Annotated in this window: 98 protein-coding genes, 9 tRNA genes and 1 pseudogene (2 of these 108 running past the window's edge); 72 read left to right on the forward strand and 36 right to left on the reverse strand. The window is 43.3% G+C overall.

The genetic code is table 11. The features are described from left to right. Positions 1-528 carry the 5' portion of a winged helix-turn-helix domain-containing protein gene (locus AC3CKG_RS22925; protein WP_488529441.1) on the reverse strand. Its footprint begins 180 nt before the window's first position, so the window shows 528 of its 708 coding nt (coding positions 1-528); it begins with the start codon at positions 526-528; its stop codon lies beyond the left edge, outside the window. A 357-nt stretch (positions 529-885) separates the two neighbouring features. Between AC3CKG_RS22925 and AC3CKG_RS22930 the strand changes: the two genes are divergently transcribed. From AC3CKG_RS22930 to AC3CKG_RS22945, 4 genes and pseudogenes are all read left to right on the forward strand, one after another. Continuing rightward, complete coding sequence (locus tag AC3CKG_RS22930; protein WP_488529442.1) at positions 886-3,111, forward strand: alpha/beta fold hydrolase; 2,226 nt, start codon at positions 886-888, stop codon at positions 3,109-3,111. Continuing rightward, positions 3,101-4,293, forward strand: a pseudogene (locus tag AC3CKG_RS22935) (outer membrane protein transport protein). The gene AC3CKG_RS22930 and the pseudogene AC3CKG_RS22935 overlap by 11 nt, the downstream one beginning before the upstream one ends. Positions 4,294-4,487: 194 nt before the next feature. After that, positions 4,488-5,810: an efflux RND transporter periplasmic adaptor subunit gene (locus AC3CKG_RS22940; protein WP_488529443.1), complete on the forward strand. Its 1,323-nt coding sequence runs from the start codon at positions 4,488-4,490 to the stop codon at positions 5,808-5,810. After that, positions 5,797-8,874 (forward strand): efflux RND transporter permease subunit, encoded by a 3,078-nt coding sequence (locus AC3CKG_RS22945; protein WP_488529444.1) that lies wholly within the window; start codon positions 5,797-5,799, stop codon positions 8,872-8,874. The genes AC3CKG_RS22940 and AC3CKG_RS22945 overlap by 14 nt, the downstream gene beginning before the upstream one ends. A 121-nt stretch (positions 8,875-8,995) precedes the next feature. On the opposite strand, the gene AC3CKG_RS22950 is transcribed toward AC3CKG_RS22945, so the two are convergent. The 4 genes from AC3CKG_RS22950 to AC3CKG_RS22965 all read right to left on the reverse strand — a co-directional run bounded on the left by AC3CKG_RS22950 (position 8,996) and on the right by AC3CKG_RS22965 (position 13,021). After that, complete coding sequence (locus tag AC3CKG_RS22950; protein ID WP_488529445.1) at positions 8,996-9,952, reverse strand: polysaccharide lyase family 7 protein; 957 nt, start codon at positions 9,950-9,952, stop codon at positions 8,996-8,998. Positions 9,953-10,206: 254 nt separating this feature from the next. Next, positions 10,207-11,007, reverse strand: a complete 801-nt coding sequence (locus AC3CKG_RS22955) for a DUF481 domain-containing protein (RefSeq protein WP_488529446.1) — start codon at positions 11,005-11,007, stop codon at positions 10,207-10,209. A 179-nt stretch (positions 11,008-11,186) separates the two neighbouring features. Next, complete coding sequence (locus AC3CKG_RS22960) at positions 11,187-12,083, reverse strand: hypothetical protein (RefSeq protein WP_488529447.1); 897 nt, start codon at positions 12,081-12,083, stop codon at positions 11,187-11,189. Between the two features lie 221 nt (positions 12,084-12,304). Beyond that, the gene (locus AC3CKG_RS22965) at positions 12,305-13,021 is read right to left on the reverse strand and encodes a GntR family transcriptional regulator (RefSeq protein WP_099165559.1); all 717 of its coding nucleotides are present in this window, start codon (positions 13,019-13,021) and stop codon (positions 12,305-12,307) included. Positions 13,022-13,338: 317 nt separating this feature from the next. Here AC3CKG_RS22965 and mngA point away from each other — a divergent pair, with 317 nt between their 5' ends. The 4 genes from mngA (at position 13,339) to manA (ending at position 20,566) form a co-directional block, all read left to right on the forward strand. Further along, the gene (mngA, locus tag AC3CKG_RS22970) at positions 13,339-15,273 is read left to right on the forward strand and encodes a PTS 2-O-a-mannosyl-D-glycerate transporter subunit IIABC (protein WP_488529448.1); all 1,935 of its coding nucleotides are present in this window, start codon (positions 13,339-13,341) and stop codon (positions 15,271-15,273) included. 236 nt (positions 15,274-15,509) lie between these two features. Next, positions 15,510-18,164 (forward strand): mannosylglycerate hydrolase, encoded by a 2,655-nt coding sequence (mngB, locus tag AC3CKG_RS22975; RefSeq protein WP_488529449.1) that lies wholly within the window; start codon positions 15,510-15,512, stop codon positions 18,162-18,164. A gap of 45 nt (positions 18,165-18,209) precedes the next feature. Continuing rightward, entirely contained in the window at positions 18,210-19,376 is a 1,167-nt protein-coding gene (locus AC3CKG_RS22980; protein WP_488529450.1) for a glycerate kinase, read from the forward strand. A gap of 2 nt (positions 19,377-19,378) precedes the next feature. Next, complete coding sequence (manA, locus tag AC3CKG_RS22985; protein ID WP_280620563.1) at positions 19,379-20,566, forward strand: mannose-6-phosphate isomerase, class I; 1,188 nt, start codon at positions 19,379-19,381, stop codon at positions 20,564-20,566. 230 nt (positions 20,567-20,796) lie between these two features. Here the strand turns inward: manA and AC3CKG_RS22990 are convergent, their stop codons facing one another. The 3 genes from AC3CKG_RS22990 to AC3CKG_RS23000 all read right to left on the reverse strand — a co-directional run bounded on the left by AC3CKG_RS22990 (position 20,797) and on the right by AC3CKG_RS23000 (position 24,082). Beyond that, positions 20,797-21,087 carry a putative quinol monooxygenase gene (locus tag AC3CKG_RS22990; RefSeq protein WP_102328401.1) on the reverse strand — a complete coding sequence of 97 codons (291 nt, stop codon included), beginning with the start codon at positions 21,085-21,087 and terminating at the stop codon, positions 20,797-20,799. A gap of 202 nt (positions 21,088-21,289) precedes the next feature. Then, positions 21,290-22,660, reverse strand: coding sequence for an endonuclease/exonuclease/phosphatase family protein (locus AC3CKG_RS22995; RefSeq protein ID WP_488529451.1), 1,371 nt, complete (start codon positions 22,658-22,660; stop codon positions 21,290-21,292). A 279-nt stretch (positions 22,661-22,939) separates the two neighbouring features. Next, entirely contained in the window at positions 22,940-24,082 is a 1,143-nt protein-coding gene (locus AC3CKG_RS23000) for an acyl-CoA desaturase (protein ID WP_065104753.1), read from the reverse strand. A 167-nt stretch (positions 24,083-24,249) separates the two neighbouring features. Between AC3CKG_RS23000 and AC3CKG_RS23005 the strand changes: the two genes are divergently transcribed. After that, the gene (locus tag AC3CKG_RS23005) at positions 24,250-24,795 is read left to right on the forward strand and encodes a GNAT family N-acetyltransferase (protein ID WP_017082115.1); all 546 of its coding nucleotides are present in this window, start codon (positions 24,250-24,252) and stop codon (positions 24,793-24,795) included. 123 nt (positions 24,796-24,918) lie between these two features. On the opposite strand, the gene AC3CKG_RS23010 is transcribed toward AC3CKG_RS23005, so the two are convergent. The 10 genes from AC3CKG_RS23010 to AC3CKG_RS23055 all read right to left on the reverse strand — a co-directional run bounded on the left by AC3CKG_RS23010 (position 24,919) and on the right by AC3CKG_RS23055 (position 36,192). Beyond that, positions 24,919-26,007: a GGDEF domain-containing protein gene (locus tag AC3CKG_RS23010; RefSeq protein ID WP_488529452.1), complete on the reverse strand. Its 1,089-nt coding sequence runs from the start codon at positions 26,005-26,007 to the stop codon at positions 24,919-24,921. 185 nt (positions 26,008-26,192) lie between these two features. Next, on the reverse strand, positions 26,193-27,128 hold the full coding sequence (gene ylqF / locus AC3CKG_RS23015; RefSeq protein WP_488529453.1) for a ribosome biogenesis GTPase YlqF: 936 nt from the start codon (positions 27,126-27,128) through the stop codon (positions 26,193-26,195). Between the two features lie 305 nt (positions 27,129-27,433). Continuing rightward, the gene (locus AC3CKG_RS23020) at positions 27,434-28,123 is read right to left on the reverse strand and encodes a helix-turn-helix domain-containing protein (RefSeq protein WP_280620566.1); all 690 of its coding nucleotides are present in this window, start codon (positions 28,121-28,123) and stop codon (positions 27,434-27,436) included. Between the two features lie 95 nt (positions 28,124-28,218). Then, the gene (locus AC3CKG_RS23025) at positions 28,219-29,100 is read right to left on the reverse strand and encodes a hypothetical protein (protein ID WP_488529454.1); all 882 of its coding nucleotides are present in this window, start codon (positions 29,098-29,100) and stop codon (positions 28,219-28,221) included. Beyond that, positions 29,090-31,474: a fimbria/pilus outer membrane usher protein gene (locus AC3CKG_RS23030; RefSeq protein WP_488529455.1), complete on the reverse strand. Its 2,385-nt coding sequence runs from the start codon at positions 31,472-31,474 to the stop codon at positions 29,090-29,092. The genes AC3CKG_RS23025 and AC3CKG_RS23030 overlap by 11 nt, the downstream gene beginning before the upstream one ends. 91 nt (positions 31,475-31,565) lie before the next feature. Beyond that, positions 31,566-32,252, reverse strand: coding sequence for a fimbrial biogenesis chaperone (locus tag AC3CKG_RS23035; protein ID WP_488529456.1), 687 nt, complete (start codon positions 32,250-32,252; stop codon positions 31,566-31,568). A 2-nt stretch (positions 32,253-32,254) separates the two neighbouring features. Continuing rightward, the gene (locus AC3CKG_RS23040; protein ID WP_488529457.1) at positions 32,255-32,980 is read right to left on the reverse strand and encodes a fimbrial biogenesis chaperone; all 726 of its coding nucleotides are present in this window, start codon (positions 32,978-32,980) and stop codon (positions 32,255-32,257) included. A gap of 89 nt (positions 32,981-33,069) precedes the next feature. Continuing rightward, positions 33,070-33,567 carry a hypothetical protein gene (locus tag AC3CKG_RS23045; protein ID WP_017080976.1) on the reverse strand — a complete coding sequence of 166 codons (498 nt, stop codon included), beginning with the start codon at positions 33,565-33,567 and terminating at the stop codon, positions 33,070-33,072. Positions 33,568-33,644: 77 nt separating this feature from the next. After that, positions 33,645-34,169 carry a hypothetical protein gene (locus AC3CKG_RS23050; protein WP_488529974.1) on the reverse strand — a complete coding sequence of 175 codons (525 nt, stop codon included), beginning with the start codon at positions 34,167-34,169 and terminating at the stop codon, positions 33,645-33,647. A gap of 898 nt (positions 34,170-35,067) precedes the next feature. Further along, on the reverse strand, positions 35,068-36,192 hold the full coding sequence (locus AC3CKG_RS23055; protein ID WP_488529458.1) for a DUF1254 domain-containing protein: 1,125 nt from the start codon (positions 36,190-36,192) through the stop codon (positions 35,068-35,070). A 122-nt stretch (positions 36,193-36,314) separates the two neighbouring features. On the opposite strand from AC3CKG_RS23055, the gene AC3CKG_RS23060 reads away from it, so the two are divergent. The 6 genes from AC3CKG_RS23060 to AC3CKG_RS23085 all read left to right on the forward strand — a co-directional run bounded on the left by AC3CKG_RS23060 (position 36,315) and on the right by AC3CKG_RS23085 (position 45,517). Next, positions 36,315-37,235 (forward strand): LysR family transcriptional regulator, encoded by a 921-nt coding sequence (locus AC3CKG_RS23060; RefSeq protein ID WP_488529459.1) that lies wholly within the window; start codon positions 36,315-36,317, stop codon positions 37,233-37,235. A gap of 430 nt (positions 37,236-37,665) precedes the next feature. Continuing rightward, positions 37,666-41,307, forward strand: a complete 3,642-nt coding sequence (locus AC3CKG_RS23065) for an ATP-binding protein (RefSeq protein ID WP_372145308.1) — start codon at positions 37,666-37,668, stop codon at positions 41,305-41,307. Then, complete coding sequence (locus tag AC3CKG_RS23070) at positions 41,297-42,463, forward strand: EAL domain-containing response regulator (protein WP_099165189.1); 1,167 nt, start codon at positions 41,297-41,299, stop codon at positions 42,461-42,463. Before AC3CKG_RS23065 ends, AC3CKG_RS23070 begins: the two co-directional genes overlap by 11 nt. Then, complete coding sequence (locus AC3CKG_RS23075) at positions 42,460-43,047, forward strand: response regulator transcription factor (RefSeq protein ID WP_076668641.1); 588 nt, start codon at positions 42,460-42,462, stop codon at positions 43,045-43,047. The genes AC3CKG_RS23070 and AC3CKG_RS23075 overlap by 4 nt, the downstream gene beginning before the upstream one ends. Before the next feature lie 23 nt (positions 43,048-43,070). After that, positions 43,071-44,429: a diguanylate cyclase gene (locus AC3CKG_RS23080; RefSeq protein WP_372145309.1), complete on the forward strand. Its 1,359-nt coding sequence runs from the start codon at positions 43,071-43,073 to the stop codon at positions 44,427-44,429. Positions 44,430-44,611: 182 nt separating this feature from the next. After that, positions 44,612-45,517, forward strand: coding sequence for a LysR family transcriptional regulator (locus AC3CKG_RS23085; protein ID WP_372145310.1), 906 nt, complete (start codon positions 44,612-44,614; stop codon positions 45,515-45,517). 5 nt (positions 45,518-45,522) lie between these two features. Here AC3CKG_RS23085 and AC3CKG_RS23090 read toward each other — a convergent pair whose 3' ends face one another. The 5 genes from AC3CKG_RS23090 to AC3CKG_RS23110 all read right to left on the reverse strand — a co-directional run bounded on the left by AC3CKG_RS23090 (position 45,523) and on the right by AC3CKG_RS23110 (position 50,208). Next, on the reverse strand, positions 45,523-46,116 hold the full coding sequence (locus AC3CKG_RS23090) for a response regulator transcription factor (RefSeq protein WP_102297468.1): 594 nt from the start codon (positions 46,114-46,116) through the stop codon (positions 45,523-45,525). Positions 46,117-46,288: 172 nt separating this feature from the next. After that, the gene (locus AC3CKG_RS23095; RefSeq protein WP_488529460.1) at positions 46,289-47,911 is read right to left on the reverse strand and encodes a response regulator; all 1,623 of its coding nucleotides are present in this window, start codon (positions 47,909-47,911) and stop codon (positions 46,289-46,291) included. A 97-nt stretch (positions 47,912-48,008) separates the two neighbouring features. Beyond that, complete coding sequence (locus AC3CKG_RS23100; protein WP_372145312.1) at positions 48,009-48,359, reverse strand: Hpt domain-containing protein; 351 nt, start codon at positions 48,357-48,359, stop codon at positions 48,009-48,011. A 289-nt stretch (positions 48,360-48,648) separates the two neighbouring features. After that, positions 48,649-49,653, reverse strand: a complete 1,005-nt coding sequence (ltaE, locus tag AC3CKG_RS23105) for a low-specificity L-threonine aldolase (protein WP_281054331.1) — start codon at positions 49,651-49,653, stop codon at positions 48,649-48,651. 39 nt (positions 49,654-49,692) lie between these two features. Next, complete coding sequence (locus tag AC3CKG_RS23110) at positions 49,693-50,208, reverse strand: NUDIX hydrolase (RefSeq protein WP_029225657.1); 516 nt, start codon at positions 50,206-50,208, stop codon at positions 49,693-49,695. A gap of 287 nt (positions 50,209-50,495) precedes the next feature. Here AC3CKG_RS23110 and AC3CKG_RS23115 point away from each other — a divergent pair, with 287 nt between their 5' ends. The 7 genes from AC3CKG_RS23115 to AC3CKG_RS23145 all read left to right on the forward strand — a co-directional run bounded on the left by AC3CKG_RS23115 (position 50,496) and on the right by AC3CKG_RS23145 (position 56,495). Then, positions 50,496-52,151 carry an ATPase RavA domain-containing protein gene (locus tag AC3CKG_RS23115; RefSeq protein ID WP_102278909.1) on the forward strand — a complete coding sequence of 552 codons (1,656 nt, stop codon included), beginning with the start codon at positions 50,496-50,498 and terminating at the stop codon, positions 52,149-52,151. 11 nt (positions 52,152-52,162) lie between these two features. Then, on the forward strand, positions 52,163-53,608 hold the full coding sequence (gene viaA / locus AC3CKG_RS23120) for an ATPase RavA stimulator ViaA (RefSeq protein WP_065105819.1): 1,446 nt from the start codon (positions 52,163-52,165) through the stop codon (positions 53,606-53,608). 197 nt (positions 53,609-53,805) lie between these two features. Further along, a tRNA-Cys gene (locus AC3CKG_RS23125) sits at positions 53,806-53,879 on the forward strand. Between the two features lie 47 nt (positions 53,880-53,926). Continuing rightward, positions 53,927-54,002: transfer RNA gene (locus AC3CKG_RS23130), tRNA-Gly, on the forward strand. A gap of 80 nt (positions 54,003-54,082) precedes the next feature. Continuing rightward, positions 54,083-54,169, forward strand: a tRNA-Leu gene (locus AC3CKG_RS23135). A gap of 65 nt (positions 54,170-54,234) precedes the next feature. Further along, positions 54,235-54,308: transfer RNA gene (locus AC3CKG_RS23140), tRNA-Cys, on the forward strand. Positions 54,309-54,605: 297 nt separating this feature from the next. After that, a complete protein-coding gene (locus AC3CKG_RS23145) occupies positions 54,606-56,495 on the forward strand; it encodes a methyl-accepting chemotaxis protein (RefSeq protein ID WP_488529461.1) in 1,890 nt (629 codons plus the stop codon). An 83-nt stretch (positions 56,496-56,578) separates the two neighbouring features. Here the strand turns inward: AC3CKG_RS23145 and AC3CKG_RS23150 are convergent, their stop codons facing one another. Then, entirely contained in the window at positions 56,579-57,367 is a 789-nt protein-coding gene (locus AC3CKG_RS23150) for a lipase family protein (protein ID WP_065113050.1), read from the reverse strand. A gap of 348 nt (positions 57,368-57,715) precedes the next feature. Here AC3CKG_RS23150 and AC3CKG_RS23155 point away from each other — a divergent pair. From AC3CKG_RS23155 to cobA, 9 genes are all read left to right on the forward strand, one after another. After that, positions 57,716-57,802 (forward strand) — tRNA-Leu (locus AC3CKG_RS23155). Positions 57,803-57,885: 83 nt separating this feature from the next. Then, positions 57,886-57,959: transfer RNA gene (locus AC3CKG_RS23160), tRNA-Cys, on the forward strand. Between the two features lie 50 nt (positions 57,960-58,009). Further along, positions 58,010-58,085: transfer RNA gene (locus AC3CKG_RS23165), tRNA-Gly, on the forward strand. Between the two features lie 80 nt (positions 58,086-58,165). After that, positions 58,166-58,252, forward strand: a tRNA-Leu gene (locus tag AC3CKG_RS23170). 64 nt (positions 58,253-58,316) lie between these two features. Next, positions 58,317-58,390, forward strand: a tRNA-Cys gene (locus AC3CKG_RS23175). Between the two features lie 699 nt (positions 58,391-59,089). Continuing rightward, positions 59,090-61,648 carry a nitrite reductase large subunit NirB gene (nirB, locus tag AC3CKG_RS23180; RefSeq protein WP_076670776.1) on the forward strand — a complete coding sequence of 853 codons (2,559 nt, stop codon included), beginning with the start codon at positions 59,090-59,092 and terminating at the stop codon, positions 61,646-61,648. A gap of 15 nt (positions 61,649-61,663) precedes the next feature. Further along, positions 61,664-61,987: a nitrite reductase small subunit NirD gene (gene nirD, locus AC3CKG_RS23185; RefSeq protein ID WP_004731122.1), complete on the forward strand. Its 324-nt coding sequence runs from the start codon at positions 61,664-61,666 to the stop codon at positions 61,985-61,987. A 123-nt stretch (positions 61,988-62,110) separates the two neighbouring features. Then, positions 62,111-62,926: a formate/nitrite transporter family protein gene (locus AC3CKG_RS23190; RefSeq protein WP_017109568.1), complete on the forward strand. Its 816-nt coding sequence runs from the start codon at positions 62,111-62,113 to the stop codon at positions 62,924-62,926. Between the two features lie 296 nt (positions 62,927-63,222). Next, the gene (gene cobA, locus AC3CKG_RS23195; RefSeq protein WP_249632949.1) at positions 63,223-63,999 is read left to right on the forward strand and encodes a uroporphyrinogen-III C-methyltransferase; all 777 of its coding nucleotides are present in this window, start codon (positions 63,223-63,225) and stop codon (positions 63,997-63,999) included. Positions 64,000-64,067: 68 nt separating this feature from the next. Here cobA and AC3CKG_RS23200 read toward each other — a convergent pair whose 3' ends face one another. Then, positions 64,068-64,619: a DUF4174 domain-containing protein gene (locus AC3CKG_RS23200; RefSeq protein WP_488529462.1), complete on the reverse strand. Its 552-nt coding sequence runs from the start codon at positions 64,617-64,619 to the stop codon at positions 64,068-64,070. 155 nt (positions 64,620-64,774) lie between these two features. Between AC3CKG_RS23200 and AC3CKG_RS23205 the strand changes: the two genes are divergently transcribed. The 3 genes from AC3CKG_RS23205 to AC3CKG_RS23215 all read left to right on the forward strand — a co-directional run bounded on the left by AC3CKG_RS23205 (position 64,775) and on the right by AC3CKG_RS23215 (position 67,376). Then, positions 64,775-65,248, forward strand: coding sequence for a LabA-like NYN domain-containing protein (locus tag AC3CKG_RS23205; RefSeq protein WP_009845414.1), 474 nt, complete (start codon positions 64,775-64,777; stop codon positions 65,246-65,248). 80 nt (positions 65,249-65,328) lie between these two features. Next, positions 65,329-65,994, forward strand: coding sequence for a response regulator transcription factor (locus tag AC3CKG_RS23210; protein WP_017104767.1), 666 nt, complete (start codon positions 65,329-65,331; stop codon positions 65,992-65,994). After that, positions 65,991-67,376, forward strand: coding sequence for a histidine kinase sensor domain-containing protein (locus tag AC3CKG_RS23215; protein WP_488529463.1), 1,386 nt, complete (start codon positions 65,991-65,993; stop codon positions 67,374-67,376). The genes AC3CKG_RS23210 and AC3CKG_RS23215 overlap by 4 nt, the downstream gene beginning before the upstream one ends. A gap of 214 nt (positions 67,377-67,590) precedes the next feature. On the opposite strand, the gene AC3CKG_RS23220 is transcribed toward AC3CKG_RS23215, so the two are convergent. Then, on the reverse strand, positions 67,591-68,895 hold the full coding sequence (locus AC3CKG_RS23220) for a dicarboxylate/amino acid:cation symporter (RefSeq protein WP_009845411.1): 1,305 nt from the start codon (positions 68,893-68,895) through the stop codon (positions 67,591-67,593). 555 nt (positions 68,896-69,450) lie between these two features. On the opposite strand from AC3CKG_RS23220, the gene AC3CKG_RS23225 reads away from it, so the two are divergent. The 7 genes from AC3CKG_RS23225 (at position 69,451) to AC3CKG_RS23255 (ending at position 76,680) form a co-directional block, all read left to right on the forward strand. After that, entirely contained in the window at positions 69,451-71,583 is a 2,133-nt protein-coding gene (locus AC3CKG_RS23225) for a TonB-dependent siderophore receptor (protein ID WP_488529464.1), read from the forward strand. 177 nt (positions 71,584-71,760) lie between these two features. Further along, entirely contained in the window at positions 71,761-72,528 is a 768-nt protein-coding gene (locus AC3CKG_RS23230; RefSeq protein WP_372203367.1) for a DUF3450 family protein, read from the forward strand. Further along, a complete protein-coding gene (locus AC3CKG_RS23235) occupies positions 72,528-73,904 on the forward strand; it encodes a MotA/TolQ/ExbB proton channel family protein (protein WP_488529465.1) in 1,377 nt (458 codons plus the stop codon). The genes AC3CKG_RS23230 and AC3CKG_RS23235 overlap by 1 nt, the downstream gene beginning before the upstream one ends. Beyond that, positions 73,904-74,464, forward strand: coding sequence for a MotA/TolQ/ExbB proton channel family protein (locus tag AC3CKG_RS23240; RefSeq protein WP_010429842.1), 561 nt, complete (start codon positions 73,904-73,906; stop codon positions 74,462-74,464). The genes AC3CKG_RS23235 and AC3CKG_RS23240 overlap by 1 nt, the downstream gene beginning before the upstream one ends. Beyond that, the gene (locus AC3CKG_RS23245) at positions 74,461-74,865 is read left to right on the forward strand and encodes an ExbD/TolR family protein (RefSeq protein ID WP_004731145.1); all 405 of its coding nucleotides are present in this window, start codon (positions 74,461-74,463) and stop codon (positions 74,863-74,865) included. Before AC3CKG_RS23240 ends, AC3CKG_RS23245 begins: the two co-directional genes overlap by 4 nt. Before the next feature lie 19 nt (positions 74,866-74,884). After that, positions 74,885-75,505, forward strand: coding sequence for an energy transducer TonB (locus tag AC3CKG_RS23250; protein WP_229634080.1), 621 nt, complete (start codon positions 74,885-74,887; stop codon positions 75,503-75,505). Further along, the gene (locus AC3CKG_RS23255; protein WP_076670796.1) at positions 75,502-76,680 is read left to right on the forward strand and encodes a tetratricopeptide repeat protein; all 1,179 of its coding nucleotides are present in this window, start codon (positions 75,502-75,504) and stop codon (positions 76,678-76,680) included. The genes AC3CKG_RS23250 and AC3CKG_RS23255 overlap by 4 nt, the downstream gene beginning before the upstream one ends. Before the next feature lie 164 nt (positions 76,681-76,844). Here the strand turns inward: AC3CKG_RS23255 and AC3CKG_RS23260 are convergent, their stop codons facing one another. Further along, positions 76,845-77,168, reverse strand: coding sequence for a hypothetical protein (locus AC3CKG_RS23260; protein ID WP_488529466.1), 324 nt, complete (start codon positions 77,166-77,168; stop codon positions 76,845-76,847). A gap of 416 nt (positions 77,169-77,584) precedes the next feature. Between AC3CKG_RS23260 and AC3CKG_RS23265 the strand changes: the two genes are divergently transcribed. From AC3CKG_RS23265 to AC3CKG_RS23305, 9 genes are all read left to right on the forward strand, one after another. After that, on the forward strand, positions 77,585-78,214 hold the full coding sequence (locus AC3CKG_RS23265; protein ID WP_108098957.1) for a PepSY-associated TM helix domain-containing protein: 630 nt from the start codon (positions 77,585-77,587) through the stop codon (positions 78,212-78,214). An 80-nt stretch (positions 78,215-78,294) separates the two neighbouring features. Beyond that, positions 78,295-78,813, forward strand: coding sequence for a DUF2271 domain-containing protein (locus AC3CKG_RS23270; protein WP_102578774.1), 519 nt, complete (start codon positions 78,295-78,297; stop codon positions 78,811-78,813). Positions 78,814-78,931: 118 nt separating this feature from the next. After that, positions 78,932-79,768 carry a DUF4198 domain-containing protein gene (locus tag AC3CKG_RS23275; RefSeq protein ID WP_017104777.1) on the forward strand — a complete coding sequence of 279 codons (837 nt, stop codon included), beginning with the start codon at positions 78,932-78,934 and terminating at the stop codon, positions 79,766-79,768. 115 nt (positions 79,769-79,883) lie between these two features. Continuing rightward, positions 79,884-80,219 (forward strand): hypothetical protein, encoded by a 336-nt coding sequence (locus AC3CKG_RS23280; RefSeq protein WP_050633364.1) that lies wholly within the window; start codon positions 79,884-79,886, stop codon positions 80,217-80,219. After that, a complete protein-coding gene (locus AC3CKG_RS23285) occupies positions 80,216-80,812 on the forward strand; it encodes a DUF6162 family protein (protein ID WP_229634075.1) in 597 nt (198 codons plus the stop codon). Before AC3CKG_RS23280 ends, AC3CKG_RS23285 begins: the two co-directional genes overlap by 4 nt. Before the next feature lie 16 nt (positions 80,813-80,828). Further along, positions 80,829-81,764, forward strand: coding sequence for a metal ABC transporter solute-binding protein, Zn/Mn family (locus tag AC3CKG_RS23290; RefSeq protein WP_488529467.1), 936 nt, complete (start codon positions 80,829-80,831; stop codon positions 81,762-81,764). Continuing rightward, positions 81,764-82,498, forward strand: a complete 735-nt coding sequence (locus AC3CKG_RS23295) for a metal ABC transporter ATP-binding protein (protein ID WP_004731165.1) — start codon at positions 81,764-81,766, stop codon at positions 82,496-82,498. The genes AC3CKG_RS23290 and AC3CKG_RS23295 overlap by 1 nt, the downstream gene beginning before the upstream one ends. Beyond that, entirely contained in the window at positions 82,498-83,373 is an 876-nt protein-coding gene (locus AC3CKG_RS23300; protein ID WP_017075990.1) for a metal ABC transporter permease, read from the forward strand. The genes AC3CKG_RS23295 and AC3CKG_RS23300 overlap by 1 nt, the downstream gene beginning before the upstream one ends. A 2-nt stretch (positions 83,374-83,375) precedes the next feature. Next, the gene (locus tag AC3CKG_RS23305) at positions 83,376-84,299 is read left to right on the forward strand and encodes an ABC transporter substrate-binding protein (RefSeq protein WP_488529468.1); all 924 of its coding nucleotides are present in this window, start codon (positions 83,376-83,378) and stop codon (positions 84,297-84,299) included. A 126-nt stretch (positions 84,300-84,425) separates the two neighbouring features. Here the strand turns inward: AC3CKG_RS23305 and AC3CKG_RS23310 are convergent, their stop codons facing one another. Continuing rightward, entirely contained in the window at positions 84,426-84,635 is a 210-nt protein-coding gene (locus tag AC3CKG_RS23310) for a DUF2986 domain-containing protein (protein ID WP_488529469.1), read from the reverse strand. Positions 84,636-84,732: 97 nt separating this feature from the next. Here AC3CKG_RS23310 and AC3CKG_RS23315 point away from each other — a divergent pair, with 97 nt between their 5' ends. Beyond that, positions 84,733-85,248: a GNAT family N-acetyltransferase gene (locus AC3CKG_RS23315; protein WP_488529470.1), complete on the forward strand. Its 516-nt coding sequence runs from the start codon at positions 84,733-84,735 to the stop codon at positions 85,246-85,248. Between the two features lie 2 nt (positions 85,249-85,250). Continuing rightward, entirely contained in the window at positions 85,251-85,646 is a 396-nt protein-coding gene (locus AC3CKG_RS23320; protein WP_488529471.1) for a nitrous oxide-stimulated promoter family protein, read from the forward strand. Positions 85,647-85,750: 104 nt separating this feature from the next. Here AC3CKG_RS23320 and AC3CKG_RS23325 read toward each other — a convergent pair whose 3' ends face one another. After that, a complete protein-coding gene (locus tag AC3CKG_RS23325) occupies positions 85,751-87,148 on the reverse strand; it encodes an MATE family efflux transporter (RefSeq protein ID WP_488529472.1) in 1,398 nt (465 codons plus the stop codon). 50 nt (positions 87,149-87,198) lie between these two features. Between AC3CKG_RS23325 and AC3CKG_RS23330 the strand changes: the two genes are divergently transcribed. The 3 genes from AC3CKG_RS23330 to AC3CKG_RS23340 all read left to right on the forward strand — a co-directional run bounded on the left by AC3CKG_RS23330 (position 87,199) and on the right by AC3CKG_RS23340 (position 89,100). Continuing rightward, on the forward strand, positions 87,199-88,092 hold the full coding sequence (locus AC3CKG_RS23330; RefSeq protein ID WP_488529473.1) for a helix-turn-helix domain-containing protein: 894 nt from the start codon (positions 87,199-87,201) through the stop codon (positions 88,090-88,092). Positions 88,093-88,264: 172 nt separating this feature from the next. Next, complete coding sequence (locus AC3CKG_RS23335) at positions 88,265-88,609, forward strand: winged helix-turn-helix domain-containing protein (protein WP_017109588.1); 345 nt, start codon at positions 88,265-88,267, stop codon at positions 88,607-88,609. A gap of 155 nt (positions 88,610-88,764) precedes the next feature. Then, positions 88,765-89,100 carry a helix-turn-helix domain-containing protein gene (locus tag AC3CKG_RS23340; RefSeq protein ID WP_017109589.1) on the forward strand — a complete coding sequence of 112 codons (336 nt, stop codon included), beginning with the start codon at positions 88,765-88,767 and terminating at the stop codon, positions 89,098-89,100. A 226-nt stretch (positions 89,101-89,326) separates the two neighbouring features. Here AC3CKG_RS23340 and AC3CKG_RS23345 read toward each other — a convergent pair whose 3' ends face one another. Both AC3CKG_RS23345 and AC3CKG_RS23350 read right to left on the reverse strand, forming a co-directional pair. Next, positions 89,327-90,478 (reverse strand): MFS transporter, encoded by a 1,152-nt coding sequence (locus AC3CKG_RS23345; protein ID WP_102268165.1) that lies wholly within the window; start codon positions 90,476-90,478, stop codon positions 89,327-89,329. A 270-nt stretch (positions 90,479-90,748) separates the two neighbouring features. Then, complete coding sequence (locus tag AC3CKG_RS23350) at positions 90,749-91,774, reverse strand: AraC family transcriptional regulator (RefSeq protein ID WP_102281542.1); 1,026 nt, start codon at positions 91,772-91,774, stop codon at positions 90,749-90,751. Positions 91,775-92,163: 389 nt separating this feature from the next. Between AC3CKG_RS23350 and AC3CKG_RS23355 the strand changes: the two genes are divergently transcribed. Both AC3CKG_RS23355 and AC3CKG_RS23360 read left to right on the forward strand, forming a co-directional pair. After that, positions 92,164-93,747, forward strand: a complete 1,584-nt coding sequence (locus tag AC3CKG_RS23355) for a long-chain-fatty-acid--CoA ligase (protein WP_488529474.1) — start codon at positions 92,164-92,166, stop codon at positions 93,745-93,747. Then, a complete protein-coding gene (locus AC3CKG_RS23360) occupies positions 93,740-95,389 on the forward strand; it encodes a GMC family oxidoreductase (RefSeq protein WP_488529475.1) in 1,650 nt (549 codons plus the stop codon). Before AC3CKG_RS23355 ends, AC3CKG_RS23360 begins: the two co-directional genes overlap by 8 nt. A 130-nt stretch (positions 95,390-95,519) precedes the next feature. On the opposite strand, the gene trxC is transcribed toward AC3CKG_RS23360, so the two are convergent. Next, positions 95,520-95,954, reverse strand: a complete 435-nt coding sequence (trxC, locus tag AC3CKG_RS23365; RefSeq protein ID WP_004731082.1) for a thioredoxin TrxC — start codon at positions 95,952-95,954, stop codon at positions 95,520-95,522. A gap of 122 nt (positions 95,955-96,076) precedes the next feature. On the opposite strand from trxC, the gene AC3CKG_RS23370 reads away from it, so the two are divergent. From AC3CKG_RS23370 to AC3CKG_RS23390, 5 genes are all read left to right on the forward strand, one after another. After that, complete coding sequence (locus AC3CKG_RS23370; RefSeq protein WP_016785269.1) at positions 96,077-97,174, forward strand: ketoacyl-ACP synthase III; 1,098 nt, start codon at positions 96,077-96,079, stop codon at positions 97,172-97,174. A gap of 32 nt (positions 97,175-97,206) precedes the next feature. Next, positions 97,207-97,671, forward strand: coding sequence for a GNAT family N-acetyltransferase (locus AC3CKG_RS23375; RefSeq protein ID WP_488529476.1), 465 nt, complete (start codon positions 97,207-97,209; stop codon positions 97,669-97,671). A gap of 99 nt (positions 97,672-97,770) precedes the next feature. Then, a complete protein-coding gene (locus tag AC3CKG_RS23380) occupies positions 97,771-99,003 on the forward strand; it encodes a glycosyltransferase family 4 protein (protein ID WP_488529477.1) in 1,233 nt (410 codons plus the stop codon). 248 nt (positions 99,004-99,251) lie between these two features. Beyond that, positions 99,252-99,728 carry a YeeE/YedE family protein gene (locus tag AC3CKG_RS23385; protein ID WP_488529478.1) on the forward strand — a complete coding sequence of 159 codons (477 nt, stop codon included), beginning with the start codon at positions 99,252-99,254 and terminating at the stop codon, positions 99,726-99,728. After that, positions 99,728-100,159, forward strand: coding sequence for a DUF6691 family protein (locus tag AC3CKG_RS23390; protein ID WP_488529479.1), 432 nt, complete (start codon positions 99,728-99,730; stop codon positions 100,157-100,159). The genes AC3CKG_RS23385 and AC3CKG_RS23390 overlap by 1 nt, the downstream gene beginning before the upstream one ends. 101 nt (positions 100,160-100,260) lie before the next feature. Here AC3CKG_RS23390 and AC3CKG_RS23395 read toward each other — a convergent pair whose 3' ends face one another. Beyond that, positions 100,261-101,136, reverse strand: a complete 876-nt coding sequence (locus AC3CKG_RS23395; RefSeq protein ID WP_488529480.1) for an endonuclease/exonuclease/phosphatase family protein — start codon at positions 101,134-101,136, stop codon at positions 100,261-100,263. A 303-nt stretch (positions 101,137-101,439) separates the two neighbouring features. Between AC3CKG_RS23395 and nrdD the strand changes: the two genes are divergently transcribed. Beyond that, a complete protein-coding gene (gene nrdD, locus AC3CKG_RS23400) occupies positions 101,440-103,560 on the forward strand; it encodes an anaerobic ribonucleoside-triphosphate reductase (protein ID WP_017109601.1) in 2,121 nt (706 codons plus the stop codon). Between the two features lie 123 nt (positions 103,561-103,683). Next, complete coding sequence (gene nrdG, locus AC3CKG_RS23405; protein WP_102555045.1) at positions 103,684-104,154, forward strand: anaerobic ribonucleoside-triphosphate reductase-activating protein; 471 nt, start codon at positions 103,684-103,686, stop codon at positions 104,152-104,154. A 159-nt stretch (positions 104,155-104,313) separates the two neighbouring features. On the opposite strand, the gene AC3CKG_RS23410 is transcribed toward nrdG, so the two are convergent. Further along, positions 104,314-105,699, reverse strand: coding sequence for an MATE family efflux transporter (locus AC3CKG_RS23410; protein WP_102314027.1), 1,386 nt, complete (start codon positions 105,697-105,699; stop codon positions 104,314-104,316). 132 nt (positions 105,700-105,831) lie between these two features. On the opposite strand from AC3CKG_RS23410, the gene AC3CKG_RS23415 reads away from it, so the two are divergent. From AC3CKG_RS23415 to AC3CKG_RS23430, 4 genes are all read left to right on the forward strand, one after another. Beyond that, a complete protein-coding gene (locus AC3CKG_RS23415; RefSeq protein ID WP_488529481.1) occupies positions 105,832-106,668 on the forward strand; it encodes an AraC family transcriptional regulator in 837 nt (278 codons plus the stop codon). A 211-nt stretch (positions 106,669-106,879) separates the two neighbouring features. Continuing rightward, positions 106,880-108,064, forward strand: coding sequence for an amino acid aminotransferase (locus tag AC3CKG_RS23420; RefSeq protein WP_488529482.1), 1,185 nt, complete (start codon positions 106,880-106,882; stop codon positions 108,062-108,064). 12 nt (positions 108,065-108,076) lie between these two features. Beyond that, positions 108,077-108,769, forward strand: a complete 693-nt coding sequence (locus AC3CKG_RS23425; protein ID WP_017107038.1) for a putative ATP-dependent zinc protease — start codon at positions 108,077-108,079, stop codon at positions 108,767-108,769. Positions 108,770-109,088: 319 nt separating this feature from the next. Further along, on the forward strand, positions 109,089-110,696 hold the full coding sequence (locus AC3CKG_RS23430) for an ABC-F family ATPase (RefSeq protein WP_076670851.1): 1,608 nt from the start codon (positions 109,089-109,091) through the stop codon (positions 110,694-110,696). A 149-nt stretch (positions 110,697-110,845) separates the two neighbouring features. Here the strand turns inward: AC3CKG_RS23430 and AC3CKG_RS23435 are convergent, their stop codons facing one another. Continuing rightward, entirely contained in the window at positions 110,846-111,370 is a 525-nt protein-coding gene (locus AC3CKG_RS23435) for a hypothetical protein (protein WP_017107036.1), read from the reverse strand. A gap of 111 nt (positions 111,371-111,481) precedes the next feature. Continuing rightward, positions 111,482-111,883 carry a YgiW/YdeI family stress tolerance OB fold protein gene (locus AC3CKG_RS23440; RefSeq protein WP_102268148.1) on the reverse strand — a complete coding sequence of 134 codons (402 nt, stop codon included), beginning with the start codon at positions 111,881-111,883 and terminating at the stop codon, positions 111,482-111,484. A gap of 285 nt (positions 111,884-112,168) precedes the next feature. On the opposite strand from AC3CKG_RS23440, the gene AC3CKG_RS23445 reads away from it, so the two are divergent. From AC3CKG_RS23445 to modC, 4 genes are all read left to right on the forward strand, one after another. Beyond that, a complete protein-coding gene (locus AC3CKG_RS23445; RefSeq protein WP_488529483.1) occupies positions 112,169-113,629 on the forward strand; it encodes a cobyric acid synthase in 1,461 nt (486 codons plus the stop codon). Positions 113,630-113,691: 62 nt separating this feature from the next. Then, entirely contained in the window at positions 113,692-114,450 is a 759-nt protein-coding gene (modA, locus tag AC3CKG_RS23450) for a molybdate ABC transporter substrate-binding protein (protein WP_488529484.1), read from the forward strand. Continuing rightward, positions 114,451-115,149: a molybdate ABC transporter permease subunit gene (modB, locus tag AC3CKG_RS23455; RefSeq protein ID WP_017107032.1), complete on the forward strand. Its 699-nt coding sequence runs from the start codon at positions 114,451-114,453 to the stop codon at positions 115,147-115,149. Further along, positions 115,146-115,343, forward strand: the beginning of a protein-coding gene (gene modC, locus AC3CKG_RS23460; RefSeq protein ID WP_017107031.1) for a molybdenum ABC transporter ATP-binding protein ModC. The gene runs 909 nt beyond the window's last position; 198 of the gene's 1,107 nt are visible here — the first part of the coding sequence; the start codon lies at positions 115,146-115,148; its stop codon lies beyond the right edge, outside the window. Before modB ends, modC begins: the two co-directional genes overlap by 4 nt.

Below are 115,343 nucleotides of genomic sequence, written 5' to 3' on the forward strand. Positions count from 1 at the left end.
GCTATTTCTATTTAAATATGTGAATAGGTAGTGAGAACAAACAGCGGCAATTATAAACAAGGCTATCAGTGTCAATAGATTGTTTTTCTTATCTACAGGGGCGACTGTTTCAGCTTTGGTGGTTTCTTTATTAGAGTTAGCTGTTTGTTGCTCAGCTTCTTCTGATTCCTGTCGTCGTTTTATTTTTTGTAATGCGCGTTCTTTGTCTTGCGTTACTTGCCCTGAAAATCGGTAACCTTTACCGCGTTCAGTGACAATGATCATTCCGGTTTTATCTTCTAAAGCTTTGCGACAAATGGAGATAGTCTGCATTAAGCTACCATCTTCTACATATATACCTTTGGACACCCACACTTGCTCGATTAGAACTTGGCGAGTGATCACTTCATTCGGTCTAGAGATAAAATATTTGAGTAACTCTGACTCATTAGAACCTATTGGGTAGGTACGGCCCGTCTTGAAGTGATGGATTTCACTCTCTTCTAAATTGACCTGTATATCATCATTGATAATGAATTCAGCAGACATCTGGGTTCTCGTTGTTATAAGCGTTCTAACGTAAATATAACAAATGTCAGCATAAATATAAACTCACTATTTTTCGTGCTAGTACATTGTAAGTTGTTAAATATAAACAATTAATCTTTATCATTTAGACTTTCTTATAAACCTTTTTTAGGTTGTTTAATGCGTTTTAAGGTGCTTGGCGTTCACTGCTATTGGATCATTGTTCGGTGACGCTGATTTAGTGGGTGTGGGTTAACGGCTCAAATTTCTTACGTAGTTCTATCAACGTGTCATTCCAACTCTGTGTTGCCTTGCTCTCTGCGAATAAAAGTCAAGCTTACCTCTGACTCAATCGGCAACTCAAATAACGATAAACGCATGACCACACCAGTTAAATGCGAAAGCTACGAGGGAGAAATTTTGAAAGAATTCAATAAGCCATATTTATGTGGACTAATAACGCTAGCCTTACTCGGCTGTCAGTCAGAAGACTCGACTCAAGAGCCCGTTTCAGTATTAGTACCTTACAACATTAATGAACTACCAAAACCGAATGACGGTTACGGGTATGACGACGACGGAACTATCACTGGAGTCGGTGAAGACGTCGCAGCAATGTCATCGACTAACGACGCGTATTATCAAGATTACAATAACTCATACGCAGCCCTAGACGGCTGGGGGCTTTGTGCAGAGCCGATTTTAATTCCTCTACAAAGTGTTAATTCTGATAAGCGTTATCCACTAAATAACGAATCCTTAGCCGGGAATGTTGTATTAATTGATAACGTAACAGGTGAGGAAGTTGATACTAAAATATCAGCTGATGGTTCCAATATTATTATTCAATGCGAATCAGGATTAAAAGAAGGAACGACGTATTCGATCGTTGTGACTGATGGGGTAAAAACTGAATTTGAAGAACCTCTAAAAGCAGATGCTAGCTTTGATGAATTGATATATTCAGGTGTTCCACTAGAAAGCGATAAGGAAGTAAGTCTTCAAGAGCAAGTCTTGAGTGCAATTGATTCATATTATGCGTTATATCCAGATAAGGGTATTCCTGTATATGCCGCGCAATTTAAAACTCAGAGTGCTTACTCGACTTTAGATGCGATGAGAGATAATCATATTTCTGAAGGTACGTCTTTTTTACGAGAACCAACTTTAGTTCAAGATAAACAGAACAAGTATGATCTCTATACTCAAAAGTTAAAACTGCCGTTTTATTTACCTTTTACCGAAACCCGTGAGGTTGAATGTGATTATGACGAATATGAGCCTAAAGCATCATGCCCTCCTTTATACGAATGGATGAAGACTGATTCTGGTGGCTTTCCTACTGAGGCTGATCCACTTCCGGTTGTTGTAGAGTCACAAATTATCAATGCTGATATCTACACCCCAGCTCGTTGGGATGGAATAGAGCAACTACCGACGGTTGTGTTTGTTCATGGCGTTACAGCTGATAAGTCAGCGGCTTCGCTAATGGCAAAAGATTATACGACACAAGGCTTTGCCGTGGTCGCTATTGACATGCCTTATCATGGCGAGCGCATGAGATACGATGTAAATGGACTTGAAATTAGTGCTAAAGCAAACAAATCTTTCTTCATCAATATCGACTCACCTCTAGCTCTTCGCTCCAATTTACAACAGTCAGTTTCTGATTTTCTAGGGTTACGCTTTGCTTTGAATGATCAGCCGTGGGTTGATAAGAGCAATATCCACCTAGTCGGACACTCTTTGGGCGGAATTATGTCGGTAATGGTCAGCGAGTTTAGCCAAGAGACTCGTGAGCTACAGGCTAACTCTGACTTCTCATTTAATACCGTTAATTTTGTTGTTCCGGGACAAGGTTTAACCAATTTGGTTTTGTCTTCTCAAACTCTGGGACCAGAAATGTCTGAAGGTGTGAAAAAATCGCCGGATGTACAGCGTAGTATCGCTGAAACTGTGATTCCGGAAAACTGCGACGCAGAGAATAACAACCAAGAGTGTATTGAGTCATTAAACGAGTTTGTCAGTTTATCTTCCGAAAATGCTCTTACGGTTAGCCAGTTAGAAAATGATATTTATGACCTCCTTGTGACTGGTTTAAAGCAGGGTGTTCAGGCTGCTATTGATAGCTCTGACCCAGCGAGTTTTACATCCCGCCAAGCTAACAACAAACAACCAACGTTATTGCTGGCGGCAGTGGGTGACTGCGGTGAAACGTGTGATGTTGGAGTGGATTATATACCAGACAGTGTCGTTCCCAATTCAGCTCCAGACAACATAAGAACGGGAACTGAGCCACTAATTAGGGCTTTGGGATTAGCTCCAATTACGGGTACGACAGGACAGCCATTAACTACTACAGAAACCCGGGGGGTTATTCGAACGACCACGGGAGGGCATGGTACTTACCTTTTCCCCTACGAGGGAACGATGGACGAATCAGGATTACCCGGATTTCCAGATTCTGAAGAGCTCAATTTTGTTTGGGATGCGACCAATACTCAGCAGGTTGCCGTTGCATCGATGGTAACAACAACGGGTGCATCAATCGAAATAGTGAACGAAGATCATATCGAAACAGAGGTGCCTCAAGATGAAGAATAAACTCTTATTAGGCACCGCAGCTGCTCTCATTCCTTGCTTAACAAACGCCGCAGGATTCCAACTTAACGCACAATCAGCAACAGGGTTGGGCCGTGCATTTGCGGGCGATGCCGTGATGGCAGATAGCGCCGCGATTGTTGCAAAAAACAGCGCTGCGATGGCTTACATCGAGCAACCAACACTCTCTGTTGGGGCTATTTATATCGATAGTGGTATTGATGTGTCTAATGTTAGCTACACGCCAATGATTGGTGATACTCAAACGTTAGATGATCAATCGTTAGATGCGGGGACGTTAGTCCCAAACATTCATTATGTTCATCCTATCGAAGGTTCTAAATTCACATTGGGTGCAACTGTGCACTCTAACTTCGGAACCGATGTTGAGTTTGACGAGTCGTTCGAAGCGGACGAGTTCGGAGGTAAAACGGCGCTTTCCAGTATCAACGTTGGTTTCGCTGTGGCTTACGAGTTGTCAGAAAAGATCAACTTAGGCGCGGGGCTGGATGTCATTTACGGCGAGGGTGAGATATACCGCCAAGGCTTGCTAAATGTGGACGCAGATGGCTTCGGTCTGGGCGCAAATGTTGGCGCGACTTACCAAGTCAACGAACACAACAAATTTGGTATTAGTTATCGTTACAGCCCAGATATCGAAGTAGAAGGTGATATTACTAAAGGTGGTGTCCCTGCTGACAAGATGAACGTGCCTCTACCAGACACTCTAGAGTTTTCCGGATGGCACCAAATCAACGAGCAATGGGCATTCCATTACAGCCTGCAATGGGTGAATTGGTCTGAATTTGATTCATTAACGTCTGATTCTTACGACGATTCTATCAAGGAGTATCAATGGAAAGATGCAGGACATATTTCGGTCGGTGGCACATACACCATGTCAAAAGACATCGTGCTAAGAGCGGGCTACATGTACGACATTTCTCCAACTGATGAACTCACATCGTTATCAATTCCTGATGTTAACCGTCATTGGCTAACGGTCGGAGGGACATATAACTTCACGGCTGCCGTTCTGTTGACATTGGTGTCGGATTTATCATCGGAGAATCACAGGATATTGACGAAAGCCTGACGACTATTCCTGGAACGAGTTCCAATATAACTGCTGATGTGACTGCCAATGCTCTCTTGCTTGGCGTTCAATATCAGCATCGTTTTTAACTTTTACTTTGGAGTTCTAAACGTAAAAATTTAGGAATCATATAAAAATTGTAGGGCTCGACAGTGAGTTGAGCCCTTTTCTCATTATTAGCTGTTTTAGCATTATTTAAATAGCTGGAAGCTCATTAAGTAAGAAATAGCTGCTTAGAAAAACGTTTTAATTCAGACGAATTCAACGGTTATGGTTATTAAAAATGAAATTTACAAAGCTTAGCAAAACAATCTGTTTGGCGCTGTTTGCCTTACATATCACCCCGACGTTTGCCCAAGACTCAAATCTGATTCCTGTGACTATCGAAAAAGCTCACAAACAAGCATTCACTTCTTCAATTAACGAGGTAGGCAAAATTAGGGCGACGGATTCTGCTGCATTGACATTTAGTGCTTCCGATAAAATTCTTAACATCCATTTCAAAGATGGAGATTCGGTTAAAAAAGGCGAACTGATCGCTCAATTAGATAACACCAAAGCGAAAGCCGATTTAGATAAAGCTAGAAGTTCTTTAGCACTAGCCAAGTCGAAATTGAAGCGAGTACAAGAATTACTAAAGAAACAGCCTGACTCTATGTCTCAACAAGATGTTGAAGAGCTAGGAGAGCAGGCAAATCTAGCAGCCGCTGATTTCCGTCAGAAAGAAGCGCTGATGAATGACTATTTGTTGGTTGCGCCATTTGATGGGCAGTTAACCAATTTTACCCACTCAGTAGGCAGTAAGATCGATGGCGCCACAGCGTTAGTGAGCTTGATTAAGCTTGATCCTGTCGAAGTTCAATACTCCATTGGACAGTCAGATTTAGGCAACGCTCAGCTTGGACAGAACGTTTCCATCCAAGTTGATGCTTTTGTTGATGAAGCCTTCTCTGGTGTGGTGGATTACATAGCGCCAGCCGTTGATGAAAGCTCTGGCCGCGTAGAAGTGCACGCGCATGTGACCAACCCTGATCACCGTTTAGTCCCAGGTATGTTTTCCAAAGTAAGTCAAATGACGAGCGAGGATTCAACGAAGATGGTGGTTTCTCAAAACTCAGTTCAAGCAAAAGATGCGCAGCGCTTTGTTTGGGTTGTGAATGGTGAAAAGATTGAGCAACGCGTTGTTGAATTGGGTGTGAATACTAACGACGGATATGTTGTTGTCGAGAAGGGATTAACACTAGGCGATAACGTCGTTGTGACGGGGCAACAGAACCTAAAGAAAGCGTCGTTAGTTAAGGTCATGAACCCAAATGCCGAGCAGAAAACGGTTGAGCTGATAACCGAGCAGGCCGCTAAAGAGAGCTCGAAAAAAGCCGTTAAGCCTGAAGTAGAAATGACCGAAATTCAAGCTGATGAGTCACACCCGATTGAACCTTCTGTTGATTGGACTGAATCATCAAAAGCGGTTGACGAAGTAATTAACGAAAGCAGTAAAGGTGCAGAAAACAACGTTACTGTTGAGCATTCATCGAATAAAACCCAAAGCAAGGAAACATTAAGCAAGGAAGCTGTAACGAAGGAGAGTGTGAATGAAGCTTCCTGAGATCTGTATTAAGCACCCCGTTTTTGCCTCTGTTCTGAGTATCACGATTGTTTTACTTGGCTTGTTGTCATTTCAAAAACTATCAATTCAGTATTTCCCTGAACATAAAACACCCTCAGCAACGGTAACCGCTGCGATCAACGGTGCGAGTGCGGAGTTCATGTCGCGTAATGTGGCAGACAAGCTGATTACCGCAGCTACTGGTCTTGATAGTGTAAAAACCATGACGACCGACTGCCAAGAAGGGACGTGTAATCTTAAAATCATCTTCGAAGACGACATTGATGACGTCGAATACACGAGCCTGATGAACAATTTGCGCAGTAGTGTCGAGGCCATTGGTGATTTCCCACCTAGTATGACGGATAAGCCGACAGTAACAGACGACTCATCTGACACCAGCATGCCGAGTAACATCATCACTTTCGTGAATACTGGCAAGATGTCTAAGCAAGATATGTTTGACTACATTAGCCAACAAGTTGTGCCTCAATTCAAACACATTCAAGGTGTTGGAGGTATCTGGGGGCCATATGGGGGTAGTGATAAAGCGGTGAGAGTTTGGTTGCAACCCGATCGTATGATGGCTCTGAATATGAGTGCGTCTGATGTGGTGGGGACACTAAGTTCTTACAACGCGACGTTCACTGCAGGTACTATCAAAGGCGAAGTTCGTGATTTCTCGATTAACCCTGTCAACCAAGTCACTAGTGTTGATGATGTGCGTGATCTGGTCGTTCGTGTCGACAATGGAAAAATCATTCGAATTGGTGATATCGCTGAAGTCAAAATGGGGGAGGAGAGTCTAACGCCGAGTATTTTGCGTGTCGATGACAATCTCGCTATGTCTATTCAGGTGCTGCCACTGAAAAGTGAAAATCCGGTAACAGTTGCTGATAAAGTTAAAAAACAAATTGATGTAATTCAACCTCAGTTGCCAGAAGGCATTGAGATGAAAATGGTTTACAACCAAGCGGATTTCATTAAAACCGCGATTGATGAAGGTTTCATAACTCTGGTTGAAGCCATTGTTCTTGTTTCTGCCGTCGTTGTTCTGTTCCTTGGTTCTGTTCGCGTGGCTTCGATTCCGATCATCACCATTCCAGTGTGTGTGATTGGCGTGTTTGCTGTGATGCATTTACTTGGTTTTAGCATCAATGTGCTGACTATTCTGGCGATCATTCTCGCGATTGGTCTCGTGGTCGATGATGCGATCGTTGTGGCTGAAAATTGCTACCGTCATATCGAAGAGGGTAAAACTCCATTTAACGCTGCAATTAAGGGGTGTCGAGAGATCGTCTTTCCAGTGATTGCGATGACGCTGACTTTAGCGGTTGTTTACTTGCCAATTGGCTTGATGGCTGGCTTGACCGCCGATCTGTTCAGGCAGTTCGCGTTCACGCTTGCAGCAGCGGTGATCATCTCTGGATTTGTGGCATTAACGCTTTCGCCAATGATGAGTGCTTATTTAATGAAGCCTGTATCAACGCCTCCAAAATGGTTCCAAGAGGTCGATGCCAAGCTGAATCGACTGTCTGATGTGTATACCAGAGAGCTGGGCAAGTGGTTTGAACGTAAAGCACTGATGAGTGGTATCGCTTTGATGCTGATTGCTCTGTCTGCCTTAGCGGTTTGGACAATGCCTCAAGTGCTGCTTCCAACTGAAGATACTGGTTTTGTTGAAGTCACATCGACACCGCCAACAGGCGTAGGGCGACAATACCATTTAGACAATAACGCACAGCTAAATAGCGTATTTGCCGATGATAATTCAGTAGAAGCCAACCTATCTTACATAGAAGGAACACCCACAAACCATGTGCTATTGAAGCCGTGGGGAGAGCGTGAGAAATCCGCTGATGAGTTGGTGAACGAGTTTATTGCTAAAGCGCAAAGTTCAGTCTCTGCCTACGGCATGTCTTTCAAAGTTCGTTCTGCAGATAACTTGAATATCGCGACCAACATGATTTTAGAGCTCACGACGGTGAACCGTGATACATCAGCTTTGTCAGAAACCGCGCATCAGGTTGTTGAGGCACTAGAAGACTACGAGGGCGTAACTAACGTTAAGAACTCGATGTTACGTGATCAATTGCGTTATGACTTGTCAATTGACCGCAATGCCATTGTGTTGTCTGGCGTTAATTATGGAAATGTAACCAACGCACTGTCCACATTCTTAGGCTCTGTTAAAGCGGCTGATTTACAAGCAGACGACGGTTATACCTACCCAATACAAGTACAAGTAAACCGTAAAGATCTTGGTGATTTCAAAGTGTTGGACAAGTTGTACGTTGACTCTCAATCAGGTCAAAGACTTCCGTTGTCACAGTTCGTTTCTATTAAACAAGTAACGTCGGAATCGAACTTCAAGACGTTCATGGGGCAAGACAGTGCGGAAATCACAGCCGATTTAATGCCCGGATATACGGCTAGCGATGTAAAAGCTTATGTTGATGATAACGTACCGAGTTTATTGCAGCCTGCTCAAAGCTATGAATTCAACGGTATTGTAAAAGACTTAGTTGATTCGAGTGCCGGCGCTCAAGTGTTGTTCGTATTGGCGTTGATCTTTATCTTTTTGATTTTAGCAGCGCAGTTCGAAAGCTTTGTCGATCCGATGATCATCTTGCTCACCGTGCCACTGTGTATTGTGGGGGCGATTCTGACGCTATCGGTATTTGGCCAAAGCCTAAATATCTACTCAAAGATAGGATTACTGACTCTGGTTGGCTTAGTGACCAAACACGGTATTTTGCTGGTGGAGTTTGCTAACGAAAAACGTAAATCTGGTGCGAGTGCTCAAGAAGCTGCGATCAGCAGTGCACGTTCAAGGCTGCGTCCTATCTTGATGACATCATTAACGATGATCCTTGGTTCATTGCCGTTGGCACTGGCAGATGGTCCGGGCTCATTAGGTCGTATCAATATTGGCTTAGTGTTAGTCGGTGGTTTATCTGCTGGTACGTTCTTCTCATTGTTTTTAGTACCTGTCGCGTATGTCGGTATGGCGAACTTAAAGCAAATGGATGTGCTAGCTCGACTGAGAACGAAATCAGTATAGTTTATCTAACCTATTTTCGGCGAGTGTAATCAAAGAAACGAAAAAGCGCCCACCAGTATCATGGTGGGCGCATTAACAGTTATAGGTATCAGTTTGTTTTTGTTGTTAGCAGATTCGAATTTTACTTATGATCGATATCGATCTTCGAGAAGCTTACCGAGAACACTTCGCCTGCTAATTCTTTCGATGGCTTTATCTGAGCATAAAGGCCCGCTTTAAAGTAGTACTCTTCATTTAGCCATGACTTTGATAACGTCACAGAGTTACCATCGCGATCTTCTGTTTCAACCCCCCAAGCTAAGAAGCGCTCTGACAATTCGTCATTAATGAGTGTTGAAAGGTAAATACCTTGGTCATCTAGGCGAATCGTGTAATCCCAATCCATGTTTGCAGGTGCGACCCCTAGGTTGACACTGAATGGCTGACAGTCGCTGCACATTTTGTTTCCTGGTAGAAATGAATCGTTCAGAACAACACGTACTGGCTTGTTTTCACCATCCCACTGCAATTTCACTAGTGCCTGTTTAATGTCTTTACCATGAATTTGGCCAAGAACGACTTTTGGGTCACTGCCTGTCACGTCTTTATTCGGGAACTGATCAATGCTCACTGTCGCTCTCAGTTCATGTGTCCCTGTTACCGCCCAGTTTTGTTTTCTGGTACTGCATCGATTTTCGGTCTTGAAGTTATACAATTCACGCAGCTCTGAACGAGCGTATTTTGTGTTTGCTGTTGTTGAAACTTGGCCACCAAGGTCGACGGTGAATGTTAGACGTTCTTCGCCATTAACAGACTCACGAGAGAACCAAGGAAGATGAGTGTCGTTGGTCAGGTACTCTTTGCCATTGCACTGTTGCGGAATGAGTTCTGCTGCGCTGCTGCGACCATCGTTATAGTAATCGTCGCCACTGACTGGAAGTGTGATCTTCCATTGTTCGAGATTCCAGTTGCAATCGGTACATGTTGTAAGGTCTGTCTGATCGCTTGTAGCGTTGGCTTCGCAGCCCACGAGTAATAAACCGCTAGAAATCAGTGCCGCAATCTTAAAGCCTTTTAAAGGTTGTTGAGAGTTGAACATAAAAAGTCATTTGTAATACAAAAGATAGGCAAACTTTAGCGATAAATTACGGCGTTTTCATTCGTCTAATAGCAGTTTTACATTTAACTGACAGAGCTTTGAGCTACCGCTCCCAAAAACACATCTTAATACAGTTTTTCTAAGTAACGGAAGTAGGAGTTGGGTCAATGAGGTGAGCTTTTATATACGGACTAGTAATGATTAACTGAACGATCACGCAAATCCTTTTGCATGTTCGATGGGGGAAACCTTGCTTAGAAGTCGTAGTTTAGATTCATTGAACTGTAGATTTCAGCGTTACTTTGGTCTGACGCAACAGTGGTGTTATAAATGTATTCGGTATCAAACGTGAGTGCCAAATTTCCCATCAGAATGTTCTTCAAATAGCCCTTGAGGTTGTAGTTGGTGTTCTCTTCACCGTAGGCTATGTTTGCGGTTGCACCCATAGAAAAGGTTTCAGTGAGCGTTAGTGAGCCATCAACACTCGCATTGACGATCAGTTCATAGTTCTCTTTATTCGGAAACTCTTCATCGGAGGATTGTCGTTTACTTATTCGGTAACCCGGGCCTGCAGAGCCCTGCAGTTTAATTCGTTCAGTATCGTAAAAGTGACGACCCAATCCGGTCGCGGTTATGAATTGCTTGCGATAGGTACCATAGTGGTCGTGCTCAAAACGAGTTGTTGCGACTAAATAGGTGACTTCGTTTAAGTCATAGCTGATGCCATAGTTGGTGGTATAGCGATTGGTGCCATCTTCATCATTTTCGGCATCGGTATAATACGTATCGAACTGTACTCGTTGCCCCCAGTTTTCTTTTTTGTAGCCTACTGATATTCCTGAGTTAATCGACAACGATGAACTGGTGTTTTGAGAGTAGATAAAACCCAGTTTGGTTAACGTAGTGAAAGGCGATTCGTCTTCTTGTTCTGACTCTTGATTCAGAATTGATTCATTTTCGAAGGATTGTTCTTCAGTAACCTCAGCTTGTTCTGTAACAACAGCTTCTTCCACCGATGCCGTTTCTTCAGCGAATACTTGAAAAGACAGAACCATCGCTGCTAAAGGTAGCGGGTTGAAATATCGTTTGTGTAGAACAGTGTTTCTTAATGTGAATGTAGTTTTTGATATAGCGTTTATCGACATAATGGTTAGGTATATAAATGATTGAACACGACCAACCAAGGGTTAATCGTGATGAGTAGACAGTGATCGAATCGAAAGTTTTAAGTGAGCTACGACGCGATAGGCAAAGGGGAAAAGAGGGTTTTAATCGCAGAGAACCCATTGCCCCTATGAGGGTTGAAATCTTCAATATGTACAAAGAATTCAAGAATCTCAGAGGGCTTGTCATCTTCAATCAATAAGAATTCCAACAACCCTTTTTCGATATGACACGAAAGAATGGTTTCGTCTAAATTGTCTGCAGAAATCTGTTCAACATTGATCACGACACTTGTCTCGGGTAAGACATTGAAAGAGTCCTGCGCACATTTAAGAATACAGCTGCACACGTACTCTCGATATAAGGCGTTGCTTTCTGAAAGGGACAAGGTTTCCAACTTTACTTCGCCTTGGCATAAGACCTTTTTATCTTTAGGGATCACGTTGTGCTTATTAACCTGAATGTTGATTTCTAACAGGTGACCATTCTTGTAGGTATTAAAGTTGTGGTTTATTAGCTTGGTGTCGACCACTGACGCGTTCATCGGGTTCTGCTGAGCTTCAGAAAGGGCAGACAGCTTTGCTTGGCTATCGTTATTCAAAACGCCTTGCGACAATTGATTGCCTTTTGCCCAGTAGCTGTAGTTCTGTACCCAATCTACAAATTCCGCTTTGTATTGTTCGATGTCTTTCTCTGCTGCTAGCTCGACATTGTTTGTGAGGGTGTGAAACTTAGATTTGTTACCCAACAGTATATCTAGCCAGTATGGTTTGTATTCATCAAGCGCTTCCATGGCTTTGACTTTATGGTCGAAGCGAACTGTTGGCATTGTAGGCGCAGGTTCCATGGCAATCGACTCCCAATTCACTTTTGGTGTTGGAATGGTATGTACGGATTGGATTAACTGCAGGTGCTGGTTGAACAAGGTCACTTCACTAACCGCGTTCTCAAGTTGTTTCGTATTCATCTACATTCCTGTCGACTGTTGTTCATATCGTTTGGCGTTCATTTTATGGCCAAATGACACTCGGAATATTTCAATGAATGTGAATGATCTTTCGTGAGGTTGTTTGATAATGGTTTAGGAATATTTGTAGTGGTAGCGTTGAGGTTTATCGGTTGGGAAATGAGAGTTTTAACAGAGGACGAGTGTCCTCTGTGTTAGTTATAGCAATACTTGACTGAGTTCTATCTTTGGCGTCTTGCGACCAAAGTGAATCGGTAATCGTTAGATGTGAAGTAGTTTCGGCTGTATTCAAATACCGTGTTATTGGCGAGATAACCACGAGTGCGCTTTTCAATAATCGGTTGAGAAGGATCGATATCCAATTGTTTAGCCACGTCTTCAGGTGGAAGAATCGGAACCAGCTCTTGCTCACTTCTATCAATCACCATGCCTTTGGTGTTTTCAATAAAGTCGTATTTTGATGTTTGCATCACTTGATAGGTAAGATCTGGGAATAGGGCAACAGGTAACCAAGTTTCTTCAACCGTGATTGGGTTGTTGTCTATGAAACGAACACGCTTTACGTAGAAAACCAATTCGCCCTCTTTGATATCCAGATGCTCAGACATAGCCAAAGAGCAGGGCTTGATTTCAAAGGCCAAAACCTCACTGTGCGTTACGACATCCAAATGCGCCCACTTTTCTTGAAAGCTCGATTGTTTGTAAATGTCGTAATTGATTTTGTTCTCTTTAACGTAAGTGCCGCTGCCTTGAACGCTTTCAAGCTCATCGTTTTCGATCAGTAGTTTCAGTGCTTGTCTAACCGTTACACGGCTGACAGAAAATACTTCACGTAGCTGTGCTTCTGTTGGAAGTGCTTCTCCAACTTTATATTCACCAGAACTGATTTTTTCTCTTATTGCATCGGCGATTTGGCGATACATAGGGAGTCTTGCCATTTTTGCCTCATTTGTGCGCTAGGACAACTAGACTTTGATTAACAACCTGTACCTTAAATACGTAAATTTGCTCTATATAAGCCTTGCTTTAAAGGTTAGTGTGAGCGTCGTATCGGCGTTTTGTAGTACATATAATACAAATTAAACGATACATAACAAGCTTTCTTAAAGGATTTACCAATACGATTTAAATACAAATTAAATACAAATATGTATTGGTGAGATCGTGATCACGGATTAAATGTCTTGAAGTTGTATTATTCTTCTCGTCGGCAGGGACGACTGTCGTACTAATCCGTGACTATGGGACAAAGGTTATGAAACTTACTACTCTAACGAATAAGTCGCTCGTAAATCTGCAAACTACGTTTAGCAGTCGAGAAGAAGCGATTTACGCACTTGCTGACCAACTGAATCAGCAAGGCAAACTGCATAACAAGCAAGAGTACCTTGATGCAGTATTTGCTCGTGAAGAGCAAGGCCCGACAGCGCTTGGTGAAGGCCTAGCTGTACCGCATGGCAAGACTGACGCGGTTAAAGAAGCTGGCTTCGCTGTAGCAACGCTCAAGGAAGACATGAAATGGAAAGGCTTGGATGAAGACGAAGATGTAAATCTTATCTTCCTAATTGCGATTCCAAATGCAGAAGCGGGTTCTACCCACATGCATCTGCTCACTGCACTGACAACTACATTGGTTGACGACGATGTTCGCGAAGCGGTATTAAAAGCGACAACGGCTGAAGAAATCTTTGCGCTTCTTGATGGCAACAATCAACAAGAAGGAAAACAAGACAACTTAGATACAAATGCGCCGACAATTGTATGTGTGACTGCTTGCCCTGCAGGTATTGCTCATACCTATATGGCAGCTGAGTACCTTGAAAAAGCAGGCAAAAAGCTTGGCTACAAGGTTCATGTTGAAAAGCAGGGCGCAAACGGTATTGAAGATCGCTTAACTGCGGAACAACTTAATAATGCAGTGGCGTGTGTATTTGCTGCTGAAGTAGCGATTAAAGAGTCTGAGCGCTTTAATGGCATTCCTCGTATTGAAACCCCAGTTGCGGAACCGATTAAGCACGGTGAGCGCATTCTTAATGAAGCGATTGAAGAGTCGAAAAAAGGTAACGGTGCAGAACGTAAAGTTGCTATCGATGACAAACCGAAGAAACTGCCGTTGAAAACTGAGCTTAAACAAGCACTGCTTTCTGGTATTTCTTACGCGGTTCCTCTTATAGTTGCTGGTGGTACTGTTCTTGCGGTTGCAGTTCTTATCGCGCAAATTTTTGACCTGCAAGAGCTCTATGCAACAAAAGATTCTTGGCTATGGATGTATCGCAAACTAGGTGGCGGCCTACTGGGTACATTGATGGTGCCAGTACTGGCGGCTTACACAGCGTACTCATTAGCAGATAAACCGGCACTTGGTCCTGGCTTTGCCGCGGGTATTGCAGCAAACATCATTGGCTCTGGTTTCCTTGGTGGTGTTGTTGGTGGTTTGATTGCGGGTTACGTGATGCGCTGGGTGAAAGAGCATGTTCGCTTAGGCCCTGCGTTTAACGGCTTCCTTACTTTTTACCTTTACCCGGTGATTGGTACTTTGGTAGCAGGTAGTTTGATGCTGTTTGTTATCGGTAAACCTGTTGCGTTCCTAAACCAAGGTCTGACGGATTGGTTGAACGGTATGTCAGGCACTAACGCTCTGCTTCTAGGTGCGATTCTTGGTCTGTTTGTATCATTCGATTTGGGTGGTCCGGTAAACAAAGCCGCTTACGCATTCTGTTTAGGTGCAATGGCGAACGGTGTTTATGGCCCATACGCAATCTTCGGCTCAGTAAAAATGGTATCAGCGTTCACCGTAACGGCTTCAACCATGATTGCTCCACGCTTATTCAAAGACTTTGAGATTGAAACGGGTAAATCAACTTGGCTACTTGGCCTAGCGGGTATTACTGAAGGTGCAATCCCAATGGCGATTGAAGATCCAATCCGTGTAATCGGTTCATTCTTACTAGGCTCTGTGGTTACAGGTGCAATGGTGGGCGCGGCAGGTATTGGTCTATCGACTCCGGGTGCAGGTATCTTCTCTATCTTCTTGTTACACGATTCTGGTTTGGGCGCATTCTCTGCTGCTGCAATCTGGTTCGGTGCTGCCATTGTCGGCACAGTGATTTCAACCATTACTCTTCTGATGTGGCGTGGTCACGCTGTAAAAAAGGGTAAGTTTGAAGCAAGTACTGCAACACAGAACTAACTGAATTTTGAGTTAGCTCCTAACTCACTGCGAAATCAAAATATAAAAAATAACAAACAACTGGCTGTCCGAAATACCTGTGCTCCTAACGGTTTTATTCTCACAGATTCTGGACGTGGTTTTCTGCACCCTAAATTTAGTGGCAGCCAATTTTAACCCCTTGAAAAACTTTAATTTAGTCGTATTTGAGCTCGAATCTAAGATTTACTCGAAGCGACACATTTAGGTAAATGATTATGACTACATCACGCGTACATATTACTCCACACATGCACTGGGATCGTGAATGGTATTTCACAACAGAAGAGTCTCGTATTCTTCTAGTGAACAACATGGAAGAAATCATGAACCGTCTGGAGAGCGATCCAGAATACAAATACTACGTTCTAGATGGTCAAACAGCCGTTCTAGAAGATTACTTCGCGATCAAACCAGAGAACACAGAACGCGTAAAAGCATTGGTTGAAGCGGGCAAGCTAATTATTGGCCCTTGGTACTCTCAAACCGACACAATGCAAGTTTCTGGTGAGTCGATTGTACGTAACATGATGTATGGCATTCGCGACTGTATGAAATTTGGCGATGCAATGAAGATCGGTTACCTACCAGATTCATTCAGCATGAGCTCTCAGTTACCGATGATCTACAACGGCTTCGATATCACGCGTGCAATGTTCTGGCGTGGTTGTTCAGAGCGTCACGGCACCAACAAAACAGAATTCTTATGGCAGTCAAACGACGGCAGTGAAGTAACGGCACAAGTGCTTCCGCTGGGTTACGCGATTGGTAAATACCTTCCTCAAGATGAAGAAGGCCTGCGTGCTCGTCTAGATAAGTACTTCCCAGTGCTAGAGAAACCATCGGTAACCAAAGACATCCTGCTGCCGAACGGTCATGACCAAATGCCAATTCAAAAAGACATCTTTGAAGTAATGGACAAGCTTCGCGAAATCTACCCAGATCGTGAATTCTCAATGAGCCGTTACGAAGAAGTGTTCGAGAAAGTAGAAGCGGCGCGCGACCAACTCGACACAATCAAAGGCGAGTTCAACGACGGTAAATACATGCGTGTTCACCGCACGATCTCTTCTACGCGTATGGACATCAAACTGATCCACGCGGAAATCGAAAATAAGATTGTAAACATCTTAGAACCGCTAGCGTCTATCGCTTGGACATTAGGCTTTGAATACCACCACGGTTTGATTGAGAAAATGTGGAAAGAGAGCATGAAGAACCACGCTCACGACTCGATTGGCTGCTGTTGTTCTGACAAGGTTCACGCTGAGATCCTAAACCGCTACATCCTTGCGGATGACATGGCGACCAACCTGATTCATTTCTACAAGCGTAAGATTGTCGACCATATGCCAGATCGCGAAGGTTGCGACAAACTAGCGATGTTTAACCTTTCTCCATACGAGCGCGAAGAAGTGGTTAACACGACTATCACTATCCGTGCGCAAGAGTTCTCTATCTTTGATGAAAACGAAAACCCAGTTGAGTACTTCATCCAAGGTAAGCGTCAAATTGACCCAGGTAAAGTAGACCGTCAAATCGTTCACTACGGCAACTACGACCCGTTCATGGAGTTTGATATTCAGATCAAACGCACTGTGCCGGCAATGGGCTTCACTACGTTACACATCCAAGGTAACGAGAAGGGCGCAGTAAAAATCGCGGAACAAAAAGATTACTTGCTAGAAAACGATTACTACCGAATTAACGTAAATGACAACGGTACTCTGACTATTTTCGACAAAGAGACAGAGCAAGTCTTCGACCAAGTGCTTCGTTTAGAAGACGGTTCTGATGACGGCGATGAGTACGATTACTCACCATCTCGTCAAGAGTGGCTGTTGTACTCCGACGAATTCCCGGTAGAAACCTCGATTGACCACCAAGGCTTCCAATCGGTAGCGAACATCGCTTTCCACATGAATGTTCCTGTAAACCTTGCAGAGCGTGAAGAGCGCACGGGTCAAAACGGTTTTGTCGAAGCGCAATGCCAAGTGGTATTGAAGCAAGGCTCTCGCCGCATCGAAGTACGCATGGAGCTAGACAACCAAGCCGACGACCACCGTGTACGTGTGCTAGTACCAACGCCATTTGTTTCTGAAACTGTGGTTGCGGATAACCAGTTCGGTTGTATTACTCGCCCAACCAACGACCCTGCAATGGCGGTTTGGGAAGAAGAGAAGTGGAAAGAAGCGCCGGTTCCTGTGTATCAGTTAATGAACTTTGCAGCGCTAGAAAACGGCAAAGCGGGCATGGCTATTATGTCGAATGGTCTGCGTGAATTTGAAGTGATTGCATCTCAAGGTGACGAAAACAGAGATACCTTCGCACTGACATTATTCCGTGGTATCGGCGTGTTGGGTAAAGAAGAGCTATTGCTTCGTCCGGGTCGTCCTTCTGGTATCAAAATCCCGACCCCAGATTCACAAGTGCGCGGCAAGTTAGTGTGTGAATTCACACTGTGTGGCTTCTCGGGTAACCACATTGACGCGAACATCATGGCGCAAGCACGTGACAATGTCACTCAAATCGAATGCTACAACAAGATCCCTTACAATGCGATGAAGCTGAATGTGGGCGAACAAAACCTACCGATGAGCTTTAGCCTTTTGTCTAAGCAACAATCAGGCGCAGTGCTGAGTGTGCTGAAGAAAGCGGAAGATGAAGATGCACTGATCATGCGTGTTTATAACCCGGCAGAAACAGGTTCTGTGTCAGATTCAATTTCGTTCACTCAAGCGGTTTCAAGCTGGAAAGAAACAAGCATGGACGAGCGCGTTCGTGAGGGTGATGTAGAAACTGAAACCTTCGGTGGCTTGTCTTTTGGCGAACTGGCATCTTGCCAAGCAAAAACATTCCAAATCAAATTCTAATTTCAATCACCCGCTCACCTTGGTGGGCGGGAATGGTGAACGACAATGAAAATTGTAATTGCCCCTGATTCATTTAAAGAATCACTTGACGCTCATCAAGTTGCGTCTTGCATTGAGCGTGGATTTGCTGATGTTTTCCCTTACGCAAAGTTCGTAAAACTGCCTCTAGCTGATGGCGGTGAAGGTACCGTAGATGTGCTGCTAACTGCGCTTAATGGTAAGAAACGACGGCTGCAAACGACGGATCCAATCGGACGTGAATGTACGGCTTATTGGGCTTCACTTGAACAACAGGTTGATGGCAAAAGCGTAAACACTGCCTTGGTAGAGTTTGCCCAAGCGTCGGGTTTAGACCGATTAACCGTAGAAGAAAGATCACCTCTTACAGCATCATCTTACGGCACAGGGTTGCTGATTAGAGATGCGCTAAATAAAGGCGTGGAACAAATCATCATTGGTCTAGGCGGTAGTGCCACCAATGACGCAGGGGCTGGCATCTTACAAGCGTTGGGAGGCCAGTTATTAGACAAGCAAGGCAACGAGCTATCTGCTGGCGGTGCCGCACTAAGTCAGTTAGCGAGCATCGATCTTGATGGACTGCACCCGAGATGCAAAGAAGTGACGTTCGTGGTCGCGTGTGATGTGAACAATCCACTGTGTGGCGAAAGCGGAGCCAGTGCCGTGTTTGGTCCGCAGAAGGGAGCATTAAAAGTTCAAGTTGAACAACTTGATACTGCGATCAATCACTTTGCCGATATCGCTCAAGCACATACGGGTACTAATCATCGCGACAGCGCGGGCTTTGGTGCTGCTGGTGGTACACCTCTGGGGTTAAGTCTTGCATTCAATATCCAAATTAAAGCGGGTATTGAGATGGTATTAGATGCTTTGGATGCAGGTAAGGTGCTTGAAGGTGCTTCACTGGTCGTAACTGGAGAGGGGCAGATGGACAACCAAACTCTGCAAGGTAAAACACCTTTCGGTATCGCTCAGAGAGCCCAACAACTGAATATTCCAACCATTGGAATTGCGGGCTCTTTGGGGCAAGACGTTGAAAAACTTTACGGCTCAATGTCTAGCTTATTTGGAACCGTACGTTCACCTCAGTCTTTAGACCAAGTTTTATCAGAAGCGAATCAAAACCTGACTCGCACTGCCCGTAATATCGCCGCCACGCTCAAGCTTGGCAGCCAGATTTTTAATGAGAAGTAATTATGTCTCTATTTAAACTCGACAACGTTATTCAAAACTACGCATGGGGAAGCAAAGACTCCATTAACCAACTTTTTGGTATTGTGAACCCAAACCAAGAACCTCAAGCAGAAATTTGGATGGGTGCTCACCCTAACGGTTGCTCAAAAGTAGGCGATACCGGTGAGTCGCTTTCTCATATGATTGATGAAAATAAAATCGATGTCTTAGGCGGGTATACGGCGTCACGTTTCGGTGAATTACCTTTCCTGTTTAAGGTGTTAGCCGCTGAAACACCGTTGTCGATTCAGGTTCACCCCAACAAGCGTAAATCAGAATTAGGTTTTGAACGAGAGAATACACGCGGCATCCCTTTGAATGCGTCTAATCGAAACTACAAAGATCCAAACCACAAACCTGAGTTGGTTTATGCGTTGACTTTCTACAAAGCGATGAATGGTTTTCGTCCAATCGACGATATTATTGCTTTGTTCGAAGAAGCAGGTATTCCTTCGCTAGCGATTGAGCTTAATGTACTTAAAGCTAATGCCGACAGTGATTCTCTGAAGTCTTTCTTTAGCGCAATTATGTCGCTTGAAGGTGAACGTAAAGAAGCTGCACTTGATGAGCTTTATGCTGCACATGCGCGGCCAGCTAAAACGGTGATGGGACGTGAAGCTCTGCAATACAGCAAAGAGTTCAAACAGCATTATCCGGGTGATATTGGTCTGTTTGCACCATTGATGCTTAACACGGTTGAGTTGGCTCCGGGTGAAGCAATGTTCCTGTTCGCAGAAACCCCCCATGCTTATGTTCAAGGCACAGGCTTAGAGATCATGGCAAACTCAGACAATGTGCTGCGTGCCGGCCTCACCCCCAAATACATAGACGTTCCTGAACTTATCGATAACACGATCTTTGAGCCGATTAAGCCAGAAGATATTCGCCTTAAGCCTGTATTGAAAGAGGGAAAGATGAGCTATCCGATTCCTGTAGATGATTTTGGTTTTGATATCTTATCTGCGACTGATGAGAGCAAGTCTCAGTATTTACGTAGCGCAGAGATCTTGTTCTGTGTGGAAGGAGAGGCGACCGTCACTTCAGAAGAACGTACAGTATCACTTAAGCCCGGAGAATCGGTCTTTGTAAGTAGTAATTCAAGTGTTTACCAATATCAAGGGAATGGCATTTTGGCTCGTGCTTTTAACTAGTGCCCCCGTGCTAGCGATCAGCAAAAGAAATGTCAGAGTACCACTGTAAAGTGGTACTCAATATTGGATTGATGGTTGTTACCTATCTGTTTTTGACAGCATTAATTATTGACCATACCCGCTACTCTGGCGGGTTTTTTCATTATTAGAATGAGTAGATATAAGCTTGTAGAAACGAAAAACCCTGCGATAAGAGCAGGGTTTTTATTGAATCTGTACTGAGTGACTGGTTATGCGATGTGCGTCATTTTGTTAAGCACAAAGGTTTCAATACAACCTTCAGTCGCAGCCATGTACTCGGCGATGTGTTGGCTCGCTAAGTGTTTCTCTAGATGAGCTTCAGACTCCCAGTTCTCATGAAAAACGAAGTGAGCTGGGTTACTGTTATCTTGGTGCAAATCGTAGTTAATACAGCCGTCTTCTACACGGGTTTTGTCGATCAATTTAATCATCTCTGATTTAACTAGCTCAGTTTTGTCTTCTTTAGAGACGATCGTTGCAATAATAGTCAGTTTGCTCATTTTCAATTCCTCGGCTTTAAACTCGATAAGTTCACGTAATATAAGTATAAATTCAGATTGAAGAAAGAGTTCTGGAATCCAATAACTATGGTTCTTGGCATCCACAATTTAAATCCGAAAGCATAACATTTGGGTGATCGGTCACGCTCATAATAAAGCCCTCGTAACAATATGAGGGCTTATTAGATCTCAATTGAATGGGTTAGTTACTGAAATCCGCTTTCACCCAGATCATACGGTGGTCTGAAGAAACATCCTTTCCGTTACCATAATCACCAATTCGTGAGTCATTGAATAGCTTGCGTCCTTCTTCGTACGAAGCTGACCAATAAACACCAGATTCAACAATGTTTAATGAAGCTGATGGCAGTGCGTAATCTACAGCAAGCCCGAATGTAGAAGTAATGCGGTTTGGCTGTGGGTGAGACGATGATTTATCAACGGCATGTTCAGCAGCACCATAACTTGTTGGATACAAGCTGCCATTGGTGACATCTTGGTTAACTAATGCATCATTGTGCAAGTCTTGCATTACAGAACTAATACCGTCGCCATCTACTGGATCTAGGTTTTGGTCACCCATCATGACAAAGTGTTTACCTTGTTCTAAACCGCCAGTTTTTCCAGAATCATCATAGATGAACGATTTGTTTTGGATGTATTGGTGCCAGAAGTCGACTTCTGCTGCGTTCTGTTCAATGTTCTTACCGACATCGAAAGCCGGTGGAGTAGGGTGTGACATCAATAAGTGAACGGTTTCTGTACCATCTTTGGTAGGAATGAGTATTGGAGCATCGACGTGGTTTTTTGACGAGAGACGAACTTCTTCCCATTCAGCCGCTGTGTACCACTCGTCACCACAGTCCATGCCTACAGGGAACTTACTAGGATCATCACATACTGTGATTGTTGGGATAGTCGCACCTTCAAGATCTTTCCATTTAAATTCTTGGAATGTGCGAGTGTTGGCCGTGTCTATCTCATATTTAGACATTAGAGCAAACGCATACTGACCATGGTAGAAACCGAAGCCCCACGCATCTCCAGGCAGTGTTCCAGCGTTACCATCATTATCTAAATCAAAACCAAACTCGTTTAGTAAACCTGTATTGGTAGAGTAGCCTTCAAAATATGGGTATGAAATTGGTTCTAGGTTCGCGTCGCCACCTGCTCCTTCAATACTTTGAGCGACAGAAAGGTAGTTTTTTTGGAAGCCTTCTAGAGCTGATTTGTCGGTGCCAGCACCATCATTGTTAAATTCAGCCATCATAAGAACGTCAGGGCGATTCTTTTGAATCACCGCTGCTACGTTGCGGATCTGAATAACTTTCGCTGCTGTTTCTTTGTCATCGGCACTAATTGTATTATTCAAGTAATCGGACACCAACGTCGCTTGGACGCTAGGTTCGATTTGCATTTCAGTTACGAGATCTTGAAAGGTTGCGCGGTCAAATGACAAGTTATAGGTAGCGATCTTAACTTCTTCAGGTTGAACGTAATCCGTGTCGCTGCTACAACCAATTAAAAGTCCAGAAGAGATGGCGAAAGCGATAGATGTTTTTAACAATTTCATAAAATGGGTCCGCTAATTGCTGAAAGAATTTTGGGACACGCATATTATGAGATGGATATCGTTCTGTAAGTGATATTTGTCACAGCAAGTTCTATAGGTTGACATCTTGTTGCATTGGAAATGTGACATTTGGAACTAGTGTCTGTTATTAGAATAAACACTTAAATTTCATGGGTTTAATTAGATCTGTGAAATAAAAAAGCCCTCATAGCAATATGAGGGCTTCAGAACAAGAACCAAACTGTGTTGTTATTGGGGTGTTAAGCGTATTGCTTTACCTTAAGCATATTGCTCCACTGTCATCGCCCAGTTTTTCTTCTGTTGTTCAAAATTCATTTTGATTTGTTGATAACGAACTTTAAGTACTGAGTGTTCGTATTTTTTCACAACGTCTTCACGTTTACTTTCAAGTAGCTGTTTTTTGACTTCGTAGTATTCGTTCATGTTTGATACTAGAGCATCGAACTCTTGTTGAAGCTTATCTGCGATTTGCTGTTTGTCGGCACGGTGCATGATTTTCTGCTGAGTGCGTTTCAGTAGCATTGTCGCTTCGGCCTTTTCAATACGAGCTTGGGGTGTTTTCTTAAGCTTACTTGCTAGGCCCATCAATGAAGCACTCTTAATCAACCATTTCGTTGGATCGTATTGCCACCAGTAAATGCCATTACGGTAGTCGTTCTCAAAGATGTGGTGGAAGTTGTGGTAGCCTTCGCCAAAAGTGAGTACTGCTAACACACCGTTATCACGCGCTGTGTTTTTGTCAGTAAAAGGTTGGCTACCCCAGATATGAGCAAGAGAATTTATGAAGAAAGTTGTGTGGTGGTTAAGTACCAAACGAACCGCACCCACGATTAACAACATACCAATCACATCGCCGTAAATCACCCCTAATGCGATAGGAACACCAATGTTCATGAGCAATGCCAGCAGAACGTAGTGCTTATGCTGCCACATCACGATCTTGTCTTTCTTCAGGTCGCGACAATTCTCGTAATCAGTGTACATTGCTGTGTTGTAGTTACGGATCATCCAACCAATGTGTGAATACCAGAAGCCACGTTTGGCTGAGTATGGGTCTTTGTCGTTGTTGTCGACATGCTTGTGGTGCACACGGTGGTCAGAAGACCAGTGTAGTGCACTGTTCTGGAGGGCAAATGCACCGCCCAAAGCAAACAGGAATCTTAGGCTAGAATGCGCTTCAAACGCTTTATGAGACCATAAACGGTGATAGCCTGTTGTGATAGACAGATTACAAAAAGTAAAACAGACCGCTAGCCATATCCAGTGCTCCATTCCATAGCCAAAAAAGTAGCCATAAACGGGAGCCGCAACAACAGCAAGCAGCATACTAGAAGAGAATACAAAAATATTGAGCCAGATTAATGGTGGCTTCTTTGTTGATGGTTTGTCAGCACTATTCATTAGCAAAATTTCCATTGGGCTTACATCTGTGCGCTAGAATATCAGCGTACACGTGTAAGTCAATATTGAAAGTGTAAACGTGTATTAGTATGTTTTGCTTAAATATTGTATAAAGGTAGTGTGAAATGTAGTAGCAAGTCATAAATGGAAGTACTAAGGGCTAATAAATGGAAATTAAGGTAGCTGAATATAAAGATTATGAGCGGATTGCCCAATTACACGCGGATAGCTGGAAGCTATATTACCGTGGCATTCTTGCTGATGATTACTTAGAAAATGATGTTTTGGAGGACAGATCTGTTATTTGGCAGACTCGTTTGATTAATCCTCCTTTTAACCAACATGTTTTATTGCTTGAAGAGGGCGGTTTACTGGTTGGTTTTGTCTGCGCGTTTGGTAATCACAATTTTGAACGTGGTACGTTCATTGATGCGTTACATGTAGACAATAATTACCGTGGTCGTGGCGTAGGCAAACGTCTTTTGTCTGAGTTATCGAAGTGGTTACAGCAATATTATTCGGATTCAGGACTGTACCTAGAGGTGATGTCTGAGAATCACCAAGCCATTGCATTTTATCAAGCAATTGGTGGTAAAGAAGAACTAGAGCAAGTTTGGAACGCACCATGTGGGAGCCAAGTGAACGAGAAGGTGATTTCTTGGGGTTCTCCAGAGGAGCTTGAACAAAAAACGGCGAGTGTTGTGTATTCTTAACCCGTAATTAAATATGACTATTTTTAACGAACTAACGTTAATTTAAGTGCGGTTAGAACGAATAAAAAAGCCCCAGACTGAATAGGTCTGGGGCTTTCTCATTTTTAGGGCGTTAGTGGGTTTCTAGTCCGACCAAGAGATGCAATTTCTTCCCTTCTTCTTCGACGAATAGAGAGCTTGATCGGCATCGTTGATGAGTTGTTCAACCGATCCTAAGGCTTGAGTCACATGCTTGACGCCAATAGATACCGTGACTTCAAATCGAAGCTGGGCTGGACAAGCCAATAAGTCGTCTGCAAGCTGCTTAATGCTTACCTCACTCTCGTTTTGGATAATGACCAAAAACTCTTCACCTCCGTAACGAAAGCAGGTGCTGTGTTGTGGCAAGGTGTCTTGAATAGCTTCAGCCAAATCTTTGATGACCGCATCCCCGGTCTGATGGCCATAGGTATCATTGATTGACTTAAAGTGATCAACATCGATCATGATAGTGGTCATTGAAAGCTGTCGGTCAATGTTCGGTTCAATAACTTGATGCAGATACAGTCGGTTATAGCACCCGGTGAGTGCATCTTGATACGAGAGTGCTTCAAACAAGTTAGATTGTTTACGTAACTGGATGGCTTGTTTACGAAGTTGTTCTGATTGAGTAAAACGTTTATGTACTTCGAAATCTCGTCTTAAACAAGAGGCTGCAATAAGAATGTAAGCTGAAGCGTATACGGAAATCGTTTCCAATTCGTGACTAGGCTCTGCTGCGTAAAGTGGTGGTGCTAAGCCAACGAGATAGCATAAGAAGATAATGGTCAGCGCGCTTAAACTATATCGAGCGGACATTCTGGAAAATGTCCCAACGTAGATCATCACGAGGATGGTGCCACCTTGATAATCTAAGTTCCCGAAATCAATGGCGATGCGACCAACATAGACGAGAAATAGGGCGCTGATGACCAGAAGAGAAGCTTCGAGCTGTTGTAAGTGGTTAGGTTTATGTTTGATGCAATAAGCCGCAACGAACATCATGATGACGAAAAGTACCGTTCTCAACACCACAGGAAAAATGCATTGTGCCCCAAAATTGATGTAATCGGAGATAATGAAAGTAAAGAATATGGTTATAGGTACGTAGATGAATTTTACGTACGGTAGATAGATTTCATTGTCGAAATAAGTCTTAAATCGTTGGTTTTGAAATCCGGGGTATGAACGCATTGGAGGCAAATCGCTACTGTGTCACAATAATTTGGTGCAAGTATGTCTACGTCGATGCTGGTTGTAAATGCGAGTTTTTATTTATGTGACAATATGTTAGTTCTATCATCATAGGTGTGCAGTTTTTATGCTCACGCTCTAACTTTTCGCGGTCAGAGCGTGAATATCTTATAATTTCAAAGACGTTAGCGCTTGTTTTTCAAGTAACGCTTACGACGCTCTTCTTTTTTCTTAATCTGTTGTTCAGCTTTCAGTGCAGCCGCTTCTTCAACTTCAACCAGCTCTTTAGTAATCATCTCTGGTAGCTCTAGCGTTACTTTACCTAAAGTACCGCTGCGAAGTTCGTGAAGAAGGATTTCAGAACATTTGTGAATGTCTATATGACCACCTGCACGAAGTGCACCGCGCTTACGCCCAATGGCTTCCATCAATTCGATATCTGACTCTGGCAGTTCTTCAATTTGGTAGCGTTCTTTCAAAAGCTGAGGGTACTGCTTAGCCAGATACTCGACGGTGTAGAATGCCACTTCATCGTATTCCATTGCCGTGTCTTTTACGGCACCTGTCGCGGCTAGGCGGAAGCCACTGTGTGGGTTTTCTACTTTAGGCCAAAGGATTCCTGGAGTATCTGAAAGGATCACGCCATTTTGAAGGTTGATACGTTGTTGACGACGAGTTACCGCAGGTTGGTTACCCGTTACCGCAATCGTACGTCCAGCCAAGCAGTTGATAATGGTCGATTTACCCACGTTCGGGATGCCCATGATCATTGTACGAATGTTCTTACCCATCTGTTCACGGTGCGGTGCTAATTTACGTACTAGCTCCATCACGTGGTTAACTTCTTCTTTAGCGCTGGTGGTAATCGCAATCGCCTTAACACCTTGCTCTTTCTCGAAGTGCTCAATCCAACGCTCAGTAAGCTCAGGATCCGCAAGGTCGCGCTTGTTCAGTACTTTTACACAAGGCTTATCGCCGCGCAGTGAAGAGATCATTGGGTTTTCACTACTGAACGGGATACGAGCGTCCAGTACTTCGATGATCACATCAACTTGTGGGATAACTTCTTCGATTTCTTTGCGGGCTTTATGCATGTGACCCGGAAACCATTGAATAGACATAGAGATAAACCTTGATAAATATATTTGCTGCACATTGTAAGGGTTGGATGATACGTGTAAAGGTATATCTATCCCGACGTTCAATGAGCTCAGTGAATTTGCTTGTAGTATAGGCGACGTGGTGACGCGCAGTTGTTGGATCTCAGAGCAGAAACTTGCGAAGGGGGGGAACTTGGAGCAAGTTTTGAAATGAAGTTATATTGCAACTTGTCTCTTATGTGTGCTTAGCACATTGAAAGGAGAGTTTCGTCACCTGTCATCGTGTCTGTTGGTAATTCTAATTTACTTTTTTCTTTGTATTATAGTTATACTTTGAGCTTTATGTCTGGTTGTATAATAGTCTCTAAACTATTGATAAAATATGCTTTTCTTATCGCTTCTTTGCGATTTGTGACATTTATTTTTTTATATATATTGTATACGTGCGTTTTTACCGTACTTTCTGAAATAAATAGTTCGTTTGAAATTTCTAAATTTGAATCTCCTCTAATCACGCGCTTGAATATTTGAACTTCTCTTTTCGTAAGGCTAGATAGTATTACTTTCGACTTGAAAGTGTAATCGTGTCTATTAGATAGAATATGTGACATTAACTTTCTCGGTAGCCACAAATCGTCGTCACACACCGTTTTTAAACAACGAGTAAGGTGATCAATAGGAGCGTCCTGATAGATGATTCCCTTTATATTAAACAAGTTGAATAGTTGCATTACGGTAATACTCTGTCCGGTAATGTCAGCAGGAACATCGTAGACTACCCATTTATTGGATTCTATTTTTGATAAGATGATGTTGATATCTTCGATATTTGCCAATAGTAAGTAGCTAATAAGGACGACATCAAAAGTCTTATGGTTTCTCGAGCGCCCAATGCTTGCCATACATTCTCTGCTAAAAGAAAAGTCACTGTATTTTTCTATTTCGCGCTGAATAAACTGGTTGTTAATACCGTTGTCACCAATTAGGAGCATGTGCTTTAAATTATTTCTATGCATAACTTATTCCGAGCCTGGCAAATCAAGTTTTGATTCTATGACGTTGTGTTTTATAAAATTGAGCTCTACGGCTTGATTTTTACATAATTGCATAATTATGGTTGCTGTGAAAGTTGAGGTTCAATAGAAATTTGTAATGTATCCTCATATTGACCTCCTGGTTTGTTCTCTGTTTCGCCGATGACAAAACTCAAAGGAATAGGTTGACCAATCGTAGCGGAAAGACGTTGAACTCTTGCATCAAGTTGTTCAAGGTTTACCCTGTCGTTTTCGAGGGAAAGTTGGTATGGAATATCCCATTTTGTTTCATTAGATTCATGACGTAACATTCCTTGATGGGATGATTCCAATACGATGGTATAAGCTGTATTGCTTTGAACCCATAGGTTAGGTGCGGAACGAATAACCTTGTTGGAATATAAAGTCCCTAGATCAAGGTCATAATGTTGTTGGGTCAATCCATAAAAATGAATTTTTGCAGCAGGCGGAACGTTAACAGATACCGGGAGTGAACTAGGGCTAATTTCTATTTGTTTACTATCTGAGGTATAAGAAGGCGAGACTTCCAATAACCCTCGATAGGTTCCTGACGCTAACCATTGTTTACTTGGGAAACGCATTTGTATCGTTGTCGAAGGTTGGCTGTCGGTTAATGATAAGTACCATTGATTAGCCACTGACATACCAATCTGCCCACTCCATTCAAAGTCTAGTTTTGCTTGGTTTGCCCCTTTTAACGCTCGACTGGTATCGTTAAGTTGTAAAATCAAGTCTAGTTTACAAGGTGCGCCAATTATGATCGCATCTATACGGTAAGTGTTTATTGTTGCGAACGTTCCTGCGCTGAAAACATCATATTGTGATTTCGATGAGACGGGTTGAATAGTTAACGCACTGGCTTCACACGCCAATGCCGAAGGTACATGGTTTATGGCGATGAGGAACAAGGATCCCCAAAGAACTTGTTTATTCCACATAAACATCTCCTAGTCTTATCAAGTTGTCACTGCGTTCACTGAGGGTAATGATGACTGACTCTTGTTCTTTAGTGTCGAGTACCAATTGATACTTTCCCGGCTTTAATCCAGAGATTGCGAATATGCCGTTACGATTAGTGAAGAAGTCAATCGGCAACTGTTTTGCCTCACCAAGGTAATGTGCTACACCAGCGACAAGTGAAATAGGGTTGTTACTTTGACGATCGAACAGCTTGCCAATAACAGTTAATACAGCATCCGATCCGATCTGTAGCTGAAATCCCCGTTTATAACCAGGCTTAATCCAAAAAGCACCATCACCTAAGTCATACCCTGGTGGCAAGTTATCGACCTCGTAACCGACTACTTGGCCATTGTAAGCAACAAGGTCAGGTACCATGGCACTTGCATCTCCTTTAAGATAAACGCGTGCGTATTCACCATCTTTTGTTGGGTCGACAGCCACGTCATTTCTTGCGAGGCTTTCGTGCTTGCTAACAATAGCAAAGGCTTCGCGCACCGGTCTGCCGATCGTCACAGATGAACCTGCAAAAGCAAGGGCACTACTTATAGTCACGTCAGTACTGTGATTTCGTGTTTCACCACTAATGTCTTCAAGCCGCGAAGCGTGGGTCGCGTTTAATTCATAACGGTTGGCCGTGTAGTTAATACCAGCATCCATATCGGCATCCGTTTCTTCGTTAGTAATGACACTCGCAAACGCCGATATCCCCCCTGTGTTACCAATATTATTCTGATAGCTGTAATCTAAGGCGGATTCATTAAGCTCTGTGGTGTAACGACCGACAACACGAGTTTGTCGACTAAGAGGCCAGCTTATGGTGACAGTAGTGCTGATATCATCGTCTTCGGTTGCGTTATGCCGATAGTTAACGCGTGCACTCCAAGTTGCGGGAGTATCAAACAGTCCATCCGATAAACTCGGGCTAATCAGCCAATAATCGTTCTCTTTGTCTACTCCTGAGCGATAATTGAGGGTCATGGCGGCACGTAAAGACTGACCAAGGTAAATGGAGCTGAATGCAGACACATAATGAGTGGTTAAGTTGATATCGATATCGGAAGCATCAAACCCTGAGACCCCAGTAAAATTGTTGGCCAGATATTCATAACTCACACTCAGTTGTGGGGACAGCGTGTTCGTATTGGAAAACTCCGCATCGAACGCAAATTTGTAAGCGTCGCCAGTTCCAAATGTAGGGTGTTCGCTACGAGAGGCAGTGAGTTCAGTGACGCCCCATGTAGAAGCTAATAACGCGGTGGCACCATATTGATAAAGATCTTCACGGGTTTGAAGGTTCGTGCCCAACGTTAACCAAGGGCTAATACCCACATCGATATAACCATGGAGAATACGCTCGTCGGTTAGGTACTCTAGTTGTCCATTTTGTAATTCAGAAGGCGCTCCATACATGATGCTATATTCAAACTCACCGCTATTGAGCAAATCGTTACCGGTTGCAATAGAAAACTCGATGCGTTCTTCATTACCTGAGCGGTCGGTGATGACGAGTACAATATCATTGCTACCTTGCGCCAGGGGTATATCACTAAGGTTATAGCTACCAGCGCCTAGGGTTAATCTTTGGACGGCAATCCCACCTATATAGACATCGACATTTGAGGCCCTTTGAAGTGTAAATGATTGATTGGCTCGTGGTCGCGCATTTCTGGTTGGAATGAGTGTGAAATCTCGAGTTAAGCCAATACCAAGTATGTCGGTGCTGTCCTGAAAAGATTGACCACTGTTGTACATATCGCCGAGCACAAGTCGTGTGCCTTGTTCTGCAAAATCAATATTAAGACGAGATCCTTCTCTTACGTATCGTGAATCTTGTGATGAGCTGTTTTCTAAATAGGATTCGTACTCAAAGTTTAGAAAACCAATGTTAAGTGCGGAATCGAATTGACCGCGGTAGAGGTCCTGCCTTGACGAATTCTGATCGACATATTGGCTCTCATTGGCCGAAAGGGCAAAGCTAACGTATCCGCTAAACAAACTTGGCTCAGCATAGTTATAAAAATCATCTGCGCCGTTCATAGACAGTTGCTGGGTTAAGCTAAATTCAGGCGGTACCGTCACGATGCATTCTAATGAAGAGAAATCGAAACTCAGACCTAATCCTACGCTCTCAAAATGGTGCTGAGACAGCATCTCATCGTCTGTCGTGTCATTGAGTTTCCCAATACCTTCTTGAGTTACGACGGACGAAAGGAGAGAAAGCGTACTTTCCTTCGGTAACAAGATTTCATTGTTTGCGGTAATGATAATGTCCGCTTCGCCAAGTATGGTGTCACTTATCCTTAACAAAGAGGTAAGTTGAATATCTCGTCCAGTGGGGTTCAAGACCATTTCTTGACCCCAAGCAGCAGGGCTTAAGGCAGCACAATAAAAAAGTACTAATACCAAGACATACAAAACTTGCCATATGTTGTGATAGGTTTCAGTCTTCATGCCCATTGTAAGTGCCCACTGGTAAATAATTTAAAGAAGAAGGCAAAGTAATAATGGAGCGTGGTGGAATAAACTGCTCACCTAAAACCTCATGTACTTTTTGGCTCAGAGATTCGAGCCCCGAAAAATGAAGTAACGATGTATAGGTAAATCGTGACCCAGAATTAGTGAGTGTTAGTTTGCCTTGTTCATCTATGTGTAATTTCACGTCAGGCTCTAAAGAGGATGAGTGAATGTGCAGCAACGCATTGTAGTGAACTTGTAAATTGATACCGGTTGTTAAACCGATGGGTTTGTCTATTCTCGCGTTGTTTTGGCCAATATTCACGGTACTGAAGCGAACGAAGTAACTCTGGGAGGTTTCGAGCGATCGGTTTCCCAACCACTGTATACGGAATACCTGGCGTGCTCCGGGTTCCAACATTGCGGCTGGTGGAAACACAAACATCTCTTCACTCGATAGATCAGATGTCTCGAACGTACCATCAGATGAGAAGTTCAATCGACGAACGTTAGCTTCAAGCGGGAGAGCTTGTGTTGAGTTGTTAGTTACAACTAGTTGCGACGTCGCCCTGTGATCGGTGTTGAGCTCGATGACGGTTGGAAACAGTGTTATGCCAAACGTTTGTGCACACAGAAGCCAATAAATGAGCCCACCCAAGATATAGTGTCTCATTGCTATTGATCCTGCTCGATTTCAATCGCTAGCGTGTCTACATTGTAATTTTCAAGTGGCTGCATTTCGAAAAAACGAGTGGAGTAGGGAAGCACTAAAGTCCCCGGAATACGTTTAGCGATTTCTACGCCTTTTAAATAGGTTGAATTTTTACCATCAGATATCTTCCATGTTGTATTGGTTAATCGACCATAACTATTACCACTGTTAAGTACTTCAAGAACCCATTTGTTCTTTTTGTCATTTTGTTCGATGCTTTTAATTTCTAGCTGAGAAGCTGTATTCTGAGGTCGCACGTTGATAAGCGTATTAAACTGAAGCAAAAGACTTACTTGCCCTTGGTTGCTGCTCGCTCTTTGAACTTTTACTTGTTTAACAGCAATGCGATACGCTTTAGATTCTCTGATGGAAGGATCGCCCAAATAGCGCACCATAATCGATTGCGATCGTCCAGGTTCTATTATTGCGGTCACCGGTATCACTAATAGCTCGTCATCTGCAGGCGTCGTGGTCTCTTTCCCATATTCGTTCATGGTCATAAATACTGGAGACAATTCAACCGTGAGTGGCTCGGTTGAAGAGTTTTCAACCCTCATGGTCATTTGAGCTCTTTTGCCAAGCGGTGTCATTTCCATAGACATCGGTTCGACTTTGAACGCATGAGCGGACAGACAAGTGAATGACAATAGGAAAAGAACGATCCATTTATGCATGATCCATTTATACATAGCGAAGAGCTCCAAATTAAACTTATGTCGTTGAGATTGAGATTGAGATTAAGTCGGAGGCCAAATAATAGCCCCCGACTTATTAACCTCTAATTTGAGGTGATATTTACGGTTAATGTATCTGAGTAGCCACCTGCCCATGGGGAGGTTTCTGTCGTCACAATATCAATAGATGCGGCAACACCTGTCGCTAATGCTCCAGAACCGCCATAAGAATTACTGACTGAAACGTCATTTAGACCTGGGCCCCCTGGTGCATTAAGCGTGAAAGGAGCTAAGCCTGAAGGATTAAATGTTGCATCGTATGTAAGAGCGTAGTCTTCGCTATCATCTGACTCTAGACCACCTTCAGCACTTGTCAGTGTCACAGTTGCACCATCGACGTCATTACACTTCATGTTAAGACCACTAACAGAAAGGTTTTGAATTTGAGATACGTTACCAAAGTCCATCAGTTGCGTTGAAAGACCAGTAACCTCACATACAGGTGAAACAAATCCAACTAACTGGACATCACCTGGAGCGGCTTGGACTTGAGCACCAAAAATAGCTGTGACTGTTGCTGCGTAGAGTGTTAGCTTTTTCATTAGAAATTCCTTTATCTTAAATGATTGGCTCGAATACTGCTGAGCGTATGTTGTTCTGCAGATACATTGCAGAGTTTTCACTTTGTCACGCTATGAATCGAAGGGTAAACTTCGATCTCAATAACGTCTTGATAATAACCTGCGAAACGCAAGCTATTTTCGAGTGCTACCCTAAGACTCCCATGTTGAGAGAACGGAATAACACCAGAACTGTCTATCATTACTGGTAAAACAAGTTGGCTGCTGTGCCTACTTTCATAAAGACGAATTTCGTCTATTTGTAATGACAAATTGTAACTTTCAATAATATCAACTCCTTGGTGTTGATATTTTAAGCCTCCATATTTTGAATTGATCGTGATACCCAACGGACGGTTACAATAGATATTAAAAGGCAACGATTGCACATCACGGTGTTCCGTGAAATTCATAATGTTGCCAGAAAAGAAGTTTATTTCGCATCGATCTTTGATCTGGCCACTAATTCCTAACGTTAAGCTATTAGCACTAACATATAATGAGAATGACATACTAAAAATAAATACGTAGACGATGAAGTTATGAAGTGTCCTAAATACTCTAACCATAATTTCACCTCTCAGCGATTGAATGTAACTTGTTGCTTAACTTTGAAAACTATATGTGCTCTAAAAAACGATGAAGTAGTAAAAAAAGTTGATTATTAATGAGAAGTATGAAATTTAGTATGATTTTAGGCCGACGGATGGAGGTTAAATTTGTAGTAACAACCTGATATTCAATTAGATAAGAGGCCTTTACCTAAATTTAATTATCGAAAGTGTTTTTTGTTGCGTTGAAAAAGTTTAATTTGTAGTCTATGGGTTCTAGCGGAATTAGGTTGAGTTGGAGTTATTAGCTCTATTCTTATTGGATGTGAATTGAAAATGACCAAAGTATGAATTAATTAATAAACTTAGAAATAGGCAGGTAAGATGTGGTCGTAACAATACGTGTTAAGTTAACTATGAATTAAAATTATTTAATGCAAACTAATGAATTTATTGAAATAAATTAAATTATAAAATTTATACCTACCTGTTAATTGTTATTCTTATTGCAATCAATCGTAGTGATAAGTTTTTATTAAGTTTCTATATTTTTGTTTCTTAACGGTGTGAAATTTATTTGACTGAGTTAGCTTCCATTTTAAATAGATTTAATATTCTTATATCTAAATTAAAGTCGACAAAAATTCTTGAATGGGTCATATCGAGAGTGCGTTATGTTGCCGTCGATACTGTGGTGTTTTCTTGACAGCTAACCTTAACAAAAGTGAATTTCCTTATGCGATGCTGGCGTTTTCTCTTCGAGGTTAAAGCCTGAAGACGTGTCCCGTTTGAGTTCATCTCTTATCCATCACAAGCAAGAAGGAATGACTACCTAGGTGATTTTAAGAGATCAAGACATTAACGTTATGAGCGCACATGACGAAACCGACACCATAGCCTGATGTCGGATTTGTTGTGTCTATTTAACTGACTAAATCGCTTCGATTTCCGGCAGAGCGTATACCTTCATTGATTCAACGTTCGGTTGATAGACACGTAATAAGAAAGACCAGTTGTCTTTAGGCGTGTGAGCAAAGTTTACGTTATTGTCATCCGCATGTTTTTTGCAGTCTAAACCACCGAATATCACCGTGAAAGTACCGTCTTCGTTTTGCGTTAGTCCTTGATTGGTCGAAACGATGTTGTTCTCGTTCGACATAAGATAACCTTTTGAATCGTAGACAGTGATTGAGTAATAACCTAGGTCACTAGCTAATTTAGGTGCTTCGTATGTCGCTTGGTAACATTGTTCACCTTTGGCATTCTCTAGTGCGTAAGGTGCATACATTGCGGTGTCAGCTGTCGATAGGCCGAACGCTCCAGCAATTGTGTAAGTAGTCTTTTCCCAGTCAGTCACATCTTGCGCTCGGTATTGAACGGTATCGTATGTGTCATTTAACTTATCGTATTCTGGCATTAATGCAGTACGAACTGCTTCCATAGCCTCAGTGTTTGGCTTTGGTAATCCTTCAAGATCTTGACCACCACCGATAATTTTTACTTTCGGCTGAAGCTCTTTCGTAATCCGCTTAACGTTTTGTTTTGTTCCATCTGTCGCAAAACGCAAGCCTATCAGCACATATTTTGTATCGAACATTTCAGGAGTGAACTCGTAAGTTCCTGCGCCAACCTTATAAAATGGTTGAGTGTGGTTCATATCTTGAAGGTGAAGTGTAACCAATTTCCCATCGTTCTCAGGTACAACGACTGTAAATGGTTTTGAGGTATCGATAACGCCCATTGAGTACAAGTGATCAATGGATGGTGATACAACCCAGCGAGTGTCTTTGTTCGCCAGTTCTTTGAAGTGATGAAGGTTGTTTAAGCCTAACTTAAAGTTGCGAGCAAAATTGTCAGCAAACCAAATGCCTTCTTGGTTTATGTACTCATGCACCGTCATACCATGATCTTCTGGGTTTACCGCCCACGAAGAAGAGTCAATGTTAGCAAAGACGTCTTCAATCGATTTATCTTCATTGTTAAAGCTGTTTGTGGACGTTCCTGCAACCGTAGAGAAAGACGTGACCACTAATAAAGAAAGTAGAGTTTTTTTCATTTTTAAATACCATATTCTGTTTTATTAAGTTGAGGTAATGGTAAGTAAAAGTTTGGTATTTATGAAATGACTATATAGAATTACAGGTATGACAAATATGTTATACCTGTGAGGTTGGTACTTTGAAAGCTGCGCTAAACAAGATCGATTTGAACCTACTTAAGGTTTTACATGTTTTGATAGAAGAGCAAAATGTTACCCATGCTGCGGAGCGACTTTTTCTTGCTCAGCCTTCTGTGAGTCGGAAGTTACGGAAACTTCGAGAGCAGCTTGATGATGAGCTCTTTGTTTCGACTCCACAAGGAATGAAACCTACCTACAGGTGTAATCAAATCGCAGAGTCACTCCCAGACTTAATTGCGCTTCTAGAGAAAACATTAACTCCGGTAAAGAAGTTCGACGCGTACAGCCACGCTGGGCATATCTCTTTGGCCATTAATCCGCTTTTAGGACAGTCATTGCCTCATATCTTGTTTCTATTCCTTGCCAAGCATGCGCCAAACGTGACGTTCTCTTGCCACATATGGAACCAGAATACGCTTGATAATTTAGCGAAAGATAACATTCAGTTAGGCATTAATTACGACGTCCCAATAGGCAGCAAGGCCATATTGCATAAACATTTGGCCGAAGATCACTTTAAGTTGTATGCGAATAAATCCCATCCTATTCATCTGAAGAAGATTGTAGAATTTGAATATCTTTCAGAATGTCGATTTGCAATTGCACAGTTGGCTGAGTGGAATGAAAAAGAGGGGATGATGGAAAACATGTTGGTGCAAAGAGGATTGAATTATAACGAAGTCTTTCGTTCCGAAATAATCTCAAATGTCGCAGCTGTGGCAGCGCAAACAGAGGCTTTATTCCCAACTTCAGAACTGTATATCGATAATACGCATAACCTAGTTGAAGTTAGTCATGCGAAGCTTCCATCATTCAATAGCAAGCAGATTTTGCTTTATCAACACAAAAGAAGGGAGTCAGATCCTTTCTACTTGTGGTTACATGAAAACATAGTCCAGTTGGTTGATGGGTTAGGTTAGTCGAGTAAATATTGATTTGTGCGACATGCAGTCTCGATAAAGCACTTAAGCGTCGTTAAACATTCTTTATTATTGAAACCAAAATCTGACCGGTGAGATCTTCATGCTCATCGGTCTATACATCGTTATAACAATATCATATCAATTATTTGCAATACATTGTTGATGTAAATAATGAGGTTTTCATTAACTTGTACAAATACATATGTTTTATTGATGAATTTTCGAGTGTTAATTTATTGGTGTTGTCCCACGTCAAACTTCCCGAATTTAAATCGTAGTCCTTAGCGGAAAAGGTTGTAAGATTTTTCCTACTTGTGATTTTTCTCTCTTAAATAACAGTGGTTTAACTTTAATAGTGGTTTGTTACCTAATTTGACAAATTAGATGTCAAGTTTAGGATGTCCGACCTGTGTTATTGGGAAGTTACATGTTGAATTTTAGAAATACAATCGTTTTATTTGCTATCACTTTGGTTTGTCTTGTCATCCCAAAGCCTACTGTCGCATCTGAGCAAAGGGACGATAAAATTGTTGTTGGTGTGCTTTCAAATAATAGCCATGACGGCGGTGGTAAATTTGAGGCTATTTATGGAATCAGCTTAGACTACCTATCAAATATAAGTCATTTTTTAAATTTAAAATTGGAAATTAAGCATTACGATAATATTCCCGATCTGCTGGATGATGTCGAAGCAAACAAAATTGATGGTGCATTAGGGTTCAGTAAAACAGAACAAAGGGAGAAGAAGTTTTCGTTTTCGGAACCGATCTTCTCGACGACTCTGGCTGTTTGGTACCGAGATGTGTACCTGAAAAACAAAAATCAAGACCAACTGACATGGGCGTGTATTGACAAAAGCGTGTACTGCCAATTTGTTGAAAAACGTGGCGCCCAGAAAATCTATAGAGCTAAATCCCGTGATGATGCGTTCAATGCGGTCTTGCAGGGCAAAGCTGATGCGCTTGTCAGTACCTACGTTTCAATTAACGAATACCTCGATCATAAGAATGTGATGAGAGGTGCGGTTGATGTGCCGGTATGGCTACCTGAAGAGAACATTCGATTTGTTTCCAGTAAAGATAACTCAGATCTCATCAAAGGCATCGACTCAATCCTTTTGTGGGAAGTGGAAGGGCGTGGCATTCGGTCAGTGGCTTCAAAGAACCCTTATCACGTCAGTGACAAGCTCATCTCACAGTACAAAGCGCACCAAAACGGTAAAGATGTGATCACATACAGTTCGAGCGGTGAGGCGTATCCGTTTCTTTTTGAAAACGAAAAGCAACAACTTGATGGCATGTTGGTGGAATACCTTGCTTTGGTTTCTTCGAGAACAGGGTTGGGTTTTGACTATGTAGTGCCTGAATTGAACCTAGAATCGAGTTACACCTCTTACAACGCGGATATCGTTCCAGTGTCATACCGAGACAAGACGATAACTAAGGCTGATAGATGGCTAATCACCAAGCCATTCATGCGTGCAAGCTTTACTAAAGTGACATACACCCAAGCGAACACTATGCCTAAATCGGACAAAAAGGGCATTCTTCTTAGTGTCAGTAAGCAGGGAATAATTAATGTCGGTCAACGTGAAGACACAAATATCACACGTTATCGAGATATGAAAAAAATCCTTGATGATCTTAAAAGTGGCGAGATATCGGCAGCTTACGTTCCGAGTGATATTACGTACTCAATGATTCTGAATGACTCTTCAGAAGGACTCACATTTGATAAAAACCAAGGCATTACTTATTCAATTGCCTTTGCGGTATCGAAGAAAAATGCCGAACTAAAGAATGTGTTAAACAGCATCATTGATACGGTGAGTAAAGAAGAGATAGAAAAGCTTCGCCGCAACTATCGTAAATTCAATTTGGTTTACGGTTACGATAGCAGCAATGTGAATAAATTTGCCGCTTTGGTATTGGTCGTGTTTGTGACTCTGTCATACCTTGGTTACCTGCTCTTGGTTAATCTGCGCTACAAAGTCAAACTGGCAGAGTTGAATGCAGGAAATGAAGAGAAAGAGAAGATTTGGCTCTCTGAGATCATTCAAGAGATCAACAATATCGTTTTTATTCATAATGATAGGAACGAGATATTACTGAGTAACTGTCCTAAGTTCCAATCGAACGAATGTCAGGTTTGTACCATGAAGTCGCAAGCGAGCGGGGCTTCATTAGTCGGAAATCAGATCGAGATCAAAACGATTCTTGATGGTCATAACCTCAACGATACTCACTTGGCCGAAGACTGCCGTCTAGATATCTCTCATGTTCACAGAGAGAGTAAAACGATCTCATCATCGAACAGTGATAAGCGCTTTATCTTGACGTCTCTGCTTGATGTGTCTGCGCAAAAGAAACGTGAGAACGCGTTAATCAAGGCAGAGAAAGAAGCCAAACTAGCAGTTGAAGCAAGAGAGAACCTGCTAACCACCATGAGTCACGAGCTTCGCACGCCTTTATCTGCTGTGCATGGGTTGCTCGACATAATCAAGATCAACGCGAGTAATAATAAAGACAGCCATTTAGTCGACCAAGCCATTCGTTCTCTCGACCACTTAAACAAGTTGGTGGATGGTGTACTTGATTTGTCGAAGATCGAATCGGGTGTGTTATCTGTTCAGGCTGAAAAAGTCGAACTGTTACCCCTTCTTTGTGACGTTTTCAGAACCTTTGAACCCATTTCGAAAAGTAAGAACCTTAGTTACAGCGTCGAGATTCATCCCTTTGCTTTTCGTTGGGTAATGGTTGATGGCATTCGCGTCGCTCAGATACTGACGAATTTGCTATCGAATGCAGTGAAGTTCACCTCGGAAGGCCAAATCAGTGTAGTGGTTGCAGTTGTCGATGGTCAGTTAATTGTAGAGTTGACGGACACAGGCATTGGTATGACTCCTACACAGCAAGAGCAAGTATTGAAACCTTTCGTGCAGGCTGATGACACCATTACCAGACAGTTCGGTGGCACAGGGCTAGGGCTTAGCATTGTTGATCAACTCCTGCAATGCATGGGTGGTGAGCTTCATATTGAGTCTGAACTGAGTCGTGGTACTACGATTAACGTTTCGATTCCGTTTGTCCTAAACGAAAACGAAGGCAGTGCAGATTATGAGATTCGAGATCTGACTTACTCACGCGACCTACCAGATAATTTAAGAGGTTGGTGCCACGAGTGGAGGTTGACGGAATCCGAGAATATGCCGGATCTGAGCACCATACGGAACTCTCAATCTAACCATGTTGATATGACCTTTCGCGGAGGTATGAATGATCTGGTCACAATTGAACATGAACAATTGAAATACCCAGACAGTTTATTGAATTTGATCGTGAAATCAGATGAGCACGCAATCAATGTACCACTCCCGAAAGCGGTCAGAGAATGGAAACATGGCGATGTACTCATCGCAGAAGATAACCCAATCAATCAAAGTGTCATGACGCTACAAATGAATGAGATCGGCATCAAACCTGTGTTTGTGGATAACGGTCTTCAGGCGTGGGAATACATTAATCAGAACCCGATTAAATTGCTACTTACTGATTTTCACATGCCTGAACTGGATGGTTATGAGCTAGCCAGCAAGATTAAGAGCAGTGACCAGTTCAAAGGTATTGTTGTGATTGGTATCACCGCAGAAGACTCTCGTGTTGCACGAGAAAAGACCAAAGATATCGCGATCGATGACATTCTTTACAAGCCATACAGCGTTTCCAAGTTGTTGGATATTCTCGAGAAGCATGCAACGTCTTTGAACCAGGCGCCAACTTGGCTAGAACGATTCGACAAAGATGATGCAATTGCGGTTGCCAATGTGTTCATCAATACCATGAGCGAAGATGTGGCGCGTGTTGACATCAATTCGCCAACCATCAACCGAACGCTTCATCGAATAAAAGGAGCGTTAAACGCAGTCGGTGCAAATGAAATCGCTGTGTTGTGTCACGACGTTGAGTGCTGTGAACCGAAAGCGAATCAAGAAAAATTAGGGAAGCTAGTTAGGACCATTGAGTCAGAAATTGAATTTACAAAAGTGTGGTTAAAAGCCAATGAATACTAATCTCGAAATCATGATTGTTGATGATCATCCAATTCATCTTATCTTACTAAAGCAATTGTTAATTAAGTTAGGTAGCAAGGTTACCGTTTTTGACAATGCATTAGACGCTTGTGAGAGCGTGGCTGAAAAGAAGTACGATATCATCTTTTGTGATATTCAGATGCCGGTGTATGACGGGATAGACATGATGTTTATGTTGGACGAGGCGAATTACCAAGGGAATGTGGTGTTAATTAGCTCTGTGGAACTGACGGTGATTTCGGCTATTCGTGCGATGTGTGAAGGTTTCCCGTTCGATGTGTTGGATATCATTGAAAAGCCATATACCCAGAAATCGATTGAAGATGTATTGGCGATGAGGCTTAAAACGGCCAATAAGCTTTCCCCAGAAAGGAAGAAGACAGAGGTAACCGATGAAGAGTTTTTGGTTGCTTTGGCAAAAGGACAAATACAGAACTATTACCAACCGAAAGTAGACTTTGTCACGGAACATTTGTCTGGTTATGAAGCGTTGGCTCGATGGGTTCACCCTGAATATGGCGTGCTAACCCCAGATGTGTTCTTGCCTATTGTCACTCGATGTCAGTTGTCTGCAGAGTTGTTTGATACCGTTCTAAACAACGCGCTAGATGACATTAAAACTCGAAATCTGGACAAGAAAATTGCCATTAATGTCGATCAATTCAATTTGGAAGACAGCGACTTTGCCCAAACCTTTATTACTCGATGCCTAGAGCGAGAGGTGAGCCCTTCGGCTTTCATTATCGAGATCACCGAGCGTGACACCTATCGTAACAGTGTCTCTTTGTACAAGAACCTCACTAAGCTGAGGGTGAATGACGTGTCAGTATCGATTGATGATTTTGGGACGGGTAATTCGACCCTGGAAAAGTTGGCTCAACTGCCGTTCAACGAAATGAAAATTGACCGTTCGTTTGTCTTTGAAATCAAAGATGATCAAAAGAAAAAGAATATCGTTTTATCAATATGCGGTTTAGCGAGAAACCTTGGTATCAAGCTTGTTGCTGAAGGTGTAGAAGACCATGAGACTTGGTCTTTGTTAAAAGAGTACGGTGTGGAGGTCTGTCAGGGGTATTTTGTGTCAAAGCCATTGCCGTTAGAACTTGTTACTAACTTAGATATAGATATCAAATGAACTGTTTAATCTTCGATGATCATCCCTTGGTTTGTGTGGCCATAAAATCACTCGTTGAATCCTCACCGCACATAGGTCAAGTCTACTTAGCTTCAGAATTGAAAGTCGCTAATGAGTTTGTTCGAAAATCAAAAATCGATTTGTTGATTCTTGATGTGAATTTAAATGACTGCGATGGCTTTGATTTTTATCGCCGTATCAAAGCACATGGCTTTAGAGGCAGAGTGGTTTTCTACTCCACTGAAACCAGCGCTTACTATAGTGAGATGGCATTTAAAGTGGGGGCTAATGGGTATGTATGTAAGTCAGAGCACTACGACGTCCTAAAAGATGCGATAGAGGCTATCGTGAAAGGTTACTCATTTTTTAAAGAGATTAACGACCCCAAAAGTACAGCACAAATGCTTAAGCTTTCTGAGCGTGAAGCGACCGTGGCAAAACTATTGTTGAAGGGGATGACCAACAAAGACGCCGCCCAATTGCTCTCTATTAGTGAAAAAACAATCAGTACTTATAAGAGAAGGATGTTAACCAAATACAATGTCGATAGTCTTATCGAGTTGTCGAGAGTAATTGAATTATGACAATAAAACGAATCCTTAGACTAATGCCAAAATTTAAAGTTGCTACACTCTCACTGACCTTTTCGTCACTGTCCTTCTTAATGTTTATCGCTAGTTTTGGTACGGTGGCTATCAACAACGATATTAAAGAGTTTGATTTAAGCACGTTGCAGTTAGATAGGCATAAAGACAACTTAGTCCTATTAGCTCTGTTTACGGAATCCCAAATAAATCAAACGACTGGTGAGAGTAACCATGAATTTGATAGAGTTGATGACGTTAACTTTGTCGATAGTATTTACGCGCTAGCTGATCCTGAATTGAACGAAGCTGAAATTGCAGTTAGGCATCTCATGCACCAAATTTCATTGTACAAAAATCTCGGTGGGATTGAAGATAACTTTGTGTATTTCTATCGTTCATATTCTGGATCGAAATACATCTTTCCTAATAAATTTGAGAACTTCAGTCCCTCTGAGGATACTTCATTGCGGGAGACTTGCCTCGGAAGTGAGGTGTGCTCAATTACCGCAAAAGAATATCAATTAGCGGATAGGGTGACCATATCACCACCTCATATTGGGCTGATTAACAAAAACGAAATCATTTCAATTGTTACCCCTGTTTACGGTGAAGGGGATATTATTGGTGATTATGTGCTGAATATTAATATTGGGCAATACATAAGCGATGGTTTAGATTTGGGGTACGAGACTGAAAATAATATTAATAATCTGATTGTCACATATCCAGGCTACCCATACTCATACCTTAATTACAGTAAGACGACGGTCGCCGACAATAGAACAACCTACACGTACCGATACCCATATTCTAAGTTGCTGATTGACTATTTCTGGGTGTTTTTTGTTCTTTTTTTAGTGAGTCTCAATTATTTGTTTTATGTAAATAAGGCGAAGATTACCAAAGATGATTTGGTCGATGCGAAGCACACGGCGTTAAAAGATGAGCTGACAGGCTTGTACAATCGTCGAATCTATCATGAGCCATCATTTAAGCAAGCGGTACACGGCAAGGCTTGTTCTATTATTGCTATCGATGGTGACAGGATTAAGAAGATTAATGATAGCCTCGGCCACAGCTGGGGGGATGAAGTGATTCAACACATTGCTCATTCAATGAAAGATGTGTTCCGTCGAGACGATTTTTTGGTAAGGGTCGGTGGCGACGAGTTTATCGTGATTATGCCAAATTGCAGTTTTGAAAATGCTAAGAAAGCCGCAGATATTTTGAAAAACCAAGTAACAGAATCTAAAGTAGCTTCATTGGGTTTTGATGTGTCCGTAAGCGTGGGTGTTGCCTTTAAAGGAGCGAGTGAGTCTCTGGAAAGCGTGCTTCATAAAGCCGATGATAAGCTTTATGAACAAAAGGCGAAGCGCTGATTTGGCGATTTTATTATCTAACTTGTTGGTTTTAAACACCGATATGTTAGATAAAAGTCATAACTATTGGCTGATGGAAAGGATAACGTCAGCAAAGGCTTGCTCTCTTGTATTGACTAAACTTACATACTAACGTGTACATGTTCGATAAGTTTATGAAATTAAGATGAAGGGTTATTGCTGTGAATAAAGATTTAGATCTAAATCTTCTGCGTATTCTGGTGTTGTTGGATAAACACCAACAACTTAAGCCAGTGGCTAAGATTCTTGGCAAGAGTGAGGCTTCGATAAGTAAGTATCTTGCTCGCCTTAGAGAGCAACTTGGCGATGAGTTGTTTATTCGACACGCTCATCACTTTGAAAGCACGGACTTTCTGAAAAAGCAGCTCCCCGTTATTCAAGCAGGGCTAGACAGCCTAGAGTCTTGCATAGGAGCAAGTACCTTTGATCCTCTGACTTACGACCGCTCTATCACAATATCGATGCCTCAAGTAGCACAGTATTTTCTTGGTGAAGCAGTTATGAGTGACCTTTTTGATTTAATGCCGCATGCTTCAATTAATATTGTGAGCCCAAGCGATCAGACAATCGAGAGCATTTTAGATGGAAAAGTAGATGTGCATTTACATCATTTTAATGAAGACAGCCCTAAGACTATCTATCAACAACCGATTGGTTCATTGCCTGTCGGATTAGTTTTCCCAGAGGAAATAGAGGTCGATACATTAGAGGAAGCTATATCGTTGCCGTTTATTTTGCTGGAGCTTAAAGGATGGAAAGGGTCGAAACAAATTGTTCAAATGATCCTAGAAAAAAAAGGGATTGATATCGAGTCTAAAGTGACAGTAGGAGATATTGGTCTGCTGTTTGGGCTTTTAAAGCGCCGTAGCAGTGCAACAATAATGATGAATTTTGGGCGCTCGATCAACGGGTTTAGGTTCATTGAAATACCAGAGTCTTACTATTCAACGGGTCGACCTAAAATAGCGGCATACGTAAAACAAACACATCGCCATAATGCTCTCCATCAATTATTGATTAGTGTGATGGAGAAGAACCTAAACTTAGCTCAATCATTCAATCGATAGAACCGTCAAATACTGCCTGTAAGTTGCACTAACTCCACTATAGAGTTAGCCCTGTACTTGTTGAGAATACGTGTTTTGTAAGTACTTATCGTCTTAGCACTGAGCGACAACTTCTCAGAGATAAGCTTGTTAGAGTGGCCTTGAATCAAGTACTGAAATACGATGGCTTCCTTATTTGATAGCTTGGTACTTTTTCCTACATTTGCTTGGTCAGACTTGAAAAGAGAGTAGCCTTTCATGATGCTGATTAAAGCAAAGTGTATAGATTCATGGTTCTCGTTCTTACTTAGAAAACCATGAGCGCCTAATGTAAATGCGGCCTCTGATAGGCTTGAATGATCGAGGGAAGAGACAAACAATAACTTTCCTTCGTAACCACGGGCTTTAATTATTTTAGCGAGATTCATACCATCACTGTCAGCCAAAGTCACATCCAGTACGATCAAATCAATTCTCTGGTTTCTTAGCAGTTTTAGAATCTTATCGGTATCGGTGGTTTTGTAGATATCTTCAATATCTAGTGCACTTGTAATCAATTCAGAAAGGGCTTCTCTATAAAGAGGCTGCTCATCAATGATAAGAACATTTTGCTTGGTCATAAGTCACCTAGGTTATCGCTTTGTGACGTCCTGTCTCTTTAATTATTTAGATAGTGTTAAGCGATGATTCTATGTAAAAACATTAGCGTAAGTGTGAAAATGACATTTTAATAATGTGAAAATGACGTTGTTTTAAGAAAATATGCGTAAGCAATAGACAGGAAGTATGCGACTAATAGGCGGTTCTACCTCTGGCTTTATAAATGGTTTGGTTGTAATTGATACTGTTTAGCTCTTCTTTTGTGTGCAAGTTAATCATAAGGTCGTTGCATTGATTGATCTTTGTACGAATATCGTGCTTTCCTTCATAAGGTGTGGTGAGCCGCGACGATAATTTCAAAATGGCTAAGCATGTTTTTTTTGAATGCGGTAAAACATCGTGAATGTTTAAATAATGACCAAGATGTTTGGTTGTTGTTAGACTTTGGTTCGATTTCATCGACACGATCTGTTGTCTAATTTCACTTAAACGTCGCTGCGATGTTGCTAACCGTTCCTTAAGGCCGTTAATCATATGTGCTTGGCTTCGAATAATACTTGGATGTTGGTCTTGGTTAATGCTGTCGTATAGCTTTTCAATGAAAGAAGGGATTTCGCTTAAAAATGAACACTTCTCCAATAAAAAGCATAGATGGTAAAGGTCGTAGAAGTGAAAATCTGAAAGGTAATTGACCGCATTTTTGATGTTAAATGTCGCTTGTTTAAGATCTCCTTTTAGAAGTGCGATATGAGCTGTAACTAATTCGTTTTGTATAACGAGTTCTGGAGTTTTACTGATGTCGTTCAAAATTGAATTATATGAAGCGATCTGTCTTTCAAATAAATGAATAGAACCACCAAGGTTCTGTTTGTACAGAAAACAGCGCAAGTAATTTATCTTAGTGTAGATCCCCCCCCTAAACGTGTTGAGGTTTTTCTCATAGTATCTCTTGATGTAAATAAAGGCGTCTTGATAAGCTTCAGCGGCAAGAGATAAGTTGGCAATGACTAATTCACGTTGTGCGCCAGCATCAAGTAGCATGGTCGACTGCTTTAAATGTTCAATGGCATTCGGCAAATCGTCTTCTATCGAATACATGTTCGACATTTCGTCGTGAAAGTAGGGGTTACTTTTTTGAGACTGGACTGATTTAAGAACTTCTCTAGCTTGATCTAATTTATCGGTTTCTAAAAGCGTGTTAGCCAAGCCAGTTTTAATCCAGTCTAAGTCATCTTCTTTTAATAGGCTTTCATACTCATCTTTGGCTCGGTCAAATTGTCTGTTCTTAAGTAACGCTAACGCTTTGTACTTCCGGATTAGTTTTGAATATTCAGGGTGAAATGGTAGGAGCTCGTCGCATTCTTCGACTACACCACAGAAATCACGTTCTGCTAATTTTTTGAAGATTGGAGCTAGCACGGATTTTCTTTTCAATGCCGAAAACAATCTTTTGATAAAAAAAGGTTTATTAAAAGGCTTTAGGAGGTAATCGTCTGGATCTGCGTCGATGATGGAACGAACCACATTGTGATCGTTTTCACCGGTAAGGAACATAAACACGGTTGTTGAGCTCAGAACACGCGCGTGTTTCAGTTCTTCTAGTAGTTGATAACCGGTAAGTTGGGTTTGGAAGTTGTAATCACAAATAATAAGATCAAAAGAACCCTGTCGACATTGATTAATGACATCGAAAGGTTTGTAAGCGTAAGATATAAATTCAAAGCCGATTTGGCGCAATATTGCAGTGACACTACTAGTAACAAGTCGAGAGTCGTCTGCAACCAATACAGTATAATTTTTTATATCGTTGTTCATTATTTTAATTATTAACCAAATTTATCTTATTGTAACAAAACGGGAATGGCTAAAATGTTTAAAGAGTTAAAATAAGAAAATTCCTACAGAAATTCGATTAATTTCCTACGTTATTCATATCTAACCAATCTTTAACCGATTGAACACTATGTGAAATTAATTTAATAGTATTGAGGTTTGTTTCTTCGACAGTGTTATTTCCTGCTTTTAATTCCTTCTCTTCCACTTTAATGAGTTGCTCTAGTGGGAAGTGTCCGATTGAAGAAAGGCCACCCTTTATGCGGTGTAAGACTTGCAAGGTTGTTGCGCGCTCAGGCTTTGTATCCCTTAGTTGCTCTAAGTCTTCTTGCATGACGTTAACGTAAACTTCCGCAAGGTAAGCTCTTTGATCGTTAGGGTAGTTGGATAGCCAATAGATGTTGTTGGATTTACTCGGTCTAGTTTGCATAAGAATATTGGTTGAAATATTGGAAAGAAAGGGTATCTATTATCGTCAGTTAATGGAAATACCAAAGATTGATTAAATTGATGTCATTGATATTTAAATTGTATATTTGTGGGCGGATAGGTAGAAGTATATTTAATTCGGGTGAGTAAATAGTGTGATCAATAAAATGGGTAATAGAAATTAAAAAAGACCATTAATACTAAAGAGTATTAATGGTCTTTTTGTAGCAATATGGTGCTTAATCCCCAGTACGTTCAATCAAATTCATGATCGATCTTACGTCACGAATTTATAGCGACTTCTCGATAGCGATAAGGAATCGAGCAATGTCTTCTGCACTAATATCACGGTGAGTAACAAAGCGAACAGGATTACCTGGTGACATAGTAATGCCTTGTTCACCTAGCTCTCGTGCGATGCGGTTGATATCTACGGTCTCATCTAATTTAGCAAACACAATGTTAGTTTGAATGAAATCAGGGTTAACAGAAAAGCCTTCTAGCTTGTTTAAACCAATAGCTAGATTTTTTGCATTGTCGTGGTCAGCTTTAAGTTGAGCCACGTTCTCTGTAAGCGCCATTTTACCTGCTGCGGCAAGAATGCCAGCCTGACGCATACCGCCACCTACCATTTTACGTAGGCGGCGTGCTTTAGCGATGTACTCTTTACTACCAAGAAGTAGGGAGCCAATCGGCGCGCCTAAGCCTTTTGATAAACAGATCGTCATTGAATCGAAGTGTTGTGCGATCTCTTTAATGTGAACATCTAGTGCCACTGCCGCGTTGTATACGCGCGCGCCATCTAGGTGCATTTGCAGGTCGTGTTGGTTTACGAACTCACGAGCTTCCGCTAAATAAGACATTGGAAGTACTTTGCCATTAATCGTATTTTCTAAACTAAGCAGCTTAGTACGTGCAAAGTGGCTGTCGTCTGGCTTGATCGCAGCAGCAAGCTTTTTAAAATCTAACGTGCCGTCTGGATTGTTCTCGATTGGCTGAGGTTGAATCGAGCCAAGTACTGCAGCGCCGCCGGCTTCGTACTTATAGTTGTGCGCTTGTTGGCCACAAAGGTATTCGTCACCACGCTCACAGTGTGCCATTAAACCCAGCAGGTTGGCTTGTGTACCAGAAGAAGTGAACATCGCCGCTTCAAAGCCGGTCTCATTCGCTGCCCATTGCTCTAGTTCGTTTACGGTTGGGTCATCGCCATAAACATCATCACCCACTTCTGCATTTGCCATTGCATCACGCATAGCTTGTGAGGGTTTAGTTACGGTATCAGAACGAAAGTCCATGTTTCTCTCCTAGAGTACTTTAGGTAGTCATATAATTGGCTATAGATAGCCGCATAATTGGGCTTTGCTTAAACAAGCGATAGTTTTGGTATCGGTAATTTGATCGTGTCGTATTTTGTCGTGCAGTTCTTCTAGGCTTAGTTCGATCACCTCTATGACTTCATCTTCGTCGCATTTAAAGCGGGTAGTGAGGCTTAAGTCTTTGGCGACGAACAAATGCTGAATTTCATCACAGAACCCAGCTAAAGGGGTAACTTGTCCTAAGCTTTGAAAAGAAGTTGCACTGTAACCTGTTTCTTCTTCCAACTCTCGCTGGGCACATTCAAGAGGTGTCTCACCAATTTCCATGGTGCCAGCCGGTAATTCTAAAAGCCATTTTTTAAGAGAAGGGCGAAACTGGTTAATGAGGATGATTTTTCCAGACGAAGTGATAGGAAGAATAACTGCCGCGCCGGGGTGGTTTATTGTTGTATGTTTTACCACGACGTTCGTAGGGAGCGTCACGTTCTCTTCTATGAGAGAAATACTTTTCCATTGATGGATAACTTTACTCATGCAGTCTGGCCACATTCCTTGCCAATTTTTCGGATAACTGAAGACGTGCACCACCATAACGTCTATGGTGTCGAAAATAAAAGAAAAATTAGGCTTAACAATAGATTTAATTTCACGCCGTTCGTGATGCTACTCTCATAATTGGAATCTATGATTACGCAAAAATTGCAGCGTAACCATCTGATATAAAGGCAACTCAATAATAAAAGATGCTTGTAACAAAGTGCTAACAAATGTATAAAAACGTATCTACACTCTCAACTGTTCAAAGATTTTCGGAGTAACGCATGAACCCTTCTATTTCCTCACATGCTGACAAGGCGCTACTCTCTGAAAGAATCAATAAATTAGCGCATGCTCTCTCTGATGGCGTTTATGAAAGAGAAGACACCATCAAGCTTTGTTTACTGGCGGCTCTTGCTGGTGAAAGTGTGTTTCTATTAGGCCCTCCGGGCATCGCAAAAAGCCTTATCGCTAAACGCCTCATCCAGGCTTTTGACAACAGTAGCTATTTCGAATATTTGATGACACGTTTCTCTACACCAGAGGAAGTGTTTGGCCCGCTAAGTATCCAAGAATTAAAAGACAACGGTCGTTACGTAAGACTGACCGAGGGTTACCTACCAACCGCACAAGTCGTATTTCTTGATGAGATTTGGAAAGCAGGTCCTGCAATCCTAAATACGCTTCTTACTGTCGTGAATGAAAAGACATTCAAAAATGGCGCAGACATCGAGCGCGTGCCTATGCGCTTGTTGGTGTCAGCCTCTAACGAACTTCCAGACGAAGACAGCGGGTTAGAAGCTCTTTACGACCGAATGTTGGTTCGTGTGTTCGTAAACCGTATTCAAAACAAACAAAACTTCAAATCGATGCTGACGACTGGCACATCTCAAGAAGCTGTGATTCCAAAGGGTTTGGCAATTACGGATATTGAATATCATCAATGGCAGAAAGAACTCGATAAGCTTGAACTGACGGACAACTCGTTTAACAAGTTGTTTGAACTGAAAACCATGCTGGAAGAGACAGTTAAGAATCAGGGCTCATCATCAGAGTCTGAATTGTATGTATCAGACAGACGTTGGAAGAAAGCGGTCAAGCTATTGAAAGCGAGTGCATTCTTCAGTGGCCGTGATAGCGTGAATCCGCTGGACATTATGCTTCTGCAGGATTGCTTGTGGCATAGCCCAGAATCACGTGATGTGGTTCGTAGTGTAGTTAAAGACTTTGCATTAAACCGAGCGTTTGATCAGCAGGAGTCTAAATCTCAAATCGAAATGTCACGTGAAGAGCTAGAAGAAATTCAAGATGATGTTGAATCAACGTTATCGGTGTCGCTCTCTATGGAGTCAACCAGCGGCTTACTGCGTAAAGACGTTTACCAAAATGATATCAAGAACGCGAAAATGTACAGCGTCGGCAGTGCATACAACCTAGTTAAACTGGTTATGCTGCAAAGCAATATGTCGGTATCTGAATCTGAGAAAGGCGATAGCCGTTGGGTATACGTTGCCAAGGATGATTTCGACCGTGCGCTTAAAGAAGGCCACGGGGATATTTACGGTTACGTAAATGAAAATAAAAACCTATGCCGTTTAAAACTCGACTTGGATGCATCGAATCAATTAGTGATTAAAGATATTGCCAATCGCTCTGTCTTGGTGAGTGTGGTTACTACCGACGGTTTAGACCAAGAATTGTATAACAAGTGGTTGAGTGGCGCTGAGAAAGCCTTAGAACAGTTAACTGAGGCTGAATTTAAGTTAAAGAGAGTTCGAACTGAATTCCATGATGCGTTGCCTCACAACTATATTGATCCTGATTTACCGAAGGCAATGGAAGCAAGCTTGCAAGCGGTAACGCAAGATCTTGAAACCACAAAAGTGAAGAGCAGTAAGATCGCACAGCGCATTAAGTTCATGAGTCAGTACTTCGAGTAAGGGGAGAGCATATGTTAGGAGCAGACGGCTTAAACCTCGCTTTGATGGTAGCTGACTCAGGAATCATTGATACAGCGATGAATGATCTCATCGCTCGTTCTCAAGTCATGATGGCTGCTGAGAACAAGGGCGTGAAAACGTCGGTCAAAAACCATTTGGTTAAGTGGCGCGGTAAAGTCAAAAAACGCGTTACCAAAGTGTGTGAAACTGATCGATTCCAAGAAGAAATTGCATTGTACCAAGAGGTTATCTACTGGGATGAACCCCAGTTTTTTGATGAGATTGACAGTGTCATCAAAAAATTGGAGTGGCACTCAGCTTTCTACCTTCAAGCAAGACGTTTAATGGAAAACAACAAAGGCGTTTATAACGCAATGTTTCCACACTACTTTTGCGACCAGTGGTATCAATCGCTTTCAGACGCGATTAAGCAAGCTCAAGTAACCGAACTTGAAACAAGCAAAGAAAAAGTTTTAGCTGACCTTTATCAACGCATGGAAACCATGAAAAACATGGATAAAGTGACGGAATCGGGTGATGAAGGGAGTGTAGGGCGCTTGTGGGACATGGCTTCGGCTAAGTTGAGTAAAACCGACCTAACGGTAATGAAGCGTCATGCGGAGTTTCTAAACAAGCACAAAGGCCTTCAAGAAATCGCTGAAAAACTAGGTCGCATGGCAGGCTTAGAAGATGATCCTTCTCTGCACAAAGCCCCTGTAGAAGAACTACAGATGGTTGAAGAGAAAAGTGATGAGGCAGTCGATGATATTGTTGGGATTCATGAAAGTGATGACCTCAACAAGATGCTGCCGAACGAGACCATGTTCTTAGCGTACCCAGAGTTAGAAGTGATTTTCTATAAACACTTGGCCGACAAGCGTTTGCTTAGCTATCGTTCGCAAGGTAAATCTCGAACGCTACGTAAAGTCAAAGCTCAAAAGCCAGACAGTAAATCTGTGGACATTGAAAAAGGTCCATTTATTGTTTGTGTTGATGCGTCGGGTTCAATGAGTGGTTTCCCTGAACAGTCAGCGAAAGCGATGGCTTATGCCTTGATGCAAATTGCCCTAGCTGAAGAACGCGATTGTTATGTGATTTTGTTCTCTTCAGAACACATTACTTATGAATTGACTCGACAAGACGGTCTGCGTGAAGCCAGTGACTTCCTAAGCTACTCATTCCACGGCGGGACAGACCTTGAGCCAGTGCTAATGAAGTCGATAGATTTGATGATGGGCGACAAGTATAAGAATGCTGATTTGATCGTGCTTTCTGACTTTATCGCACCAAAGCAGTCTGATGAAATGATTGCTCAAGTCGAGAAACTTAAAACGCACAAAAACCGTTTCCATGCAGTTAGTCTTTCTAAGTATGGTAACCCTCAACTTATGACCATGTTTGATCACTGTTGGTCGTATCATCCAAGCCTCGTTGGCCGCTTCATGAAAAAGTGGTAGTGCGCAAACACCTTAAATGAATCGACTTTGCTGTATGCTTTTTGAATAAAAAGATCGAACATGCAGCAATTTGATTTAAATGTCAGCAAACAGAATTTAAATTCACATTTTTGTTTGACTATCTTCACTCAATCCGTAAAGTAGGCACCCGAACACAGCGGGGCTAACGTTTAGTCTGTTCTAACGTGTTGAAAAATGGCGCCTTGGCAGAGTGGCTATGCAGCGGATTGCAAATCCGTGGACCTCGGTTCGACTCCGGGAGGCGCCTCCATTCTCTTTCTCTCTTTTTAGTTAATGAGAAATTAGACGAATGAAAATGCGATACTAGCTCAGTTGGTAGAGCGCAACCTTGCCAAGGTTGAGGTCATCGGTTCGAACCCGATGTATCGCTCCAAATTTTGTAATGTTGATTAATTTTGACATTAAGATGGTGTTTTACTTTTCAGTAATCGGCATCGCAATAAAGAATTGCGTGCCCTGGTGGTGGAATTGGTAGACACAAGGGATTTAAAATCCCTCGGCGTTCGCGCTGTGCCGGTTCAAGTCCGGCCCGGGGCACCATCTATTTGATTGTTATCTTGTTTGGTAGTGATCAACAGAGTCGTTCTCTTAAAACACGACTTGAAGGCGCCTTGGCAGAGTGGCTATGCAGCGGATTGCAAATCCGTGGACCTCGGTTCGACTCCGGGAGGCGCCTCCATCATTTAGAAGAAACCAGTCCTTGTGGCTGGTTTTTTCGTTTCTGGCTTCTTTGTTTCTTGTTTCTTCATCCTTGCCTCTTCTTTTCTCCCCTTTACCTTTCATAAACCCACTCTATTTTGATGAGATCCTAAGTTGAACCTTTGTTGATAGACCGGTAAATAAATCAAAGTCACAATTAACCATAATGCTCAATTTGTTTCATGGTTTTATGGGATAACCCAAATTAAAACATGCGCATGAGTGATAGTGTCCCTCTTTTATATTTCTTTAATTGTTCTATAAGAGGTTCTTAAATATGCAATTTAGTCTAAAGAGAAAAATGGTTTTCTCTGTAGTTTTGGCGATTGCTGTTACATCTGCCATTCTTCTTTTCATGGGTTATAAGACTTTTCAAACAAACAGCTGGCAAGCAATAGAAAGTGAAAGTCGCAATACACTTCAAGCTCATGCTAAGGGCATCAGTGACTGGTTTTATGATAAGAAACAAGCAGTACACGGACTTAAGCAACAAGTGCAGCTTAACCCTTCAATAGATATCGTTCCTCATTTACGTCAAACCTTGGTATCTGGTGGGTTTGGATTGAGTTATTACGGTAACAAAGAAGGTGAGATGTTCCGTCATGATCCTTCATTGAATAAAGCGGGCTATGACCCAAGAGTCCGAGGTTGGTATAAACAAACCTTAGCTGAGAACCGCGCAGTGACAACCAAGCCGTATGTGAGTGTGACGATGCAAACCTTGGTGGTGACATTGACAGACCCTGTGACCGAGAATGGATCGATCATCGGTGTTGTTGCATCAAACTTGGCATTAGACAAATTGATTGAAGACGTATTAGCCATTCAGGTTCCGGGGAATGGACGTGCGATTCTGATTGATAAGCAAGGAACGGTCGTTGCTCATCAAAATAAAGATTTCATTCTGAAACAAGTCAATGATATTGCGCCAGAGCTGAGTGTGTCTGGCTTGAACAGTGCTGCGCAAAACTTGACGACGATCTTTACTCAAGTGGACGGTGCTGAGCGAGTCATCATGGCTGAGCCGATTAAAGGCACTGACTGGTTACTTGTGATTGAAATGGATAAAGACGTACTAGAGCAGCCTCTGTTCGATATGTTGATTAGCCAAATCACTACAGGTTTGGTTGTATTGATCGTTATGGCTGCAGCAACCTCATGGTTTGTTGCTCGTCAATTAGTTGAGCTGGGTCGAGTGAGTGAAGCATTAGCTGATATTTCGGAAGGGGAAGGCGACCTCACACAAAGACTACAAGTGTCGAGCCAAGATGAGGTGGGTCAACTTGCCGATAAGTTTAATGTCTTCGTTGATCGGCTCCATCAAATGATGCAAAACGTCACTCAAGTTTCTACAGCGATGAGCAGCGGTGCCGAGCATGCTAATACCAGTGCGATGAAGCGCAGTGATAGTGTAAGCAGGCAACAAGATGAGATCACGATGGTGGCAACGGCTGTGACAGAAATGGCGACAGCAACAGCCGAAATAGCGACGAATGCTGAGAGTACGGCGAAAAGTGCGACTCACTCGGTGGAGTTGAGCGAGCAAGGCTTCCAACAGATGGCTAAAAGCCAATCATCGATTAATGACCTCGCTACTGAGCTAACAAGTGCTGTGTCTATCATCAGTGAGCTTGAAGAGCATGGTCAGCAAATCGCGTCTATCTTGGCGACGATTCGCGAAATAGCGGAGCAAACGAATTTACTCGCGCTTAATGCGGCTATTGAAGCGGCAAGGGCAGGTGAACAAGGGAGAGGTTTTGCTGTGGTTGCTGATGAGGTTCGTGTGCTTTCTCAACGTACTCATGCTTCAACAGAAGAGATCGAAGACAAGATCAAACGCTTACAGCAAGCGACTAATGGTGCGGTTAAAGTGATGACACAAAGTCACGATATGGCGAAAACAAGCGTGCACGATGTGGATATGGCCGGAGAGAGCTTGGCTCAAATCCGTGAAGCGATTCAGATGATCAGTGACATGGCGACTCAGATTGCCTCAGCTGCTGAGGAACAGTCTTTAGTCACCGCGGAAATCAATGCGAATACGGAATCTGTTCGCGAAGTCAGTGATGTAATGGCACTTGATGCAACAGATGCAGTCTCGCAAGCCGATCAGCTCAGCCACCTAGCTAACGATCTCAAACAGGAACTCTCAAGATTTAAACTTTAAGTTCAGTTAAAATCATAAAGAGCACAAGTCATTACAGGCTTGTGCTCTTTTTGATGCAGCCAGCATCAACTTAATTCACTGCCTCAGTGCTTATCGAAGAAATCTTTGTTACGAATATACTTACTCATTAGGTGATAAGAGAAAGGCCTTATCAACCAGCTAAAGATAGAGCGACCAAGGCGGATTAATGTCGGTGTGTTTTCGTAGATCCTGCCGTTATAGAGCCAAAGTATTTTCCCTACATGCCAATACAGCAGTGGCACGGGCGGCATGAAGGTGACAATATCGATGTCACAACAGATACGGTAGGTTTTCTTGCTTAATCGGTAGTTCTTTTTGAAACTCCAATCACCCACAGCGGGTTGGCCAAACGTCACAATTCGTTTAATACAGCCTGGGTACTTTTGGTCTAGGTAGTCAGCAAAGACGCAGCCAATCGCGCCGCCAGAAGAGTGCCCGGTGATAGAAATCCTTTTTCCTTGCTCTAACAATGGTATGAGCGTGGCCTCTAAGCGTTCGATAACGGTTTGCCCAAGTTTGTCTTCGTTACGACTCGGTTGGCTTTCTTGAAACATGAGATGATAGAAACCAGCATGTACACGATAATTCAGCCCAATCCTTTTACAGCTTCTGGTCCATAGTGCAAAAGTGAGTAGCCAGTCAGAAACACTGTGTGACCCCTTGATAACCACGACGACTTCATCTTTGTCGCTGCTCCATAAGACTCGAATCATGGTTTTACCAAATTGGTTCTTTATGATGCGCTGCCCATTAGGATCGAAACCGTATCGAGTTTGTTTAAATACTCTAGGGTAGGCGAGGTTACAGAGCACGGCGTAGCGTTCATATTGGTATCGTTTAAGTGGCTTCACGTTTTTATTTCGTAATAGTCGTTACTTAAAACTTTAGTCTTTGAATGTGAAAAGCACATGAAAACGAGGGAGTGTTTTGTTCATTCAATGGAATCAACAGTATTTAGTGAATCTCCAAACTGGATTTCGGCTTATGAGTTCCTGTTAAAATTAAAACCTACGTATAAGAACCGTACAAGCTGCACTAAATTCATTCGTTTGAGTTCGATAATTAATCACTTGAATTGAAAGATAAAATTTACTGTTGACGAATTTTTTCTATCCGTTAAAGTACACCTCGTTCTCTCGGCTTAGGTCGCAGAGAGATGGTGTTTTACTCTTCAGTAATCAGCATCGCATGATTGCGTTGCCCTGGTGGTGGAATTGGTAGACACAAGGGATTTAAAATCCCTCGGCGTTCGCGCTGTGCCGGTTCAAGTCCGGCCCGGGGCACCATCTATCTAGTTTCTACTTTAAGTAGAGTGTTGAACAAAGAGTGGTTCTCTTTAAACACTTCAATATATTTATATGTTGATTAAGGCGCCTTGGCAGAGTGGCTATGCAGCGGATTGCAAATCCGTGGACCTCGGTTCGACTCCGGGAGGCGCCTCCATTCTCTTTCTCTTACGTTTTGATAAGGTAAGAAATTAGAAGAATGAAATTGCGATACTAGCTCAGTTGGTAGAGCGCAACCTTGCCAAGGTTGAGGTCATCGGTTCGAACCCGATGTATCGCTCCAAATTTTGTAATGTTGATTCATTTTGACATTAAGATGGTGTTTTACTTTTCAGTAATCGGCATCGCAATAAAGAATTGCGTGCCCTGGTGGTGGAATTGGTAGACACAAGGGATTTAAAATCCCTCGACGTTCGCGTTGTGCCGGTTCAAGTCCGGCCCGGGGCACCATCTATTTGATTGTTACCTTGTTTGGTAGTAATCAACAGAGTTGTTCTCTTTAAACACTATTGAAGGCGCCTTGGCAGAGTGGCTATGCAGCGGATTGCAAATCCGTGGACCTCGGTTCGACTCCGGGAGGCGCCTCCACTATTCAACGTTGAAAGGCCAGCAGAAATGCTGGCCTTTTTGCTATCTGAAATTTCATATCCTCGCGATTCCTCGAAACTGCTGACGTTTACTATCTGTTATTGCATTTTAAGTTTCTTAATTTCTTAATTTCTTAATTTCTTAATTCTGAATTGGTCTAGTGGCTTCGTTACTCTATTAGCCGTTTAAATACTTTAGATATGTGGCCGGAGTAGGGGCTGGTTTTGAGATAAAACTTAAATCAAACTTTTCCATTTACGTGTTTGCCAAACTAACTGTTAATCGGGTGTGGTGTTTGTGAGTAAAATAGACAGTTCGACGAGTATGCCGTCTGAGGTTTTAGGCATTAAGTTCTTCACATTTATACATAGTTACTCATGAACCTGTAACGCTTTCATGAGTTCTTACACTTCTCAAGTCTTTAAATGAAAATGATTGTCATTTACTTACGTTATTGCTAACCTATTGTGAAAGTTTACAACCTACTTCTTAATGCGTTGAAGTGTATATAAAACCCCTCTAAACCCTACCAAACCTACGGTTATTCGTTTGCTTTGACTGATAATTAAGCAGATCTACCTCTTTTGTCCTACCCCTTTTGGGTAGTTCGATTTCGTAATTGATTTACATCATATTTTCATTTTCTTTCATAATTCATTATTCGTGTAGTTAAGAAATATATAACCTTCAGGAATTCTTATGAGCAAGATGAAGCTAGTCGTAATCGGTAACGGGATGGTAGGCCATCGCTATATCGAAGATTTAGTCGAGAAGACAGATGTCGCTAACATGGACATCACGGTGTTCTGTGAAGAGCCTCGCGTAGCCTATGACCGTGTACACCTTTCTTCTTATTTTTCACACCATACTGCGGACGAACTTTCTTTAGTTAAAGAAGGCTTCTACGAGAAACACGGCATCAACATGCTGATCGGCGAACGTGCAATTAACGTTAACCGTGAGAAAAAGACTGTTTACTCAAGCACAGGTCGTGAAATTCAATACGACAAACTTGTTCTTGCAACTGGTTCTTTCCCATTCGTTCCGCCAATCAAAGGTCACGAAGGTAAAGACTGTTTCGTTTATCGCACAATTGAAGATTTGAAAGCGATTGAAGCAACCGCTAAGAACTCAAAGTCTGGTGTTGTTGTCGGTGGTGGCTTACTAGGCCTTGAAGCGGCGGGTGCACTGAAAGCACTTGGCGTAACCACACACGTTGTTGAGTTCGCTCCTAAGCTAATGGCTGAGCAACTTGACCAAGCGGGTGGTAACCAACTTCGTCAAAAAATCGAACGTATGGGCGTAAACGTTCATACAAGCAAAAACACGCTAGAAATTGCTCCTGAAGGCACTGAAGCTCGTAACGTGATGCGTTTTGCAGACGGAACTGAGCTAGAAACTGATTTCATCGTATTCTCTGCTGGTATTCGCCCACAAGACAAACTTGCTCGTCAAATGGGCCTAGGTATTGCACCTCGTGGCGGCATCGAGATTAACGATCACTGTCAAACGACAGACAAAGATGTTTACGCAATCGGTGAGTGTGCGTCTTGGAACCAAACGTTCTACGGCCTTGTTGCTCCTGGTTACAAAATGGCGACCGTTGCTGTTGACCACGTTGTTGGTAACGAAAGCACATTTGAAGGTGCCGACATGTCAGCGAAGCTGAAGCTTCTTGGCGTGAAAGTGGGTTCTATCGGTGACGCAAATGGTCGTACACCGGGTTGTAAGAGCTACGTTTACCAAAACGAAGAGTCTGAAGTTTACAAACGCATCATCGTTTCTGAAGATAACAAGAAGTTGCTTGGTGCCGTAATGGTCGGTGACACATCTGATTATGGCGATCTTCTACAGTTAATGCTGAATGAAATCGAGCTACCAGAACACCCAGATGCATTGATTCTTCCTGCTCACGCAGGTGCTGAAAAACCAACACTTGGCGCGGACTCTTTACCAGAAACTGCCGTTATCTGTTCTTGTTTCGATGTAACGAAAGGCAAGATCGCTCAAGCGGTTGCTGAAGGTCATCACACCATTGGTGATATCAAAGCAGTCACTGGCGCAGGTACAGGTTGTGGTGGTTGTATTCCACTTGTGACTTCAGTGCTAAACGCTGAACTTGCTAAAGCAGGTGTGGAAGTGAAGAACGACGTTTGTGAGCACTTTGCTTACTCTCGCCAAGAGCTTTTCCACCTGATTCGTATCGAAGAAATCAAAACATTCGATGAGTTACTAGAGAAATACGGTAAAGGCTACGGCTGTGAAGTATGTAAACCTCTAGCGGGTTCTATTCTTGCTTCTTGCTGGGGTGAACACATCCTCAAGCCTGAACTAGTGAAACTGCACGATACCAACGATAACTTCCTAGGTAACATCCAAAAAGACGGTACTTACTCTGTTATCCCTCGTATGGCAGGTGGTGAAGTAACACCTCAAGCACTTAGTGTTCTTGCGGATGTGGCGGCTGAATACAACCTGTACACCAAAATCACAGGTGCACAACGTATAGGTCTGTTCGGTGCTCAGAAAGATGACTTACCAGCAATCTGGAAGAAGTTAATCGCTGCAGGTTACGAAACGGGCCAAGCTTACGCAAAAGCACTTCGTATGGCTAAGACATGTGTTGGTTCAACTTGGTGTCGTTACGGCGTTCAAGATTCAGTTGGCCTAGGCGTGATGATCGAGAACCGTTACAAAGGCATCCGTACTCCTCATAAGATGAAGTTTGGTGTGTCGGGCTGTACTCGTGAGTGTGCTGAAGCTCAAGGTAAAGATTTAGGTATTATCGCGACTGACGCGGGTTGGAACATGTACGTGTGTGGTAACGGTGGTATGAAGCCTCGTCACGCAGACCTACTGGCTAGCGACCTAGACCAAGAAACATTGCTGAAATACATCGACCGTTTCATGATGTTTTACATCCGCACGGCTGCGCCACTGCAACGTACTTCGGTATGGATGGACAACCTAGAAGGTGGCGTTGACTACCTACGTGAAGTGATTGTTGATAACAAACTTGGCATCAACGACCAGCTTGAAGCTGACGTGGCTGGCTTAGTGGGTAACTTCGCTTGTGAGTGGACTGACACTATCAACGACGAAGCTCAACTTAAGCGCTTCTCACATTTCATCAATGCTGATGACCGTGATGAAAACGTTGTGTTTGTTGACGATGGCCGTGAACAACACCGTCCAGCGACATTCACAGAGAAACACCCAGAAGCGAAGGGCGACATCCTTCACGTTGAACTGGTTTAATTGGGAGACGACATCATGGCATTTACCAAAGTTTGTAAGATCGAAGATATTATTCCAGGTACCGGTGTTTGTGCATTGGTTGGTGGTGAGCAAGTTGCTATTTTCCGCCCAACGAAAGCCGAAGAAGTGTTCGCTATTAGTAATACTGACCCGTTTTTCCAATCAAACGTTTTATCTCGCGGTTTAACGGTTGAACACAAAGGTGAGCTTTGGGTGGCGAGCCCACTTAAGAAGCAACGCTTTAACCTAGCAACAGGTGTGTGCATGGAAGACGAGAACTTCAGCGTGAAAGCGTATAAAGCTCGTATTACCAAAGGTGCTGTTGAAATCTCAGCATAATCGAATACGTAACAAGATTTGATAGTTCAAGGGTTCTAGTTCCCGACATTGCCTTAGTTCGGCAGCTAGAGCCTTTTCCTATCCAATTTTAACTTTTAATTTTAACTTTTTAAGGACAATCTTATGTCTCCTGATTTTAAACCAGCTGAATTCGTTCAAACGATGATCGATGTGGGTGAAGCGAAAACGAAAACAAGTACTCGCGATCTTCTGATTCGAAGCACAATGGCAGGCATCATTCTTTCTCTTGCTGTTGTTGTGGCAATTACGACTATTGTGCAAACAGGCATTGGTATTGTTGGCGCGCTTGTGTTCCCAGTGGGCTTCGTCATTCTAAGTGTTATGGGCTACGACCTAGTAACGGGTGTATTTGGCCTTGCTCCTTTAGCGAAATTCGATAACCGCCCAGGTGTGACTTGGGGTCGTGTTTTACGTTGTTGGGGTATTGTTGGCCTTGGTAACCTCATCGGTTCTCTAATCGTTGCGGTATTGGTTGCTATCTCATTAACGGGTAACTTCTCTTTAGATCCAAACGCAGTCGCACAAAAGTTCATTGCGGTTTCTACAGCTCGTAGCTTAGGTTTTGAAAACATGGGTATGGACGGATGGATCACGTGTTTCGTACGCGGTATCTTCTGTAACCTAATGGTATGTCTAGGCGTGATTGGTAACATGACAGCACGTACTGTGTCTGGTCGTGTAGCAATGATGTGGTTCCCAATCTTCATCTTCTTCGCACTAGTATTCGAGCATACAGTAGTAAACATGTTCCTATTCCCACTGGGTATGATTCTAGGCGCTGATTTCGGTATCGCAACATGGTTGAACTTCAACCTTATCCCTACAATCCTTGGTAACATCGTTGGTGGTTTGTTCTTAACATGTGTTCCTTTGTTCCTAACACATGCTAGAACCGCTCCTTCTCTAGGTGCTAAGTAATTCTGAATACGGTGAAACGTAATTTAGTATGAGATTAAGAGCCCCAACAACATGTTTGGGGCTTTTTTAGTTCGAAAGCCTTAAACATCATCAATGCGTTGATTTTTATTGAGTAAAATAGCTGCAATAGACTGTTTTGTTATAATTACTTCTATCTTCGTTAGTATTTAGACTGAATATTTAACTCAACACCTGATAGTCTAAGGGTTAAGGATTTGGATAAGTCATCATTAATACAGTGACTTATCACATAGATTGAAGCTTGAGATAAAACAAGCAAACCTTCGGAGCACAGCATGTCAGAAGTATCGTCATCGAATGTTAAAGAAGTAACCAAAGGATTGGTTTCATTAGTAGGCGCGGGCCCTGGTGACCCTGACTTACTTACCCTCAAAGCGGCACGTGTTATTCAACAGGCTGATGTGGTCGTTTATGACCGCTTGGTATCTAAAGATATTTTGGCAATGGCTAACGCCGATGCAGAAATGTTGTATGTGGGGAAAAAGCTCGACCATCACTGTGTACCACAAGATCAGATCAACCAACTGCTCGTAACTAAAGCGCAAGAAAATAAGCATGTTGTTCGCCTTAAAGGCGGTGACTCGTTTATCTTTGGTCGTGGTGGCGAAGAGTGTGAAACTCTCGCTGAAAATGGTGTGAAGTTTGAAGTGGTACCCGGAATCACGGCAGCGGCAGGCGCGACGGCTTACGCGGGGATTCCGCTTACACATAGAGATCACGCCCAAAGCGTTCAATTCATTACTGGCCATCTTAAGAAAGACGGTGAAGATATTGATTGGCGCTCGCTTGCTCAGCACAACCACACGATTGTGTTCTACATGGGTCTGAAAGAGAGCCCGAACATTCAGAAAAACTTGCTTGATAACGGTATGCGATCAGACATGCCCGTTGCGATTATTGAAAATGGTACGCGCCAAGAACAGAAAGTGTTCCGTGGTGGTTTGAGTGACTTAGCTAACCTTGCGAGTGTCGCAAAAAGCCCAGCACTTATCGTTGTTGGAAGTGTTGCTCAGCTCCATGAAAAACTGGCTTGGTTTAACAAGCAAGCTTAAGTGATTGATGATCAAGCTTAGCTTGTTAGCTTGGTTGATAGTTAACCAAAGGCTTAGCTGACTAAGAATCAAATACTGCAGCGGCTGCCTTGTCGCTGCATTTCTTGTTTACGCATCGGCATCTCATCAATCAGGTTAGTGATCAGGTTCCAATCGGTTTTTCCGCTCCATCTGTGCTTCTCTTGTCCGTCTTTACCTATTAAAACAGCGGTATGCGACCCTTTTTGTATCTCATAGATGCTCGTTACTGCCTCTAGATTAAACTCCTCATCAAGCCATGTCGGTACGGTATAGCCACTTTCTGCTATTACCATCACGACCACATCACGTTCGTCCAATTGACAGTTGTTTATCAGTACTTCATTGAGAAACGCTTTAACGACAGAGTCTTCCGTTGGCGCGAAATAGATCACGCTGCGATGAGGGAGTAATTTGGAATGGGAATAGGCTGGGTAAGCGTGTAGCGAGTTGACTGACAGAATCATAAACATAACCGCGCTTGTTACTAGATTTTTTATTGATTTGGATAATGCTTTGGCTAACGCTGCACAGCAACGTGGCAACACTGAGCCGTTGGTGTCGCTGCGAATACATGATCTAATTGTTTGTCGGTACTGCATGTTCCACCTTCCTTGATAATCTCGAACAAGCTCTGAGTTAAACTAATATCAACTACGTTAAGCATAGCTAATGAGTTCATTTTTATTAAAGAAAGCGGCTCGCATTTTAGAGTTGAATAGAATAGGGTATACGGAAAATCTAAAGGTATGAATTTATGGAAAACATAGCAATTTTGGTCGACGTTCAGAACGTTTACTATACAACGCGTGACAAATACCGTTCTAACTTCGACTATAACCAGTTTTGGTATGTTGCCACGGAAGGGCGTAACGTGGTTGAAGCCAATGCTTACGCGATCTCTAGCCAAGATCCAAAACAGCGTCAATTTCACCACATCCTTCGTGGTGTTGGCTTTAACGTAAAGTTAAAACCGTTTATTCAGCGTCGAGATGGAAGCGCAAAGGGGGATTGGGATGTCGGTATCGCGTTAGATGCGATAGAACTTGCTGAGACAGTTGATACCATTGTTTTAGTATCTGGTGACGGTGATTTCGAAATCCTTGTTGAGCGAATCAAAGAACGATTTGGTAAGCCAGTTGAAGTGTATGGTGTACCGGGGTTAACTGCTCAAAATCTTATCGATTCTGCCTCAAAATTTGTACCGATTGAAAAAGATTTCTTACTATAGGGTAAATCTCGCATTTTATAATTGAAATCAATAATAACGATAATTAAAATGCAAACTATTATTATTTATCGGTTTGTATGATGTCGCGCGTTTTAGTTGTTGATGATGATATTCAGTTATGTGAATTGTTGGGTGAAGTCTTAGAAAATGAAGGGTATCACGTTGATACCGTTCATTGTGGCGAGTCTGCGCTTGAGTTCATTCAGTCTCACCCTGTTGATTTAGTGTTACTTGATGTGATGCTACCTAACCTCAGCGGTATTCAAGTTGCTAGACGAATTTGTCAGCGCTTTGCTACCCCCATTCTTATGCTAACCGCTCTTAACGACGATGCCTCGATGCTCGACGGATATCAAGCGGGTGCCGACCAATACATCGCCAAACCTTTCAATGTCCCTGAACTGCTGACCCGCATTAAGGTGATCTTGCGCCGTGTTGGTTTCGAGCGTCAGAGACAGTCTTTAGCTTCATCTAACCATGGTTTGTGTGAACAACTTTCTCGTTTACCACTAACCGGGACAGAAAAAGATCTGCTTGATTACTTGGTCAAAAACGACGGGATCGTTGTATCGAAATCTGACCTTCAAATCCATGTTCTTAAGAAAGAGCTTTGCCCTTTCGATCGTAATTTAGATATGCATATCAGTAATATACGTCGAAAATTGGTTCAGGCTGGTTTGTCCAAGCAACATATCAAAACTGTTCGAGGTAAAGGCTACAGTTACCTAGAGTCGGTAGGGGTATGAGTAAAAAATTGCTGCGTTGCCCTGATTTTATTGCCAAGCGTAAGGATGGCTTAACGTTTCAATTATTCAGCTATCTGACGGTGATCCTAGTAAGCATCTTGATCCTTCAAGGTGTGGCGGAACGAGCGCTGATGAAAGCCTTATTGAAGGTACCTGAGTCGGTAAAGTCTGAAATGCTCGACCTAGCCTATCAAGCCAACGTGCTGATTGAGGAAGGGGATATGGATGAGTTAGCCGACTGGGGTAATGCTCAAGGCTACTATCTGTTTGTTATCGATGATAATAATCGACCCATTACTCATCGACACATGCACCCGCACTTTGAATTCAAACTCAAGTACTTGCGTACCTTAGATCATCAGTTGAGCGATCGCGTCAGTAAGCCTATCTTCGGTTTGCCACTGAATAATGGCAACACTTTAGTCATTCAACTACCGCACCAGTTTCATCCGGCTAAATCCTTTGCTCCATATTCCTACATGCTGAAAGCCTTGATTGCATTGGTCGTATTGTCGCTGTTCTCCATTATTATGGCAAAAAGCCTGCAGCAACCTCTGGATCGTTTAAGGGAGGCGAGTCGAAGATTAGCGCAAGGGGATTTCTCGGTGAGTGTTGTGTCTGAGCTTGATTCAACCACGCGTGAATTCAACGAACTTGCCCATGATTTTGATCATATGACTCGTGAGATTAAGTCACTGGCAGAAAAGCAGCGTCGTTTGATTCGTGATGTGTCCCATGAGCTACGAACGCCATTGGCAAGGCAAAATCTCGCCTTACATCTTTTGCGCAGCAAGGTCGATGATAAGAGCATTAGCTTGCTTGAGCGAATGGAAAGCGAAACTGAAGAGATGAATAAGCTGGTGGGGGAAATCCTTGAATTCAGCCGCCTTGAAACGTCTCGTTATGACTCCAAGTTAAGCTTGATGCATCTTGAGCATTACTGTTCGATGCTCATCGCGCAGATGCAAAACGACTTGAAGCCGAACCAAACCTTAGTGGGCGATTTAGAGACGCCGACATCAATGGTTCATGTTGACGAGAGGTTGCTTCTCAGAGTGATTGGTAATTTGGTCGGTAACGCAATTAAATACGCCGGTGAGAATGCTCATGTTGTCGTGACGACTTACGAATTGTTAACCGACAAACGTTACAGTGTCATATCCGTGGAAGATGACGGTGATGGCATTCCTGACAACAAGATTGCAGGGATATTCGACCCGTTTACTCGCATAGAGTCAGCGCGCGATAAACAGTCTGGTGGTTACGGGTTAGGCCTTGCGATTGTTAAAGAAGCGATGGGTGTGATGAATGGGCACGTTACTGCTAAGAATAGAGATGGTGGAGGGCTTAGAGTGAACCTTATGTTCCCAATCGCCGATTAGCTTTCTGTTTTTATCTGTCGTGCTCCATAGCTAACTATGACTGAAAGCTTGCTGAGAAACATGGCTTAGAAATATAACTAAGAAATATAGCTTAGAAACATAGCCCAATAAAAAACGCCACTGCAGATGCAGTGGCGTTTTTGTTTATACCTTTTTCATTATCAGCTAAGGCATAGCCATTAATTACGCCTCAGCTTGAAGGTAAGAAGCTAGATTATGCCTGTTGGCGTGCTAGCTTAACTTCTTCTTCTTTCTCACCAGCTGCCGGGTCGTTGAAGCGAGACTCATCAAGAGAACCTTCAGACTTAGCAACGATGATAGTTACGGCACTATCACCTGTGATGTTTACTGCGGTACGAATCATATCAAGAAGGCGGTCAACACCCATGATTAGAGCAATACCTTCAAGCGGTAGACCAACTTGGTTCAATACCATCGCTAGCATAACAAGACCAACACCAGGAACACCTGCAGTACCAACAGACGCCAATGTCGCTGTTAGGATAACCATTAGGTAATCACCCATAGTCAGGTCGATGTTATAAGCTTGTGCGATAAACGCAGTTGCAACACCTTGCATGATAGCTGTGCCATCCATGTTCACTGTTGCACCTAGTGGTACTGTGAATGAAGCGACTTTGTTGTCTACGCCCATGCGGTTTTTAGCCGTTTCCATTGTGACTGGAATCGTTGCGTTCGAAGAGGCAGTTGAAAACGCAAACATGATTGCATCTTCCATCTTACGTAAGAACGTAATCGGGCTTAGGCCTGTGAATCCTTTAAGCATCGCACTGTAGGTAACCAAACCGTGTAGAAGTAGGGTACCTGCAAGCACTAAGAAATATTCTGCTAGGTTCCAAATTGCGCTTAAACCAAGGCCAGAGAACAGCTTCGCCATCAAGAAGAACACACCGTAAGGTGCAAGGTTCATCAGAAGAGCGACAAGCTTCATGATCACTTCGTTCAAGTCAGAGAAAACCGCGGCGATACGCTCACCAGGTTTACCCGCTGCACTGATTGCAATACCAAACAACACAGCAAATACGATAACTTGCAGCGTTTTACCCTCAGCCATCGCCTGAATAGGGTTGGTTGGGAACATGTCGATGATTACTTGGCCCAAAGAAGGGGCATCAGCTGATTTGAAAGAGCTCGCAGCAGTAAGATCCGCACCAGCTCCAGGCTGGAACAGGTTACCGATAGTAAGTGCTAGAGTGATAGCAACGGCTGTAGTACCGATATAAAGTGCAAGCGTTTTGCCCCCCATACGGCCAAGAGTTGATAAATCTTTAAGAGAGCTTGTACCGCACACTAGTGAAACGAAGACTAGAGGTACAACAAGCATTTTTAAACTGGCGACAAAAATCTGTCCGCCTACTTCAAAGAGTCCGTTAACGATGTAGTTGTTAACAAATCCGCTGTCTGCAAAAAGGGATTGAATGGCAAACCCCGTTAATATGCCCACGACCATACCGAGGATAACTCGACCAGTTAGAGACATAGGTTTCTTGGTATTCATTTAGAACACTCCTTATTATTTATAACTTTGATACCTTTTCAAAGTGAGCAGGAGATTAGCAGTCGGTTGTTCAAATCGAAAAACAAAAAATGAGTTTGAAATTATAGATGTGATCACAATCACTGATAATTGTGTAAATTAAACAAATAAAAACAAAGTAATTCACTATTTATTTACATTTATCGAGGGTTTTATACATAAATCCGTCGTTTCAAAGGTAGTAAATAAGACAAGACAATTTTCTTATCGATCGTCATATCTTAAATAGACCAAGCAAATAACGGTGTTTCAGAAGATTCGAAGATAACTACAAGGTTTTCTATTCAAACGAGCTGTAAATATCTGTATCGAATTGGATTTGTGGAACCTGTTAAAACCACTAGATATGCGCCTTTACAAAGCTTTACGAATGCAAAGAATGTAAATTTAATGCAAATGGTAATAATTATCACTTATATTCACTCCCGAAATGATTAGTGGTACCGGAAACGGTTCAACGAGCACATCGAATAAATAAAAAGTGCTCGAATAAAAGAATAAAGCGGAGTAAAGGACATGTTTTCAAAGAGCCCATTGGCTTTAGTGATCGGCGCAGTATTAGCTTCACCAGCAGTATTGGCAGAAACAGTAAAAACAGACGAGCACATGGTTGTTGAAGGTCGCGACTACGGTTACAAAGCCGACACAAACACAACAGCGATGCGAATGGAGGCGACTCAATTAGAGACTCCGGGACAAGTTTCAGTAATCGATGAGCAAATCATCGATGAACAGCGTGCAAGTACGTTAGGTGAAGTTCTTAAGAACGACGCATCTGTTGGTGCGGGTTCTAAGTCAACTAACCGTGAGCGTTTCACGCTTCGTGGTTTTAATTTGGAGAGTAGCTCTGGTTACCTGCGTGATGGTGTTCAACACTGGTCTCATTACCGCCAACCAGTAGAGCTTTTGGAGCGAGTTGAAGTATTGAAAGGCCCAGCTGGTCTACTTTACGGTAAGTCTGCTCCTGGTGGTCTTGTGAATATGGTTTCTAAGAAGCCAACATATGAAACTCAAGTTAACGTAAGCCAAGATATTGGTTCTGATAGCTACACTCGTACTACTGCTGATGTAAGTGGCTCATTGAACGATGATCAAACTTTACGTGCCCGTCTTATTGTTTCACAAGAAAACCAAGACTCTTACCGCACACGTTTTGATGGCACAGATGTAGAGACTGACCGCTTTGTTGGTGGTCTATTTGTTGATTACGATATCAACGAAGACATCATGTTGTCTGTTCATTACGACCGCACTATTGAAGAGGGCGATTTAGACAATGGTTCTAAAATCGATACTTCTACAGGCAAGGCTATCGACCCTAACACGGTTAATGATCAACGCTTTGCTCAAACCGATAACGACGTTGCAAACTACGGTGCATCCGTAACCGCTAACTTGAACGACGCTTGGTCTGTGAAGGCTGGCATCAGCCGTCAGTTCTATGAGCGTCAACGTACTGAATCTGATAACGGTGTAGATTCGCAGAAAGATAAAAGTGGCAACATTACTGGATATGGATACAAAGTATCAGATCGTCACGACGAGTGGACGTTTGACACGGCTTATGTAGATTTTACTGGTGATTTCGATGCACTAGGTGTAAACCACCGCCTACTTGTTGGTGTGAATGGCCTACATTACGATTACGAGCGTTTATACGATTCTGGCTACACATGTGTTAACGCAACTGAAGCTGAAGCAGCTGCTGCATGTGGTAACGGCTTTGATATGCCTTCTAACGTTAGCTACAAGAACGACAATGAAGTGTCTCACTCTGAAAGCCAACACTACGGTCTTTATGTTCAAGACTTAGTAACGCTGACTGAACAATGGCAAGTACTTGGTGGCGTGCGTTTCGCTTACGACAAAACGACGAGCAGCTCTAATCAAGAAGAGAGCTACAACAACATTCTTCCTAAGCTTGGTGTGATTTATTCACCAGCGTCTAATGGTTCTATTTACGCGGTTTACTCTGAAAGTTTCGAACCTGTTGGCGAAATCACAGATAAAGATGACGTGAACTTTGGTCAGTCTCAAGATGCTAAGAAGGGCACACTTTACGAGCTAGGTTCTAAGTGGGAACTGTTTGATGAGCGTTTGTTTGTATCAGGAGCCTTGTTCCAGATCACTCAATCGAATATGCAAGTGACTGAAGACCTAGATCCAGCAAGCAATAACGGCAAAGAGACACGCACAAGCCAAGTCGGTGAGCAAGTTCATACTGGTGTAGAACTGTCGGCTACCGGATACATGACTGAAGCATTCTCTTTGAGTGCATCAACCATGTTCTTGGATGCTGAATACCAAAATGACCCTGCACTTGAAGGTAAAACTCCAGCAGACGTTCCTGAGTTTACGGCTAGCATTTGGTCTACTTATGCATTCAACAACGGTACTGATGTAAACCTAGGTATTTATCATGTAGGTGAGCGTTACACAGAAAGCGCTAACACATTCAAAAAAGATGCTTACACTCGTGTAGACATGGGTGTGTCTCATACAATGAAGTATGACGAAAACCTAGATTTTGTTGCACGTTTCAACGTAGAAAACTTGTTTGATACTGACTACCTTGAAGGTGGCAGCACAAGCAGCGTTGTTGTTGGCGAAGGTCGTAACTACATGGCAACTTTACAGGTAAAATACTAATTTGTTAGTAGGGTACTATTGCTAGCATAAATATAAGGGGAAAGTTTCGGCTTTCCCCTTTCGTGATTCTGCTATTTAGTAAAATATCCCTAGTAATGTGAGTGACTTTTAATGATAATGAGACTGCTTATCAATAAAATTCATTTGACCTTCTTCTTATAGTAAATGACTACAATTATGAATCTTTTAAAAACTAGCCTAGCACTTGCGATCAGTTTGGTTGCGACGTCTTCGATGGCAAACAGCTTGGATCAAGCTCAATCAATTCAAAACAAGACCAATAACGCGTCGGCTTCGAGCCAAAAGGTTATTGATAAAAGCTCACAAGCGACTTTAATGCTGCAAGCTGAGATTGAACGTCTGCAAGAAGAAGTTAAAAACTTAGAAATCTATCACGATCACCTTGCTGCATTAGTAGAAAGCCAAGAAAAAGAATCTGAAAGCTATCTAGCGCAAATCGACGAAATTAAACTGACACGTCAAGGTGTTGTGCCTTTGATGTATAAAATGATCGACGGGCTTCAAGAAACCATTGAAAACGATCTTCCGTTCAAAAGACAGAGTCGCCTGAGTCGTGTAGAAAAGTTAAGAGCGACGATGACGCGCGCTGATGTCAGTGACGCTGAAAAATATCGTCGTATCTTAGAGGCGTATCAAATTGAAGTGGATTACGGTATCAAGCTCAGTTCTTACGCTAGCCGTGTCGAGATAAGTAAAGACAAAGTACTTGAAGTTGACGTTTTGCACCTTGGACGTATTTCATTGGTCGCTCGTAACTTAAACGGCACTCAATATTGGTCTTGGGACCAAAATAGCTCGCAATGGCAAGAGCTTGATTCTTCGATGAAATCTGAGCTTGATAAAGCCTTCGATATTGCTAATAAGCAAGCGTCACCTAGTTTGATTACTTTACCTGTTTCTTTAACTGTTGCGGAGGTTAAGTAATGAACTTAAAGCCATTAGCAGCATTGCTTTGTATTACTTCAATTTCATTTTCTGCTTTGTCAGCTTCTGATACGACTGCTCAGCTAGTTAATAAGGCTAAATCAGAGAATCGTACTCAAGCTTCCCACAATGTTGTCCGTGAAGCGGATTTCAAAAAGACAGAACAAGAGCTGAAAGCGATCAAAGCACAGCTTGAAGCGAAACGTACATCGGTTCAAAACGCGACAGATGTTCTTACTCAAACCTTTAGTGATAATGAAAATAAGCTGGCGCGTTTAGAAGAAAAACTTCGCTTAGAGACAGGCAGCTTAGGTGAGTTGTTTGGCGTTGTTAGACAAAATGCGAAAGATCTCGATCATGAAATATCTGACACCGTCACTAATGTCGATCGAGCTGCTTACACTGAAACTGTTTATGACATCGTTGACGCTAAATCGTTACCATCGATGCCTCAATTAACAGGCCTTTGGCTAAGCATGATGGAGCAAATCCAAGCAAGCTCAGAGATAAGCAAATCGACCGTTTCTCTTGTTAATAATGAGGGAGTAACTGAAAGTGCGGAGGTTTATCGCCTAGGCTCTATTGGTTTGGTTGCAGAACCAGGTTACGTATGGTGGGATTCCAAGCACCAAGATGCGATTGTTTATCTGAAACAGCCATCAAATGGTCCAACACTGGCATCGCTTTCTTCACTTGCGAATGGCGAAGTATCTAATGTGGTTGTCGATCCCTCTCGTGGATTCATGCTGGAACAATTAGCTTTAGAACCAAGCTTAGCTGACCGCCTTCAAGCGGGTGGTGTGGTTGGTAAAGTGATTCTTGGATTATTGGCTATTGGACTAATCATCGCATTGGTTCGTGGTATTTCTCTTGCTATCGCTCGTCAGAAGATTCGCGCACAACTTAAGAACCCTGAACAACCGGGTAATAACCCGCTTGGTCGTGTTCTTGCAGTTTACAACAAAGAGCAAAACCAAACGGTTGAAGCACTGGAGCTGCGTCTTTTAGAAGCCGTCGTTGATGAACAGACTCATTTAGAGAAAGGTTTATCGATGCTAAAACTTCTAGCAGCACTCGCACCAATGCTTGGCTTGTTGGGCACCGTAACCGGCATGATCGAAACATTCCAAGTGATCACACAATTTGGTAATGGTGACCCTAAAGTTATGGCTGGTGGTATTTCGATGGCGCTTGTAACAACAGTACTTGGCCTAGTTGCTGCAATGCCATTGCTATTGGCACATAACATTCTTAGCACTCAGTCAGAGAACATTCGCAATATTCTTGAGAAGCAGGGTATTGGCCTTGTTGCTGAGCAGGCAGAAAAAACAGTTGAATCAAAAGCTGTCGTTTCACCAGTTGGGACTGCTGCGTAATGGATATTTTGTCGGGTTCTCTATTACCAGCGAGTTGGTTAACGAGTGACTGGCTGCTGTCTTTATCAAGCTTTATGGAGCAGGGCGGTTTCGTCCTGTGGTGGCTAGCGGCTGTTGTCTTAGTGTATTGGGTGCTTGTGGTAGAACGCGTGCTTTATCTTGCGTTCTATTTTCCAAAGCAACGCCAAGCTTGGATTGCAAAGTGGCATGAAAGAGAAGATCACTCTTCTTGGCATGCTAAAGCCATTCGTGAAGGTTGGTTAGGCCAAGCGAGTATCTTACTTAACCAAAACTTGAATTTTATTAAGCTGTTAGTCGCTATTTGTCCGATGTTGGGCTTGTTAGGCACCGTAACCGGTATGATCTCTGTTTTTGATGTCATGGCGACTCAAGGAAGCAGCGATCCTAAATTGATGGCTTCAGGTATCTCGTTGGCGACGCTGCCAACCATGGCGGGTATGGTTGCTGCACTAGCGGGCATGTTTGTTCATGCTCGCTTAGCGAAAGTGTGTAACCGCTTAGAATTGAAATTAGAAAAATCTTTAAGGAGTCAACGATGAGACTCGGTCGACGTCATTCTAAAAACGAAGAGGCTCAAATAGACCTTACTTCGATGCTTGATATTGTATTTATCATGCTTATTTTCTTTATTGTGACCAGTTCATTTGTTCGTGAATCAGGGGTTGAAGTCAATCGCCCACAGGCTTCTAACGTGGTAAGTCAAAAGGATGCGGGCATCTTTGTTGCGATTACTTCTGCGAATGACATCTTCATCGATAAACGTGTTGTTGATGTTGAACGTGTTCAAGCGACGTTAGAACATTTATTGCTAGAACAACCTGATGCTTCTTTGGTTATTCAAGCGGATGAGCACGCTTACAACGGTACTGTTGTTAAAGTGATGGACGCCGCTAAAGGTGCGGGTGTTAAAAACATTGCGCTTGCTGCTGAAAAGCGATGATCTTGGAGGATCTTCATAAATGATTCGCCTATTTCTTGCTTTACCGCTAGCGGGGGCATTGGGTCTAGCGCTGTTTTCTTTCATGGCTTGGATGGTTGATAATGGCCACCAACGTTCACCAGACAACAGTGAAACGTTAAGTTTCAACATGGTGATGGTTGAAGCTGAGCAAGAAGTCCAGAGAAGACAACGCGCAGTTCCTGAACAGCCAGAAATGCCAGAGCCACCACCAGAAGCGCAAACGTCTCAGTCACAAGCTGAAGTCACGCCTCTGAATTCGATGTCTTCACTGCCTTCTTTGGATTTGAATACATCGATTGACGGCCTAGCGATTAACGCGCCGACATTTTCTGACTTTGGGTCAAACCAACAGGCAATGCCTTTGTATCGAGTAGAACCTCGTTACCCAGCTAAAGCGCTGAAGCGTGGCGCTGAAGGTCATGTCATTATGTCTTTTACCATCGACGAAACGGGACGCCCAATTGACATTCAAGTCACTGACGCAAACCCACGTCGTATGTTTGAACGTGAAGCGATGAGAGCACTTAAAAAATGGAAGTATCAACCGAAAGTCGTCGATGGAAAAGCGATAGCTCAGGTTGGTCAAACCGTGAAACTAGAGTTTAAGTTGGCAAAATGATGAAACAGATATGGATATTAGTGGGCTTGTTGTTAATGCCCCTTACAACACAAGCAAAAGAGCTAACTCAATATACTGCTATTCGTGTTCAAAAGGCGCACAAGCTTGCTCAAGATGAACAGGTTAAACAGGCGATTGACGTACTTGCAGGCTTGGAGCTTTCTAAAGGCTACGATAAAGCGTACGTAGCGCGCATGCTTGGTGTGTTTTACTGGCAAGATGGTAAAACCGACACGGCAATTAAGCAGCTTACTTATGCGGTCGACAGTAATTTACTGGTGGATGAACAGGCTTGGGTAACGAAACGCATGCTTGCTGATCTATTACTAAACGATCAGCAGTTTAAAAAAGCGCTTCCGCACTATTACGAGTTAGTAAAAACTGCGCCAGAAAAGGAAAAGAAAGACACACTTTGGATGCGAATTGCACAAGCTGAATATCAAATTGAAAACTGGTCAAAAGTACTGGTGGCCATTGGTAATCGCGATAAGTTCAATTCAAAACAAGAGCTATCACCTTTATCGCTAAAATTGGGTGCTCAGCTACAGTTAAAGCAGTGGAAACCGTCTATTCCGACACTGGAAAGCCTCATTGAACTTCAACCAGAGAAAGATAACTGGTGGCGTCAACTTGTTGGTATTCAGCTAAGATTAGAACGTAATCGTGATGCATTGAACACGTTAGCACTGGCTGATCTACAAGGTGTTGAGCTGAAAAACTCAGATCGCCGCTTGTTAGCACAGCTTTACGCGAAACGCGGTATTCCAGAACGTGCAGCTCAAGAAATTAGCAAGCTAGATGATGCGAACAGCGACGTTCAACTTCTAGCGGAGCAAGCAACTTACTGGCAGCTAGCGAAAGAGTGGGACAATGCGATTGAAGTGTGGACGCTAGCGTCTAAAAAAGACACTCAATATCATTGGAATGTGGCTCAACTATTGGTTCAGCAAGGTTACTACGACCGAGCACTGGTTGTTTTAGACAAAGTGAAAGACAAAAACAAACAGGCCGACGTTGCATTAGCAAAAGTGCGCTCATGGTATAAGTTAAAGAACTTAGACAACGCCCTTGCTCAAGCTAAGCGTGCGAACAACATTGAACCCTCTTCTGAAGCAAAAGGTTGGATTAAGTATCTGACTCAGCTAAGAACTGTGAGTGATAACGGAAACGTCTAACTGCTTAATAGTAAACAGAAGACAAGAAACAGCACACAAGAAATAAGATAAGCAAAAGGGTGTCATTTGATCGTTCAAATGACACCCTTTTTCAATTTATCTCGTAATTTTTCTCATAATTTAGTCGGCTAGAGTCCATCTAGTTTTGTTATAGGATTAATCGATTACGGATCGCACATCGCCCCACTAGACGTTGCACTTTTAATTATTCCATTGCTGTCAGCGATCCAGTTAATAGTGCAATCACGAGAAGGGTTTTTAAAAGCGTACAGAGTGCTGCCATCCTTTAGTGTTTTTTGAGTCTCTTTCCATGCAAACGTCCGTGATTCCCAAAAGCTGATAGGCCGTGATCGCTCGGTTAGGTAGCGTTCTTGTACTTCGGCTATGTCTGAACCTATGTACTTCTGGATATGTTCTTCCGTGCTGGCCACTTGGCTACTGCACGCTGTTGCTAGCGCAGCAACAACCAAAACAACAATAATACGCATGTCAAAATCCCTTTAAGCTTATTTAGCTCTCTTTCGTTGGTTACAGATCCTACTTGTTGGCAACGTACATCCACCGACGAACCCATTGTTTGTTGATCTTTAAAGTGATCCAACCTCCGAATAGTCCCAATTCTCAATCGTTAAAGCCACTATTGCTACCTTAAACTAATCTCAATCAAGCATGTTTAGATTGAGATTTTTTGAGGCTTGAGCTTGTTATCAGTTAGCTCAAATACAACTTATCAATTGCCTCTAATACAAGTTAGCAAGAATATGCAAACAGTTCGATTACTTCCCATGTAATGTTATGTAAATTTCCTTACGCTGCTCGGCAAACGTAAACAATGTAAATTGAATGCCAATACGAATGATTATCAACTAAATTGTCGCCATAAAATTTATAGGTATTGGTTTGTATGTCGTTAAAAAGTAGGGCGGTTCAATCATGGGCTCGTCGACTTCATGTTTATATTTCAATGGCGCTTTTGTTCGTTGTTCTTTTCTTCTCAGTGACAGGTATCACCCTTAATCGACCTGAGTTATTTGAATCAACACAACCCAATATCCAACGGTCTACGTTAACGCTTCCTACAAGTTTATTTTCAATCCAAGACGGGCGATTAAAAGCCGATGAAACGGCCTTTGAAACCTTTTTGTTTGAAGAAGCCAACCTATCTGGCGTTCCTTCAGGTTTAGACATCTACGCAGAGATTGAAGGCGGTGAGTTGCTCATCGGTGAAGTGTCTATGGACTTCAAAGGACCAGGCTACAACGCTTCTGTGTTCGTTGACGTGACGTCTGAAATGGTGGAAGTCGAAACCACCAATTACGGCGTTATCGCGCTTTTGAACGACCTACACAAAGGGCGTAATAGCGGTGAAGTTTGGAAATGGTTTATCGATATCACTGCGCTACTGATGATCTTCTTTGTGCTTACTGGCGTGTGCTTACTGTTACCTAAGAAAAAAACGCTCAATACCTCCATTAAATGGACGGTGTTTGGGTCTGCAATCTCACTTGCTATCTATTTTGTCGCCGTACCTTAACCCTCCAGTAGGTTGATGAGTCTGCTTGATGAATCAGCATGAAGAACGAAAGGTTAAACGGATTTAAAAGGTTGTTAAAAATGAAAAAAATGAACTGGAGCAAGGCGCTTCTTGCTTTATCTCTTTTGCCAAGCCTAGGTATGGCACAAGCGATCCCTGATACGGCAAAACTTGATGTGAACTTTAAGCTTCCAAAGATCGATACCTCTATGTATGCGCGTCCTTATGTGGCGGTGTGGGTAGAGAACAGCGAACGAAAGTCAGTGAAAACCATTGAGCTTTGGGTTGGTAAAGATGAATGGCTTAAAGACTTACGTAGCTGGTGGAGAAAGGTGGGACGTTACGATCGTGAATTGGTTGATGCAGTGACTTCTGCAACGCGTCCTGCTGGCCAGTACCGTTTCGTTTGGGATGGTAAGAGCGATGAAGGTCAAACTCTAGAACAGGGCGAGTACACGGTTCATATCGAAGTGGTTCGCGAACACGGTGGCCGTAATTACCTTCGTCAAAAAGTATCACTAACGGATACAAATGCTTCCTATGAGCTAAAGGCAACGGAAGAGACGGGTGAAATCACTCTGAACTACATCGCTAAATAGTAAGTGCGAATAGTAACTAGTAAGTACGAATTAAAACCAAGCTGAACAGAATAGACAGTGGTCATCGTAGGCTCAGATAGAGCGACACGGCTAACAATTATAAATAATGGAATTGAACATGATGAAACAGACAAAAATTAAGGCACTTGCACTAGCAGGTGTTATGGCGTTCGGACTAGCAGCAACGACTACAGCGCAAGCTCACCCGCGTTGGATCCTGCCGTCTCATTTTACCGTGTCTAAAGAAGGTGGTGACTGGCTAACGTTCGACGTGACTGCGTCTCATGGTACGTTCGTTTTCGATAAGCCAGCAGGCAGTGAAAACGCTCATGTCATCATGCCAGACGGTCGCAGCGAGCGTCCTAACTTTGTTATTCGTGGTAAACGTCGTTCAATCTTTGATTTCTACTTCGAAGAAGAAGGTACGCACAAAGTTGCGATAAACAATGAGCCTTCTTACTACACGCAATACAAAGCGGGTCGTCGTGACACAGTGAAATGGGTCAAAGCAAACAAAGCGGAACGTGATTCAGTTCTTCCTGAAAAATCGCGTGACGTGGTAACACAAATCAGTTTTACCCGTGCAGAAAGCTACATCACAGTGGGTAAGCCATCGGATTCAGTATTTAAGATTGAAGGCAAGCTGCTTGAAATGAAGCCAGTCACGCACCCTTCAGACATCATTGAAGGTGAACCCGTGACATTCCAATTCTTCTACAACGGTGAAATCCAGAAAGACGTGAAAGCGGAGATCACTCGTGAAGGCACACTTTACCGTAACCACCAAGAGCAGATTGATGTTGTGAGTGACGAGAACGGTGAAATTACGTTTACTCCAGACGTAGCGGGTCGTTACGTAATGAAAGCGAACTACAAAGGTGAGTTGATTGACAACCCACTAGCTGACAAAGCAAGCGCGAACGTTCACCTAACGTTCGAAGCACTGCTTCAGTAATCTGTGATATCGGGGCTCGATCCCTGATTAAGCAACTAAAAACTTAAGGGCTCATTTGAGCCCTTTATCGCTCAGTTAACTTCTGAGAATTTGCACTGTGGCTAGGGTACGAACCATGACAATAAAAACAAAACTAAAATCGATAATCACTCCATGCTTGGCACTGGGACTTGGTTTCGCTGCATTACCTGCGCAAGCACACTTTCCACTGATGAGTTGCTGGTTTGAAGGCAAAACCGTGGCCTGTGAAGCAGGTTATTCTGATGGTAGTAAAGCGATTGATTACGCAGTTGAGATGTACGATTACGAAGACAACTTGATTGCAAAGGAGATGACGGATAAGCGTTCTATCGTTGAATTTCCAAACCCTAACACTGAGTTCTACCTTGTATTCGATTCGGGCCATGAGTTTCCTGTTGAAGTGGACGTTGTTGAGATCAGCGAGAAATGATGATTCAAGGCGTACGTGCTGACACGGGTGGCAGAGAAGGTAAATGGGTAGGGCTGATCATTGTATTCATCCTGAGCTTTGCCACGGTCGCTATTCCATTTCATCAGGCAGAATCCCACGTGAAAGCGGTACTTGATCATCAAATTCTGGTGACCGATGTTGAACAAGAAAACTTGGCGATGCTATCAGAGCTACGTTTGGCTCATGAAGAGATTCGTGACCTTCGTATGGACTCAGATGGCGAATGGCCAAGTGTTATGTCATTGAAAGATGAATGGGTCGCGCCTTTTGTTGAAGACCAGAGTTGGAAGCGCAAAGGTTCTCATACTTGGTTATTGGATAAGCGTGGTTACTACTTTTCTACGCCAAGCGAATATGCGACACCAAGCGAGCATTCTACGCCAACCGACCATGGTTCTGCGGATTCCTTTATTTTGAACGCGAACAGCGTTTCTCCTGAGGTTTGGATCTTCTTCGGCGGTGTAGCGACACAGCCAGCTAGTTTTGACCAACACATGCTTGAGTCTACTGGTTGGAAAATGGTCGTGAACGAATCAGAAATTGAACAGCATCATGAAAACGATGCTCACTAATAATAAGAGAATTACTATGCGAATTATGACTCTGTTCATGTCGTTATTGGCGGTGTTCATGGCACCCAATGCATTGGCAAAAGAATATAAGATCGACAGCGATAAGCTGACGATTGGTATCACGCTTCAGCCTTACTACAGCTATGTAAAAGCGGTGGTGGGTGACAAAGTTAACATTCTCCCATTGGTTGATGCTGGCTTTAATCCGCATAACTACTTACCACAACCCAATGATTTGAAGCGATTGAGCCAGATGGATGCGATCGTGGTAAACGGTATTGGTCACGATGACTTCGCGCTTAAAGTGATTTCAGCCGCGCAACGTGATGACTTAGTGGTAATCGAAGCCAATAAAGAAGTGCCTCTACTTCCTGCATTAGGCCAGTCTGTTGGTCAAGGTGCTGTTAACCCGCATACCTTTGTTGGGCTTTCGACAACGATTCAAAAGGTTTACACCATCGCCAGTGAAGTCTCTACGCTTGACCCAGACAACGCTGCGTTTTATCGCAAGAACGCGCGTAAGTACGCCAAGCAATTTCGCTTTATGAAGCGTGATGCGATGTTGTCACTAGGCGAACTCGACACATCAGGCATGAAAGTAGCGACGACGCACAATGCTTACGGCTATATCCTTCAAGAGTTTGGTGTAGATGTGGCGGCGGTGATTGAGCCTGCACACGGTGTTGAACCAAGTGCTAGCCAACTGCAAGAAACGATCGAAAAGATCCGCGCATCGGGTATTGATGTTCTGTTCTACGAGCTAAATATGCCAAACCGTTTTGTTGACACCATTGAAGCGGAAACGGGCGTTCAGCTTTACCGTTTCTCTCACATGACGCACGGTGAATATGAAGACGACAAAGTCGCAGTTGAAATGAAGAAGAACCTAGAAACGTTAATCGAAGCAATGAAATTTGCGGCGGCGAACCACGCGAAAAGCGGGAACGCATAATGCTAGGTCCTTCAATTTCAATCAATCAACTTGGTCTGCAATACGACAACAACGTCATTCTTGATGATATTTCACTAGAACTTAAAGCGGGTCAGTGCCATGTGATCATGGGGCCAAACGGCGGAGGCAAAACATCTTTGTTGCGCTCGGTTCTTGGTTTGACGCCTTTCTCTGGGCAAATCAATATTCATTGGCCAGAAAAGCCAAGTATTGGTTATGTCCCTCAAAAAGCGACTTTCGAATCGAGCTTACCCCTGACGGTAATGGATTTCGTACTGCTTAACCAAACTCGAATTCCGCTATTTTGGCGTCGTAAGTCTAAGCAGTTGGATCTCGCACTCGCACAATTGGATCGTGTGGGAATGGCGACTCGTAGTGACCGCCGTATGGGCCAGTTATCGGGCGGAGAACAACAACGTGTGTTGTTTGCACAAGCGTTATTGGATAACCCAAGCCTATTGGTGTTGGATGAACCTACGACTGGCATGGATGAGCAGGGCGTTCGTTATCTTGAATCTCTAATTCGTGAATGTGTTGATGAAGGTCGCACGATTCTTGCCGTTCACCACGATGTAACCGCAGTACGTCGCCTTGAAGCGAATGTACATGTTGTGAATCGATTCTTGGTTGATAGTGGCCCACATGAACAAGTGCTGCACCCAAGTAAAATCGAGAGTTTATTTCAGCACTACAGCAGTGGCGCAGCCATCGTTAAATCGAAGGAGGTTGCGTAATGGAATGGTTACGACAACTTGCCGTAAGTGGCGTTGAAGCGGGTTGGTTATCAGACAGCTTTATGTATGCGTTCATGGTGAATGCATTGGTTGCTGCGTTGTTACTAGGCCCGTTACTAGGTGGCCTTGGTACTTTGGTTATTGCAAAGCGTCTGGCTTTCTTCTCTGAAGCCGTCGGGCACGCAGCGCTAACCGGTATCGCTATCGGTGTTTTACTTGGTGAGCCACCAGAAAACCCAATTATTGGCTTATTTAGCTTCTGTATGATCTTCGCGCTGCTTCTTCACTTTGTAAGAAACAGAACCAATGTGCCATACGACACCTTAGTCGGCGTTTTCCTTGCACTTGCGTTAGCGGTCGGCGCAGCATTGCTTATGTACGTGGCACGTAAGATCAATATCCACATGCTTGAGAACGTGTTATTTGGGTCGATTCTAACAGTAACAGACCAAGATTTAGCGATTCTCGCAGGCAGTTGCGCGATCATCATTTTGCTCTTGATACCGACGTTCAACCGTATTCTTTTGACTTGTATTAGCCCTGATATTGCCAAGGTTCGTGGTTATAACACCAGCTTCTATGACTACCTGTTTGTCATGATGATCACCTTAGTGACGATTGCAGCGGTGAAAATAGTGGGTGCGGTTCTGGTTGGCGCGTTATTACTGATCCCAGGCGCTACGGCTCGATTGCTAACTAAGCGCATGGGTAGCTTTGTTTTACTGTCTGCGTTACTGGCAACCATCGCGTGTTTGGTCGGAACAGTATTACCGATGGAACTTAAACTGCCAGTGCCATCTGGTGCTTCAATCATCATCGTTTCTGCAACATTTTTCCTAGCGGCAACGCTATACCGAATTGTAAGAAAGGCATAATCATGACTTCTTTAATGAATCGTATTTCAAGTTCACTAAAAGCAACGGCTCAAGTGAGTGCAGTCAGCAGCCTATTGTTGGCTGGCTCAATGGTGTCGATCAGCGCTAATGCAGAGGATATCCTCACCAGTACGCCTGTGACTTACGCGTTAGCGACAGAGCTAACCAAAGGCACCGACATTACCACTGAATACCTACCACCAAAACGCTACGGCATTGATCGTCTGCCTAACTGGTTTGGCACTAAGGGCGTAAGTAAGGTGCTTAAGTCTGGTGAAAAGGCGACCGTTGCATTAACGCTGTCGTCCATCTGGCAAGCTGATCCTACATTTGTTTACGCAAGGCAGGGTAACATCCGTTTGGTAGAGGTGGATGCGGCTCAAGCGATTACGCCGCGCGCGCAAGGTGTTGCAGCGTTGACGTTATCGAGTGGTGATGTGTCTAAGTTCGCGTGGTTAAACCCAACCAATTTAACGCGCATGGCGGCAATTGTGGCTGACGACTTTAAGCTGTTGTGGCCAGCGCAAGCAGAGACGATTGATAGCAACCTACAACGCGTAATGCTTGATGTTCGTGAACTGATTAACAAGCAACAAGCGGTGTTATTGGATAATGACGTAGATTCAGTATTATTGCTTTCAGAAAGCTTGGAAGATTTCGCTTCTGGTAGTCAACTGTTTGTTGAAGACCGTATGTTCAAAGCAGAACTGGAATGGACAGAGCAAGATAAAGCGAAGCTCAAAGCGATGTTTTCAGAAGACGATGCTCTATGGTTAGTCACAGCGAAAAAGCCTACGACTTTGATTAAGTCACTGGTGCCGAATGAACGAATTCTTGTTGTTGATTCGGTAGACCGTTGGGGAAGAGTAGGGATTAATGCAAAAGCGCCGTTCGCACGTTGGGAAGTTAAACCATTCAAAGGTTAATTGAATAGCTAAGTGGCTAGGTTAATACGGTAGGATCAAAAAAGCAGCCCAAATAGAGGCTGCTTTTTTGTTGTTATCCAATGGCTCTGTTCGGAGAGTTGGACAAGAGTACTGCGAGTTTACGATTTACTCTGCAGCTTTTGTCTCTTCAGATCCAGTAGTCACTTCTACAGATCCTTCTGTTTGTTCTAGAGCGGCTTTCGCTTGTTCTTCAGCTTCCATTCTTGCGCGATCAGCTTTAGAAATATAGCGAGGCTTGTTGCTACCATGCAGTTTAGAATTCGCCTGTTTCTGTCTTTTCTTTAGAATTTGATTGATTTTTTTCTTACGGTTCATTGCTGCATAGCCTTGTATTTAGTTTATGCGGTGGAGGATAATCATTTTAGATCTAGAACTCAATATTTACATGGTATTCAGCAAGGAAAATATCACTATGCAGGCAGTCGAGACCGCTCGTTTACGATTAAGAATGATCACACCTCAAGATGCGGCGTTTATCCAGCGATTATATAGCTCAGAAGATTTCCTGCGTTACATCGGAGACAAGGAAATCACAGATACTGACAAGGCTGTTGAATACATCGAGAACAACATTCTCAAAATGCATCAAGAGAAAGGTGTGTGCTTATTGGTGGTTGAAATTAAAGATTCCTCAACGCCAATTGGAGTATGCGGATTAATCAAACGAGATAACTTAGAGTCTCATGACATCGGCTATGGTTTTGTCCCTGAAGTCTATGGGCAAGGTTTTGCATTGGAAGCGGCACAAGCGATAATTGAACAAGCTAATCATAATGCTGATATCGATCATTTAGTTGCCATCACAACCTCTGATAACATTCGAAGTATCGCACTACTGACTAAGTTAGGTTTTGTGTTCGAACGAGTTGAAGAGACGATTAATGAAAGCGTCAATCTCAACCTGTACGGTCTCTCATTAGGTAATTAATCATGTTCCAACATAACAACATTCTACAAGGCGAACTCGAGACGGAGTACAAAACCGTTATTGCGATGGTGCACATCTACTGCAAAGATCACCATGGTGCGGTTCGTCAGAATAACGCGTTATGTGAGGAGTGTGAGCAACTGTTGCGTTATGCAGAGACACGACTTGATAGATGCCCTTATGGCGAAGCAAAGCCGACCTGTAATAAGTGTCCGATTCATTGCTATAAGCCTGACCCGAAAGAGCAGATGCGTTTAGTGATGCGCTATGCAGGGCCAAGAATGCTACTTAAGCATCCGATTTTAGCAATACGACATTTGATTCATGAGAAACGGAAAGTGCCAGAGAGGCCACTGCCGAATGTGTCTAATCGCCATATCCGAATTAACAAGAAGTAACTGGCGCTTTAAATCAATTACTGACGAAACGAAAAAAGGTCTGATTTCTCAGACCTTTTTGTGTTTCTAATCTTCTTGTTCAGAAGGCGGCTAGCTTCATGAGGTTAAGCCGCTTGTGGTTCTTCATAGGTAACCGTTAGGTTGTTGATCCAGCGTCGGCTCAAGTATCGGTGTGAACAGATGGCCAGTTTCACCACTTCTTCTACCAACATCAGACCATAGATGTATTTGAAATCCCATCCAGCGACAAATGCGCCGTAAATACACACTGGAATACCAACCATCCACATCGCGATGAAATCCATGCGCAGGCAGAATGCATTGTCACCACCAGCACGAATAATGCCGTTGATGATTACCATGTTTAGCATGCGAATTACGACAGCAAAGCACATGATCATCATTGCTGGCGCGGCGAGTGGGTATAGTTTCTCGTTTGTTAAGTTAAGCCAACTCAATACGTGCTCTTTGCCTAGGAAGAGGAGAAGGCCGACAACCGCACCAAATCCAATTACAGCCTTTATGAACGTTAGGCCCATGCTCATCGCGTCATCAAATTCATCACGGCCGAGTGAGTGGCCAAGCAATACTGAACACGCTACAGAAATACCAAAGAATATCGAGTAACACAGCGATTCGAATGGCGCGAGCATCGAGAAAACCGCTAGCTCTGTTGTGCCCATGTGACCGAAGATCATTTGGTATGCCATAGTACCCATTGCCCACAACACGGCATTCATCGTTAGTGGCAAAGCAATACGTCGGTAAGACAACCACAGTGACGGACGATGTGGTGAGCTTGGAGTGGTTAACAGCCAATGTTTACGCATACGCATGTAGCTATACATCAAGCCCACTTGAATCAATCGCGCTAAGGTTGTCGCTAATGCCGCACCCGCAACGCCCATTGCTGGAATGCCGAAAGCCCCTTTAATTAGAATGAAGTTAAGCGCAATGTTGAGTGCAATGGTAACACCCCCTAATAACAGTGGAGTTACGGTGTCACCTGATGAGCGCATGCTTGCTTCCACCACGACAACAATATGAGTCAGCAGCAAAACAGGGAAGCCGTACCAAAGGTAATTGGCGCCAAGCTCAATCACGGTTTGATCGCTGGTTTGCAACATCATTAAAAACTGGGATCCAAGAGTGATGATTGCAGTGACAGGCAGCAAAACTTTTAAGCCAAACACCATTGCGATAGATGACACGGTACGTGCACTTTTTCGGTCATTCTTTCCCCAGTATTGAGCAACTAATGTTCCGTTTGCTGAGGCCAACCCTGCCATAATCATAATCGCAACGAAGTGCCATTTTGATGCAATTCCCACAGCGGCTGCTGCTTCCATACCAAAATCGCTGACCATTAAGACGTCAGCAAGGGCAAGAATAGCAACCAGCGCACTTTGCAAAGCAACAGGCAAACCAAGTTTAACGATACGAGGTAAGATGCTCTCTGGCTTGTTATTCATAGATGAGTTAGGGTTGATGTTAGTTGTCATAAGCTCTCCGATTTATGGCAGAACTATAGTGATTTGAGCGAAGTAACAACATGTTTAAAAAACAACAAAACCTGTGCGAATCCGTCATTGATGCCATGAAGCCTAAATCAACGTGGCAAGATGATGTTTTTCTCGCGGAACATTGCAAAGAACGTTTTTTGACCGTTGAAGATATCCCAGAGATGAAAAGCTGCGGTGTCTACATGGGGGGTATGGCAAAGCTGCATGGCGCGTATTGGGTTGAGCGTGAATCCGTGAATGTTCATACGCTAATTTTTACTCAAGAAGGGGGCGGAATTCTAACCACTGCAACCTCGGTACAAGCCATCTCCCCATACACACTTGTGGTTCTTCCTGCGGAAACCCCATTTCGCTTCGAGCTTGATCCTCAATACAACTATTGGAAAATGGCGTGGATGCTGACGCCCGATACCCCGCAATGGCAGCATATTGCGAGTTTAGGTCAGAGCATTGTGCCTTTCGGAGAGTGCGAACAGATCTGGTCGCTGATGAACTTGGTTTACTTTGAAATTGGTGGCCGTGCAAGTTACAGAAAACTGCTCATGAGCGAGATCATTCGAACCTTAACGGGCTTTGAGCCCAAATCGACGAGCACCACGGCACGTGTTCAGGCGTTATACAACGAAATCGAGAGCAGTCTACATTTAGCGTGGACCGTAGCGGGGATGGCAGAACGTGTTTTTATCAGTGAAGAACAGTTAAACCGAGTCACTAAGTCGTTGTTTAACGTGTCTCCACGTAGCAAGTTGATACAACTGAGAATGGACAAAGCGACCAGCTTGTTGAAGCAGCAAGATTGGTCAGTGTCGATGATTGCCAACCGTTTAGGCTACAAAGATCCTTATAACTTCTCGCATCGCTTTAAAAAGCATTTTGGTTTATCGCCAAGTCAATATCGAAAGAGTCATCGGGTCTCAGGCTAAACAGTGGGACTGCTGAAGCATCAAATCTATACATAATATAAAACAGTGTTCATTTACAACATCTAATAACGGCGCAATGCAGTAAATTTACTGTATTGTTCGCCGCTGACGTTATGTACTTTCCTCCTACTTTTATGACCATGGTTAAGGCTTACAAAATTAGAGGTTAGTGATGCCACAAGATGCGACAGAGATACTCGACTTTGAATCAGACAGAAAAATCGTAATTAATATGAGAGAATTCCATACGAAAACGAAACTTGTCCGAAAAGCTGGCTGTGGTTCGATTGTCGGGACGTTATCCGAGCCTCATCGTAAGGTACTTTTTTATCTTTACGAGAATAAAGGTGAGGTGATCAGCAAGGATATTTTGAAGCGTGTTGGCTGGGCTGGCAAGTCTGTCACTTCGGCTTCTGTGCTTGTGGCTATTTATGAAATACGCGGAATGATAGACTGTAAATTCATCTACACCATACCTAATGAAGGCTATATGTTAGAGACTGACTCCTGCTGTTGATAATCTGTTCATATTCTAATAATAAAAATTTAATCTCTTTACCGTATACGCCACTTTCATTATCTTCGATTTTAAACGTCCATATATAAGTGACGTTATTAAACACATCTCTTAATGAAGTTGTGTCGTTGGTTGCTCTGTTAGGGAATATGAATATGGATACTTACCCAGTAATTGAAGGTAATAAAGTTGAAAGCAATGCGGTATTGGAGGTAAACGGTAAGGTTATTGAGCTAAATACGAAGCTCATACGAAACGTTGACAATGGTTATGTGCTTGGAACGATGCCATTAGCGTACAGAAAAATCATTTTATTTATGAATCGGCATCGCGGACAGTTATTCAGTGTTCGTCAGCTTAAGAATATCGGTTGGGAAAGTGAGAAAGTCACCAATTCGTCGGTAATTGTCGCTATTTCTGAGATACGCTCAATTTTAGGTGATGGTTTGATCTTAACGATCACTGGTGAAGGTTACGTTTTCCAGCCTTAAATAGCATTTGCTTCAGCAGCGTTTTCGTCATTTACACCGTTTTGATAAATCGAACGATTTCAATATATTGAGCGTTATTCCCCCCTACGTATCAAAAAGGGCGCTTCCTTCAGGCTAATAGCCTTTAGTGAAGAGCCCCAATAATATCGACTCGTTTAGAATGGTCAGAACTGTTTAACCAATTATCTACCATTTACTCCCTGCGATTTACTCATTACCTGCTATATCACTCGCCAGCAATCTGTAGAGGAGAGCGCTTTAGGCTTGCGATTAACATGTAAATCGTTGTCGCTAGCAAAGACGCAAACAGGTAAGTAAATAGTCCTGCTTGAGAATCCATAAAGCTATCTGCTACTAATGGTCCTGCGACTGAACCGATGCTGTAACACAACAGCATAACCTGAGTCACTGACACCAGATAGCTTGGGTCTAAGTTACGACAACCTAAATTAATCGCAATTGGGTAAAGTGCGAATGTTGCCATGCCCAGTACGAATAGGCTCATGCCTAGTACGTAGAAATCATGGTTTATCGTTAGTACACCAATGCTTGCAACCCCTAGTAGGCAGAACAGAGCCATTAATAACACTTGCCCTATGTGGTGAGATAACCATGTCACCATCGGCTGAACAGCCATACCACCCATAATTACTAAGGCCATCAAACCACCAATATCTTGGTGTGCGATGTTGCGCTGAGCGAGCTCTACAGGCATCAAGCCATAAATAGAACCAAGTGTTAGCCCCGATACAATACAACCAATTAATGCGCTGTGGCTCAGTTTGCTGATTTGCTTAAGTGATAAAGACTTAGCATCGTGAATTTGTGGTGCTGTCGCTTGTCCGTACATCAACACAATGATCGCACCAAACAACAAGGTGAACATTGCAATGAAAGGCACGCCGCCTGTAATACCAAGGTATCCAATGCCAAGTTGACCAACGGCAGAGCCGCCGTATAGCGAACACATGTAAACCCCTAAACGTTTCGCACGCTGAGATTCATCACCGCTCATTAGCCAAGATTCTACAATCACGAAGATACCTGCAACAGCCACACCAGCCACAAAGCGAGCTAACAGCCATACTGCTTGGTGTGGGATCAATGGCAATACAAGGATCGTTGCGATGAACACACTCAATGCGATGACGAACGCGTCTTTGTGACCAACGCGAGCGATCGCACGTTCAATCAATAACGTACCCGCTAAAAGACCTGCATAAAAGGCACTCGCCAACCAACTCGATAGATTACTGTCTAAGCCATACTCAGACAGCATTAATGGTAATGAACTCATTAAGTAGCCTGAAGCGATCGCGTAAAAAGACAATGCAATAACAGGAACAGTTATGCGAGTTGTTGGTTGGATGTTGTCCAATGCAGGAGCCTCTAAATAGTGAAAGAAACGATGAATTTTCCGCGACTATGGGGGAGAAACTGGATTGGGTAAAACGAATAAAAATGGTCGTGAAGATAAAAGAAATTTATCGTATTTGTTGGCTAAAATACCGTTGTGATATTTCATGTTTTCGCGATATTTTCTGCGGTTAAATAGCCGATAAAGCGTTGTTCAAACGACTATTTAATTTGAAAGACGGAGAGAGATTCGTTGTATTCATCAGATTTTAATTTAGGGCGTTTAATCGTGCTACACCACTTCGTTTCGGTATTGTCTGGGCGAGCTTCCACTCCACTTACGAAAGGCATGTCGAAAGTTAGCGCTGTCGGAAAACCCAACGCGCTCAGATATCTCTTCAATGCTCATTTGAGTTGAAGAAAGGTAGTGTCGAGAAAGGTGAAAACGAACGTGGTCAAGTATCTTCTGGTAACTCGTATCGACGGCTTTGAGGTGCCGGCGCAGCGTTCGAGAAGACATCCCCAATTCTGATGAAATAGATTCTATCGAAGGGTAACATCCAGGTCTCTCAAGTAGCATTTGAGAGACTTTTTCTTTTAGGCTGGTGGACGCACTGACTTTTGCCAACATGTCGTCACACGATTTCAGACACATCTGCAGCGTGATGGTATTGGCGGTAGGAAGAGGCGAGTACAAACTTGTTGCATCAAACTGCCATTCAAGGCGATCACTATTGAATTCAACGGGGCAACGGAAAATCTCTGTGTAGAGGTCGCCGTATTCTGGCTTCGGGTAAGGGAAGCGGATCACTTGGGATGGGAATGGCTGTTGTAGTACTTCTTCACACAGGCTTTGAATTGCGGTGAACCAATATTCGCAACAAAATGGCAGCAGCGAGTCCAAGTCGATCAGCTGCTCGGCTCTAAAGTATCCAACGTTATCTTCTACTGACATCGTTTTTCTAAGTACAGGGCCTGCAAGCTGCAGATATTTAAATCCAATCAGCAAAGCATCTAAAAGCGTTTCACTACTGAATACGGCATAACCTAGAACGCCAAAGTCGCTAAACCTTGCTTGTTGGCCGACTCTTAACCCCAAACCGCCTTCATCGGTGTTCGCCAATGCGTTACTGAACACCGCCAACTTTTGCGCCAAGGTAATGTGGGTGTCTGGCGTGTTGAGCTGCAGAGCATCAATGTTACTGCCTTCCAATAATGCTTCGATATTGAGGGCGGGTGACATATAGCGATGCAGTAATTGAAGATCAAGAATGCCGAATGCTTGCATATCGGGTTCGTAGACTGCGGTGTATTTCATAGGATGCCTCTTGTTGAATATTGCCATCTTAACCGAACTCTTAACATTTTCGCTTGTCGCCTGTTCTCACTTTCCCAAGCTTGTTCAAACTTTTGCTTTATGTGTGCAAGGTTTTACAAGGCCTGATAGAGCTGTGTCCGAATATCACCGGTTTTTGTCTTTTTGAAACCTGTTCGAAATGTTATCAAAATGTTGTAATTTGATGGGTTGCATATTGGAACATCTCAAACATTTTGCTCAATAACTACTGTTTTGCTCAATAAATACTCTTACCTACATGACACACCAATGTGCAGGCTTTGATAGCAACAAAGACAACACTTATTACAACGATTAAAACGTCTAAGGCGAATGTGACCGCTAGGTCAAGCCGAATAAGGAGATCATGGATGCACAATCTTGCTGTTAACTTGGAGCGCAGCGCTTCGCTTTTTCCAACTAAAGCCGCTCTGCGTATGGGATCGGATGAAGTCAGCTTTTCTCACTTAGAACAACTTTCTGGAAACGTGGCCGCGAATCTAAAAAGACTCGGGTTAAAGAAGGGAGATAAGGTCGCGTTGTCGTGTCCGAACGTCACATATTTTCCAATCGCTTATTACGGGATTCTAAAAGCGGGCTGTGTGGTGGTGCCTTTGAATGTGTTATTCAAGGCCAGAGAGATCGCTTATCACCTCAATGATTCAGATGCGAAAGCTTATTTATGCTTTGAGGGCAGTGAAGAGCTGCCAATTGGACGCTATGGATTACAAGGCTTCGAGCAGGCAAATCAGTGTGAACACTTTATTGAGATGCCAATCCCAACAAGCTCAGGAACTCCTTCAGAAGCACATCAGCAACATGAATCGATTACCGACTGGATGCCACAACCTTTGGCTTCGTTTGAGTCTGTGGCGTGCAATGGTGATGATACAGCTGTAATTCTGTATACCTCAGGTACTACAGGTCAGCCAAAAGGCGCAGAGCTTTCACACACCAATATGCAAACCAATGCGATGTCGTCACAATATTTGATGAGATTGGAATACAGCGATACGACAATGGCCACGCTCCCTTTATTCCACAGTTTCGGCCAGACCGTAATGATGAACGCGAGTGTGTTAACGGGGTCGACCATGGTATTGATTCCTCGTTTTGAACCGTCACTGGTTATTGAACAGATCATTAACCACAAAGTCAGTGTGTTTGCGGGTGTTCCTACTATGTATATTGCGCTTCTAAGAGCTGGAGAAGAGTCGTTAGAGCGCTCTGAACAAGTCAAACACAGCTTAAGGCTTGGCGTGTCTGGCGGTGCCTCTATGCCGCTTGAGGTTATCCGACAATTTGAATCCCGATTCGAACTTCCGGTATTGGAAGGTTATGGGCTGTCTGAAACAGCGCCGGTTGCCACCTTTAACCATATTGATGGTGATCGCTTGTCGGGCAGTGTTGGCCAACCTTTGTGTGGTCACCTTGTTAAGATTACAGACATTCAAGGTAACTCAGTCGCCATGGGTGAATTGGGCGAGGTCTGCATCAAAAGTCCAAGTGTCATGAAAGGCTACTATCAAAGACCAGAAGCCACGGCGGAAGCCATTAGAGATGGTTGGTTCCTAACCGGAGATATCGGACGCACCGATGAGCACGGCAACTTGTTCATTGTTGATCGAGTGAAAGACATGATTATCCGTGGTGGTTACAACGTGTATCCGCGCGAAGTTGAAGAAGTTTTGATGTGCCATCCTGATGTCGAAATGGTCGCAGTTGTGGGTGAGCATCATGATCGCCTAGGGGAAGAGATACACGCTCATGTGGTGCTTCATGAACATACACAATGTGATAGCGAAGTACTGATAGCTTGGTGTCGTGAACAATTAGCCGACTACAAATACCCTCGCAAGGTGTTCATTCGTAAAGCGCTACCAATGACGGCGACAGGCAAAATTTTGAAACGAGAATTACACCCACTAGAAATAGCGGAGATGACCAATGGATAGTTATGATTTTATTATTGTTGGCGGTGGTTCTGCGGGGTGTGTCATGGCTTCGCGGTTGTCGGAAGATCCTAATGTCACTGTTTGCTTACTAGAAGCGGGCGGCAAAGATACGAGCCCATTCATTCATACACCGGTTGGCGTTGTGGCAATGATGCCAACCAAACTGAATAATTGGGCTTTTGAAACCGTTAAACAACCGGGTTTGAACGGCCGCAAAGGTTACCAACCGAGAGGAAAGACACTTGGCGGCTCTAGTTCTATTAATGCCATGATGTACGCTCGTGGGCACCGTTATGATTACGATACATGGGAAAGTTTGGGTAACACTGGGTGGGATTATGAATCGTGTCTGCCTTACTTTAAGAAATCAGAAAATAACGAAGTTCACCAAGATGAGTATCACGGCCAAGGCGGTCCATTGAATGTAGCGAATCTTAGGTCGCCAAGCCCAATGTTGGAACGTTACTTAACGGCGTGTGAGTCGATAGGGGTTCCTCGTAATGAAGACATCAATGGTGCGGCACAATTTGGGGCGATGCCGACTCAGGTGACTCAAATTAATGGCGAACGATGCAGTGCTGCCAAGGCTTATTTAACGCCAAATCTTTCGAGACAGAATCTCACGGTCGTAACCAAAGCAACCACACATAAAGTTTTGTTCGAAGGTAAGAAAGCGGTAGGAGTCGAATATGGCTTTAACGGACAGCGTTGTCAGATCCAATGCAACAAAGAAGTGATTCTTTCTGCTGGCGCCTTTGGTTCCCCCCAATTGTTGTTACTGTCGGGTGTCGGCGCTAAAGGTGAACTAGAGACGCATGGTATCGAACAGGTTCATGAGTTGCCTGGAGTGGGTAAGAACCTTCAGGATCATATTGATTTAGTGCATTCTTACAAATGCAGTGAAAAACGTGAAACTTTCGGTATCTCGTTGCAAATGGCCTCTGAAATGACCAAAGCCTTACCGCTATGGCACAAAGAGCGTCGTGGCAAGATGACCAGTAATTTTGCAGAAGGGATAGGCTTTCTCTGTTCAGAAGATCATATCGCCGTACCGGATTTAGAGTTTGTATTTGTCGTCGCTGTGGTTGATGACCATGCCCGAAAAATACATACCAGTCATGGGTTTACGTCTCATGTCACCTTGCTACGACCGAAAAGCATAGGGACCGTAACGCTCAATAGTATTGATCCTTATGACCCGCCTAAGATCGACCCCGCGTTTTTCAGTCATCCAGAAGACATGGAGATTATGATTAAGGGCTGGAAGAAACAGTATCAAATGCTAGAGAGCTCGGCGTTTGATGATATCCGTGGCAATGCTTTTTATCCTGTCGATGCCAATGATGACAAGGCTATCGAGCAAGACATTCGTAACCGGGCTGATACCCAATATCACCCAGTGGGAACCTGCAAAATGGGGACTAATGATGATTCGCAGGCCGTGGTAAATAACGATCTTAAAGTCTATGGGTTGAATAACTTAAGAGTCATTGATGCTTCTGTGATGCCGACATTAGTGGGAGCGAATACCAATGCGCCAACTATCATGATCGCCGAAAAAGTTGCAGACCAAATAAAAGAACAATACGGTTTGAGCAAGCAACGAGCCAATGAACAGGCAGAAGATGAGATGGTTGTATAATTAAAAGAAACAGAGATAACTGATTGATTTACAGTAGGTTAGGGAGTCCTATTTTGATAAGGCTCTCTAACCTATTTTTTGTACGCTTCTTCAAGCACAAGCTAAATCAAAAGCGATACAAAATATGCGTCTATTTGGTCAAAGCTTGATTAAGCCATTGATCAAACTGGCCTTTTGGTAACGCACCGTTAATCGTATCGACACGTTTGCCATCTTTAAACACCATCACCGTCGGGATACTTCTGATTTGGTACATCGCGGCAAGCTGTTGCTGAGCTTCAGTATCAATCTTCACGAATCGAACATCTCCCGAACGCTCCTTAGCAACGTCACTGAACACTGGTGCAAAGCCAACACATGGGTTGCACCATGTCGCCCAGAAATCGACAACCACAGGCTGTGAACTGTTCAAAATAGATTGGAAATTAAGTGACGTTCCCTCGATAGGAGCGCCATCGAGCAATGCTGTTTTGCATTTACCGCAGGTTGGGCTTTCTGAAATTCTTTCTGAAGGAACTCGGTTTACGCCATTACAAGAAGGGCAACGTGTGTTGAATGTAGACATAACTTTCTCTTTTTATTGTAACTCCGTGTCTAACGCGATTTACGAATCACGCACGGAGCGCTTATACTGTTTAAAACTAGAATACGATACTTAAATAAAAACAAACAATAAACAGGTAAATGATGACAAAATTTTACGCCGAAATTACTGGCTGGGGAAAGTGTCTGCCACCAGCCGTGCTGTCCAATGATGATTTAAGCACTTTCATTGATACGTCTGACGAGTGGATTCGAACTCGAACTGGTATCGAAAACCGTCGTATCAGTCATGTAAATACCTCTGAACTTGCGACTGTCGCTGCGAAACATGCAATGGCGTGTGCTGGCCTAACTGCTGAAGATATCGATCTTGTTATCATCGCGACGTGCAGCCCAGACTCACTTATCCCAAACACCGCATCTAAGGTTCAACAGAATCTAGGCATTAAGAGTGCAGCGGCTTTCGACCTTAATGCAGCGTGTACTGGCTTCATTTACGGTGTTGAAACGGCGACTCGACTGATTCAAGCGGGTAACTATCGTAATGCTATCGTTGTGGGCGCAGAACGTCTTTCATTCTTCATTGATTGGACCAAGCGTGATACCGCGGTTCTTTTCGGTGATGGCGCTGGTGCTGTGGTTCTATCTCGCACCGAAGAACAAGTTGGCTTACAAGAAGCTCAGATCGGTTGTGACGCAGAAGGTCGCGATATTCTAGCTGTACCAAAATTCGGTACATCTATGGATCGCTTTGCTGCTGACAACGGTTATTGGGACTTTGATTTCGTTGGTAAAGAGATCTTCAAACGTGCAGTGAAAGGCATGGGCGCAGCGGCACATACAGTATTGAGCCGCACTGGTATCTCAACCGACAACATTGACGTTGTGATTCCGCACCAAGCGAACATCCGAATCATTCAAACTCTTTGTGATATGGCGGGTATCGATCGCGAGAAAGCGTTTGTTAACATCCAAAACTACGGCAACACATCCGCAGCGACTGTACCAATCGCATTGTGTGAATCGCTAGAGCAAGGTTTCGTTAAGCCGAACGACAATATTCTTGTTGCAGCGTTTGGTGCGGGTTTGACGTGGGGTGCTGGCCATATTAAATGGGGTAGCCGTGTTGAGCCGCTAGGTCAATCAGATGCTAAGCTTCCAGAAGCCGACAAATCTGCTTTAGAGCTTCTAGAAAGAGCCATTTTACACTGTAAAACACACCCGAATTCAGCGAGCGAATAACGTTGATGGGTACAGTCGTCAAAGTACGTCTTATGACGAAAGCCGACCTCGATGGGGCGGCTTTAGTTCACCAAGCTACTTTTGTTCGACAGCAAAACTCAAAAACTTGGTTACAATGTAACTTAAATGCTGCACCGCGCTTTCTTAACTTTGTTGCGGAGAGTGAAGGTGAGGTCGTGGGTTACATCATCTGGGTTCAGAAAAGCGGATTTAGACCTGAAGCTGTTTTAGAACTAGAGCAACTTGCCGTGTTACCAAGCGCGCAGGGGCAAGGATTGGGTAAAACGCTGATTCTAGATTCGCTGCCGCAGGTAAAACAGCATTTGGCGGAGCAAGGCTCGACGCTCAAACATGTTCTGGTTACCACCAGAGCAGACAACTTTGCACAAAAGCTTTATCAATCGACGTTGGGCGCAGAGGTCGAAACCACGATTTCAAACCTGTACTCAGCTGATGAAGTGCTTATGATCGCTCGCAATGTAGGTGAGCGAATCTGATCGCTGAGTTATTAGAACCCATTATAATCAGCGATCTAAATTGATTTACGTTTAATTAGGGACTTCTACAGTCCCTTTTGTTATTTCTTAGGAAGTGTTTTGAAGAAAGTTTTAGCAATTGGCTACGTTTGGCCAGAACCGAATTCATCGGCGGCGGGCAGCCATATGATGTCACTTTTACGCCTGTTCAAGAGACAAGGTTGGTCCGTTGAATTTGCAACGCCAGCTCAAGAAACCGAGCACATGATCGATCTCTCTGAAGAGGGCATCACGAGCCAATCCATACAGTTGAATTGCGATAGCTTTGACCAGTACATCGAAGAGCTGCAACCCGATGTCGTGATATTTGACCGTTTCATGATGGAAGAGCAGTTTGGTTGGCGTGTTGAGAAAGTATGCCCGAATGCCTTTAAGTTACTGGATACGGAAGACTTGCAGTTCCTACGTAACGCGCGCCATGAAGCGGTTAAGAAAGAGACTGAACTGACCAAAGCGCATTTGTACAGTGACTTGGCTAAACGTGAAATTGCCGCAATCTTACGCTGTGATCTTTCATTGATCATTTCAAGTTACGAGATGGAATTGCTCCAATCTGAGTTCAATATCGATCCAAAGTTACTACATCATCTCCCGTTCATGGTTGACCTCAATACGCTGCCTGAAAGCACGAAAATCTTTGAAGAACGTAAGCATTTCATAACGATAGGTAATTTTAGACACGCACCGAACTGGGATGCAGTGCTTCAGTTACAGAAGATTTGGCCGAAGGTTCGCAAGCAGTTACCTGACACTGAACTTCATATTTACGGATCTTACCCTCCGCCGAAAGCAACGGCTTTGCACAACCCTAAAACCGGTTTCCATATCAAAGGTTGGGCTAAAGACGTTCAAGAAGTGATGGAACAGGCACGTGTGTGTGTCGCGCCACTGCGTTTTGGTGCGGGCATTAAAGGTAAGTTGCTTGATGCGATGAAGCTTCAAACTCCAAACGTGACCAGTGAAATTGGTAGTGAAGGCATGTTGCCGCAAGGCAATTTGCAATGGCCGGGCGCGGTTGCAGACGATATTGATGAGTTTGTTGAGCAAGCTGTAGCTCTCTATAAAGATGAAGAGAAATGGCTTAAGGCACAAAGCCAATGTCATTCAATCCTTGCAGCGCACTACGAGCAGAATCAACTGGGCGACACATTGATTGAGAGATTAACTGCATTAGAGTCCGATCTTGAATCTCATCGACTGGATAACTTCTTTGGTTCGATGCTTAAGCACCACAGCATGGCAAGCACTAAGTACATGTCGCAGTGGATAGCTGAAAAGAACAAGACCAAGTAACAGACACAATAAACCGAATCAAATAATAAGCCCTTAGGTTAACGCCTAGGGGCTTTTTTCATGTAGGACGCTTATTAATTCCAGACTTACAAACTGAAACATACTAGCAATACATTAGCATTGACTAATTTATATTTATTAGTAAACTCTAATTTATATTTATTAGTAAAGACTAATTTAAAGTTGCGACGAGTTAAATTTAAGCAGTAACGAGTTAGATTCGAGTTGTTAGATGGGAGAGGTCGGTGATGAGTTTAATACCTTGGGATGCATTGTTCGGTGGCATGTTGTTAGGCGCGTCGGCCATTATTCTTATGTTAGGAATAGGGCGAGTAGCAGGAATTAGCGGTATTGTTAGCCGATTATTGCCATTAGGCTCGGACAATAATGCAACTAAGGCTTCTCAAGCAGGTTCGGACAGCAACATTGAGAGGACCGAAAAGCACTGGCGCATTGCCTTTGTTGTGGGAATGGTCGCAAGTGGTTGGCTATTGATTCCGACGGGTTACCAACTTCCACAGTTAGAAGAGATGAATCTTGGTTTAGTGATTATTGCTGGTCTTTTGGTCGGCTTTGGTACTAAAACAGCGAACGGTTGTACTAGCGGCCATGGCATTGTCGGAATGGCTCGTTTATCTAAACGTTCTATTGTTGCGACCTGTGTATTTATGGGTGTGGCAATCGTAACCGTGTTTATCAAGAACTTGATTGGCTTGGGGGCATAATGAAAAACGCTTCATTTACTATCGTTATCGGTTTAGTTGCAGGTATTCTGTTTGGGTCAGGAATGATCATCTCAGGCATGGTTGATCCTGAGAAGGTACTCGGCTTCTTAGACATAACCTGTAACTGGGACATTAGCTTGGCATTCGTCATGGGTGGCGCGCTGTTGGTCTTCGCTCCGTTTTATCATCTGGTCATTAAAAAGCGTGCTAAAGCGATCAATGGCGAGCCGTTAGATAGCCGTAACAATCCACTAATCGACAGAAAGCTGATTCTTGGCTCTATAGCGTTTGGCTTAGGCTGGGGGATTGCAGGCTTTTGCCCTGGCCCTTCGGTAACCAGCCTAAGTGGCGGCAACCCGACGGTCTGGGTGTTTATGGTCAGCATGCTGGTGGGAATGTGGCTAGCGGGTCGTACGAATAAAACTTGCTAGCGTTTAACCTATCGCTTATCGCATAGGCTTTATATGAGCATTTGATAAGCTGACTCGCTTTAATTAGAAAGCCAGTCAGCCTCTTTTTACATCTCTATCTACTATTTAATAGTCGTTGAAACTGGGCAGTGGTCGCTGAGTTTGTAGTCCAACACATCTTGCGTTTCAAATACCTTTTGCTTCGCAGGAGTAGCATCTAAGGACTTACTTAGCACAATATGGTCTATTACTGAACGGAACTGGTGCGTGCGGTGGTTATTACGATTTGAGCGAACCTTACAATCTGCTCGAGTTTTTCTTGTTGCCAATTGCGCATCGGTGTTTTGCGTCATATCTTTCCACATCCAATCTCTTGTATAGGAGAGGTTGTGGTTAAAGTCGCCCAGAATCGCGTAGTCTTCGCCTTTACGTTCTCTTTGTTGTATCCACTTATTCAGTTGTTGAGCTTGGTCTTTGAGCCTTGAACAGTCACGGTTAGATTTATACGCGCCGCTGCAACCCGCCTTTAAATGCACTGACAACATGTGAATTGGTTTTGTGTCCGTTTCTAAAACCATATAGCTGGCAAACCTAAGCTTGCTGTTAGCACTCGTTTCTAGAGGAAAGTCAGCGTAGTCAGTGAGAGCGATTCCTTGACGAACCGCGAAGCCCGTATATTGATTCACTTCTTTGAATTGTAGGTTACTGTTTTCTGGTAATGCTCGGTCAGATATTAATATCTTGTATTGATCGCCCGCGATGCGCTGAATGGCATTTACGTCATCGACTTCTTGGAAAGCCACCACATCCGCATTTAAGGATTGAAAATACTGTTCGAGTTTATCGAAATCCGCTTGATCACGTTGGGCAGAAAACTTATTCACAGCCACATTGGTTGATAACCATTCGATATTCCAACTGGATATGGTCAAAGGTTCAGCAAATGCGTGGCTGCTGAGTAAGCAACCTAGCATTACCCACTTTTGAAGTCGTTTCATTCCAAATATCCCTAATTTTGTCGTCCAATATAGTTGAGCCGTTATCCTACAACACTTACCAAAAATTCAACTCTTTTTAGCAGTTTTTTTATTGTTACATTGTTTCTTTTCGACTTGAGAACTCACGTAATAATATTGGATTTATCTTGTTCAGCGTGCGCGTTTTGTTGATCCAAATCAATACTCAAAGTTGGTGGTTCTCGTTAAATACGCCACAATATCTAGTGTTAGTTAAACGATAAATCGCTCTATATAGTGTGTTTGTGGATAAGTCTGTGAATACCTCAAGAGTAAGGAGAAGTGGTGAAATCAATCGTAATCAAGCGTGATGGCTCAAGAGCTCCATTCAGTAGAGATCGCATCCAAGCTGCAGTGGAAGCAGCATCAGACAAAGCCGATAAGGAAATTGCTATTTATGCTCTGAATGTGGCATTAGCAGTTGAGTTGAAGCTCGAAGACTACGATGAAGTTCATATCTCTGAAATTCAAACCATGGTCGAGAACGAGCTAATGCAGGGACCTTATAAGTCTCTGGCTCGTGCTTACATTGAATATCGTCATGACCGCGACATCGCACGTGAAAAGCAAAGCGCTTTAACGCGTGAAATCGAAGGTTTGATCGAAGAAAGCAATGTTGATCTGATCAATGAGAATGCCAACAAAGACGGTAAAGTTATCCCAACTCAGCGTGATTTGCTGGCGGGTATCGTGGCTAAACACTATGCGAAAACTCACATTTTGCCGCGTGACATCGTACAAGCTCACGAATGTGGTGACATTCACTACCACGATCTAGACTACGCACCGTTCTTCCCAATGTTTAACTGTATGCTTATCGATCTGAAAGGCATGTTAACGCATGGCTTCAAGATGGGTAACGCGGAAATCGACACACCTAAGTCTATTTCTACGGCGACAGCGGTAACCGCGCAGATCATCGCACAAGTGGCAAGCCACATTTACGGCGGCACAACGATCAACCGCATCGATGAGGTTCTAGAACCTTACGTAATGGCGAGTTACGAGAAGCATTTATCATTAGCGAAAGAGTGGGATATTCATAGCCCAGAAGCTTTTGCTATCTCTCGTACCGAGAAAGAGTGTTACGACGCGTTCCAATCTCTGGAATACGAAGTAAACACACTTCACACCGCTAATGGTCAAACACCATTCGTCACGTTTGGTTTCGGTCTTGGCGAAAGCTGGGGTTCAAAACTTATCCAGCAATCTATCTTGAAGAACCGCATTGCAGGTTTGGGTAAGAACCGCAAAACAGCGGTATTCCCTAAACTGGTATTTGCAATCAAAGATGGCTTGAACCACCAGAAGCAAGATCCAAACTATGACATCAAGCAATTGGCGCTTGAGTGTGCATCTAAGCGTATGTATCCAGACATTCTTAACTACGACAAAGTGGTAGAAGTGACAGGGTCATTCAAAACGCCTATGGGTTGCCGTAGCTTCTTGAATACTTACGAAGAAAATGGTGAGTTGATTCATGAAGGCCGTAACAACTTAGGTGTTGTTAGCTTGAACTTGCCACGTATTGCGATTAACGCAAAACAAGATATGGCTAAGTTCTACGAACTGCTTGATGAAAAATTGAAGCTAGCTCGTCGCGCTCTAGAAACTCGTATTTCGCGTCTAGAAAACGTGAAAGCGCGTGTTGCGCCAATCCTATACATGGAAGGTGCCTGTGGCGTTCGCTTGAAAGCAGACGATTCTATTGCCGATATCTTCAAGAATGGCCGTGCGTCGGTTTCTCTTGGTTACATTGGCATCCATGAAGCGATGACAGCACTTTACGGCACAGACGTTCACCTGTATGACGATGGCGAAATGCGTGCTAAAGCGCTTGAGCTGGTGGAGTACATGAAGCGTGAAGTGGAATCTTGGACAAAAGAGACAGGTTACGCGTTCAGCTTATACGGCACACCAAGTGAAAACCTATGCAGCCGTTTCTGCAGCATCGACACCAAAGAGTTTGGTGTAATTGATGGTGTAACTGACCGTGGCTACTACACAAACAGCTTCCACTTAGACGTACAGAAGAAAGTGAACCCATACGACAAGATCGATTTCGAGATGCCTTATCCAGAAATCTCTAGCGGTGGTTTCATCTGTTACGGCGAATTCCCGAACATGCAGAAGAACATCGAAGCGCTAGAAAACGTATGGGACTACAGCTACACACGTGTTCCTTACTACGGCACCAACACGCCAATTGATGAGTGCTACGAATGTGGCTACAACGGTGAGTTCGACTGTACAAGTAAAGGCTTTACGTGTCCTAAGTGTGGTAACCATGACTCAACCAAAGTGTCGGTAACGCGCCGCGTTTGTGGTTACCTTGGTAGCCCAGATGCACGACCATTTAACTTCGGTAAGCAAGAAGAAGTTAAACGCCGCGTGAAGCACCTTTAGTCAGGTCTAAGAGTACTAGAAATAAGATTGGTATCGGCTCAATGTCGATACCAATTCTTTTGTTTCAGTTCTTACAGCACTTCGTTCAAAATATTAAGCCATCACGAGTTTCAATACTGCCTTATGAATTATCATCAATATCACCCAATCGACGTTGTAAACGGCCCAGGAACACGCTGCACTTTGTTTGTGTCGGGTTGTGTACACCAGTGTCGCGGGTGTTATAACCAGTCGACGCAAAGGTTGGACTCTGGGCATTTGTTCACTCAAGAACTGCAAGACCAAATTATTGCTGATCTCAATGATCCGCGGATTAAACGTCGTGGCTTATCGCTTTCTGGTGGTGATCCACTGCATCCGGCAAACGTGTCTGAAGTGCTTAAGTTGGTTCAACGTGTGAAAGCGGAATGCGAAGGCAAAGACATCTGGATGTGGACGGGTTACGAGCTCGATGAGCTTGACGAAAAGCAGAAGCAAGTGCTTGAATACGTAGATACTTTGATTGATGGTCGATTCGAGCAAGATAAAGCGGATCCAATGTTAGATTGGCGTGGTAGTTCAAACCAAATCATCCATCGATTTACTGACTTGTAGCTTTACTGACTTATAAGATTTGTTCTGATTCAGGACTCTCGTAAACAGAAAAAGAAACAGAAAAAAGGGCTTCATCATTAGCGTAATGCTACAAATCAGCCCTTGGGTGTGAGTTCTTTTGAATCTATCGCCTGCACGTCAGTGTCAGTTGGTACCTGTTTAAATAGGAATGTGCTCAGGCTCATCGATTAGGTTGTTTATCCATTTCTTGGATTGAATCCTCTTACTGGTTAGAACGATTTTGGCTAGCTCTTCCAGCAGCACAATCATCAAAACCCATTCTAGCGGCCACCCCAACACCAGCGCGGTAAAGTAGGCGAGGGGAATACCGATTGCCCATTGGCCAAACAGGTCGATGAAGATGCTATAGTTGATATCGCCACCACTTTTCAGCACTCCGCCTATACCAACCATATTGAAGACTCTTAATATCATGCCGAGTGCCATGACTAAGGTAACGTTAACGGCCGTATCTTTAAGCTCTAAGTGAGTAAGATCGATCATGTATACGATCGCGGGTTTAGCAAACCAGCACAATAAGGCTAATAGAGCCGCAAGCCCACAGCTGACCAATACATACCCCCAAGCTGTATTCTCAACACGCTGATAGTTCTTCGCGCCGATCTCGTTACCTAGAATGATTGAAGCCGCGACGGCAAACCCCATGAACGCCGAGATTAAGATGCTTTCAACAGGCGATAACAGTGAAATGATCGCAAGCTCTCCAACCCCCATTTGTCCAACGATCACGTTATAAATCAGTATTCCACCCGCCCAGGCCGTATCATGAACCAACATAGGTATAGCTATCGTGAAGTACTTCTTTCTGTGCTTCGGTAATATCGCATCTCGCCAATTGCTTAGTGTTGGAAATAGGTGGGCGTAGTGTCTCTTTGCCATAGCAAGCAGGGCAACCGTTTGAAAGAATCTAGACACCGTAGTACCAATTGCCGCGCCAACCACCCCCAGTTCTGGAAATCCAAACAAGCCAAAGATCAATAAGGCATTGAGGATCGCATTGACGATGATCGCCCAGATGCTGATCTTGGTGGGTAGCCTAGCTTCGCCGACCGATCGCAGTGCGCTTTCTAGTGGTACTACTATCGCGGTACCAATAAGGCTGGCTCCTGTTATCCAAAGGTAATCCGTTGCCAATCGGATGTAATCAGGGTCTGAGGCCACCACAGACACTACTGATTCAGGAACCAATGTATAGATGAACACAAAGGGGATGATGGCAAAGATCGACAGTGCCCATGATTGCGCTAGTGTACGTCGAATTCCGTTGAAATCACCGGCGCCAAAATATTGCGAAGCTAGCACGCTCACAGCTCCGCTTATCCCCGATACCATGATCAAGTTGAAGAAGAAGATACGATTGCCAACACCAACAGCGGCGGTTGCAGAATCACCAAGCTGATTGACCATAAAAATATCGACCACGCCTAGCAATGAAAACAACATGGTTTGCAGTGAGACAGGTAAACCAATGTGTAATAGTTTTTGCCAAAACTCTTTGTCTAAATGACGATATGTCGAGAGCATCGCATTTCCCCTCTAGTGAATATGCGAGAAGTTTATCGGCATTTGTTTTAACTGTATTGTTCAGACTCATCACAAACTTTTGCCAAACTATCTAGTTTAGTGGTTTCGCAACTTATACGAGCTAGCAATTGAATGAGTGAGAAACAAGAACAGTACGAGATCTCCGAAAAGACACACCAAGAGTTTGTCGATCAAAGCCATGTTTTGGCATTTGAAGAGCTCGGTATCGTTCAATGTGGGACGGCGTCGTGTCGAGACTTCTTTTCGGTGTATCGGAAAAACCAACAGAAACACATGCTGTTGTATACCGTGAGAGGAAAAGGTTGGTTAGAAAGTGGGGCGTGTCGTTACATTTTAGAACCGGGTTCGTGCATTACTGTTCCTGCAGGCATAGAGAATGGCTTTGGTATTGAAGAAGAAACATGGCAGATCGCATGGATCTTTCTCTCGCCTAATAAACAATGGGAAAATGTTGTCACTGATGAAGTGAGTTATGCGCTGTCTCCGGCAGCAGAAGTCGTCTCGTCGTGCATTCACACTCTGTTGAGAAGCATTGCTTTACCCATCGATTTGGGTGGTGCGATTGCCATACACAGCGTAGCCCAAATAGAATTCATGATTAATGCGCCGGTCCCGCAACAGCAGTCACGAAATTTGCTTCGCTTAAGACGCGTGTTCGACAACGTACAAAAGCAGCTTCACAAAGAGTGGAACGTTCATGAACTCGCGAGCTTATTCCCTTGCTCAGAGCCGCATTTCCATCGCTTGTGTCAACGATATTATTCTCATAGCCCGATGACCCACATTATGCGCATGAGAATGGAGTACGCTGCTCGATTACTCAGGTCGAGTGATTGGTCGATTCAACATATCGGTGAGATAGTTGGGTATCCCAATGCTGCTAACTTCAGCACCCGATTTAAGGCTTGGTCGGGAATGACACCAAGGCAATTCAAACAGAGTGTTTGATCGATGTAGCTGCGAGAGGTAAAACAATAAAGCTTATATATTGCGTAATTGTCTCTTAACTGTTCGAAAATTAAACTATATCTTCGCTTAAAATGACCAATCTCTGATTACTTCTGGTAACTAAGCTCTTCTATTAAAAAATGTTTCTGATTTTAGTACGAAAATGTTAACGTGAAATCCATTACTTGAATTTCAAAGGGTTGTGACTTTCATGTTTTCACATCTACCAAAACCAACTTTAGATCCAATTTTATCTCTTTCTGTCGCTTACCGTGGCGATCCTCGTACTGACAAAGTCGATTTAGGCATTGGCGTTTACAAAAACGACCAAGGCGAAACACCTATCATGAAAGCCGTTTCTATGGCTCAAGATATTGTTGTCGAGACTCAGAAAACCAAAGCTTACGTTGGCCTAGCAGGCTGTGAAGAGTTTAACCAGAGCATGGTTGATCTTTTGCTTAAAGGGACTTCTGCAATGGATCGTGTAGCCGCGATTCAAACACCGGGTGCAAGTGGTGCACTTCGTATGTTGGGCGACTTAATGAAAGTTTCTCAACCAGACACCACAGTTTGGATTTCAAACCCAAGCTACGTTAACCATAAACCGGTGATGGAAGCGGCAGGCTTAAAAGTTCGATACTACAATTACTTCAGTCTTGAAACGAAGCAAGTTGATGTTGCAAGAATGATGGAAGACCTATCAACAGCGGGTCCATCAGACGTGGTACTACTTCACGGTTGTTGCCATAACCCAACGGGTGCTGATATCAATTTTGAAGCGTGGCAGGAAATTACTAAGTTATCGCAAAAGAATGGTTTCTTACCGTTCGTTGATATTGCCTACCAAGGCTTTGGCGATGGCCTAGAAGAAGACGCGAAAGGTCTTCAACACATGGCTAACAATGTTGAAGAAATGCTGATCACAACGTCTTGCTCGAAGAACTTTGGTTTGTATCGTGAAAGAACGGGCGCGGCGATCGTTATCGGCAAAAACAGCGAACACGTTGGCAACGCAAGAGGCAAACTTCTTACGCTGGCTCGTTCAACTTACACTATGCCGCCAGATCACGGTGCTGCTCTGGTTAAAACAATTCTTCAGAATCAAGAGCTAACGAAGATTTGGAAGCAAGAGTTGAGTGAAATGCAGCAACGTTTGTTAAATCTGCGCCAAAGTTTATGTGATGAATTGCGAAATACTTATAACACGTCACAATTTGACTTCATTGAAAGCCATAAAGGTATGTTTAGTGTACTAGGCTTTAAAGAAACTCAAATGAATCAATTACGTGAAGAATATGGAGTCTATGGTGTTGGTGATGGACGCATCAATATTGCAGGCCTTTCCGAATCTCATATTCCTTACGTAGCAAAGGCGATAGCCAACGTATCAAAATAAAAAGGTGACTGAATGTACAATTGGAAAGCGATTATAACCCTGATGTTAAGTGGTGGCCTGTTTGCTTGTTCGACGACGACTCAAGTTCCTGTCGAGCCAGAGCAAAAGCCGCAAATCGAACAACCTGTTGTTGACGATTCTTCGAAGGGTGAGACTGAAGCAACGGAAGGCGAGAAAGTAACGGAACCTACAGAAAAGCCTGAAGAAGTAAAACCAGTAGAACCTGAAGTAAAGCCTGCACCTGTTGAAAAGCCAGTTGAGAAGGCCAGAAAAACAAGTGATGGTAAATTGATCCTTGGTGAAGAAGAGTGGGTGTTTGTTCCTGGTCTTAAAGAAGCATTCAAAGCTCGTGTCGATACCGGTGCGACGACTTCATCAATCAGTGCAGTCGATATTGTTGATTTTGAACGTGACGGTAAAGATTGGGTTAAATTTAAGATTGAACATGACGGCATCACAACGGAAGAGGTGAGCTTACCTGTAGAACGTTGGGTGAAGATCAAACAATCAAGTGCTGAAGGCACACAACGACGTGCTGTTGTTGTCGCTTCAATTCAAATCGGCGACCTAAAAGACAAGACTGAGTTTACGTTAGCAGACCGAACGCATCTTTCTTTCCCACTTCTGTTGGGTAGAAGCTTCTTTAGAGATGTTGCGGTAGTAGATGTAAGCCAAAAATACGTTCAAAAGAAAATTACTAAATAACGGTTCATCTTGTCACCTCCTCATCAAGCCTTTTGGTCTTGAAGAGAGGTAGCTTTAACAGAACACTTTAGTATCGATAAATAGAATCCCTGTCAGTTCAACTGGTGGGGATTTTTCTATTTACACGTTAATAACGTATGAAAAGCATCTAAATGGTCTATGTTTACCATTCGTTTACTGTTTAGCCTCGACAACGTGATCGAGATCTCTATATAATCCGCGCTTCGATTTTTGTTTAATCCATACTTTCGTACTTCTTATTTAGGTTATTGAAATAGTCTAATAATTATCTGTCAGTACACGCTTAGGAATTAGTTCTTTGATATCTACCGCGAACATCACAATGCAATTTGGCGCAGAGCCGCTGTTTGAAAACATCTCTGCTAAATTTGGTAACGGCAACCGCTATGGTTTGATCGGCGCCAATGGTTGCGGCAAATCAACGTTCATGAAAATCCTAAGTGGTGCATTAACGCCAAGCTCAGGTAACGTTTCTATCACTCCTGGTGAAAAACTGGGTGTGCTAAGCCAAGATCAGTTCGCATTCGAACAATACAGCGTTATCGACGTTGTGATCATGGGCGACAGAAAGCTGTGGGAAGTAAAACAAGAACGTGACCGTATTTACTCTTTGCCAGAAATGAGCGAAGACGATGGTATGAAAGTCGCTGAGCTTGAAAGCGAATTCGCGGAAATGGATGGCTACACAGCAGAAAGCCGTGCAGGTGACATCCTGATCCAAGCGGGTATCGAAGAAGAGTTTCACTTCGGCCTGATGCAGCAAGTTGCTCCGGGTTGGAAACTGCGTGTGCTATTGGCACAGGCACTGTTCGCAAACCCAGATATCTTGCTTCTTGATGAACCAACTAACAACTTGGACATTCACACGATTAACTGGCTTGCTGAAGAGCTAAACCAGCGTAAATGTACAATGATCATCATTTCGCACGATAGACACTTCCTGAACTCTGTGTGTACACACATGGCGGATATCGACTACGGCGAGTTACGTGTTTACCCAGGTAACTACGAGTACTTCCTAGAAGCGTCTGGCTTGATTCGTGACCAACTTCTAGCGAGCAATGCTAAGAAAGCGGCTGAGATCAGTGAACTGCAAGACTTCGTAAACCGTTTTGGTGCGAACGCATCTAAAGCGAAACAAGCAAGTTCTCGCGCTAAGAAAATGGATAAGATCACGCTTGATGAAGTGAAATCATCGAGCCGTATGAGCCCATCAATTGATTTTGGTGAAGGCAAGAAACTACACCGTCAAGCGCTTGAACTTAAAGAGCTTGGTCACGGCTTCGATGGCGAAACATTGTTTGCTGGTGGCAACTTGCTGCTTGAAGCGGGTACACGTCTTGCCGTTATCGGTGAGAACGGTGTGGGTAAAACCACGCTGCTACGCTGTCTAGTTCAAGAACTAGAGCAAAACGAAGGTATCGTTAAATGGTCTGAAAACGCATCTGTAGGCTACTGCCCACAAGACAGCACAACAGACTTCGACAATGATTTGAGCATCTTCGATTGGATCTCACAATGGCGCACAGCGAAGCACGATGACCTAATGGTACGTGGCATTCTAGGTCGCCTATTGTTTACTGCTGATGATGCAAACAAGAAAGCACGTAACTGTTCTGGTGGTGAGAAAAACCGTCTGTTATTCGGCAAGTTAATGATGCAAGACATCAACGTACTTGTTATGGACGAACCAACGAACCACATGGACATGGAAGCAATCCAAGCTCTTAACGATGCGCTGAAGGTTTACACTGGTACGCTTATCTTCGTAAGTCATGACCGAGAGTTTGTTTCTTCACTAGCAAATCACATCATCGACGTGAAAGACCAACAGCTAGTAAGCTTCCAAGGTACTTATGAAGAGTACCTAGACCACCAGAAAAAGATGCTGATGGTTAACTTATAAGTAAATCGCTGGCTTAGGGCGTGAACGACTTAAAGCCAGCGAAACTAACAAACAAAAAAGCCCCGAACATTAATGTGTTCGGGGCTTTTTCTATTTAATTCATGTCGCTATTTATTACTCAGTAACCAAACCTAGATACGAAATCTAGATTAGAAACCAAATCGAGCCGACATTAACAGCTGATGTCCGTAAGTGCCGTTGTTTCGCATATCAAGGCCAACAGAAAGTTGATCCGTAGAGTGGAAACGTGCACCAACACCAACAATTGAATGCGTGTCGTCGTTGTCGATCAGTTGGCCTAGGCGTGCGTTAACTTCCACGTTTGCCATTAACCAAGCTCTCAAGCCAATATTGACTTCAGTTTTGATGTGGTTGTCGTCATTACGTTCAATGTTGTGTAGGAGCATTTGACCCGTAACGTCAGCAAATTGACTAATTGGACCGTTAAATCCCATACCTACAGCCGCATCCCAATCACTTTCAAATTCAGAATCGATGCGTGCAACGAAGTGTGAGTTCTGAGTGAACATTGTCGTGACTTCACCACCGAAAGTACTAGGGCTCGTACCCATGCGCAGCTCGAATGTGTTGTAGTTAAAGTTGTTTGCAGACGCAGAGAATGAACACAGTGCAGCTAACCCCAGAAGGACAGTCTTGTTTGTGCGACCTAGCATGGTGACTCCATATAAATTGTATTTTTCGGCAGTATATACAAAAAAGCCTGCAATATGCAGGCCAATTTATTGAAGTTCGCTATTTAAAGCGAGATGTTGGAATTTTGGAGCTTACAACACTTGGATATGGTCAACTTCGATCTCTGGTGTTTTGCCACCTTCGTACTCACCGAAGATACGTACTTTAGTATCAGCCGTAAGCGGTTGTGCTAGGTGGATATCGTCATCTAGCTCAATTTGAATTTCGCTCTGTCCGTCAGAGAAGATAAACGTGTCATTTTTAAGCTGACGAACAATCTTGCCATCTACAATTGCGTCCTGCTCTGAGAACATGCTTGTATCTGCAAGCAGTGTCGCAACAGAAACGGTTTCGATCGGTCCTGTGTACGCAATAGGGCTCTCGTGCTTGCTGTTGTTGGCGTGATTGGAGTTATTGTTGTTGTGGTCACCAGCCATTGCGAAAGTAGGAGCAAGAATAATAGTGGTTGCGATAGCTAATACAGTTTTTTTCATGATGAATTCCTTAATGTTGTTTTTAGTAGAAACGTTGTTCTGAATTTGAAACATTTCTTTTCGTTAGTGAGTTTTTCGTTGATACGCTTATTTTGTTTGTAAGCTTCGTTTCGATGGAGCTATTAAACAACACTAGGGTTGAATCCAGAGTGAGTAAGGTATTCATTTTCCATTCATTTTATTGAGCATCTACTCGGCAATGACGTTAAGATGGAGGCAGAGAAATATTGCCCACAGCTATAAATTGAATATTAAGAAACTAAAATATTAAGGATTGAAGTACAGATGCGAGCACCATTAAGCGCCCTTATGGTTCAAGGGACAACGTCAGATGCCGGGAAAAGTGTTTTGGTGGCAGGTTTATGCCGTGTATTGGCCAGAAAAGGCATCAAAGTGGCACCCTTTAAGCCACAAAACATGGCTTTAAACAGTGCAGTGACAAAAGATGGTGGCGAAATTGGTCGCGCGCAAGCGGTTCAGGCGCAAGCTTGTAATATTGAGCCGTCTGTTCACATGAACCCTGTATTGTTGAAGCCGAACTCAGACACGGGCGCTCAAGTCATCCTTCAAGGCCGTGCACTGAGCAATATGGAAGCAACCGGCTACCATGATTATAAGAAAGTCGCGATGAATACGGTGATCGATTCCTTCGACCGACTTTCTGCAGAATATGAAAGTGTCATGATTGAAGGTGCGGGTAGCCCAGCTGAAATTAATCTGCGTGAAAATGACATCGCCAACATGGGGTTTGCTGAGAAAGCGGACATCCCGGTGATTATCGTGGCTGATATCGACCGTGGCGGCGTGTTTGCGCACCTCTACGGCACATTGGCTCTGTTATCTGAATCTGAACAAGCTCGCGTCAAAGGTTTTGTGATTAACCGCTTTAGAGGCGATATCGCGCTGCTTCAATCTGGCCTTGATTGGTTAGAAGAGAAAACCGGTAAGCCAGTGATTGGTGTTCTGCCATATCTTCATGGTTTCAACCTTGAAGCGGAAGATGCCATCACTTCAGCCCAAGAGTCTGACGGAGAAGCTAAACTTAAAGTCGTGGTGCCTGTTCTAACCCGAATCAGCAATCACACAGACTTTGATGCGCTAAGGCTCAATCCTTCCATTGATTTACGTTACGTAGGAAAAGGCGAGCGTGTGAACAACGCGGATTTGATTATCTTGCCGGGCACAAAATCAGTAAGAGCCGATTTGGATTACTTAAAAGAGCAAGGCTGGGACAAAGATATTCAGCGCCATCTACGTTTAGGCGGCAAGGTGATGGGTATTTGTGGTGGTTACCAGATGCTAGGAAAGATCATCCACGATCCGGATGGCGTTGAGGGTGACCCCGGCAGCAGTGAAGGGCTAGGGTATCTGGATACTGAAACGACCTTAACGCAGCAGAAAACCTTAACTAACGTGTGCGGCACCATGACGCTAGATGGAAAATCAGCACAAGTAAAAGGTTATGAAATTCACGTAGGTAGGACTGATGTCAATGAAACAGCCTTACCGGTTCAGTTAGAATCAGGCTGCCTTGATGGTGCAGTGAATCAAGACAACTCGATTTTTGGTACTTACCTGCATGGCGTATTCGATAACAGTGATGCGTTATCGCTTATTTGCGAATGGGCAGGAGCTAATGATGTTACCGCGATTGACCACGAACAACTGAAAGAGTTGGGTATTAACCGAATCGCCGATGCCATCGAAGAGCACTTAAATCTTGATCTGCTGTGGCCTGAGCTTTAAGCATAGGTTTGAACTGGAAATATCGGCTAACAACTGAAACGAACAACAGATAAGTGAGAACAATGAAAAAGCTAGTCACCCTTGTCACCTTAGCATTAACGACTTCGTTGAGTTCGACTCATCTTTTGGCGGCAGAAAAGCTACGAGTTTATGCCGCATCATCTATGACTAACGCGGTTAATTTGTTGATAGAAGAGTTTGAGAAAGAACATTCAGTCGATATTGTTCCCGTTTATGCCAGTACATCGTCATTGGTAAGACAGATTGAAAGAGGGGCACCTGCGGACATTTTTATTTCAGCAAATGAAAAGTGGATGACGCATTTAGTCGACCGAAAATACGTTTCTAGTGACAATGTCACTAACCTGTGTGAAAACGAACTTGTTTTGATTTCTCCGAAAGAGACGTCGGTATCATTGGAACTCTCAGAAGGAGAACAGTGGTCTAAATTGCTGACTAATGAACGACTTGCCGTCGGTAATACGATGTCGGTGCCAGCAGGTATCTACGCTAAGGAAGCGTTAGAAGCTCTGGGTGTTTGGGGTAATGTGAGCACTCGATTGGCACCAAGTAACAATGTTCGTATGGCATTAGCCTTGGTGGAACGCAGTGAAGCGAAGCTCGGCATTGTCTACAAAACCGACGCTTTATTATCGAAAGAAGTTGATGTCGTCGCGACGTTTCCTTCAAATCTCCACACACCAATACGTTACCCTGTAGCTAAATTGAACGACAAATTAACCACGAATGATTTCTATACTTTTCTGAACGATGAAAAGGCTAAGGACATTCTGAACAGTTTTGGTTTTGAAGCGCATTAAATGATGTTTTTATCTGAGTACGAATACCAAGCCTTAATACTGAGCTTAAAAGTTGCTGGGTTTGCTATCTTATGGCTTATTCCCATCGGCATAGGCTTAGCGTGGCTGCTTGCAAAGAAACAATTTGTTGGCAAAAGCATAGTCGAGAGCATTGTGCACCTGCCTTTGGTGCTGCCTCCCGTGGTCATCGGTTATTTGTTGCTGGTGATGATGGGTAGACAAGGCGTCATTGGCTCATGGCTTAATGACGTGTTTGGTATTGTATTTAGTTTTAGCTGGAAAGGCGCGGCGCTTGCGTGTGTTGTTGTCGCGTTACCATTGATGGTTCGTTCTATCCGCCTGAGCTTAGAAACTGTTGATAGTAAGCTTGAAGAGGCTGCTGCCACATTGGGCGCTTCACCGATTCGTGTGTTCTTCACTATTACATTACCTCTGATGATCCCTGGGATCATTACCGGCACCATGCTTTCATTCGCACGAAGCTTGGGTGAGTTTGGCGCGACAATCAGCTTCGTTTCCAATATTCCCGGTGAAACTCAAACCATCCCGCTGGCTATGTATACCTTCATTGAAACCCCTGGCGCTGAAATGGAAGCGGCACGTTTGTGTGTCATTTCAATTGTTATAGCGCTTGGTTCATTAATGCTTTCTGAATGGCTTAATAAGAAGTCTGCACAGCGACTAGGAGGCAATGCATGAGTGCTTTGATCCTCCAATACCAGCAACAGTTGGGTGAAACGTTCTTTGATATTGACCTAGAACTCCCAAGTAGCGGCATTACTGCGATCTTTGGTCGTTCTGGTGCGGGAAAAACATCACTTATCAATGCGATTAGTGGCCTTAAGCAGCCAGATAAGGGCTTGATCAGCGTATCGGGAACTACCTTGTTCGAC

This window comes from Vibrio sp. QJM3NY_15 (genome assembly GCF_057785995.1).

What these genes read in the sequence shown, in the direction of transcription:
- trxC (WP_004731082.1), bottom strand. Translation starts at nt 95,954, where the DNA reads ATGTCTACATTCAACACACGTTGCCCTTCTTGTAATGGCGTAAACCGA.
- AC3CKG_RS23375 (WP_488529476.1), top strand. Translation starts at nt 97,207, where the DNA reads ATGACGAAAGCCGACCTCGATGGGGCGGCTTTAGTTCACCAAGCTACT.
- AC3CKG_RS23260 (WP_488529466.1), bottom strand. Translation starts at nt 77,168, where the DNA reads ATGCGTATTATTGTTGTTTTGGTTGTTGCTGCGCTAGCAACAGCGTGC.
- AC3CKG_RS23300 (WP_017075990.1), top strand. Translation starts at nt 82,498, where the DNA reads ATGGAATGGTTACGACAACTTGCCGTAAGTGGCGTTGAAGCGGGTTGG.
- cobA (WP_249632949.1), top strand. Translation starts at nt 63,223, where the DNA reads ATGTCAGAAGTATCGTCATCGAATGTTAAAGAAGTAACCAAAGGATTG.
- AC3CKG_RS23245 (WP_004731145.1), top strand. Translation starts at nt 74,461, where the DNA reads ATGAGACTCGGTCGACGTCATTCTAAAAACGAAGAGGCTCAAATAGAC.
- AC3CKG_RS23045 (WP_017080976.1), bottom strand. Translation starts at nt 33,567, where the DNA reads ATGAAAAAGCTAACACTCTACGCAGCAACAGTCACAGCTATTTTTGGT.
- AC3CKG_RS23025 (WP_488529454.1), bottom strand. Translation starts at nt 29,100, where the DNA reads ATGTGGAATAAACAAGTTCTTTGGGGATCCTTGTTCCTCATCGCCATA.
- nrdG (WP_102555045.1), top strand. Translation starts at nt 103,684, where the DNA reads ATGAATTATCATCAATATCACCCAATCGACGTTGTAAACGGCCCAGGA.
- AC3CKG_RS23355 (WP_488529474.1), top strand. Translation starts at nt 92,164, where the DNA reads ATGCACAATCTTGCTGTTAACTTGGAGCGCAGCGCTTCGCTTTTTCCA.
- viaA (WP_065105819.1), top strand. Translation starts at nt 52,163, where the DNA reads ATGTTAGGAGCAGACGGCTTAAACCTCGCTTTGATGGTAGCTGACTCA.
- AC3CKG_RS23210 (WP_017104767.1), top strand. Translation starts at nt 65,329, where the DNA reads ATGTCGCGCGTTTTAGTTGTTGATGATGATATTCAGTTATGTGAATTG.
- AC3CKG_RS23110 (WP_029225657.1), bottom strand. Translation starts at nt 50,208, where the DNA reads ATGAGTAAAGTTATCCATCAATGGAAAAGTATTTCTCTCATAGAAGAG.
- AC3CKG_RS23425 (WP_017107038.1), top strand. Translation starts at nt 108,077, where the DNA reads ATGTACAATTGGAAAGCGATTATAACCCTGATGTTAAGTGGTGGCCTG.
- AC3CKG_RS23190 (WP_017109568.1), top strand. Translation starts at nt 62,111, where the DNA reads ATGTCTCCTGATTTTAAACCAGCTGAATTCGTTCAAACGATGATCGAT.
- AC3CKG_RS23265 (WP_108098957.1), top strand. Translation starts at nt 77,585, where the DNA reads ATGTCGTTAAAAAGTAGGGCGGTTCAATCATGGGCTCGTCGACTTCAT.
- AC3CKG_RS23415 (WP_488529481.1), top strand. Translation starts at nt 105,832, where the DNA reads ATGAGTGAGAAACAAGAACAGTACGAGATCTCCGAAAAGACACACCAA.
- AC3CKG_RS23000 (WP_065104753.1), bottom strand. Translation starts at nt 24,082, where the DNA reads ATGAATAGTGCTGACAAACCATCAACAAAGAAGCCACCATTAATCTGG.
- AC3CKG_RS22960 (WP_488529447.1), bottom strand. Translation starts at nt 12,083, where the DNA reads ATGAATACGAAACAACTTGAGAACGCGGTTAGTGAAGTGACCTTGTTC.
- AC3CKG_RS23230 (WP_372203367.1), top strand. Translation starts at nt 71,761, where the DNA reads ATGAATCTTTTAAAAACTAGCCTAGCACTTGCGATCAGTTTGGTTGCG.
- AC3CKG_RS23235 (WP_488529465.1), top strand. Translation starts at nt 72,528, where the DNA reads ATGAACTTAAAGCCATTAGCAGCATTGCTTTGTATTACTTCAATTTCA.
- AC3CKG_RS23005 (WP_017082115.1), top strand. Translation starts at nt 24,250, where the DNA reads ATGGAAATTAAGGTAGCTGAATATAAAGATTATGAGCGGATTGCCCAA.
- AC3CKG_RS23070 (WP_099165189.1), top strand. Translation starts at nt 41,297, where the DNA reads ATGAATACTAATCTCGAAATCATGATTGTTGATGATCATCCAATTCAT.
- AC3CKG_RS22950 (WP_488529445.1), bottom strand. Translation starts at nt 9,952, where the DNA reads ATGTTCAACTCTCAACAACCTTTAAAAGGCTTTAAGATTGCGGCACTG.
- AC3CKG_RS23285 (WP_229634075.1), top strand. Translation starts at nt 80,216, where the DNA reads ATGATGATTCAAGGCGTACGTGCTGACACGGGTGGCAGAGAAGGTAAA.
- AC3CKG_RS23225 (WP_488529464.1), top strand. Translation starts at nt 69,451, where the DNA reads ATGTTTTCAAAGAGCCCATTGGCTTTAGTGATCGGCGCAGTATTAGCT.
- AC3CKG_RS23320 (WP_488529471.1), top strand. Translation starts at nt 85,251, where the DNA reads ATGTTCCAACATAACAACATTCTACAAGGCGAACTCGAGACGGAGTAC.
- AC3CKG_RS23370 (WP_016785269.1), top strand. Translation starts at nt 96,077, where the DNA reads ATGACAAAATTTTACGCCGAAATTACTGGCTGGGGAAAGTGTCTGCCA.
- AC3CKG_RS23055 (WP_488529458.1), bottom strand. Translation starts at nt 36,192, where the DNA reads ATGAAAAAAACTCTACTTTCTTTATTAGTGGTCACGTCTTTCTCTACG.
- modB (WP_017107032.1), top strand. Translation starts at nt 114,451, where the DNA reads ATGATGTTTTTATCTGAGTACGAATACCAAGCCTTAATACTGAGCTTA.
- AC3CKG_RS23350 (WP_102281542.1), bottom strand. Translation starts at nt 91,774, where the DNA reads ATGAAATACACCGCAGTCTACGAACCCGATATGCAAGCATTCGGCATT.
- AC3CKG_RS23080 (WP_372145309.1), top strand. Translation starts at nt 43,071, where the DNA reads ATGCCAAAATTTAAAGTTGCTACACTCTCACTGACCTTTTCGTCACTG.
- AC3CKG_RS23360 (WP_488529475.1), top strand. Translation starts at nt 93,740, where the DNA reads ATGGATAGTTATGATTTTATTATTGTTGGCGGTGGTTCTGCGGGGTGT.
- AC3CKG_RS23445 (WP_488529483.1), top strand. Translation starts at nt 112,169, where the DNA reads ATGCGAGCACCATTAAGCGCCCTTATGGTTCAAGGGACAACGTCAGAT.
- AC3CKG_RS23240 (WP_010429842.1), top strand. Translation starts at nt 73,904, where the DNA reads ATGGATATTTTGTCGGGTTCTCTATTACCAGCGAGTTGGTTAACGAGT.
- AC3CKG_RS23335 (WP_017109588.1), top strand. Translation starts at nt 88,265, where the DNA reads ATGCCACAAGATGCGACAGAGATACTCGACTTTGAATCAGACAGAAAA.
- AC3CKG_RS23310 (WP_488529469.1), bottom strand. Translation starts at nt 84,635, where the DNA reads ATGAACCGTAAGAAAAAAATCAATCAAATTCTAAAGAAAAGACAGAAA.
- AC3CKG_RS23115 (WP_102278909.1), top strand. Translation starts at nt 50,496, where the DNA reads ATGAACCCTTCTATTTCCTCACATGCTGACAAGGCGCTACTCTCTGAA.
- AC3CKG_RS22940 (WP_488529443.1), top strand. Translation starts at nt 4,488, where the DNA reads ATGAAATTTACAAAGCTTAGCAAAACAATCTGTTTGGCGCTGTTTGCC.
- AC3CKG_RS23305 (WP_488529468.1), top strand. Translation starts at nt 83,376, where the DNA reads ATGACTTCTTTAATGAATCGTATTTCAAGTTCACTAAAAGCAACGGCT.
- AC3CKG_RS23020 (WP_280620566.1), bottom strand. Translation starts at nt 28,123, where the DNA reads ATGCATAGAAATAATTTAAAGCACATGCTCCTAATTGGTGACAACGGT.
- AC3CKG_RS23145 (WP_488529461.1), top strand. Translation starts at nt 54,606, where the DNA reads ATGCAATTTAGTCTAAAGAGAAAAATGGTTTTCTCTGTAGTTTTGGCG.
- AC3CKG_RS23075 (WP_076668641.1), top strand. Translation starts at nt 42,460, where the DNA reads ATGAACTGTTTAATCTTCGATGATCATCCCTTGGTTTGTGTGGCCATA.
- AC3CKG_RS22995 (WP_488529451.1), bottom strand. Translation starts at nt 22,660, where the DNA reads ATGAAATTGTTAAAAACATCTATCGCTTTCGCCATCTCTTCTGGACTT.
- AC3CKG_RS23435 (WP_017107036.1), bottom strand. Translation starts at nt 111,370, where the DNA reads ATGCTAGGTCGCACAAACAAGACTGTCCTTCTGGGGTTAGCTGCACTG.
- ylqF (WP_488529453.1), bottom strand. Translation starts at nt 27,128, where the DNA reads ATGTCTATTCAATGGTTTCCGGGTCACATGCATAAAGCCCGCAAAGAA.
- modA (WP_488529484.1), top strand. Translation starts at nt 113,692, where the DNA reads ATGAAAAAGCTAGTCACCCTTGTCACCTTAGCATTAACGACTTCGTTG.
- AC3CKG_RS23090 (WP_102297468.1), bottom strand. Translation starts at nt 46,116, where the DNA reads ATGACCAAGCAAAATGTTCTTATCATTGATGAGCAGCCTCTTTATAGA.
- AC3CKG_RS23290 (WP_488529467.1), top strand. Translation starts at nt 80,829, where the DNA reads ATGCGAATTATGACTCTGTTCATGTCGTTATTGGCGGTGTTCATGGCA.
- AC3CKG_RS23035 (WP_488529456.1), bottom strand. Translation starts at nt 32,252, where the DNA reads ATGAGACACTATATCTTGGGTGGGCTCATTTATTGGCTTCTGTGTGCA.
- AC3CKG_RS23280 (WP_050633364.1), top strand. Translation starts at nt 79,884, where the DNA reads ATGACAATAAAAACAAAACTAAAATCGATAATCACTCCATGCTTGGCA.
- AC3CKG_RS23215 (WP_488529463.1), top strand. Translation starts at nt 65,991, where the DNA reads ATGAGTAAAAAATTGCTGCGTTGCCCTGATTTTATTGCCAAGCGTAAG.
- AC3CKG_RS23250 (WP_229634080.1), top strand. Translation starts at nt 74,885, where the DNA reads ATGATTCGCCTATTTCTTGCTTTACCGCTAGCGGGGGCATTGGGTCTA.
- AC3CKG_RS23255 (WP_076670796.1), top strand. Translation starts at nt 75,502, where the DNA reads ATGATGAAACAGATATGGATATTAGTGGGCTTGTTGTTAATGCCCCTT.
- AC3CKG_RS23395 (WP_488529480.1), bottom strand. Translation starts at nt 101,136, where the DNA reads ATGAAACGACTTCAAAAGTGGGTAATGCTAGGTTGCTTACTCAGCAGC.
- AC3CKG_RS23390 (WP_488529479.1), top strand. Translation starts at nt 99,728, where the DNA reads ATGAAAAACGCTTCATTTACTATCGTTATCGGTTTAGTTGCAGGTATT.
- nirD (WP_004731122.1), top strand. Translation starts at nt 61,664, where the DNA reads ATGGCATTTACCAAAGTTTGTAAGATCGAAGATATTATTCCAGGTACC.
- AC3CKG_RS23330 (WP_488529473.1), top strand. Translation starts at nt 87,199, where the DNA reads ATGTTTAAAAAACAACAAAACCTGTGCGAATCCGTCATTGATGCCATG.
- AC3CKG_RS23095 (WP_488529460.1), bottom strand. Translation starts at nt 47,911, where the DNA reads ATGAACAACGATATAAAAAATTATACTGTATTGGTTGCAGACGACTCT.
- manA (WP_280620563.1), top strand. Translation starts at nt 19,379, where the DNA reads ATGTCTCTATTTAAACTCGACAACGTTATTCAAAACTACGCATGGGGA.
- mngB (WP_488529449.1), top strand. Translation starts at nt 15,510, where the DNA reads ATGACTACATCACGCGTACATATTACTCCACACATGCACTGGGATCGT.
- AC3CKG_RS23315 (WP_488529470.1), top strand. Translation starts at nt 84,733, where the DNA reads ATGCAGGCAGTCGAGACCGCTCGTTTACGATTAAGAATGATCACACCT.
- AC3CKG_RS23030 (WP_488529455.1), bottom strand. Translation starts at nt 31,474, where the DNA reads ATGGTCTTGAACCCCACTGGACGAGATATTCAACTTACCTCTTTGTTA.
- ltaE (WP_281054331.1), bottom strand. Translation starts at nt 49,653, where the DNA reads ATGGACTTTCGTTCTGATACCGTAACTAAACCCTCACAAGCTATGCGT.
- AC3CKG_RS23325 (WP_488529472.1), bottom strand. Translation starts at nt 87,148, where the DNA reads ATGACAACTAACATCAACCCTAACTCATCTATGAATAACAAGCCAGAG.
- AC3CKG_RS23270 (WP_102578774.1), top strand. Translation starts at nt 78,295, where the DNA reads ATGAAAAAAATGAACTGGAGCAAGGCGCTTCTTGCTTTATCTCTTTTG.
- AC3CKG_RS22955 (WP_488529446.1), bottom strand. Translation starts at nt 11,007, where the DNA reads ATGGTTCTGTCTTTTCAAGTATTCGCTGAAGAAACGGCATCGGTGGAA.
- AC3CKG_RS22990 (WP_102328401.1), bottom strand. Translation starts at nt 21,087, where the DNA reads ATGAGCAAACTGACTATTATTGCAACGATCGTCTCTAAAGAAGACAAA.
- AC3CKG_RS22945 (WP_488529444.1), top strand. Translation starts at nt 5,797, where the DNA reads ATGAAGCTTCCTGAGATCTGTATTAAGCACCCCGTTTTTGCCTCTGTT.
- AC3CKG_RS23410 (WP_102314027.1), bottom strand. Translation starts at nt 105,699, where the DNA reads ATGCTCTCGACATATCGTCATTTAGACAAAGAGTTTTGGCAAAAACTA.
- AC3CKG_RS23420 (WP_488529482.1), top strand. Translation starts at nt 106,880, where the DNA reads ATGTTTTCACATCTACCAAAACCAACTTTAGATCCAATTTTATCTCTT.
- AC3CKG_RS23040 (WP_488529457.1), bottom strand. Translation starts at nt 32,980, where the DNA reads ATGTATAAATGGATCATGCATAAATGGATCGTTCTTTTCCTATTGTCA.
- AC3CKG_RS23010 (WP_488529452.1), bottom strand. Translation starts at nt 26,007, where the DNA reads ATGCGTTCATACCCCGGATTTCAAAACCAACGATTTAAGACTTATTTC.
- AC3CKG_RS23295 (WP_004731165.1), top strand. Translation starts at nt 81,764, where the DNA reads ATGCTAGGTCCTTCAATTTCAATCAATCAACTTGGTCTGCAATACGAC.
- AC3CKG_RS23440 (WP_102268148.1), bottom strand. Translation starts at nt 111,883, where the DNA reads ATGAAAAAAACTGTATTAGCTATCGCAACCACTATTATTCTTGCTCCT.
- AC3CKG_RS23205 (WP_009845414.1), top strand. Translation starts at nt 64,775, where the DNA reads ATGGAAAACATAGCAATTTTGGTCGACGTTCAGAACGTTTACTATACA.
- AC3CKG_RS23385 (WP_488529478.1), top strand. Translation starts at nt 99,252, where the DNA reads ATGAGTTTAATACCTTGGGATGCATTGTTCGGTGGCATGTTGTTAGGC.
- AC3CKG_RS23065 (WP_372145308.1), top strand. Translation starts at nt 37,666, where the DNA reads ATGTTGAATTTTAGAAATACAATCGTTTTATTTGCTATCACTTTGGTT.
- AC3CKG_RS23340 (WP_017109589.1), top strand. Translation starts at nt 88,765, where the DNA reads ATGGATACTTACCCAGTAATTGAAGGTAATAAAGTTGAAAGCAATGCG.
- AC3CKG_RS23220 (WP_009845411.1), bottom strand. Translation starts at nt 68,895, where the DNA reads ATGAATACCAAGAAACCTATGTCTCTAACTGGTCGAGTTATCCTCGGT.
- AC3CKG_RS22930 (WP_488529442.1), top strand. Translation starts at nt 886, where the DNA reads ATGACCACACCAGTTAAATGCGAAAGCTACGAGGGAGAAATTTTGAAA.
- AC3CKG_RS22980 (WP_488529450.1), top strand. Translation starts at nt 18,210, where the DNA reads ATGAAAATTGTAATTGCCCCTGATTCATTTAAAGAATCACTTGACGCT.
- nirB (WP_076670776.1), top strand. Translation starts at nt 59,090, where the DNA reads ATGAGCAAGATGAAGCTAGTCGTAATCGGTAACGGGATGGTAGGCCAT.
- AC3CKG_RS23100 (WP_372145312.1), bottom strand. Translation starts at nt 48,359, where the DNA reads ATGCAAACTAGACCGAGTAAATCCAACAACATCTATTGGCTATCCAAC.
- AC3CKG_RS22965 (WP_099165559.1), bottom strand. Translation starts at nt 13,021, where the DNA reads ATGGCAAGACTCCCTATGTATCGCCAAATCGCCGATGCAATAAGAGAA.
- AC3CKG_RS23275 (WP_017104777.1), top strand. Translation starts at nt 78,932, where the DNA reads ATGATGAAACAGACAAAAATTAAGGCACTTGCACTAGCAGGTGTTATG.
- mngA (WP_488529448.1), top strand. Translation starts at nt 13,339, where the DNA reads ATGAAACTTACTACTCTAACGAATAAGTCGCTCGTAAATCTGCAAACT.
- AC3CKG_RS23200 (WP_488529462.1), bottom strand. Translation starts at nt 64,619, where the DNA reads ATGCAGTACCGACAAACAATTAGATCATGTATTCGCAGCGACACCAAC.